Source organism: Paenibacillus sp. sgz302115, from assembly GCF_056120445.1.
This window is the reverse complement of record NZ_JBVYOK010000016.1, coordinates 1-115,343: the sequence shown is the minus strand read 5'-3', so window position 1 is coordinate 115,343 and position 115,343 is coordinate 1. Positions and strand designations below refer to the sequence as shown.

Here is a 115,343-nt window from a genome sequence, read left to right as displayed (position 1 = left end):
CAATCCGGGTAAATTCGTCCTATTAATTGAAGCAATGCGAATTGAGGTGCTGCTGCGCAAGCGGTATGACAAGCTCGCTGATTTGGAGGAAATGTCCGATAAAGACCGGATTGCCGCAATGAATCTCATTCTGGCGATAATTCCTTCAACCTTTTTCACGAATAAAAAGATCTTTTTCCTGCTGATCTGCAGAGCCATTCAATTATCCCTGAAATATGGAAATACCCCTGTTTCCGCCGCCGTTTATTCCGCTTATGGCATGCTTTTGGGGAATGCCTGGGGCAAATATGACAAAGGTTATGCCATCGGCAAGGTCGGTATGGAGCTTTCCGAGCGGTATAACATTACTTCAGTTAAAAGTAAAACCTACACCATGTTCGGCGGAGTACTCTGCCAATTTGCCGGAGATGCCCGTGAAGGTGAGGGTTATTTGGCCAAGGCGCTCCGCTTCGGTCTGGAATCGGGGGATTATGTATTTGCCAGCTATGCCATTGGTGCGCACATTAATTCACTCTACACCCGAGCACCATTAAGTGAGCTTGCAAGAACGATAGCAGAGTATATGGTGATCCTGGATACCACAAATGACGAGTTCGTGAAGCAGAACTTTTACCTGTATCAGCAATTCATTCTTGCCCTTCAGGGCGGGACGTCAGCGCCGGACTCCTTCAACAACGCGGGCTTTGACGAAGGGGATTTTCTGAGCCGGATTCAGATGGAGGAGACTTCAGCCACCACCTTTTTTCAATACAATACTTATAAAGCTCAGCTGTGCTATTTGCTTGGCAATCATGCGGAAGCCATACGCTGGGCCCGGCAAGCGGAGCCTTATGAAGACTACGCCACACACCTGCCGCATTTGCCGGAATGCCTTTTATACGAATCACTCGCGTTATTGGCCGGTCCTGCTCAGTCATGGAAAGAGGCCAATACTAAAAAACGCCTGCTAAGCAATCTCCAGCGTTACAAAAAATGGGCAGCGCTCAGCCCGGATAATTACCGGCCCAGATCCGATCTCCTTCAAGCCGAATTTGCGCGTGCCTCCGGCGAATTCATGAGGGCTGAGGATCTGTACGATAAAGCCATACGCGGAGCGAGAGAGCAGGATGATATTCAAATAACAAGCCTTTCGGGTGAGCTTGCCGCCAGCCATTACTGGAGCCGGGGCAATAAGAAAACTGCTTTATTTTATTTGCAATTGGCCTTCGAGGCATATACTGAGTGGGGTGTACAAGTGAAGCTGACACAGGTGGAGAAGCTCCTGCAGCACTGGCAGCAGCGTGAAAATGCTGATCCGGCATCCGAGAGCGTACCAATTCCGGCGGGACGAAGTGCTCTAGAGCATACGGCAGAAGTAGCTGTCCATGGTAATCCTGGTCATGTGCCTGGTGCTTTTGACAACTTCGATCTTGCGGCGATCCTCAAAACAACTCAGGCAATAACCAATCAGATGGACATCGACACCGTGCTTGCGGAAATTATGAATACCATAATGAAGTATGCAGGTGCCAGTAAAGGCGCTCTGCTGATGGGCAGTAATGATGGACTCTACATACAGGTATATGCCGATACAGAAGCAAAGGTTGCCCCGGTGCCTATGGAAATGAATGACAGCTCCCTCTTGCCGGAAGGCATTATCAGATACGTCTTCCGCACACAGGAGGATGTCCATTATACCGGAGGCGAGGATAGCTGGCTGATTCATAACCCGTATATTGCGAAACACCGGCCCGGGTCCGCACTGTGTATTCCAGTAACCGTCCATAGTAATATGCTTGGCGTGCTTTATCTCGAAAATAAGCTGGCAAGCGGTGTATTCGCAAAGGAACGAATGGCCGTCCTTCAGGCGATGGCGTCAAATGGAATCTTGATATGCATGCTGCAGAACTCGGCCGAGCAATCCGCTACAGAACCAGGGATGGCTGAAGAATCCTCGCCTTTGCAAGAGACAATGGAAGAACCCCTCACAGACCGTGAGCTTGAGGTGCTCGCCTTATTGGCAGCAGGATTGTCCAATAAAGAAATCGCCGACCAGCTGATTATCGCCATAGGCACAGTAAAGGTCCATGTAAAAAACATCTTCGCCAAGCTAAAAGTCAACCGCCGCACCAAAGCCATCGTCCAGGCCAAGGAGCTTAAGCTGCTGGATCAGAGCAAGTGGCATTCTTGAGAAAAAAAGCCGAGCAAATGTCAGGAAAAAATCCTGCATCTGCCCGGCTTTTATTTGTTCAATACGCTATTTTCTTCGGACATTTGCAATTGAAACCGGTTCAGCAGATTCCAAAATTGTTCAACCATGACTGCCGCCGGATACGGCATCGAACGGATAATCCACCATTCCAATAAACCCACTCCCGCTGAAATTAAAAATTGCACCGTAATGTCCCTGTTCAACTCCCGATCGAGATTGATCGAATCCAGATGCTCGCTCAGACTTTGCCGGAATATTGTCTCCATTTGATTTCGGAAAACCATGCTTCCCTTGCTCGTCAGCATCATGGAATAGAAAGAAGCATGCTGCTCCAAATATTCAAATGTGCGCAGAAGCGCGGCTTTGGAAGTGAGATGAACGAAGCCCTCTTCAGGCATACAACTATGCAGTAACTGGTTTATTTGAGCTTCCGTGCACTGATCGCGCAAATCGTATTTGTCAGCGAAATGCAGATACACCGTTCCCCGATTGACATTCGCTGCCTCCGCAATTTGGTTGATCGTTATGCTCTCGAAGTCCTTTTCCGACATCAGCCTCAAAAAAGCATTCATAATCGCTTGCCTCGATTTTTGAATACGCCTGTCCATATCTTTCTCCCCCTTTAGCCCATTTAAAATGAACATATCTAAACCCTCTGTTGAAAAATCAACAACCGGGCTTGCTTTAACCATTGAACACCATCTGCCGCCCTGATACATTCACAATATAAAACTTATGTTAAAAATTCAACATATGTTCAATTTATAAGGAGGCTTAATCATGAAAGCTATTGCTTTGACAAGCTTTGGAATCCCCGAAGCACTAGAGGAACTGGAAGTGCCGGTTCCCGTACTTACGGACACACAGGTTCTCGTCGAAATGCGCGCCTCTTCCATCAATCCCGCAGATATTCAATTGCGCAGCGGCGCGATTCTTCAGAGTCCGATGGCCGACAAATTTCCGGTTCATTTGCCGCTTGTACTTGGTATTGATGTAGCCGGCATCGTAAAAGAGGTTGGCGCAAAAGTGCGTCATTTCAAGCCGGGCTATCGTGTTATGGGCATGGTTCCGATGGGCTCCTACATGGACTATGTTGCGGTGGAGGAAGATCACCTTGCCGTTATCCCGGAGAGTCTTTCCTTCGAAGAAGCAGGCGCCGCGCCTACGGTTGCCCTGACAGCTTGGCAAGCGCTGTTTGAGTATGGCCGTCTTCAGCCCGGACAACGCATCCTTATTCAAGCCGGAGCCGGAGGTGTGGGACATGCGGCGGTCCAGTTAGCCAAGCAACATGGAGCATATGTTATCGCAACTGCGAGGGACTATAATCATGATTTCGTTAAAGGGCTTGGTGCGGACGAGGTGTTCGACTACACAAAAGTCGACTTTGCCGCCAAAATAACCGCACCTGTCGATATCGTGTTGGATTCTGCTATGGACCCTTCCACCTTCGGAACCGGGCTGCCAGGAGATATCGGAGAGAAAAACTACTCGGTTATCAAGGATGGCGGCACCTATATTTCAGTGGTGGCATTTACGATCAATCAATATCGGGCGGTCCGGGGCATTAACGCGCATTTCTTCCAGGCAAGACCCAACCGTGCCGATTTTGAATCCATTCTTCGCCATATGCAAAATAACAAGTTGAATATCCACATCAATGAGACCTATCCCTTTACTGCTCAAGGCCTGCTTCAGGCGTACCGCAAAAGCGAAGAGCTGCCGAAACGGGGAAAAGTCGTCATATCGAAAAGCATGGGATAAACATCCTGCAAAAATAAAGCATGGCGGTGCTGGGTTCCCCCTCACCGCCATGCTTTTAACTACATAGATATAGTTTTTGTTGCAACTGTTTGTTGAAATGCCTGATCATGCTCAACAATAACCATTGTGGGATTAAATCTTTGAATAAGCTCTTCAATCTGCATGCGCGAATAAATGTCAATAAAATTTAACGGTTCATCCCAAATATATAAATGAGCTTTTTCACATAAGCTTTTGGCTATAAGCAGCTTTTTCTTTTGTCCACCAGAATAATGAGCTATGTCTTTCTCAAATTGAATCCGGTCAAAATCCATCTTGCGCAGGATAGATTTAAATAACGTTTCATCAATCTCATGCTCCTCAATAAAGTCCGATAACTGTCCCTTCAAATGAGAAGTATCTTGCTCGACATAGGAAATAACGAGGCCTGAGCCTAAATTCATTGAGCCTGTGTGCTGTATCGGATTTCCCATAATTAGCTTCAAGATACTGCTTTTCCCGCTTCCGTTCTTTCCATCAAGTACAATCCGGTCACCTTGTTCAACTGTAAAGCTAATTGGCTTATTCACTATTTGGTCATCGTACTTAACAGACACATCAGCCAAAACAATCAACTCATTTGACGGAAATTCCAAGGGTTCTAATTTTAACGACTCGGTTTTTTCCACATTTTTTAGCAGCTTTGACTTTTCCTCAATAGCCTTTTGTTGCCTTGATTCAAGGTTCTTTGCTCTCTTCATCATCTTTGCCGCTTTATGTCCTACAAAACCCTTATCCAGCTTAGAACCCGAATTCGTTGTCCCGTTTTTGGAGGCTTCCACTTGATTAGACCAGCCTGCTGAACGCTTCGAAGACTGTTTTAATCTCCCGATGTCTTTTTGCAGACGCTGATTTGTTGTCTCTTCGTGTTCCTGCTGTCTATCAAAATTTAACTTCCAAGAAGAAAAGTTACCGCTTTGCACTTCAATATTTGCCCTGTTTATAGATAAGATATGGTCAACGCATCCATCTAAAAAGAATCTGTCATGAGAAATTAGAATAAACCCTTTTTTCTTCCTTAAATAATCAGAGACCGTCTTTCGTGCCTCAGTGTCTAGATGATTGGTTGGCTCATCAATTAATAGAAATTGACCCTCAGTCAAAAAAAGTGCAGCAAGCAACACCTTCGTTTGTTCTCCATTTGATAATGTATTAAATGGCCGGTACATGACCTCGGCATCTACATTTAGATAGGAGATTTCACGAAGAAATTCCCAATCTTCTGCTTGGGGGCAAATTTCCTCACAGATTTCATGAGTGTACTTGTTTTTATCCGAAACTGGATAAGGGAAATAATTAAATTCTACCGAGGAAGTGATTTTCCCGCTATACTCATACTTCCCTAATAATAAATTAAAGAACGTTGTTTTACCCCGCCCGTTTCTACCGATAAATCCAAGCTTCCAATCCGTATCTATTTGAAAATTTACACCTTCAAAAATATTGTCAAAGCTGCCTGGATAAGAAAACGTTAAGTCTTGAACTTGTATCATTGACATGATGATTCCTCCTTTGTATATCAACACTTTTTACTTTTTATACAAAGTCGGTATATCCATCACTACATTTCTCCGTATAAGCTTGATGGATATTAACGACTTATACGGAGTATTACATGCGTAACAATAGTGTCTGAATCGCTCATTTTTATCTCTCCTTTACTCAAAAAATCCTCCCAATTTATAATTGGAAGGATTAGTCTTTGGGCTTATAATAAGTTCTTTGTTGCCACTGGAATCATGACAAATAAAGAAAACTGATCTATAAAAATGGATAGACTAACCCTATATTTTGTAGTTTGAAGTTATTCATTTCAAATAAAAATATAGATTAGTTAATCATTGTCCATCCATCAGTCCTCTCATAAATGTATTTTTAGTTTAACAAACTTTTTTATGCAATACAATTCAGCTTCTGATACCGACCTCAATCCCCTGTATTCAGGACCAAGGCCGGTTTATAGCTCTAATTAACCTAATATGCTAGTTCTCTTCCGTTCCCGCACTTGAAATAAAGAACTCATATTCAAGCGTCTGGTCCGAAGGAATGGTGTATTCCTTGTGCACCGGCGCTCCCCAGCTGTCGTCTCCACCTACGCCCATTTGTCTGCCTGCCACGGTCACTACGGTGTAGTGAACCTGCGGAAGCTCGAAGGCATGGCCGGCATGCTCCAGCTCGAACGCTGTGTACGGCGACAGATTGCATTCTACAGGCGCAGTTGCCGGGGCTGAGATTTGCAGTCCGATTCCCGCATTGTCGGTAATCTTCACACGGCGTACGCCAGTACGGTTACCGGACTCCTGCGGAACAAGATAACGGGACGGCAGCTCCTGCACCTTCCGGCTGAACACACCAAGTCTGGCGCCGAACGCACGATCGATATAATTCTCTTCCGGTCCCATCGCGTACCATTCACTCTGGCTGTAGTCAGCCGTCATTTTAAATGACAAGGCCACCATCGGCAGATCCGGCAGTCCGGCAGCGCCGGTATAGCGGGTATGTACCCGGACCGTTCCGTCACCGTAGACGGTATAGGCGGTCTGCACCGCCAGATCAGCATGAATGTTGAACCTGTAGTCAAAGGTTACTGTAACAGTCCCTTCATCTTGTGCCAGGCTCACATCAACACATTTACGCGCCAGGCTGGCGGCATACCAGCATCCGGCATGGTAGCCGAGATTCGTTCCCTTGTCATTGTCGGTCGTTGCCCGCCAGAACAGCGGTGCCGGAGGGGCCGCAATCAGCTCACGGCCGTGGTAGTTCAGCGATACCAGTGAACCCACTTGCTTGGAGAACAGCACAGTGAAGTTTTCCCCGAGGACGCCGATCTGCACATCCCCTTCCACAACCTTCAATTCACCGGCAGCCTGCTCTGCCTCTGCATCTGCCTGCACAACGAAGACAGACTCTCCAAAGGCGATTTCATATCCTTCTTCGGCCCACAGCTCCGCTTCTTTCAGCAGCAATGAGGCTTGTATGCTGTATTCGCCCGGTGTCTCGTCCAAGTTCGGCAGCTCTATCGGCACCAGGATTTCACTTTGCGGCGCCGCGCTGGCCTCTGCAGTCCAAGTACCGAGCAGCTCGCCTTCACAGTACAGGCTGTATTCCAGCGAAAGATGTTCCGTTCCCGCGAACAAGCTCTCATTAATGAGGCGGATGCCTGTCTTGGCCGGCTCCAGCTTGTAGTTCTGGTATAGGAATTTGACCTCCTGCAGCTTCGGCGTCCACTCCCGGTCGGCATACACTATGCCGTTGCCGCAGAAGCTGTAGTCTGTCGGCCGGTCCCCGAAATCTCCGCCGTAAGCGAAGTACTCCCGTCCATAGCGGTCTTTGGTAAGGATCGACTGATCAATATAGTCCCAAATGAACCCGCCCTGGTACATAGGGTATTTATTCTCCAGCTCCGTGTATTTATGCATGCCGCCAACTGAATTGCCCATCGCATGCATGTATTCGCAGCTGATATAAGGCTTCTCCGGACTATTGTTCAGGTATTCTTCGATATCTGCCGGCTTGGCGTACATGCGGCTCTCCATATCACTTGTAGCATCATAGTCGCGGTTGTGGAACACGCCCTCATAGTGGACAAGGCGGCTGTTGTCCCGGCTGCGGAACCAGTTCGCCGCATCGAGAATGACTTGTCCCGCATACGACTCGTTCCCGCAAGACCAGATCAGAATGGACGGGTGATTCTTATCACGCTCCACCATAGATACGGCCCGGTCAAGAACGATGTCCCGCCAATCCGGGTCATTGCCCGGAATGTTCCACGAAGGCTCAACAGCGCCCATCTTTTGCCACGAGCCATGGGTTTCCAGGTTCATTTCATCAATAACATAAACGCCGTATTCATCACACAGCTCATACCATAACGTCTGATTCGGATAATGCGACGTGCGTACAGCATTAATATTGCTTCTTTTCAACGTCTGGATATCCCACAGCATATCTTCGCGGGTGATGTTCCGGCCTTGGCGGCAGTTGAATTCATGGCGGTTGACGCCTTTGAAGACAATGCGCTTGCCATTGATGCACATCAGCTTGTTCTTCAGCTCGAACCGGCGAAAGCCGGTCTTTTGGACCACATCTTCAACGATATTTCCCTGCGCATCCGTAAGCGAAATGCAGAGTGTGTACAGATACGGGTTCTCTGCGCTCCATGGCAGGACATCGGCAACCTCTCCCGAAAGAGTAAGCTTCTGCCCGTTAAAGACGCCCCTACTACTCAGCCGTACCTCCCCGGCTTTATCCTTGAGCTCAAGCCTGGCGCTGACAGCCTCCTGCGGAGTATCAAGTAGCTGCATGAGCACAGTCAGGCTACCTTGAGTATACGTATCATCCAGCTCTGCTCGCACCTCAAGGTCCCGGATATGGTGCTTCGGAACAGTATACAGATAGACGTCGCGGAAGATGCCTGAGAACCGCCAGAAATCCTGATCCTCCAGCCAGCCGCCGGTGCTGCGCTGATACACCTCAACGGCCAGCTTGTTTTTGCCTGAACGCATATATGGAGTCAGATCAAATTCCGACGGGGTGAAGCTGTCCTCGGCATAGCCGACGAATTCGCCGTTAAGCCAGACATAAAAAGCCGATTCCACCCCTTGGAAGGAAATAAACAGCGGTCCGTTCTCAAGATTCGCCGGCAGGCGGAATTCCTTCACATAGCTGCCGACCGGGTTATGCTCCTGCGGGATATGCGGCGGACGGACATCACTGAGGCCATCCCACGGATACATTGTATTGACATATTGCGGCCGGCCAAAGCCCTGCAGCTGGATATGTCCGGGAACCTGGATACTGTCCCAGGCCGAGCAATTATAGCTTTCTGTAAAAAATGCTTCTACACGGCTGGCCGGATTCGGCGCATAACTGAATTTCCAGCTCCCGTTCAGGCTGTAGCGCATATCCATCGGTGCTCCGGCCTCTGCTTCAGCCATGTTCGAATAATAACGGTGGTCCGAATGGGCCTCCAGCCGGTTCACCTTGAATACGCCCGGATCCTCCAGCCAGTTCAAGCTTGGACTAACTGTCACTTCCAATCCCTCCTAATGTGTTATTTCACGGAACCAACCATGCCGGCGACGAACTGCTTCTGCATCAGGAAGAAGACGAGTGCTGTCGGAAGTGTGGAGATGACCACCGCAGCCATAATAACACCGAAATCCGGCGAGTAGCTGGAGCCCAGATTGGAGATCAGAAGCGGGATCGTCCGTTTCTCCGGAGTCTGCAGCACGATCAGCGGCCAGAGGTAGTTATTCCAGCTGGACATGAACGTAATAATGGCAGCAGCGGAATAAGTCGTCTTCATGGTTGGAACATAAATACGGAAGAACAATCCCAGCTCTGACAATCCGTCCATCCGTCCGGCTTCCAGAAGCTCTCTCGGGAACATCTTGGAGCTCTGACGGAAGAAGAAGATCAGAAACGCCGTTGTGAAGGTCGGGAGAATAACCGCAGCCAGCGAGTTCACTCCGATAACCGGAACCGTACCGGTCAGCTTCGAGAACATTTGATACAGCGGAACCATCAGCGCGGCGAAAGGAATCATCATGGACAATAATAACAGATTGAAGACGATATCCTTCGCTTTACTGCGGTAAATTTCAAATCCGTATCCGGCCAGTGACGCAATCAGCAGAGCCAGAATAGTTGTCATCAAGGCAATTTTCAGTGTATTCCACAGTGCCGGCACCAGGTTAATCGAATCCGTCAGCTTTCTAATATTTTCGAACAGGTGAGTACCGGGGAGCATTCTTCCCTGAGTCACATCCACTGAAAGATTCGTCGCGCTGATAATCATCCACACAAACGGAAAAATCGACACGATCGCCACAATAGTCAAAAACACATAGATAGGGGCACGTCGCAGTGTTCTCATTACTTATCATCACCTGCCAATTTGATTTGAAGGAAGGACAGTATAATAATCATGACCACGATAGAATACGACACTGTAGCCGCATATCCAAAGTCAGGCGTGTACTTGAACGAAAGATTGTAAATATATTGGGAAATGGAGAGCGTCGCGTTGCCGGGACCTCCCTTGGTAATATTCATAATTTCATCGAACAATTGCAGCGTACCGATGGTCGAGGTAATCGACGTAAAGAGAATGATCGGCTTGAGCAACGGTACGGTAATCGAGAAAAATTGTCTCGGGCCCGAAGCACCGTCAATTTTCGCAGCTTCATAAATGGAGTTGTCGATGTTCTGCAGCGAGGAGAGGAAGAAAATCATATTGTATCCCGTCCAGCGCCAGGTAATTGCAATAATAATGGTGACTTTAGCCCAGAAGGGATCAGAGATCCACTGGATCGGTTCGGATAAAATATGCAGGTTCATTAAAGCCAGATTCACCAGTCCGTCATTGCCGAACAGATATTTGAATACGACGGAATAGGCTACAAGCGAGGTTACACAAGGTAAGAAAATCGCAGTACGGAAAAATCCCTTAAAGCGCAGCTTGCTGTCATTAAGCAGTACGGAAATAATCATCGCAAAGATGATCATGAGCGGCACTTGCACAATCAGGAACAGGAAAGTATTCTTGACTGCGGTAAAAAAGGTTTTGTCGCTGAACAGCCGTTTATAATTGCTCAATCCGTCAAAGTGAAGATTTGCTCCCGCGCCCGTTTTGAAGGACAGCAGCAAAGCCTGAATCATCGGATAGAAGTAGAACAGGCAAATCATGAGGACAGCCGCAGCAATAAATAACCACCCGGTAAGCTTTGCGCGGTTGCGCATTGTATGGTTCACAGCTCTCAATCCTTTCTCTATATAGGCGTGAGTCAAAAAAAACAGAGAAACTGCCGTCTCCCGCCACGGCGCAACCGGCCGGAACGGGAGGACAGCGGAGCAATCAGATGTTACTAGGAACTTACTGGATTTGTGACTCTGCCTGGGACTGGGCGTCGCTAAGTGCTTTATCTACAGACGTGCCGTTCAGGAAGTTCTGCATTTCAACCTTGAGGATATCTTCAATCGCATAAGTGTGCATGCCGTAGTTCACTTTAGGAATTTCTGCAGTCCATTTTGCGAAGTCGGAGATGATCTTTTGTCCGCCGAAGAAGTCGTCTGCAGCAGCGTAAGCTTTGCCTGCAGCAGCCGGTTTGTAAGTACCGATAACACCTACGTCAGTCACAAGCTTCTGGTACAGGTCAGTATTGGAACCAAGGGTTGCCGCCAGGAACTCAATGGCTGCTTCTTTGCCGTCGTTGTTAAGCACATACCAGGAGCTGCCGCCCAGGTTGGATGCATGTACGGAGCTTGCCACATTTTTGAGTTTAGGGAAAGGCACGACCGCCCATTTGCCGGACTGGTCAGCTGCCGATTTCACCGAAGGTGTAATCCAGTTACCGGTCGGAACGGAAGCAACAGCACCGCTGTTGAAGCCGGCCAGGAATGAGCTCCAGTCGGAGTTAATCTTGACGATATTCGCATTCATCAGCTCTTTGTAGGTTTCGAAGGCTGCCTTAAGGACCGTATTGTCCTTCAGGTCAGGTGTTGTACCGTCGCTCTTCAGGTACCAGGAGCCGGCGGACTGGATCATCATCCGGATCAGCCCCAGATCGTTCGGGTCCTGGGTCAGCATATCCTTGCCGGTCTTGGCTTTAACTGCTTTACCGATTTCAATGTACTTCTGCCAGTCGATATCCTGAAGATCGTCAACTGTGTAGCCTGCCTCCTTGAGATAATCCGTACGGACATAGAGACCTACAACGCCGGAGTCGAACGGAACACCGTATTGCTTCCCGTTAAAGCTGGTTGGCCCGATCTTGTAGTCAGCGAAATCAGCCGGCTTGATCGCATCACCAAGCTCCTGGAAAGAGTCTGGATACGTTTGCAAGAAGCTTTGTGCACGGTAATCTTCGATCAGAACGATGTTCGGCAGACCGGAAGCTGTACCCGAGTTGAGGCCGGTGTTCAGCTTTTGGATGATATCATCCTGTGCATATTCGACAACGTTGATTTTGGCATCGGGATGGTCTTTCACATAAGCGTCCTTCGCCAGATTCATCGCAGCGATATTGAAATTTTTGTCCCATGCCCAGACCGTAATTTCCTTGGTGGCGCCTGTGTTCCCTTGATTCGCTGTATTTGCCTGGTTATTGGCGTTACTAGAGCAGGCCGTCAGCAGCATAAATCCTGCAAGCAGAAGAGCGGAAGCTGTTTTCTTCATGTTATATATCCCCCTAACGTATATTTGAAAGTGCTTTCTTTTAAAGAATATCATTCGGGTCCTTAATTTCGTTAGAAATTAATTTAGTTAAAATAGTGATATTATTGTCTTTGTATCCGCTTCCACAGCGAATAAATTAGTACTTATTTTCTCCTTTCGCACTTTTTTTAGGTCAAATCCGTCCAAATCAAACCTCATATAAATCCTTATATTTGCAAAAAAACCGGCGCCCTTGATGCGGCGCCGGTTCACAGCGTGCTTAGCTAGTATGCTGCAAAAACAACCGTTCAATCCGTAATTCAGCAGGGAATTTTGATAGAAACTTTCGTCCCCTGGCCCGGTGTGCTGGAAATGGATACGCCATACGGCTCACCGTACAGCAGTGTCAGCCGGTCATGAACGTTGCGGATGCCGATACCACTGAACAGCTGCCTGCTGACAGAAGAGGCCGGAATCTCCTTCTTGTTATCCAGATCCATCCCGTCTCCCGTATCAACCACCTCGCAATGCAGCGTATCGCGGTCCTTCATAATGGTGACATAGATATTACCCGAGTTCTTTATATTAAACGCGTGAAAGAAGGCATTCTCGATAAAAGGCTGGAAAACCAGCTTCGGCACTTTGGCAGACATACAGTCCGGTGAGACGAAATAATCCACCTTGATGCGGTTGCCGTTGCGGATCTGATTAATGTATACATAATGCTTCAGATTGATCAGCTCTTCTTCCACGGTAATCGTCTCATTCACATTGCTGATGGTGTTCTGCAGCAGGGAGATCAGCGCATGAATTGTCTCAGTCGCCTGCTCCTTGCTCCCTCTCTGCACCAGAATATTGACCGACGCCAGCGTGTTATAGAGAAAATGGGGATTAATCTGCTGCTGAAGCGCGGCCAGTTCAGCCTTCCGCTGCTCCTTCTGGGTCTCCACCAGCTGGCCGACATAGTCATTCAGTTCTTTGAGCATGTAATTATATGCCGTACTCAGCTGCCTTGTTTCATAGGTACCGGTGACCGACATATAGTTATGAAAATTCTTTTTCGTGACATTGGACATTTTTTTGACCAGTGTGCGCAAGGATTGGGTCAGCTTCTTGGTCAGGAAATAGATGACAAGCACCGCTACAGCAGCAATTGCCGAGGCGATCAGAAATATCATCTTCTTGTCCAGCAGCGTGCCGATGGTCTCATTTTTATCAATCAGATTCACCAGATAAAAGTTGTAGGACGGTAAATAATCGGCCAGCACGATAACCTCACGCCCGCCGATCGTCTGCTCCTCGGTAGCGAGATTTGACTCGGCGATATGCTTCGCACTTTCCAGCAGGGCAGGGGACAACTGGCCGATCTGCTCAGTACGGTTGCTGGACACAATCCGGCCCTCAGTATCCAGAAACATTACATCATTGCCCTGGCTCGTAAAGCTGGCGTAGTTCTTGCGGAAATCACTTTCCCGGGTGAACATGTACAGCGTGCCGTAGGGGCTGGTAAGGCCGGGAGCGGTCAGTGCCTTGGCGGCAATCAAATAGCGGTTCTGCGAATTGAACGGGCTGGCATCCATGAAGCTGTAAAAGAGCTTTCCGTTATGCTCCTTTGCGGCTTGGGTAATCGGATTATTCTTCAGCTCCTCCGAAGATCCCGACCAGTAGGTAGTATCGCTGGTATAGCTTCTTCCGTTCACCCCCAGAATAGAGAGGCCGATACCAGCTCCCATGCCGGATTGAATGCGGTCCATCTGATCACGCATACCGTAATACCGTTTGAAATTCGCCAGCGAATTGACATCCTTCTCGGTCATGAAGCTTTTGATCACGCCGCTCTGCCCGACATTGATAGCTGTATTGACAGCTGCGTAATGGGAGTTATCCAGCGCGCTTTTGATCTGGTCGATAATTTTGGAATTCGTAATACTGAAGGTCTGCACGAACAGCTTTTGTGACATTTGCACCGTTACCCCGGTAATCAGAAGCGTTACGAGAATGATGCTGATCACCATGACGACGAATATTTTACTGAACAGGCTCTGATCCCTGAGCTTTCTAAGCCACTTCTCCACTAGTCCCATTTCTGGCGCCTCCCTGCTGCATTATCCTTTCCGGTATTGGCTGGGCGAGATGCCCATCAGCTTACGGAACACTCTGGTGAAATAGCTGTGGTCTGAATAACCCACGAGACTGCTGATATCGGAAATGGACAGACCGGGATTTTCTTTCAGCAGCAGGCATGACTTTTCGATCCGCACCCGGTTTAAATATTCGTTGAAGCCCTCTTTGTTATGCAACGCAAAATAGTTGGACAGATAGGACGGGTTGAAATGAAACTGCTTGGCGACCTCAGTCAGCGTAAGCTGGCCTGAATAATGCTCGTCGATGTACAGCAGAATCTTCTGCATTGCCGGTGTCCCGCTGCGGTTCATGGTTACACATTCCGTGGCATCCTGCAAAAACTGCTCCAGCCGCGCCTCAGTTTCGCCGATATGCCGGGCTTCATGGATGATGCGGAAATACTCGTATTTGCTGTCATCCAAGGTCCGGGCCTCGTAATGGAAATGCAGCAGCATCCCGATGATCTGGAACATGCTGTGGCACAGGAACGATTTGAACTCGAACATTCCCGTATCTCTCCGCCCGGACATCGACGACACATATGAGCTTAAGCGGCCAAAAGCTAAATCGAATTCCTGCCGGTTCAGCTCGGCAGCGAACGCTTCCTGATCAAAAACAGGGCCCGGCCGTTCCCCCTCTCCGTTATCCACCAGCAGACAGCGGTCCGGCAGGAAGAACCGGCGGTCCAGCAGCTTCATCAGATCATCTGTATAAACCGTATGCAGTTCATTCAGCTCCGTGAAGGTCCGGCTGACCGCCAGATTCTGGAACATATTCGCCCGTATACCAGCCGTGAATACCTGATCCGCAAGCGTAAGCAGCGCCCCCCGCCCGTCAGCATCCAGATTAAACAGCAGGCGGATATGCCCCTCCAGCGGAGACAGCCGGCGGCAGGCCGCCCAGCCTCCGCTTTGCATCAGGGAGCGGAAGCTGCTCTCCAGCCATTCCTCCTTGCGGCTAATCCCTGCGGCATCGTCGCCAATGTCTGCAAGCAGCAGCACGTAGCCCGTAAAGGGGAATATCGCCTGCAGCGCTTCCGCTTCGTACTCCACCGGAAAGCCGGAGACCAGCTTATCCAGAATGTAGTCGGCGGATTGCCGCTTGTCGCCCCGCCAGTCAAACTGAAGCAGCGGAATACGCTGTGCGGTCTTTTTCAGCACGGCCAGCAGGGATGCCGCCTCCAGCTTGGGCTTCAGTATATAGTCGGCCACCCCGCTCTGGAAGGTCGAACGAACATATTCGAATTCACTGAAGCTGCTGAGCACAATCACTTCAATCTCCGGATACATCCCCTTGACGAGCCGGATCAGCTCCTCACCGTCCATCACGGGCATAACGATATCGGTCAGAATAATATGCGGCCGCTGCAGCTCAATCAATTCCAGAGCCTCCCTGCCGTTCGTAGCCTCTCCCGCAATCTGAAACCCTTCCCCTTCCCAGTCCAGCAGATGAATAATCCCCTGCCGCACCAGCATCTCATCGTCCACCACCAATATTTTACAGAGCGTTGTTTCCATGGATTCTCCTTTTTGGAACGAAAATACGCTAAAAATTAAAATGAACCCCGCTTAATTAAGGGGGCTTCATCTCATAAATCCATTTATTTCCATCAGAAATGAAACAGCTTTCATAATCTGTTTTAAATTATAGGTATAGGTTGGGGGACTGTCAATTGGGGATCATTTACCTGCATTGTTATACTCCGATACTTTAGGGTCGTTCCCGTTAAAGTGTAACCCTTCTATACTCGAGGTGAAGTAGGGGAAATGGTTTGCCCGAACTATCCAATTCCGACCGCCCAATCTGTAAAAAACCAAATCGTTTGTAGAATGCGCATGCTCCATCGTTTTGCTCATTGACATCCACTTTTAGATTGCTTCCTTTTATATCTTGGGCGTGTTTTATTAATCGGCTGCCTATACCCTTTCCGTGGTATTTTGGGTCTACGAATAGCATCTCTATGTTTGTTCCGTCAAGCCCAATAAACCCTGTCGGCTCTTTATCTTCATTCAATTCCACCCAAATCTCAACTTCTCTTAACGCTCCATTTTGAACCATGTTATGGTAAAATTGAATATCCTTTTCCGTCAAAAATTTATGAGTATGACTCACAGCCTGATACCAAATCTTCACTAATTTATCATGGTCTTTTTCTTGATAGGTGACAATTTCATTTAACATTACTCATCCTCCATTAGTTCAATTGTCAGTGGTACAGATCGCACTCTAATTGGGGTAACACCCGTTAGTGCGATTATACCAGTTTCAAAAAATATATATTAGATAGCGTAATAGAAGCTCTTGAATCATTTTAGTTCCAACTCCATAAACACATCCGCTCTTACATAGGGCATGGGCCCGATCTGCTCAACAGGAACGTGCTTGAACCCGACCGATTCGTAAAGATGAACAGCGTTTGGCAGCTTGGTGCTACTGCCCAAAAAGAGCGATGTTGCGCCAAGCCCGCGTGCGCGGTTAATGGCGGCATGGATGATTCTCCGTCCGTATCCGCGCCCCCGCAACCCGGATGTAACGCTCATCTTCGAGAGCTCGAACACACCGGCCCCAGTCGGTAAGAGTGCAACGCATCCGATGATCGAATCGCCATCGCGTGCGATGAGTACGTCTCCCCCTTTGTTCACGATGTTCTCCACTGGGTTATTGAGGATAACCCGGTCCTCCTCTTCGATGGCAAAAAGGAGGGTGATCCATTCCTCGTTAAGTGTTTTGAAGGCCCGAGCCTCTTCCGGCGTCTGCATCGAAGTGATCGTGAGCTCTGTTTCAAGCATGCTATCTTTCCTCCTCTTGTATGTTTAATTTCCACTATAGAATTAACCAAACGACTGATCAATGTCAACAATTCAATTATGACCATATGCAAGAGTCGATTGTTCTCAATTAAATGCTTGCCGAGCAACTGGCTCGTATACCGGTTACCCGCCACGCCATTGGTACCGACGACAAATAACATACTGACGATCTTCCCGCTCTGAGCTTCGCATCCTCCCCAGCGTTATGATGTCTTCTTCACCCTACGATCCAAAACGACAATAGCAAAAGCCAAGACGACAGCCAAACCGGCCGAGGTCATAACTGCAGACAAACCGGCATTATTCAAAACGAATGCTCCGAGTACGGCACCCACACCGGAAGAGGAATTGAACACGGTCGTATACACGGCTGACGCCGGTATCGCCGCCTCCCCACCTGTTCGCAATACCCATGTATGGATACCAATAAAAAGTATCGAGATTGCCGCGCCCCAAACAACGAGCAGTGCCAACACTGGCCCTAACCCGGAGCTCAGCCCGAATGTGCCCAGACCAATGAGCGATATGCACATAAACAGTAGTGATACGGCGATGACCGTCTTCATGAAGCGGTCAATCAGCGCCCCGGTAAGTACATTTCCAAGCAAGCCGGAGGCCCCGAAGCCAAAGAGCAGAGCGGCGATCATAGCGGGAGCAATGCCAGGGACGCCTTTCAGATACGGCTCGATGTATGTGAACGCTCCAAAATGTGCAGCTACCGTGAAGATCGCCACCGTATAGACGCGCCACAGCTTGCCGCTGCGCAGCACACTGGCCAAGGTGGCGAATCCAACTGATCCTTCGGCCTTTATTTGCGGCAGCACAATGACCATTAACAGCGCCGTGAGCATGCAGGCCGCGACGAGGGTGCCAAATGCCAAACGCCAGCCCCAGGTCTGTCCGATCAGGTTGAGCAGCGGAACACCCAGCACGTTTGCAATCGACATGCCGCCGAAAACGATCGAAGTCGCCAGGCCTGTCCGGTTCGGAGGAGCCATCTGTGTCGCAAGCGCGGCCACCATTGCCCAAAAAACGCCATGCGACAGCGCCCCGATAACCCGCGCCAGCATCAGAGCCGGGAACGAATGGGCGATCATCGCAAGTCCGTTCGCGGCAGCCAGCACCAGCATCAACCCGATAAGCAGCGGCTTGCGCGGGAACTGGTTCGGCAGTACGGCGGACAATAGCGCACTGCCTGCGCCAATCAGCGCATAAGCCGTCACGATGAGCCCTACCGTTGCGGGACTGCGCCCAAGATCGGAAGCGATAGACGATAGCAGCCCGATTGGAGCAAATTCGGTGGTAACAACAGTAAACATCGCAATGCCGAGTACAACGATCGCCAGCCAGCTGCGAACGCTAGATTTCGACGGTTCGGCTTGATTCAAAGCAGCCTTAGACACAGTATCCCTCCGTATTGATCAACCATATTAAATACCAATTGGTGCATAATAAAAATGGCGATTTGCAAATCAGCCGCTACTTCTGTAAGCAGCCCAACAATAACAAATTCGCTCGTCCCCAGCACAAAGGTTAAGAGAAACAAATTCAACGTCAACAACTGTTGATTTCTTGTCAACACTCCATCCCCTCTCCCCCTTCTCCTAAACTAAGCTCTCTCGACGGCAATCTGCACCTCCGCGACATAAGCTTCCGGATCGCCTGTCTGTTCATGAGGGATGCAAATTTCGCGCCGCGGCTCGTTTTCGATCATTCGATAACCATTTCTTTCAATCCATAGCGCCAGCTCCGTGCTTGCGGTGCAGCGGCTCGTCGTCTGACAATGATGGATCAGCGTTGCCATTAGCGGAATGCCCGGCAACCGTTGGACTGCAAAGGGCGGCCGGCCTGGCATTTTGTCGGTTAGCAGGCGAGCTGCTTCAATGTCCATATCTTCATCGCTTTCCTCACAGCCATGCCACAAAATGATCTGTGACAAGGACGGCCGACCAGCATTGCCCATATAGTCGTCAAGCTGCCGAAACATCTCAGGAATTTGCCGAAAACAAGTTCTTTGCCTATAAGACACCACCAATTGCGGCTCCACTTCTTTCAGCACGACATCATGCCCCACTCCCTGTTTTCCCTCATGCTCGATTGCGTCTAGTCGTTCTTGTATACGAACCAACTTGACCTGCTCTTTGTCCACAATGGACTGAATCTCGTTCTGCTTGATCCGGAACATCCCTCTGATTTGCTCAAGCGGAATTAGCTCGTCGATCATCCGGCGAATTTGCTCCAACGAGAACCCCAGTTCTTTGTAGGCCAAAATGCGGTAAAGCTGGAACAACTGATCGGCAGCGTAGTATCGGTATCCAGTGTAAGGATCGATATGGGCCGGCTTGAGCAAATTAAACTGGTCGTAGTACCGAAGCGTCTTGACAGACACTTGGCTTATCTTCGAAAACTCACTGATTTTAAACATGGATGCACCCCACAATAGCAAAATATTGCGCTTCTGCTCACTTCTTCCGAAGTATAACTTTCCCGTTAAGGGGAGAGTCAAGCGAGCGGCGAAAAAAGATAGTTTTGCATGATTCCGCCGCCGTTATCTGGTTCCAATTCGACTGAGCGGACTTCGAACAGAAAAAAAGCCGCACATCAATGTGCAGCTGGTACGGCTCGGTTAAAGCTGGCCAGTCATTGAAAGTCGGCAAGGTAACGAAGATGCAAGAAAGCCATACAGCAAAAGCAGAACCGACCGGTTGTGGTCTCCGGCTTCGCGATAGAAAATGTTCAGGCCGTCGATCTTTGTCGTACGGCTCCTTCGCAACCGCGTTTCAGTTCCGGTGGATGAAGTCTGCAACGAGACGTCCAATTTCATCAGGTGCGTCTTCCAGACAATAATGGCCCACGCCTGGAAGTAGATGGACAGGAGCGTCGGGGAACAACTCCGTGAACAGCGGCAGAAAATGTTCGGCATGCAGTGTGCGGTCAGACTCTCCCCAAATGGCCATTGCAGGCTTGGTGCGAATCATGTGGACGGCTTCGGCATTAGGTACTTCGAACTGGTGCGCGCCTGTAGCATATCCTTTCGCCCAGCCGATCGCGCCGAGACAATCCGACGGATCCGCAAAGTGCGAGCCGTAAGCCGCCAGCCAGGTGTCGGTAATCAAGGCATGGTTCTCAAAACCGTTTAGTTTGAGCGTGCTTAGAATATTAAACCCGAGTTGGCCCAACACGGCCTCGAGACTCCCGTCCTTCTCCGCCTGAACAACCCATTGGAACCAAGGTGAGACGCCGACATTGGCGGTCAACCTGTCTCCAAGGCTGGACTGCCCAAATGGTGTCGGCCCATTGGTCGTGATCAGCCTGCGGATGCGATCCGGATGCCGGGCGGCGAGTCCCATCCCCACTGGCCCGCCAAAATCGTGCATAATCAGCGTGATATCCCGCAGGTCGAGCGCAAGCACGAACCGTTCAAGATTGTCGATATGATCTTGCAGCCAGTAGCTACGGTCCTGAGGAGTCGCACTTTTGCCGAACCCCATATGATCAGGGACAATGACTCGGCAATCCGAGCTCAGGACCGGAACGAGGTGCCGAAACAGATAGCCCCAGGTTGGCTCGCCATGAAGACAAAGCACGGTCTCACCTCCGCGCGGACCTTCGTCAACATAGTGCATGGCAAACCCGGGAGCGTCAGTGAAGTACGGTGTGAATGGGTAGGTACCATCGCAATCCGAATGCAGATCGCGGTTGAGGTTATAAGGATACAGCATGAGAATAGTTCCTCCTTAGAATTGACTCGGAAAATCTGGCTGGATGAAACAGCAAAAAATCTGCCTAACAACAACGAGAGCACACGCGACAGCGATGAATGGGACGTGGAAGCACGAGCATCGGGTTTACTCGAGCAAGCCTTCCCGGTACTCCAGTTTTCTCCCGCACCTCCCTCCATTATGTCTGAAGGTTTTTCATATCCCCTCACACCTTTCTGATTGGATTGACCGGGGGGTTAACCTTATTCAGTTACATACTGAAAATTATATTATATCGATCGGTACATAACTGGATGAAGTGAAATATATATTATTCATTCGCAATTTGTCAAGAATAAATCGAAAAATTTGACTATTCCTTAAGCGTCAGATATGATTTTAATATACTGAATGGTATGAAAAGGAGGAGGATGGTTTATGGTTCGCCCTCGGGAGTTTAGTGAAGAGCAAGCACTACATGCCGCGATGGAACTGCTTTGGGAGAAGGGCTACGAATCGACTTCATTAAGCGGTTTAACGGCAAAAATGGGCATTCAACGGCCTAGTCTCTACGCCGCATTCGGAGATAAGAAAGAGCTTTTTGAAGCCGCGCTTCGCAAATACAATCAATTTCATGCTTCTGATGTGCACGCACGATTTTGCTAAAGAATTGATTTGTTGCAAAATCGTAGTACAATAGTCTTATGACTACTCAAATAATGTTTAATGATGAGCTAAGGGTCAAAATATTTAAGGCATTAGCTGATGAAACAAGACTGGATATCATTCGAAATCTGAACGCCAGTAAGAAGGAGATGAATTGCGGAGAAGTGATGTATATTCGCGATACATCGAAATCGAATACTTCGTATCATTTACGTACTTTAAAGGAGGCGAAATTGATCAAGGTACGAAAAGAAGCCCAAACGAAGTATATTAGTATCGATATTGAGACTTTTCAAACTTATTTGCCCGGATTTCTGGATACGCTGTAGAAAGAAATCTATTTTTTTGTTTGGTAGTTCAATAGTTTTTTAACTACGAAACTAATTGCGATAGGAGAATGTAAATAGCATGAAAAAATTAACAGTACTATTATTCCTCATCATGTTTGTGATCGGTACCGATACATTTTTGATTTCTCCTCTCATCCCCACTCTTCAGAGTTTGTTTCATATCCCGACCGAGTATTCCGGTTGGATGGTGGGAGCCTATGCTTTAGGTTATGCCGTATTTGCACTGATTGCCGGGCCGCTTTCTGATGGATGGGATCGAAAAAAAGTAATGCTTTCTGGCATGGTTTGCTTCTCGGTTTCAACCATTTTATGCGGTTTTGCCACAGGTTTTTGGTCGATGTTTTTATTCCGTTTTTTAGCCGGAGTCAGCGCAGCATTTACAGCGCCTCAAGTCTGGGCATCCATTCCTGCTCTGTTTCCTGCGTTAAAGATCGCCAAAGTATCAGGAATCGTAATGGCAGGCTTGGCTGCTTCCCAAGCGTTCGGCATACCTATTGGAAGCCTGCTTGCTGCAACCCATTGGTCTTATCCTTTTTTTACAATCGGTGCATGCTCGTTGTTAGTGGCGATATTTATTCTTTATGCTTTTCCCGAAATGAAGCCGAATCAAGAGCAAGGAGCCAGGATTACAATATTTAGAAGATACGTCCCACTATTGACAAGCCGAATAGCGAGAAGATCTTTCCTGGCTCATTTTTTATTTCAATGTGGATTCTTTGCTGCCTTTTCTTTCATTGGAAAATGGATGACGGACCGCTATCATCTTTCGATTGATCAAGTGGGGTACGTGATGTTTTTTCTTGGTCTTGGAAATATGGTCGGGAGCATTAGCGGTGCTTATGTGATCAAAATGTTCAACCGTTTCAATACGATCGTTGTGGGCTTTCTTGTCTCTATTGCATGTTTTATTGCTTTGCCTCACCTTCCATCGGTTTCGGCTTTCGAAGGTGTATACTTTTTAATATTTGCTAATATGGGAATCGCATTTCCGCTGATTTTGGGACTGCTGAATTCGTTAAATCCGACAATCCGTGGCACGATCTCAAGCTTGGCCAATTCGATCATGTACGCAGCGACAACACTCGGCTCTTGGATCGCAGGTTTGATTTATGCGACTTTTAACGGTTTTTCCGCCGTTGGCATTTTTGCAGCTATTTGCTTTGCTGGCTCGTTGTTATCTTTTATATTAAGTGGTATTTTGACTAATCACTCAAAAACAAAAAAGGGACTTGCATCATAAATGCATTGAAGAATTGATTTTCTAATACAAGTGGTGACGAACTCTCTACCTTTAGCTTGCCCTCATTGTGGATGCATAAGCGAACCTCTATAAGCACGATAACAAGGAACAGGTTTGTATGGATTTTCCTATTCACGGCAAGCGTGTAGGACTTCTCATAAAGCGTCAGAGGTATCGCTGTAGAGACTGCGAACGTACTTTATTAGACGTTCTGCCCAATCGTAATAAGGAAACCGTTGTGGGTTACCTCTCACGCCTTCCAAAAAGAGGACGAATACAATATGACACAATGGATATATGGCAACCCAAGCGTTAGGAACCATCCGTAAACAGCTTAGAGAGAGCTTATCACCGAAGGAGGACGAATTGGGAAAAAGAGATATTTGCCTACTTCGACCATCGCATTACAAACGCCTATACTGAGTCTCTGAACTATCCGTGTCATTAACCGTTTAGGCAGGGGCTATTGCTTGGTATTGATATTTCCACCATAAATTCCGAATACCCTTAAATAATAAGCGTCCCGATCAATTGGTTAATCGGGACGCGTGTAGAAAGCTATTTAGTTAGAATCCACCTCTAACATCAAAAACAAAACTCTATTGAAATTATTTATGAAAACAAAACTTAATTGTTTAGAACAACACTTTATTATAATGAATCAATCTATTGATTGCGTTAAATATACTTTGTAACTGAAATTCCTTGAAATTGCAATGCTTCTATAGATAAGTACGAGTTTAAAGTCTGTAACTGAAAATTACGAAGAGAAAAATAAAAATTGTAACTAGAATCAATTGAAACAAATTATTTGATACACAGCGGCCTTCTGAACAAAAAACCTAGCTAATTATCAAAGACATGACTCATAAATATACTTCTAACACTCGATACTACAATTAGTATCTAAATCAATTTGATCTCTGCTGTAGGATTTAAAATGAATATAGCCAATTTTTCCGGTTTCTAATCCTGATTTATTTCTTATCAGATTAATTAGATCCTCATTGTGACTACTTATCATTACCTGCTTATGAGTAATTATTTGACTAATTACATCAATAAAAGAGAAGACATTAATATCGTCCATATTTTGAAAAGGGTCGTCAATTCCTATCATTTCAAGAGCTGTCCATCGCTGTGATAAAGCTAATGATAAGAAAATACAGACTGCTAAGACATTCGCTTGGGCTGAGCTAAACATTAAACTGGCATTAAATTTTTCATTTAACTGATTTTCAGATAATTTTGCAAAGTCAACACTTTCTCTGTTTTGTTCGCTCATCAATACGAAAAGGTTTCCTTCCTTAGGGACTAAATGCACATGCTTAAAAATTGCATGAGGACTAATTTGCATAAATAGTTGATCTATCGCTTCACTGTAGTCAACCAAATACTCGGCCATTAACACGCTGCGAGTTTCATTATGATAATTTTTTAGCATTTCAAATTCTTTTTCAAGCTTTTCATAATGAGTAATCTCTGCATCCTTTTCTTTAACAAGTTTGTCTAACCCGCTCTCCTCGGTCTTGAATCTCGCCGCTTCTCCTTTGCTTAAGAAAGCCTCAACCTTTTCCAGAAGTTGCTCGGTTGTTGTATCAAGGCTGCTCCATTCAGATTTTTTTTGATAGAATATTTCAATCCAATTCTCAATGTCGGGTTCTAATTTATTAAACTCAGGGATGTGCTCTTTAATATCTTTCGCTTTAGCTTCCTGCTCACCCCATTTATGATCTAAATTCGTTAATTCTCCTGTAAATAATTTAGCCTCCTGAGTTACTTGTTCGATTTTAGCTCTAGCTTGGAGGAGGTATTGATCAATTTTTTTTATTTTGACTACGAGCTGTTCCTCAGGGCTAATAAGATAATGAGCTCGTTTCCCAACAAGCTTTTTTTGTTCCTCAATCCAATTCATTACGACGTCTCTTTCGCTATTTAGTCCTATCAATTCAACTCGCAATTCATCGACAGATAGCAGCAAGTTATAAGGAACTGTGTGTTCTTGGATAAACGTCTCCATCGAGCCTTTCATGGCACTCAGTTCCTCGATCGGCAGATCATTTTCCCAAGATTTAAGAAGTGATTTTTGTTTCTCGATTTCCAATTGATTCTCTTCATATGAACTTTTCACTTCGAATATTTGGTCATTGTTCTTTTTTATTTCGATATCAATCAAAGACAATTCTCTATCCAGTTCATTTTTTCTGCCTGTCAGTTTTAAAACTCTCTGTTCAAATTCAGAGAGCTGTCGGCTTGTCTCTTCTAGTGTTTTGCTAACGGCATCATGGAGTTCGTCAATAGTTTGAAATTTAGAGCCACATACAGGACATGAATCACCACTATGTTCCAATAAATGATGTTGAATATCATGAACTAACTGCTCAATTGCTTTTTCTTTGTTTGATGCTAGTTCTCCAGTAAGAACCGCAAGTTCTCTACTCACAAGTTCTTGATTTGCTATCGTTAATTCTTTAGTACTCTTTATTTGGTTTAAAGCTCCCTCTAATTCATTAATTTGCTCAAGCAACTTATTTGAAGTGCTATTACGCTTCTTAATATCGACCTTAGTTACAATTTCAGATAAATCACTTTTTATTTTTCTAAAGCCTGCCAAAAAATTATCGATACTAGGATATTTATCTGTTGCTATTAAAACTTGTTGATTAGTTTCAATCGCCAAAATCCGTTGTTCTAACTGATAAATTTTATCGTTAATTTCTTCTGCTTCTTTTTTCTTTTCGATATAAGCAGATCGTTTTTTTATTATGGAATCCCACTTTAAACGATTGCGCTCTGCTTTAACAATACTTTCTTCTCGAAGTTTTATTTTTAAGTACAACCTTTGGAGTATTTCTTTTAACTTCTCCTGTTCTATATGGTATTGATCCTCTGACAAATTAAAGAATAATTTTGAATCCTGCAGTAATAATAGAATACGCTCACAAATGTCCTTCTGTTTAATTATACTTTGCCTTACATCACGATACTGGGAAAATAATTCAGTATTCACTTTAACTAAGCTAAGTAAGCTCTCAGGGACATCTACTCCTAATTGTCTTATTTGTATAGACAAAGCAGTTAATTGTCTTAATAAATCTTTCTCAGTATTTCCACCTAATTTTATTAGCAATGCTTCTCTTTCTTTGAGCTTGGTTGATGCTTCAACCCAAGATTCCTTTATTTCTTGCCTATATGTACTTGCTTGTGCCTTCTCCTCTTTGATTACCTGTTGCGACTCTGACAAATACTTTACAAACTCTCCTCCATATTTATCAAGACCCAAAACCTTCTCCATCAAAGTGAATCGATCTTTGGGGTTGCTGGCACGAATAAATTCATGCAGCTGATCTTGAGATAAAAGTTGGGTAGTAGAAAAATAACTTGATAAATTCTTAATCTGCTCAGGTTGTATTGATGAATCCTTATTATTAGCAAGGAACAATATTTCACATATTTTGGCTGTACCCTTGTTTACTCCATAATCCTCTTCGTCTATAGTTAGTTTTGTTATTTGCTTCAGCGGTCCCTTTTGTAACGTTCGTTTTATTTTATGGACATTAGTGTCAGAATACAGCCATATTTCGACGGATGCTTCTACTTTCCCGCTTCCCTTGGCAAGAGTATTTTCATTGATAACATAATTAAAATTTAGATATTCACTAGTCCCACGATATCTTCTGATTTCACCTGTCAGACACCACTGTATAGCATCAAACAGCGAACTTTTACCATGTCCGTTGTGACCACCCACTAAAATTAATTCCTTATCAAAAAAATCGAACATAAACTGACCATGGAACACTCTAAAATTATTTATTATCAGACGAGAAATCCTCAAGCTGTTTCATCACCTTTCAATAATTTGAGGATATATTTTTTGGAATCAATTTTTTTATTGGTTAAGTACAATCCATCTAATTTAAAATATCCATCCACTATACGTTTTACTTTCGGGTCTAATTCACGATTGGCCAAAAGTTCAGATTTAAACCTTGCTTCAAAGTCGGGTCCTTTTTTAGAGTGTGCCTGCTTCTCTTGTAAAAATGGTACCCGTTCCAAGTCCTCATCATTTAACAGTACATACTTTCGGCAAACCTTCGCGTTCTTTTCCACTCTGTTCACTTCCATAGGGATTTCAGGCAGAATTTCCGAATCCCAATCCAAAACAAGAAGGAAATACAAGTTATTCTTGTATTTAGTAGGCAAAACCTCCAAGAGGTATGAAATTACAATTTGATCCTCATGCCAATTTAGTAGAAAATGATAATTACTTGTATAGGATTTCAGTACGCATATACGCTCATTGGTAAACCATAACTCCAAATCAGATTTAATATGCATTTCCAGCACAACCTCATTCTGGATGGGGAAATCTGAGTAGCTGTTCTGAAATGATGTCAATTCAAGTCTTTTTCTTAATTGAGTCGGATTCATACTTTACATCTCCTATAACTAATCGTGTTTATTAAGTAGTATATGCCACCCTGTCCTTAATTCATGATCTTGAAAAGAACGAATATTGGCAGGTTCATTAAATCTGTTAATAACTGTTGTGAGCTTGTCTTGTTTTTGAAACTTAATATGCTCAGGTTGATCCACTATCTCACTGTCACTACTCTCATGATTGTGTGTTATGGGAATCGTCACTGAGAATGGATCATCTTCAATTGTAATTTCTTTAGTCTCCTTATTATGAGTGACGAAACAATGGTATGTATCCTGCAAACTTTGTGTAAACAAACACTCCTTTGAGCGAGCAACGATTTTTCTAAGTGCTTGAGCATACGTTTCTTTTTCTCTTGCATTATATATTGCAAACACATTCCAAGCTTCATCTCCTTGTCTCCCCTGCTTAAATAAAAGTTGAGCGCTACTAAAAAGGAAATTACGATCAGGATAGAATGCCAAACAGATCATCATGTATTTAAGCGATTCCATTAATAATTTGTCATCTTCTATTTTTCTAGCGGAAGGAAGATATGAGTTATTCAAGTAAAACAATCTATTCAAAAATTGTTCATAAACGTATGGATTTCCATTGAGAACTTCTGCCTCTAAAGAATCAAACATCCACCCCAATGTAGTTAGGAGATCAGTTTTTAGTACTACATTCCATGTCGAATCAACTTCTTCTTTCAGTGCTTCAAAGCATTTTACAAATTGTGTCCGTCGCACATTTGTTTCAACTTCTCTTTGAATTTCTATCAGAGCTGCTTGTTGCCAATCCTCAATCCATTCTGCTATCTCATATTTATTAAATACGAGAAGTAGCTTATCAGGTAAATCATCCTTATGTGTTCGCTCAATAACCCTAAGTAATAAGTGTCTAAAAACTTTTCTCGCAACATAAGCGTATAATGATCCGTCGCTGGACAAGCGTTTTGTTGGATCTATTCTAGACAAAGTAAAGCCGTTAATGGCTTCCTGGCGTAATTTGCAATAATCAGATAACTTTCCAATTATTTTTTCTCTCAAATTTTCCATACAGCCAAGATGATTTAAATGAAATCGCTCCAAACACCACTCCGGCTCTTGACCAATCGAATCAATGAAGCGGAGTTCTTGAATAGAAACTACTTCCCCTTTTTTCTTAAGCTCTTTTCTAAACACTTTATGCAAATTTTTGGACAGGGCATCACTTTGAGGAATGCTTCCTTCTGATAATTTATAAAATATATTTTGAGCGTATAGGTTCAAAGTCGTATGATCATAGGGTGCATTGGTAGCAATTTCAAATTGGATAGAATATTCTTGGAAATTCAAATTTTGCATTTTTATAGTTGCTTTATGGCGCTCGAATTCAGATAGATTTCTGAAAAGTTTATCAAGCCAACTATCCAGCCCACCCTCTCTGTTCGACAACTTACCAGGTATCAAATGTCTGTCATGGCCATCTTCTCGAACCGTCTTTACTTGAACGAAACGAATCCTTTCTGTACCTAATAATGCAATATCGTCTAAAAGCTCGAAAACCACTTCATTCCACCATGCATTTTTCGCATGTAGCATCTCAACCATATAATGAATAGCAACATAATACTGGTATACAAATCCCCGGAGTGCAGTTAGCCCGCCTAAATCAGTTGGCTCATCATAGAGGAGATACCTAATAACACGTTGTGCTTCATCTTCAGATATCTTTTCTTCAGGATTTTCACTGCAAAATTTATTTGCTTTTTCTAGCAAATCCTTCTCTAACTCTTCACATTCCATCAATACCACCTTATCCCTACATTGGTCTATGATTCTGCTTTTTTATATTCGACAGATTCATCTAGTTACCTGTTAAATTTCAACAATTTTCGATTTTATACACAATTATTATTACTTCCAACACTAGATTTTATAGTCCTTTCAAACACAGTAAAATAGCCCTCCACTGCATGGGAGAGCTATTTTATACAAAATATTAATTGGTGAATTCAACTTTTTAGAATCACGTTAATCCAATACGTAATTTTCTTGAACAAGCAACTCTTACAATATCTCACAAGAGATCAGTTTCCGCCTTATTAGTTTATTTGTCTCCTTTCAATAGTAATTTCCTTTTTTGTCGATAAACAATTTGCTTATAACCATAAGTACTAGGTTATTCTCATATCAATTCCAAAACGTATATCCTTAACCAACTTACGCAAAGATGGTTCTAACGCTAAGTCAAACTCTTTCAACGCATTTCTTATATGCTCAGGTGCCAAAAACTCAGTACAATTCCGTTCAAGAAACGCGCTCCAGTATCTTACAACATGCGTGCAGATAATGTCTTTATAAAGTTCTTTGTATTGACCAAATCCATTCTCTAGATATTCACACATTAAAGCATATATGTTTATAGCCTCTGAAGATACATTTGTTCGGAAAGCAGCTACAATATAATAAATTACTTTTATCCCTCTCCATTTATTCAAAGTTCTATTGCCCAGATTAATTATTTCTCTACAGGACAAATCAGAAGTGTGTACAATTTCTATTGCCTTACCTAATTCACTCCAATATTCTGGCAAAAGTGAGGTCAATTTCATTTGATGACAAAGAGTTATTAAAGACAGGATATGTTGGTCAAATTCAGTTCCCTCAGTTAAATCAAAAACTCTAAATATTGACGGAATAATACACATATCCCCTGATGCTTGTTCGATCTCAATCCATTGATTAGTATTAAACAATAATTTAGGATCAGAGTTTAAGGGGGATTTTAGGTTAAACATTTTATATATCGTTTGCATTTTTATAGTAATATCTAGTGCTACTTCAAAGCGATATTCTGTGATTAAAAGTGGTAATGCAAAAACAGCTAATCCCGCTACTTGATCTTGATCTTGATCTTGATCTCCGCCACTCAAAGATAAATCTACTGATCTCAGTATCCAATAGGATGCTCTCTCATTAAGATTCAAACTTTTAGCAATTAATCCCGCTTGAAGCGGCAACATAAATACTTTATCCACTTGAAACTCTATATGCATTTCTGAATTTGAATTTATAAAGAAACCAGGAAAAGGAACCGCATACTCTCCCCCATCTCTAGTTGATTGAGGCACTTCCCCCGTTACTAGGACAGAAACTAAATAACCTGAGACATGTCCAAAAAATACAAATAAACTTTTCCAATTATTATCGTTTAAATTGTTGGACAATAATCGTTCTGCTATCTCTTCATAATATAAAAACATGCTTATGTACTCTCCTGATTGCCAAAGAGCAATAATGTGTTCTGCCAGCATTTTGAATAGTAATATTTCAGATATTTGCCTACTAGACCTGCAGAGTTCTACTGCTTTATTTGAGAAAAAAACAGATAAGGCTGGGTCGTTTTCTCCAAATGACTTACTCAAATCATGATATGCATACATACGTTGTACCGGATAAGACTCTATCTCATGTTGTAACGCCCCAGTTAACCAAGAAATCGCTTCACTATATCGTTGTTTATAACTGTACTGACGCCCTAGTGACTCTTTGATTAAGAATATTGTTTCAAATTCCATATTTCTACGTAACAGAGCCGCATTTGCTAGTTGATCTGCACTGGAGAGATTATTAAGAAACTCACTTATTACAATAATGCGTGCACGAATGGAGCATGCCCATAACAAATTAAAATTCACTTTTTCAGCAAAGGTTGATATTTTTTCAAGTATAGACAAAATTGAATCCCAATCTCTTGCACCCTCATCTTTTTTTCTTTCATTTAGCCAAAATCTATCACAAAGGTGAAGTGAAGACTCACCATAAATGTCTATTCGTATTGCATTTTCTAATTGACCTTTAGGCAACATGTAAATATTCTCCATCCATTTTTCTAGTTGCTGCTCGGTTGATATCACTGAACTACTTAACCAAATAACCAATAACAAACTAGAATAATCATCTTTGTGAAAATAATCAACAATTACTTGTAAGCCTGAATTTAGTATTTGGGCAATGTAATCAATTGCCTTGTCCGCATCTTCCAAAGAATAGATTGAGGCTAAATATAATCGAATCATTTGCGCATATGAGTCTGAATTAGCAACTTGAGAGAGGATTCTGTCCAAATTATGACATTGACGAGTAGATGATAAGTTCATCTTTCGTAAAACAATGATTTGCTTTGTAAGTATCATCATTTTTGTTTTATAATCCATTCCATCAGGCAATTGAGTATCGACCCACATTGTTGTAAATCCCCAATGATCAACTTCCATTTCATATTCTTCTAATTGATTCAGGCTCATAATCACGGTCAGGCCAGCTTCTCGGTACGACTCTGCTTTAAGAAAATGGCCAATCGCACGTATTGCATCTAGCGGTGTGATTGCCCCTATTTCAATAGTGTGTTTACCTATTATTTGATGGATAACCTTTTGTAATTCTCCTTCCAAATTAAGAACACCCAATTGTGAAACTAAAGGAGATACTACATGATTGTCTCTACTATCTTTCTGAACCCAAATTCCGTTTAAGTCAATCATTCTTTCGTAAGGATTAGAGATTGGTGGTGTGACAGTACTTATTTTACGAGCAAGCATTAGATCAAAAGGAGCTTCTATGAGAGTAAGGCGATATAAATATTCACGTGTTTCCTTATCTGTCAACTTTGTTATTACTTCATACTGAATAGTTTCTTGCACGCTTTGGGAATACTCATTTTTGAAAAGCATATCAAGTGTTTGGACATTAAAATCCCAATTCTTTTTATTTAAAAAAACACACACTGAGTTTACCAGTACGGGATGACCTTTGGTAAGCACATTAATTAAAGAAATTAGTTTTTTATTTTCTAGTATGGAAGCAGGAGCATTAAATAACTCTAATAATTGCATTATATCGTTATCCGATAAACCGGCGACTTCAAACTGTTTGAAGTTTACTTCGGATAAAATATTCGTTAGATTAGAAGATATTTGATAAACGCTCGTTGAAAGTAGTTTTATCCCGTTACTTGAGCAAGCAAGAACAAGAAAGTACAGTTGCTCATCTAGTGGTGTTTTACCATCTGTTCTAGGTAAATCATCGAGCACTATTATTGAATTTTCGGGTAAAATAGCACATACATCTTGATACCATTGTGCGCGGTTATTTGTAGGAGCAATACTAGAGATAAGAAAAAGTGATTCATTAATTCTTGCTGCAGCTTGAGCAGGTTCTAAGTTACTTAATCTAATCCAACCATTACAATAACTTAATTTATTCACAAACAGAACTGCTAGCATGGTCTTCCCATTTCCCATCGCACCGTGCAAAGCTAACCATGTATTGTTTTCACTGTAATCTCTTAAACGAGTAACTAATTCATCTCGTGGTATAAAATTTTCAAACAGTGGAACATCAAGAAAGATTATATTTGTTGTAAGCCTGATTGAGTTATTGAAACCCACTTCATTTTTTAATATCTCTACTTCTTTTTCTAAAACAGACACTTGGTATTTTTGTTGCTCATGAGATACTTCGACTTCATTCACGCGATCTTCGAGTTGAACCAACACAGTACGAATAAGCTGAAGCAGGTCTTGTTCATCAGAAGATAATATTCCCCTGTTCATTACTTCAGCTAAAATTACTTTATTAAGCCTTTTCAATCCTTTCTCAGATAATAATTTAAAAACATAAATAAAAAGCCTTTCGTAAATGGCTTTTGCAGATTCTTTATTCATCGCCAGTCCATTTTCAATTAATAAATCTTCAATTTGAGAACCTTGCTCTTTAAAAGAAGAGGTAAATGTACTCCATGTAAACTTTCTGATAAAACTAAGCAGGTCTACATCCGTGCTACTTATAATAAATTCCTTCCACATAAGCCAGGTATCTTCATTAATTGTAGAAGGTCTATTACTAAAACTTAAGAATCCGCGTATTGTTTTAATAATCTCTGATGTCTGGGATTCTGAGAACTCACCTAGGTTTAATCTTTCCCACACAGAAATTGCAGGCGAGTCCTCTTGAAATAGTGGAGGTCTTTCCATGCCAATCTCAGCGTTCGTAAGAAATCGAAAAGTCAGGTTAATTTCAGGGTTTGCTTGAAGGTGGTCATAAAAATTAACTAATGCTTCAATAGCTTCATTTGAACGAAGTGTAATCTTCTTTTCCCTATGTTTTACCTGCTGTAACTTACGATCTAGTTGTCTTGAATTTGAAATCACACTAACCACATCAATGTCTTCACCGCGCTCTAATTCAAGTGCTTGTTGATCATTTAGAGTAATCCAGTGCTTAATACTTAGGTCAACTTGATATACATATCCACGGATTGTAGCCCATGCATCACGATCTCGTTTTAGCACAAATTCGCTCATCGAGTACCACCCTCACACAACGTCGTTCGTTACTAGGATTAAACCATAAATCGTCGAATGAAAAAAAACGGATGTTCTTCGTCAACAATTCATTTCAACCAGTGGTCATTCCGTCTATTTAATCCATTAACTGTATTTTAGCATGAATAAATTTTTTTTGTTGATGAAAGTTCCTCTTCTTCAAGAGTCTCTTGGAATATAACAAATTACTACAGCTGGGGTTGAGCAACTTTACTAGTATGTTACACGAACTATCGGATAGTGTACTCGTTATCTTTACAATTTTTCTCTACTTAAGAAGACTCAATAATGAACTCACGCGCATCATCAAACAAACTCATCAAATGTCGCAGTCAGTCCAGCATCTTTTAGAGATTGTGCTGCAGCAATATCATTCTTCAGTCCTTCATTTACAATATGAATAACGTCTGTACTCTCGTATGGACCCTTATTCTTCATTCCTCCTTTGCGCCTACTTACCTTAGGTTTTTGCTCTCCTAGAAGCTTAATAGCTTCTTCAGCATATTGTTTTTTTAAAGCTGTTACATCTGTAACATCTGTTTCAAGAACATCTTTTCCCAACTTTTCTGCTGCTGCTGTACCTAGTCCCAATATTTCGCCCAGTTTCATTAATTCTATAAGAAGCTCCATATTGTCTCGCTGGTTCTGTGCTCTTTGATGTTCGTTTGAAGCCTGCCCATAAAGCTGGACCGGCTCTTCCGCTTCTAAGATGTAGTTATTAATACTCAACCAATTAGGTCTAAGATCTTTAATTTTATTCAGCTTATCTATGTCACCACTTTTTAAAGCTCGAATCATAGGCTGAATTAATTTCAAATTTTCATCAGCAGCTTTATTAATCATATCAGCAGTAATCATCTCGCTCTTAGTAGCTATAGCCTTCCATTGGCTATGCATAAACAACTTGACTGCAATATCTAATATTCCTTGGGATCTTTCATATAGAAGATTACTGAGTTCATCTGTTCTCTCAACATAATGTTTTGTCCATTGATACTCCCATAATGACTCTAAAATGACCCCCCAATCCTTCTTATTAGCTAAACGATCTAAGATCATATCTCCCATACCAGTCGCTCTTCTCGCTTGGGCAAACACACTCTCAAATAAATATGTGGCTCTACCTGTTCCGATAAGGACTACAGGTATGCCTAATACATTAACTAATTTGGTAAAGAAATTAAGTGTCCGTTCCTCTCCTCCAGTCTTTGATAAATCTAAGTTTTGGATTTCATCAATGGCTAGTGCTCCCAAGCAATGAAGAGAAGCAATTTGAGCCATGGAAATCATCAACGTTTCAGCGGTTGAACGGTCTTTTACATGAATACTTGTATAATCCTCATCAAGTATGGCATCAACGGTATTAAAAAAATCAATGCATAGGCTTTTTAATGAACCATCAGATGAACAATCAAGCTTGAGCCAGTTAAGTTGTTTAAGCATTCCCAACCCATCTATCTTAGGATGTAATATAACTTGAGGATACGAAAGCAGTATTTTCTCAACGGAAGTTGATTTTCCAATACCACTAGGACCAATAATGCAAAATCCATTAGCTGATGGTCTATTCCCAATGATATTATATCCATCCTCATTAATTCCCTGCTCCAAAATTTTCGCTATTCCCGTTGAGAACTGCCTTTTAAATATAGGCAATGAAGGATTTCTTGATACGTAACCCTGTCTAAGCATTACGGAAAATCGAGTCTCCATATCAAAATGCATTGGAAGAGGCTGTAAAAAATGTTGTAATTGGTACACACAATGCATACGAATGTGAGCCGGCCATTCTCTTTGTGATATATCAAAATCAGGATATTGCGCAAAGCTATTCACAACTTCACTATTTTTTTTAATAAGTGGCTGCGCTTCAATAAGAGGGTTTCCCTGATAAGCCGGCACTATTTGATCTGAATAAAGTGCAACAACTTGCGTCCCAATCAAAATAGGCTTCCCATTAACTCTCTTCATCACGGTTCCTCCGATTAATTTTATTTAATAGAAGATCGTAAATTTCTTCGTCCTCATCAACTTTTATTGTAGAATTATCTGCATTGGGTGCATTATCTTGACTCCTCACAAAAGGCAGAACTTTAACAGGAGTCTTCGAACCTTCTACCACTTTTCCAAGCTCCCAAATTACTTGCGAGTTATTTCTCTGATCAACTCGATTTTCGGCAGTTTGACGAATAATTTCAGCCCTTGATAAATCGGGATCTCTAAGTGCATCCGTTATATCCGTTTCCTCTTTAATGATTTTAGTAATATGTGCATGCGTTTCACTCTTTAGACTTTGCTGCTCAGTTTGATTCATTTGAATATCAGCCCGCTCCGAAATATGAAGAAGCTCCACTTCTTCTTCACATAACCCACCAAAATGTTGTGCATACTGGGGTAATAGATTACACTTAACAAATCCTGTGCCGCTACCGTTTGGTAAATAAATATAATCAAGGCATCTGGGATCATATGTGATTTTCACTGTCCATACTCCACTATTCCTAGCCTTCTCAAACCAATCATTTTCTATAGCTTCAGCACAGGTATAGCCTAATTTCATCTTTCTAAAAAAAATGCCTTTGTCATACGTAACTGATGCAACGGCACTGGGGAGTAAATTTAACCGAATAATGTCTCTTGGCTTATCATGCAGACCAACATAACGACGCTTCATTCCCCAGTTCCACAAATTTATAGGCGTGGGCACCAGCCCTTCTCTAACCATATCTTGATCTAAAGGGTAGTCTGGTAAAATGGTATGATTGTATTCTTTAATAATGAGGATTATTATCTGTATGTAAGCCTCTAATGGTAGCTTTGCATCTAATCGATAATCTTTTTCTCCTCTCTCCGGTACTCCTTTTTCAACACGTCCGGGTATCATTGTCTTTTCCCGATTATCCATAATTCGCATATGCTGTTCTATAAATGGTTTAAAATCACCTCTATAAGGTGGGGTATTTGATACATTTATATCTAGATTATCGATACAATCTTCAACATAATGGCTTTCAAACTCTCCGCGGTCTGCTAACAAACGTCTAGGCAAATAGATACTTGGCCATTCTTCCGAAGTAATAGCAATACCATACTGTTTGCAGAACTCAACTTTATCTGTGCTAGCATTTTCTAGACTAATTATGCCTGAGCGCCAACTAATATTGTTCAATCCAATCGAAAAACCAGCCACTAATCGACTAAATACATCCTTGACATAATAATTAATAGGCTTACCTATATTCAGGCGATTAAGTGAATGTACGAGATGAAAGTTACTTATCGTAGCATCGATTTCGTATTCTGATCCAGGACCAAATGACTTCCCCGTAGCATTGCCAACAGCTGCTCTTTTAGTCAGGTTAAAGTTGCGTTCACCAAAACGTTTCTTCAAAGCATCCTTTAGTTTTCTTTCCTTGTAATAATAGTATTTGAATTGTTCGAAACTAGGGAGGGCTTCACTTGGAGGAAGAATCGGCTTTTTAACACCATTCTCATAGACAAAACCAATATTATAAAATTCATCTAACATGCGATCAAAACAATACTTTAAAGGATTTTTCTTTCGCGTGTAATAGTGTCTGGTAATTGCTAAGCGAAATATTTGGAGATCTTCTTCCGAGATATTGACGCCTACAATTCGCTTAGGATTTAATAAGGTAACAGCAGGCTTCCTCCCTCGTTTCACCCCAGTTTTTGACACACGAGCCTTACCTGGACCTCCACAATTTCGAAAGTCGGACAACAATGCCATTTTTGACTTTCCTCTGATCCAATAGCGTCGTAGTTTACGGTAAATCTCTGTTTTATGAATTTTAATATTATTCTTATCCATTTTAGCAATATAATCATTTATCATCACCCCACGAAGCCGCGAATCATAAATATCCGGTTCATCCATTACAAATTCACTTATTAACGACCATGCTCTATCCCGAGATTCAATACTTTTTTTGCTTAGTTCTTGATGAGATATCATTAGGAGATAAGGGTCTAACTCAAGTACGCGTGCAATTTTAGCCTCCAGGCTTTCGACTATGCTGTGATAGCTCCTCCATTCCGGTAGACTCGAATGATTATCTAAATCAATAACAACAACATCTTTCTTGTCAGAAGATATCCAGAGAACACGCTCGACTTTAATACTTTTTTGATCATCAAAATATTCAATAACATTATTTTCAATAAGATTCATTGGGAATCAAGCCCCCTATCCCATATTTCCAATGGCGTTCATTCTATAACTATCTGTTTCTGTGATTAACACTGGTTCAGAAAGGTTGATTTTTTTATACATATCGGTCTTCCATCTTTTTGTAGCAAGCATATGTTGAACGATAAACATCGATGTCCCCACTCGCAGTCCTGTTTGTTCATCAAATTTAATTGTAATTTGGGATAATGGTGCATTATGCTTCTGAATCTCACTCAATAACTTAGGGGCCAGAAATTCAACTATGGTTTCATTGAGTTCTGAAGGAGCATACTCTAAAAATCTAGATCGGTGTAACCATTCTATATTCTGAACAAAGGCACGAGGAATCTCTCGATCAGTTACTATCTTCCAATCAATCCCTAACTCATTATAGTATTTCTGTTCAATCGTTAGCTTTTCAACTGTTCGGCTACTTAGATCTTTTGCCATCTTTAATGTCCGGGCTCGTTGTGTATCTTCTCCTATCGATAACATAAAATCTGTTGTTATAACAATAGGTTCCTTTGTAATTGGATCTCTTGGGTGCTGGATGCCTAGCTCTATTGCTATTTCTAATGTCCTTTCTAGAGGAAGGCAGGGATATTGCTCTCTGATATCAGTTATTTGATCAGACCAATCTACCATGTAAAAATAAGATCGCTCAAAATTAGACATTACATGGTGAATCCTTCCTACAGTCCAGCTTTTTAGTCTTGTAACAACACCGTTAGAAGGAACATCGTGAACATTTAACCAAGGCTCATAATCTTTTCCGAACCCTTGCCCTCTTCCTTTCTTAATGCGTGCCTTAATTTTCGCCTCCGTCCACTGACGGTTCCTTTTGGCCATGTTTTTCTGCCTCCTCCTGACTAATATACTTTTCTATACAAGAAATAACTTTCTCAGAACAATTTTTATACCGCGATGCAACTCTTTGAAAATTTGAAAGCGATAAAGCTCTTTGTTCTCTTTTTAATCGTCTAACTACTAGTGGAATTGTTCTGATCAAATAATCTTCAAAGGGTTCTTCTAATTCCTCAAGAGTTATTAAAGTTTTTGGTAACTTATCTTTATTATTAGTAAATACTCTCCAATCTTGAACTGATAGCTGTCCTATAATGGAATAATTCCTAATTCTCTTTTTATGATTTGTTTGATATAACTCTTTAACAGTTGCACTAACCAAATTCGAGAGTCGTTCGTCTTCCAATGCCCAATTTTTTTTCTTTGCTCCAGATTCCTTAAACCTATATGGGAACATTTTGAGAAGCCACTCTGGTTCATCTTTTCTCACTGAGTAAAAACTCCTACTCCCAACAATAGCCACTGCCTCCCCCCTGGTTAAAGATTTATTTTGACCTAATGCCTCCAAAATTTTAACTTTAGTATTTTCTATTTTTTTGGATTTTGATAGTGTATTTTTTTCATCCAGGGAATAAAACTTTTTACTATCCGAAATATATCTTCTAATTTGTTTAACTGTTTTGTTCAATTTTCCTGCGATTTCTTTCACTTGTTCTCGTGAGTCTGATGCAGAAATCAGTATTTCACGCCACAAATCACCATGATCTGATATACGTGGTTCACTCTTGCCTGCATCAATCGTATACTTGCAGCCACAGTTAGGACATATAAATTGAGCATATAATTGTTTTCCCTCTTCAAGCCGTCTAAAATCTTTTTTACATCTCAAAATTACTTTTTCATTGTGATTAGGGCATAGAGGATTAACACATATCCATGGCCCGTTTCCCCAATATAATGGGCTATATAATTTAGGCATCTCACCATTAAAGAAATCTTCACTTGATCCACACAGAAATCGTATTAGCAGCAGGTGAATAAGTGGGTTCCCCATCCTAACTCCACGATCTGTAAGCGCCAATTTATTTAAATAATCAGTACTTATGCCTATAAAACTTAAATTTTCTATAGTGTTAAATGAAATCAAATCATTAACTAAAGCTTTGGTGTTGTAATTATTATTTTCGCCGCCAAGGATATAGCCTTTTTGTAATAAGAGCGCATCATATTTAAATTTTGTCATATGTTGAGGATGTTTATTAACCTGCAGGAGTGTATTACAATCAAACGCTAAATGAAGATTAAAATCATTAAATTCATTATTCTCTATTTTTGTAGAAGTTGGGGTTCTTTCGCAGTGAGGGCAACAATCAGAAATGGGTTGAAATTTATTACCTGGATAATCTGCTAATGGACGATTACAGTGAGAACAACTATTTATTAAAAGAACATGATGCAATGGGCATATGTGTATAAATTTAAGTTGATGGACCCGATGAATATAGCATTCTCCGTATTTAATCACATCAGATTTTAAACACTCAGGACAGAATTTATATGTTGTACCTTGAAGATGGAGGACGTACATTTTAGCATTTACATTATTATTCTTATATTTCATCGCATCAAGTATCTTCTCATCTACTTCAATAGGTAAAAAAGGATGATATAACGGATAGTAGGTGTGATCAAAAATGAGTTCCTCTACTGTTTTAGAGTTATTCGTCTCTTCAACAAATTTTAGTAAATTATTAGGAAATAAAAGAGGTTTATTGCCATAAGAGGAAAACAGATCAACCATCACTTTTCGAAATGGATACACTATTCCAGCAGAAATGCGAGATTTATACCGAAACAACAGACTACGAAAATCCTCATCTGGGTAACCTTCCACGAAAAACGATTTGATTTTCCTCACCCCTAATTATAACTTGTACTTATTAGGGATAATTACCCAAAATTTTACTTTGTGACACTAAATTTGTTTTCTAGATATTTTTCTACTTTTTCAGAGCAATTTCTACTGACACCTGCCAACCGTATTACTTTCCATTTCTTTAGATCATGGCATTCATTTAAATGTTGGAAAGCCCATTCGATTCTTCTAATTTGAAAATCATCTACGTTTTCAATGACTTGATTCATTAAAATATTCGTCTCTGGTAACTTATTAGGGTAGTAAATAACAGAACTGTGTAGTTGCCCTCGTCTAAAAATTTCATTTTTAGTAACTCTTAACGGCTTATCTTCTGCTAAAATCTCAGCAGCAATACGTTCAACTTCTTCGAACATCATTTCATCTCGTTCTTGCCAATTAACTCTAGCTGGAGAAATGTGTTGAGAAACCTTTTTGCCATTGCTTTTTACCGATGTTTTTTTTGAGATAACAGACTTTGTCTTTTCACCAGTTTTAATCATTTTAATAAATGTTTTTGAGTCGACTCCAAGTCTCCTGGCCTTTTCGCGTATAGATAGCGTATTGTTACAATGAAGTTCTTGCGCAGCATTTAGCCACTGTGTTCCAAAAGATTGTACTCTTCCAATTCTATAACGGTCTGCTTGGTTTAAGTCAGGCCCCGTTCTAATATAGGAGAATCCACAGTCACAAGTAAAATGACCAGTTGGTTTCTTCGTTTTACTCCCAGTTGTAATTATACAATTTTGAATAACTGATTCTTTATAATGGTTCGAAGTTTTATTTAAACAAGGCCATGGTGCAGATCCAAATGGCTCCGGACGAGATGTATAACAAACATCACTAAGTGACACTCCCAAAAACTTTAACAATAATAGATGTCGTAAAGGATGGCAATTTTCATTACTTTTTCTTAAAAGTTTATGAAGCCACGTATCCTCAGATTTTATCTGGATATTACTATTTAAATTTTGTAGAAACGCGCTACTGTAAGAGTCGGTGAAATCACAAATCAATTTATGAAATCGGATTCTTCCATTTTGGGTGATGTATCCCTTCCATTCTAATTTAGATATATAGTATGCCCTCAACGTTTCTTTGCATATTGTTTCTTCATACGGCATCTTAAGTAATTCTAAAGAACGCTTGGCGATATCAATCATTTCGTAATTAATATCTAGACTAGGTGTAGTATTCATAGTGCTATAAGAATGAAGTATAGTGTTCAAATCTACAAACTTATGTTTACCTCTAAGAGTTGATATTTGTGTATTCGAGCAAATAAGTATCTTAGAGTGCTCAGGACAAATGCATACTCCTGGCAATTGATGAACCCTATGCCAGTACGCCACACCATAAGTACTTAAATCAGCTGTAACACAATCTCTACAAAATCTTAAGTGAGTTGGTTTTGGGACGCTAGTTGCGCTAATTCCTAATAGCATATGAATTCTATTTCCTTTATCAGGTGAAAGCATATATTGCTGCACTTTTTTTGCTGTTTCTTTTGGGATAAATGGCCGGTAATACAGGTAACTTGTATGCTGATTTAATATGGAGTCTGTTGTGATATTACTATTTTTAAGCTTAGAAACTAAATTAGATAAGTGACTTGGAAAATCTATAATGGCACAGCAAGAGCTAACATCAAATAATTTTCGGATATGGGTTTTCTGAGCTGATCCGCCAACAATACTCTGGTATCTAGCACATGCGCTATACAAAATCTCATCCGGATATAATTCCGGAAAAAAGCCATATCCCATTTTTTTCACTCTTCCTTAATCATTTATTTGACTACTAACAGTGATTGGTTGTACTTATAGTGTTATCCGAAAACGGATATTTTATTCATAAAGATAGATTCGGCAACAAGCTTTGCTGGCGTGCTTATAGATACTCAATAAAAAAACACCTAAGCCTCAGAAGTTGCCTGAAGTTAGGTGCTTATAAAACATAAGGATACTATTCATTTACTCGTTTAGCCCCAATCCTCTGTAAGATCCAACTTTCTATTACAGATATCGCAGTGAACATGAATAACAGTACCTAGACTTGTCGGAGTGAATACGTAGGAAAACTTAGCTCCAGTCACATCGACCGCTTTACAAGAATCCCATTCTTTTATTTTCTTCTGCATTGCATCAGTAATTTCAAATATCATTAATTCTACCTCCTAATTCCATTTTAGTTTAAAACCTGGGTTCTTATGTAAACAAGAATTCCCTTCATGTTATAAAGCGCTATTCGCTGAACAAGCATGTAAACAGTGCCCATATTAGCTAAATTTCAGAGTAACCTTATGTTACATACCGGATTCAGCATCAAACGATGTTCCCCTTAAAAAGTACCGATCTGCACAATTAGCTACGAGAATCTCCCGAGTTTTCTCATGGAGCTTTAACATCTGATTTAAGACAAAGATTCTCTGAACATTGTCTTCTGCGAACATGAATAATTGCTGCTTATAGTAATCAATCTGTCTTTGATTAGCCCCAAAATGCCGCACGTTCTTTTCATATGCACTGAGTAATTGTAAATGCAGCCTATAAACTTCTTCGTAATTCATAAATAGCATCCTTTCTCGTTATACATTTTTTATTAAGCCATTGTCCCCACCTCTTGATAATTAATACTTAATAATCGAACAAACATTTACCTCGAGAAATTTCTAGTTCCATGATTAGCATGGTTGATAAGTTATCGTTCTCAGATAACGAACACCGTACTAACAATACTCTGCAATACTCTGCGTAAGTTAGAGGCAGACAACTTGCTAACTAGATAATATTGCAACGTTGACTCTGTTCAGCTAAAGCGCTACCCTCCACCCTTCAGATCATTTTTCGATGATGTCCTCTAGGCGTAGTAAAAAAGCATCCATCGTTACGCTGGATACTTTTTTCATCCTGCATATTTAGGGGCTAGTTCACTTTTGTAATTCAATCAGATAACTCATATATTCATTGTATTTGCTTGCATTTAAGGTTTCCCAGCACTAATCACTGATTTTACTCTAGTGCTGCTCCATTATCAGTTCGTAGATTTCCTTTAATGTTCCTTGGAAAAATATCGGAAAGTAAAATGCTTGATTTTACTGACTTTCTTCATGCTTTATAATACCCAGTAAAAAACAAATGTTGGAAAGTAAGTTTTCAACAGGTCTTTTAGCCTGTTAAAAATGTCGGAAAGTCCGTAGCATTAAAATAACACGAAAAATCCCGAGGCCACTGAAAAACTACTTATTTTTCGAAAACACCAAAACTTTAGGGGGTCGCATATGAACGCAAAACGAGCCTTAGTAGCGATTCTAGAGGCTCGTTTTTTCGACGTTTTTTTAGAGACTTTTTCAGTAGCCTCAAAATCCAAGGGGTGTATTTACTCACTTTGCTTACTCATATCATTGATGTTACTCAATAATGTTTCGATTTGTTTCTGTGTAATTTCTTGTTCGGTTTTTAAGCTTTTGATTTCATCCTGTTGCATTAATATCATCTGATTAAGCCCCTGTATAATTTCTTTATCGCTCTTCTGCACTTGTTGGATATAATCTATATTTCTCTGGATTATATCCATTTGACCTACACTCTTGTTCTCAACTTTTGTAGAAAAAACAAAACTCAAACATATAATCAATACAAACATTCCTAAGCAAAGCATCGCATTACGCAGACTATTATTACTACTATCAACATAATTATTTAGAATCAAATTATCATGCATTTTCAGTTCGTAATTTCGAGCCAACAGAAACACTTTTTCTGAATTTTGATTATCCTCATTCCCACTTAAAGTACTTAAGTACTCAAACTCATTCAGTCCTAATACATAATTAGCACGACTGTTCAGTGTTAATAATGAAAACCAACCACTTGATATTAGATAAAATGTGCTCAGCAAAATAATAAAAACCAACGCACAATTTAAAAATGGGCTATCAACAAACTTATCTTTTATATTCAACAAGTATCCTGATACTGCTCCTAGGAAAGTGAAAGAGAGAGTTACTGCAACTACAGTGACTTTTGCTTTATCTTCAAGTGACTTCTTGTTATCTACTAACATAGTGAATAGGGATTCAGTATCTTTTAAACCGACATTTTTAAATTGCTTAATGATAAAAGTAGTATCTTCCTTAACAAGTTGTTGTTTCGTATTTTGAATGGTTTTGTTGATTGACTTTTGCGCTCTCCGGAATCCTATAATCGGAAATACCCACTCCAATAATTTCATTTCTCACCTATCAATAAATCACAAATACTATTTTGAATATTAAAGCCAGATGCTTCGACTAACCAAGCCCATTCACCAGTAGGATTAATTTCTATGAATACGTATGATTTACCTTGTTCTATTAAGTCAATGGCACCAAACCCCAAACCAAGTTCGCGAACTAATGATATGCATTGGTTTTCTAGAGACTTTGGTAATTGAAATGGCGCAAAGCTAACATCATCTTTCTTCATACGCCAGTCTCCGGCAACGCCATTATTATTACTCAGAATTCTGACTGCAAAAACATCATTTCCAACCACTGTTACCCGCACATCGACTTTTGGATAAACATACTCCTGGATTACAATTGGAACTAAACCTAATTCAGCTGATTGTAGTTCCTTATCGTTTATAACATTAGAGTATACAAAAGCATCTTTAGAATCGATTTGCAATACAGCCGTATCCAATGATTTTACAATATATTGCTTATCTAAAAAATCACTAATAGTGGTCGTATTAGTGATTTTTGTATTCGGACATGTAAAACCTAATCTAGCAGCATAGATTAATTGAAGTAATTTATTCTCTGCTTTAAATGTAGCGGTTGGATCGTTTACCCATTTTGCATTCTCAAAAATAGATAAATTACGCAAAAAGGCCATCCATTGGTTTCTATAGAGCTGCATATCTACTGAAAGCTCCGGTTTATATGTATCTCTAAGATATATCGGAGCCCTATAGTAGACACTCTTTAACAAAGCTTCATTTGTAACATACATCTGTCCATCTATCCTTAAGGTTAAGGATAGAGTCTGAATATCCAGCTCTATATCATATGAGTGCATTTCATCACGGTTTATTCGAAGGTACGCAAGATTACGTCTTTGAAGTTCAATACAAACATAATCTGTCGTAAAATCCATTTTGTCAGAGATAACCAATATATTAAAAGATATCACTTTCTGTCTTCACCTGTTTCAACATCACATTTCTTGGTCGAGGGCTTTGGACGACCCTTTTCTAAAATCATCGGAATATTTTTCTGATTTACTATCCAATATCCAGCAATAGCATCGTAAGTACAGTCATTAAGAATGGGCTCAACCTTAGGGATATCATATATGTATGCTTTACTTAGTAATAAATGTTCTTTCATTTCTCTCACTCCTTTGAAAGGATAATTACTTAAACATGCAGATTGTAGCATAAATAAGAACCGCTGAATACGACTTTTATCGGTATCATATCTGCTTATGTCCAGCTTTCAAATATATTTTTTTCAAATGTTTGATACATAATAATCTTTTACCGAGAAAGAAAACAAATCTAGTGAACTAGATAAGCCTTGCCCACAAGCTTTAATATAACTCTCCTTTAAAGTCCACAAGTCAAAAAAATAATTATTTCTTTCCTCATCATTCTTCGCAACTATTTCTGCATACTCTTTTCTGTAAAGAATCTTTTCGCAATACCCAGATCCATCTCTTGAATTTTTTCCACATCAATCCCCACTGGAGATTGACCAATAACGGCTGCGACCCACTCACACGAATGAGCAGATCCGCGACTAAAGATCGAAGAAAATCTTCTTTACGGCTGAATTTACATAGACGCTCACCTTTCTCTTTTGATAGAAACTTCAAATAAAACATATACTCATTTATCGAGTTTAGTAACTACTTAGGTGTCTGAGCTGAGATTAGAAGGAAAAATCGCCACGAACAGCCAGAACAAGGGAGTCTAGCACCTTGCGGTTTTGTTTCCGGAGGGTGGAGATGAAGCCGAATCCGTGCAAATCGGTGAGCCCCTTCCGTAGTGCGGAACGAACCCAACACTTTTTGTTTGACCTTCACCATGCGAATGTCACGCTCCGCCTGACTGTCATCGAAGGGCACACGTGCATCGTGAAGAAACCGCAGCACAGCAGGTTTGTGGAGACGGAACCGATCGGCCAGATTCTCGGCCTTGCTTTTGGCCTTTCGCCCTCGTTCCTTGGGGGCTTCCAGTCCCGGAAGCGTCCATTCGTCGCTTCCTTGCTTCAGAATCGCATCGTAGCGGGATTCCAGATCGGTAATCGTTGCGGGTGCTACCGACCTTTCCTCTTCCCGGGCCAGCTTCGTTTCGATCTAGGCCTCCCGCAGCAGAGTCTGCAGATCAGTCGCCCATTGATGTCCATCGTAGTCGATGATCTCTTGCATTCGCGAAGCAGATGGGCACCGCACAGCGCATGCTCGAAGCGATAATTTCCTGAAAAATAAGAGGCCCAGCAAACATGAACTAGAATGCCGGTATAAGAGGGCAGCATCCCAATGGACTGGAACGCTTCCTTACCCCCTTTCTCATGAACGTCATAGGTGGTCCACTCGGCATTGGTGGCCGTATGCAGCCACTGCAAGCGGCCTTCGATGCGAAGCCCCGTTTCATCGGCGTGGAGGAGGTCGCTTTGTTTCAGATTCTGACGAATGTCCGTCTCCAGCGGCTCCAAGTGGTCAAATACCTCGTGGAGGTGAGAAAGCGAGGTAGCTTCACTGGGCCGATGACCGCTCAGATCTTCAAACAATTGGGTGATGCGTTCCAAGGGGAGACAATGATATACGTTCAGATAGGCGGTCCAGGCCTTCCAGCCTTCGCCATATTGGACGGAGGCGGTGACCCCTTCGGGAAAAACGCTCTGCTGTTTAATACCACAACAGGGACAGGTTTTGGTCTCCGCCTGATGCTCGGTCACGAACAGACATGGCAACGGCAAATCAACCACTTGTCGGCGGGTATGGCTTTGAGCTGGAATGTCCAGCAGAGACGCCAAGCAGTGGGAGCAGGTTTTCACCTCATGCCGAATGATTTCATCGGGATGGGGAGTCAACATAAAGGTGTGACCGTCATTCCCTCGTGGGGCTCCTTTCTTGCCACCAGAAGGCCGCAGGCTCTTGGGCTTGCGAAGTCCATCGCTGGAGGGTGGTTTACTACTGTTGTTGCTATTGCTTCCCAGTTGACGCTCCAGTTGACTCACCCGAGCCTCCAACTTCTCAATATGCGCAAGCAGCATTGTAATGAAGGAAGCGATGGTATCCGGATCGCTATTACTGATTTTCGAAATTTGCTCTGGCGTGTATTTCATATGTATCGCCCCTTTCTATTTGTGAAAGTGACGATTATCACCCATCTGAGAGATTTTTAAACATTTAGTGTACCTAAGTAGTTACCGAGTTTATATATTCGATTCCTGCAATCTGAACACAAACAACATGCATAACAAGCTCCTCTAAACATTTGACATCTTTATTTACTCTAATACTCTAATATACAAACAAAGCCAGCCATTACAGGAATGGCTGACCTTATCCTCATATTCTTGATAATATTAAGGCGCATAGTACCTAGCAAGACAGTTCCCATACTCTGCTGAATTATTCCGCACCCTGTCTTCGAATTCTCCATCTCAATATTTAGTGGGAGCATAATCTTGATAACTGAATCATTTCGGTCCTGCTCTTTCAATAATTAAAAATATGGACATGATACGTTGTAGCGTTAAATATAATTAAATTAAAACAACACTATGCTCTCTTTGAGATTATATTCCCTTTATGTATCCATCCCGCCGAAAATGAAGGTGTATATTGATGCAGTTTCTATCTAATCCAGCAAAATCTTTACTTCTGTCTCTGCCTGATGGACGGAAGCTTAGCGTTGCCATTTACGGAGAATCTACAAACACCCTTGTTTTTTTCCACGGATTCGGCAGTTCGAAAGGAGCTATCCGGTGCACCGTTAAGCAACTGGGTACAGACATTCAAATCATCTCCATTGACAGGCCGGGTATGGGTTCCTCGGAATTGCATCACCAGCTCAGTGTCACTTCTTTTTCCAAAGATGTACATCAAGTATTGACCCAGTTGGGAATTAAAAGGCACTCGCTTCTGGGATATTCTGCAGGAGGTCTGTACGCTCAGCGCTATGCAGCCCTATTTCCTGAGTATGTAAGTTGTCTCCATCTTGTAAGCAGCGCGATTCCTATTAACAATAAAGAAACCAGACAGATCCTTCCTTTTCAATGGAAGATGATAGGACTTGCATGCCGTACCTCCTCATGGACATCCAGACTTTATTTCCAAGGGCTCGGGAGAAAGCTCCAACGGGCTCCGGGCCGCTTCCTGTGGAAATCCATAAACAGCATGACACCCGCCGATTCACGGATCGCTCGTCAGCCTGATTTGCGGAGGCTGCTGCTTCGTTCGTCGTTGCAGGCTTACAAAAACCGTGGCCTGGGCGTTTATTACGATGCCATATCTATCTGCAGCCACCCGTATCTGGACATTGATAGTATCCCCTGTGATGTCCATATATGGCAGGGACAAGAGGATACGGTCTGGACTCCTACCACTTCTGCCTTTTTATATCAAAAGAGCAGAAAAGCTTACTATCACCTGCTCCCTGATGAGGGACATCTTCTTTACTTGAGCCGCTGGGGGCAAATCCTGGAAATGTTAAAGGTATAATACGATTGGGTTATCTTGAATTCTATTCAAGCACTCAAACCGCCGTCAACAACTATCTCGCTGCCCGTGATGTAACTGGCTAAAGGTGAAAAAAGGAAACATGCCACATTGGCAACTTCTTCCGGGAGTCCCGGCCTACCGATCGGAATCTGAGTAAGGACCTCACTGCGTATATTTTCTTTCATGTCATGCCACATGTCTGTTTCAATATATCCGGGAAGGATGGCATTGACGGTGACACCATACCGTGCGACCTCCTTACTCAGTGACTTGACGAAACCAACTTGTCCCGCCTTCGTTGCCGAGTAATTGGTTTGTCCTGCTATGCCTTTCATACCGCTTACCGAGCTAATACATACAATTTTGCCGGAGCGCTGCTTGATGAAGTCATACACTACCGCTCTGGCGTAATTAAAGGTGCCTTTCAAGTTGGTCGATATGACCCGGTCCCATTCCTCCTCCCCCATCATAAAAAGCGCCTTATCCTTGTTTATACCGGCGTTAATGACCAGGCCATCTACTCCTCCAAACCGTTCCTTCACTTTGGATACCACCTCGCGGGCTTGCTCCAAATAGATGGAGTCTGCCTGGACCGCCATCACCTTTTGTCCTGTCTCCTCCAGTTCTCGGCAAAGTTCTTCCGCTGCTTCTCTCTCCTTTTGATAAGTAAAAGCCACATCGGCTCCCTGACGGACCAATGCTTGTACCGTTGCTTTGCCGATCCCCCGGGAACCGCCAGTGACAACAATGCGTTGACCTCTTAAAAGCATTCTTCTATCCCTCCTTGCAGAATTTCATCTTCCTTATCTTTCAATACGCCTGATCAGCGAATGACACTACCCGCCGATAGTTGGAATTCGCCTGATTCGTAACGGAAAGCAAGCTGGTACCGCTGCAGTTTCCCGCTGGTTGTTCTGGGCAGGGTCGGTATCTGGATGATTCGCCCAGCCCGGATACCCATCGTCTGATTCAAATGCCGGTTGACACGGGCTGTCAGGTCCTTTAATCGTTCAGCATCATATCTAAGCATGACAAACAAGATCAGCTCCTGGGATTGTGTCTTCTCATTGTACACTCCGCATGCTGCTACCTTGTTCAAGGAGAGTCCCTCAACCTCTTCACATGTTCGTTCAATGTCGTGCGCATAGAAATTTTGCCCGTTTACAAAGAGCAAATCCTTTTCCCGGCCGGTAACCACTAGCCTGCCGTTCAAAAATACGCCTAGATCCCCGGTAATTAGCCAGTCGCCGCTAAACATACGATCAGTTGCTTCCGGGTGACGGTAATATCCTGATGTAACGTTACCGCCGCGGAGCATGACCCTTCCGACATATCCATCAGGCAGCACTTCGCCATTCTCGCTGCAGATTCTTATTTCTGTCCCCTTTACCGGATAGCCCAGATCTGCAAAATGCAACGCCATCGGATGATCTGCAGGGACATATTCCGCTTGATTTCCGATATCAAGCCTCGAACGGTTCAGCACGACCCGCAGAAATTCCGGCTGGCCGGTATGCATAGTTACAGCAACACAAGCTTCAGCTAATCCGTATACAGGACTGATTGTCCCCCGCTCCAATCCGCAAGGCTGCAGCTCTTGCTCAAAGCGTTCACATAAGTCTGGCGATATGGGCTCGGCTCCGTTGAAGATCTTTCTGACATGAGACAAGTCCAGGCGATCTTTATATTCCGGCCGGAAGAAATCGAGTAAATATTTGTACCCAAAATTCGGAGATGAAAGCACCGTTACCCTGTATTCCGTTGCCTTCTTCAACCATAGTATTGGATTAACAATAAACGCCCTGGTGGACATAATATAATGATTGAGATGAGCTGTAAGGGGTACTAAATGAAAAGCAACCATTCCAAAATCGTGGGTCAAAGGGAGCCAAGTCAACCATGAATCATTCCCCCACCGGTCCTTGGCATTACCGATGATGCTTTCAATATTACAAATCAGATTGCGGTGCGTCAGCATCACTCCCTTCGGATCCCCGGTAGAGCCCGAAGAAAACTGAATATAAGCCAAATCATCCTGTGCGGCAGAATACTCAGACCCGTAATGGCCCCCACTGCTAATGTCCATATTGCGTATGTTGAGCAGGCGCTCACCCATCTGGTGATCCGGGTCAACGTTTGTTTCAACATCCGGCAATCCGCTTAATTGTTTCATCGTCCGATCATCCACAATGAGATAAGGATGCTGCAACAGCTTCCAAATGCGGAGTAATTTCTGTCTATGATCCGGTGTTCTGCCAACCGATAAAGGTACTGGAATAATACCGCCCAAAAGACAGGCCCAGAACACATAAAGAAAGAACTCTTCATCATCCAGTTGGATAACAAGCTCATCCCCGGCCCGTATTCCGTTGAGTTGGAGTTTATGTAGCATCCTGCGTGCAGAATCAAGAAGCGAAGCGTACGGTAGGAATACGTCGTTCTCTCCACCGCGGATGAAGGTAATCCCTTTATCGGCTTCCCCGCTTGCTGATTTCAATGCATCTGTCAAATTGTAATAGGGGAGCATCCGCTTGACCTCCTTCCAAAATCATGACCTGCTCTGATCCTCAGAGACGACAGCAAAGGATATTTCTCCCTTAGCCACTTTCTTTCCGTCCACAAGGGCGATGACCTCCATTATCCCTGCACGTTCCAAAAGCTTAACCGTTCGGCACTCGTACTGCAGGGACTGTCCCGGTACGACCGGTTTTATAAAGCGGGTCTGGACGGAGGATAGTAGAAACGTAGTATCAACATCCTCCGCTTTCGCCGCTTTCGAAGCTTTTAGTAGAAGGATTCCGCATTGAGCCATCCCCTCGATGATCAAAACGCCGGGGTAGACGGCTTTTCTAGGGAAATGTCCCTGAAACATCCACTCATTTCCTGTAACGTTTTTGCGGCACACAATTCTCTCGAAGGGTACCAGTTCTTCTACAACATCCACAAAAATAAACGGATAAGCCTGAGGCAGGTATGTTGCAATTTGATCGTAGCCCATGAGAATATTGTTTCCCATAATCCCTTCCTCACTTCCATCCTTAACTTTCATATTTTCTTAACGCAATGGAGCTGCTTACTCCCGAAAGATCCTGGGTAATTAGCAGGACTTGTCTATAGCTGGGCGTCTCCACCGGTATTACCGGGTTCTGTCCGGTCCATAAACAAGATAAGGCCTGTGGAGTCCGCTGGGTGTTCAGCAGGTCCAAAGCTGCTAGGGCCTGTATGGTCCCACCCGCTCCATAAGATTCCCCAAAACGCTCCTTAACGGAAAAGATCGGGATATTCAGTCCCGCGAACACTTGACTTAAAACCTCCGCTTCCAGCCGGTCTTGCCGCGGTAGCCCGCTGGCGCCTGAAAAGACGGCGTCTACCTCTCTTGGCTGAAGTCCTGATTCATTTAGCGTCCGCCGAATGGATCGAATCATGGCCTCCACGTATCGTTCAGGGGTTCCCTTTCCGCTCGCCGTATTCGTCCAAGCCAATACCTCGCCCAATATTGCCGACCGCTTTACCTTCGCATCTTCCAGCCGCTCCATGACCAAACACCCCGCGCCTTCACCGGCTATCCAACCTGTCGACTCCTCAAGGAACGGTTGGCCGGCAAATTCCTGGCCGGCCGTTCCAACAGCTCCCATATGCTTGTAGAGCCACAGTACTCTTTCATTTAACTCTTCCACGCCGCCGGCAATCATACAGTCTGCCCGGCCGCTGCGTAGCATATTGGCGGCATAACCGATGGCGTCTAACCCAGCGCATTGCCCGGTAGCAATCGTTGTATTAATCGCTTGTGATTTGATCCGAATTCCCAAGTGACTAGCCGGATTGTTGGCAAGCGTATTTGGAGCATGCATAGGGCTTACATATAGAGGACCATCCGTTAGGGAAATCTCATCATACTCACACGCAGCTTGGAGCCCCCCGAGGTTGCTTCCGACAACAATCCCGAGCCGATGGGGCTCCGGCAAGGCATGGCCGGCATTCTCAATAGCCTGCAAAGCAGAGCAAGTCAGATATTTGGCACCGGGTTTCAGGAACTGAAGCCCTTTGCCGCCCAGAACCGCCTTATAATCAATAGGCGCTACCGTGAACCCTTCAACCGATTTATCATTCCCGCCGGTGATTGTATCGTCTAACATGCGGCGGGCGGATGGCCCTGTGTGAAGAGCTTCCCAAAGCTGACTTACATGAGGACCGTAAGCGGTAACCGCCCCAACCCCCGTAATAACAACAGGTTCCAATCGACTATCAATCGGCATCATTGTCCCTCCCCATCACGATAACGGCTATGTTCCCGCCAAAAGCAAACGAATTACTGGCAACGTAATCCAGACTTTGGTTGATCGGCTGATTAGGAACGACATGATGGAGACACTCCGGATCGGGAGTCTCATAGTTCATGGTAGGCGGTATCGTCTTATGATATATAGCCTTCGCACAAGCCACCGCCTCTATGGCACTGGCTGCTCCCATCGTATGTCCCAGCATGGATTTAATCGAACTTACAGGAATGCTGTCGGTACGGGAGCCGAACACATCACGGATGGCTTTTGATTCGGAAACATCATTAGCCTTCGTTCCCGTTCCATGCGCGGAAATATAACTAATGTCATCAGGCTGCAATCCGGCGTCTTCGAGAGCGTGGCGCATTGCAAGGATCGCGCCGACACCTTCGGGATGTGGAGCCGTCGGATGATGGGCATCGCAGGCCAATCCGTAGCCTAACAACTCCGCATAGATTCGGGCACCTCGCTGTTTGGCCCGTTCCCAGTCCTCTAAGAGAACCACGCCGGCCCCCTCACTGACCAGCATCCCTTTTCTCTCCAAACTGAACGGCTGGCAACGACTGGGGGCGATGGCACCCAGTCGATGAAATGTAGTGTAAATAACTCTGGAAAGGGCATCCGATCCCCCTACAATCATGACATCCGCTTGGCCGCTCTCCAGCATGTCTTTTCCCCAGCCGATGGCGTAATTCCCTGCGGCACAAGCAGTCGGAATGACCATGCATGGCCCTTGAAGATCAAATTCCTCGGCCACTTTGGCAGATATATATACTTCGGAATGATGTCTTAATTGGGTGGAGGGAGCACCCTCCATGCCATGAAGACGTAAATAGTCATCTTGTTCAAGCATGGTCTGGTTGCCCATCGTGGTTCCCATGCAAACACCGATCCGATCCTTTTCATATCCGGCGGAAAGCAGTTTTGCATCATCAATAGCCATTCTCGCCGCTGCGACTGCTAATTGAGTCGTCCTGTCCAGCTCTTCCGGCGGAATATTCCGGATCCAATCCACCGGGCTTACGTCGCGGACTTCCCCTCCATGATGCACATCGAACTTTGAGGTATCGAAAGCCTGAAGTTCACCTATCCCTTGTATGCCTTGACACAGATTCTCCCAGAATGTTTGGTGGCCGGAACCAATAGGGGACAGCACGCCCAGGCCAGTTATTGCTACTCTTCTTCTCAAGAGACTTTCCCCTCCAGCAACGTTTCTACAGCCGCCGTAATTCCATTGATGCTAGTAAACTGGTTTAACAAGTCTTCCGGAATTTTGATTTTGAAGGCTTGCTCCATCCGTGCAAGCACCTCGATAATCATCATGGAATCGAGACCATGCTCGTCGACAAGATCATCATCCTCCTGCACATCATCCAGTTCACCAATCTCCATAATAATCGATTTGATTTTGGCCTTCATTTCCAGCAGTTCCATTTTTCATTCCTCCATTTTAAATTTGATAGAAAATTACTTAGACTTCAAAGCGGATCCGCGTCAGCCCAAAGCTCAGAAACACCGCAGAAAATCCGAATAACACAAGGAGCGGCATACCAATATCCGCAAGTGAGCCTCCTCTGGCTATCACTTCGGTAAAGCCTTCTACGGCCCAGGTTTGCGGAACAAACCGGGCAATGGTCTTCATAAAGGAAGGAACAATATCGAGCGGCCAAAATACGCCTCCCAGCATAGAGGTCGCCACGATCACTAGCGTTCCGATAGAGCCTTGCTGCTCCTCTGTCTTAATGATCCCTGCAAGAGCCAGACCAAGCCCTATGACGCAAATAAGAAAAGCAGAGACCAACACAGCCTGTTCCAGAATTCCTCCCCACTGGACACCAAACAGAAGGGATGACAAACCCGCTAGAATGAGATATTGCAACCATCCAACGATGAAGAAAGAGAGTAAATATCCCCCCATGATCTGAACCTTTGACACCGGCGATATAAGCAATCGCGCCCAAGTCCCGATCCTCCTGGCCTGTAAAAACGCCCCCGTAACTGAAACTAGAGTAAACATCAGGAACATCACCGTAAACCCGATCGCTCTTTCGGACATGTTGTTAAGCTTGACGAACTCTTTATTCCTGTCGATGGGTTTTATATCTACCGTTACCTTGTCTTTATCCAATGCCGCTACAGCGGGAACAGCAGCCAGTTCTTCACCTGGATAGAGCTTGGCTGCGACAGATGCCGCTTTAAGCTGGATCGCCGTCTGTGCGATTGAATTCTCCAGAGTTACCCGAATTGCGGAAGCTATAGCTAGATCCGGACCATGGTAAAAATGGGTGCTTGCCGGTTTCTCCTTCATCAGCCCCTCCTGGAACCCGGCTTCTATGGCAATCAAACCCAGGACATCCTTGTCCTTCAGTTTGGCTTCTCCAGCTTCACGGTCCATCTTGACGACCTCGATAACATTATCCTGCTCCAGCATCTTTACCAGAGCTTCCGAGCTTGTCGTCTTGTCCTGATCAGCTACCGCAATTTTCAATTTGCCAAAGTTCTCACTGAACAAACTGCCGAAGATGAGCGTAAACACCAGGGGCATACCGAACATAAACAGATAGACTCCCGGATTCTTAAATAGCTTGCGCAACTCAAGACGGCAAATCGACCATATCTGATTCATAGTATTTCCTCCTCATTGGGACCGAAGGCGTGCAGCCCCTACTGTCAAAGATACGGCTCCAATACCAAGAAGTACGGACATCGGGAGCAGTAAATGGTTCCAACTGGTTCCCGCCATAATATCTGTAAAACCAGTCAGTGCCCATAAATTTGGGGTAATCATTGCAATTTTTTTAAGAAAATCTGGAAACAAGGACAACGGCAGCATCGACCCACCCAAAAGTGCAAACAGCAGAACCCCGATACCCGAGACCGAGTCGGCAACTTCCTCCGTTCTTACGACAGCCGCCAATGCCAACGAAAGTCCGGAGATAGCAAATGCATAAACAAATCCGTTCGCCAGGCATTGGAGGAAGTTATCCCCCCAATTCACTCCAAATGCAACATAGGTGACTCCCATGAAAAACAACAATTGGACCAAGGAAACGACCAACGACCCGATAAACTTACCCGTCAAGACGGTCAACCTTCCTGTAGGTGCTGTGAGAGTACGCGACAAAGTCGACATTCTCCGTTCCTGCAGGATGGATTTGGCTCCGTTGACGGCATTGTAGAGCAGATACATGACTGCCATGCTGGCTGCATAGTATTGGTAGCTTGATATTGTTTTTTTACCTAAGGACGCCTCCGATACCGTCTCTTTAGCCAAAGTATTCAAGACGGGCTCAAACCCGGTAAGCTCCTGTACGATTTTCTGAAGTGCGGGTCCCCTTTCATCTGCAGAAGGCAGCATTGCGGAATACCGGGCAGCAGAATCAACGATTACGGCGACACGCTTCACATATGCATCAGTAATGGATTGTACGATTTGTCCGCTTAACCCTTTGTCGGAGTAAATTTGGACTTGAACTGGTAATCCGCTGCTCATGCTTTCCGTAAATCCAAGAGGTATGACAACCCCGACATCAGCCTTCATGGATTTTAGGCTCTCATTGACCTCTTCCTCCGTCTTATACTCAACGACTTTTAGCTTGTGGCGGAGCATCTCACTTCCAAATACCTTATCCAGTAAGGGCCTGCTAAGCTCTCCATGGTCGTTGTCATTAACCGCGATGGTCATTTCCGGCAAAGAGTTGGCCTCCCCGTCCATCATTTGACTCAGCGCCATACCCAAAATCGCTGTCATCACGATAGGGACAAGGAGCATAGAAATCAGACCTTTCACATCCCTCACCAGTATAAGAATATCTTTCATGGCTATTTTTACGACCTTCATCCCAAGTTCCCTCCACGTGGCAATGTATAAAGCGCCGATATGAACTAATCCCGTAATGTGCGTCCCGTCAAGTGAAGGAAGACGGATTCCAGATTAGCCTCCTGCACATCGAGTTGCTGAATTTCGACGCCCGCCTCCAAAGAAAGCTGAAAAATCAAATTCATGCATTGCTGTTTCTCTGCCGGTACCACTATAATGTTCTGCTCGTTTTCAATCACTCTCAGCACGTGAGACGAAGCCTTCAACCGATCCACCCATTCCTCTGGTTTCCGGTCGATAATAACCCGGATGGCTGTCCCACCCACAAGCAGTTGGCAGAGCTCTTCCTTTGTACCGATACTGATGACTTCGCCATGATCGATAATGCCTACACGATTGCACAGAAACTCTACTTCTTCCATGTAGTGGCTGGTGTAAATGACAGTCATGCCTTTTCCGTTCAGTTCTTTAACGGTCTCTAGAATATGGTTTCGGGACTGCGGGTCAATACCAACGGTCGGTTCGTCCATAATGAGTAATTCCGGCTCATGCATCAGAGCCGCCCCAATGTTAATCCGCCGCTTCATGCCCCCCGAGAACCCCTCGATCTTGTCCTTCGCCCTGTCAGACAGCCCAACGAGCTCTAGTACCTCTTCCGCACGCTTGCGAACTTTGGAACCCTTCAATCCGTACATGTTACCCCAAAAAACCAAGTTCTCCCTGGCCGACAAGGTGGGGTAGAGAGCAATATCCTGAGGGACAACTCCGAGCTTTCGCTTGTAGTTTCCGGAATTCCGCTCAACGGACAAACCATCAATTGAAACCTCCCCCGAATCGCTCTTCAACAACCCGCAAATCATGGAAATAATCGTAGATTTACCGGCACCGTTCGGTCCAAGCAAGCCAAAGCACTCACCTCTGTTTACCTGAAAAGACACCCCGCGTACCGCATCCCTGTTACCAAAACTCTTTTTTAAGTCTGATACAACCAGCATGTTAATCCTCCTGTCATTATCCTCTGATTCTGGATCTGCATATCGCTTCCGCAGCCAACCGGCCCGATTTCACAACTCCATAGACGCCATGGGCAGCTTGAGTCCAATGACCGGCCAGGTATAAGCCTTGTACCGGTGTGGAGGGACCAATGCCGGAGACCCACTTTTGTAAATGGTTTTTTTTCCAGCCGCTGATTGCGCCCTTGTAATTGGAAGTATAACGTTCGATCGTGGACGGTGTGCCAAGCTCCTGCATTTTGAAATTGAGATTTCCGTACATCGGCAGCAAACGCTTGATCCGCTCGGTGAAGTCCTTGACGATAAACGCCTTTCCTTTCTCCGATTTGGTTTTTTCCAGTTTCACCGCATCGCAAAATGCCATGACGATCAGAATACTTTCACCTTCCGGCGCAAGCTCCGGGTCAGTTGCCGTCGGGCAGCATACCGTCAAAAACGGGTCAGTCTCAGGATCATCCGGGTCATAGAGATAACCCGCTTCCCCCTCCAACAACCGGTCTGGAAAACAAAAGGTTTCATGGCTGAAACTCCGGCGCAGTCCCTCGTTTTCTACAGCCGTATACATAACCACGACGGAATGTGAAGGAGTCATTCGTTCAACATGTTTCTTGAACATCCCTGGAAGCAGCCCTTCGTTCAAGAGACTGAAGGTGGTATGCAGATCTGCATTGGATAATATGTTATCCGCCTGGAATTCATTACCTAAACGGTCTACAACTCCGCAGACCCGCTCTCCGTTATCCAGAATCCGCTCCACTCTCCGCCTTAAAATAACCTGTCCGCCATGATCCGCGATATAGCTCTTTAGGGTGTCGGCAAGCCGCTGGGAACTTTTCTTTAGATAAAACGCACCTTCATGGTATGACATCATCATTCCCATCATGAAAGGTGTGGACAATTCATCTAGAGGAACACCCACATAAGGATGCAGTGAGCTTAATATGATTGCAACATGGGGATGGTGAAAACGGTCCTGCAAATACTGGCTGAACGGCATCTCCAAATAAGGCATCAACTTTAAGGCATAACTTGGGTCCGATTTGTACCGGTCATGCAATATCGCATCCCCTAGCTCCTTAATCTCATCCGTTGTTCTCCGAATGGCAACCGCATCCTCTGGGAACCACTCACACATAGAATCGGCCAGCTTATCCAAACTGGAAGGGACCTTGTACTCGGCTTGTGGCCCTACATGGAGCGTATACATAGGGTCCACCTCGACAAAGGACAGTTCGTCCTCCAAATCAAGTTTTTTAAACAAGGCGGCTACTTCGCCGCCAGGTTCTGCACCTCCGATAAGATGAACCGCGACATCAAAGAGATAGGGTCCCCTTTTAAAAGTGCTTGCACAGCCCCCCGCCACATAGTGCTGCTCCAAGACAAGCACTTTAAATCCTTTGCTTGCCAGTAGAGCGGCTGAACAAAGCCCTCCCATACCGGCTCCGATAATAATGACATCAAATGAATTGGACATCTCCCACCTCCAAGCGGAATGGATTTCTGCTACAGCTTCATCCCATATCCAGCAAATTGTCTCATCCGGTCTTTAATGATTTGATGGATTTCTTTCAGATGCTGATTAATAAAGAAATGTTCTCCGGAAAAATGGACAATTTCACAATTTCTCCGGGTATATTGGCTCCAGGCTTCCATATCAATGTCTCGTGTAAACTCGTCGTCCCTTCCGTTCAGCACTACGAAATCGGTGTCCAATTGAACCCTTTTCTCAGGATGAACATAGGTTTCCACGGCCTGCATGTCTGCACGAAGCACTGGAAGAAACAGGTTCAACAAATCGGTATTGTTCAGCACCAGTTCCGATGTCCCTCCGAGCAGAACCAACTCCTGTATCAGATCTTCCCTGGACAATTGATACCGGATACGTTCAGGGGGAATATGCATCGGCTTCCTACCGGATAAAAACAGTATGGATGGAGGCACCCAGCCGTGATTCGAGATTCGTTCAGCGACAAGATACGCAATCATGGCTCCCATGCTGTGACCGAAAAAGGCATAGGGCGCTCCGTCCATTCCACCAAGAACCATTGGACATACATCGTCGGCCATTCTGTTCAAATCAGTAAGCGAAGGCTCTTTAAAACGTGATCCGCGGCCTGGCGGCTCTACGGATACCAATTCAATATCAGGGCTAAGAATTTTTTTCCAGGGGGCATAATAGCTTGCTGAGCCTCCGGCATAAGGAAAACAATAAAGCTTCATTTCGCACCTCCCTTTCCAAGGGTATATATGTCTGTTATACTTGCACGCACATTTCTTCGAATACCTGCTCCAACTGCCGGGTATCCTCTGCATATGGGAGAATGATGTTAACGTAAACGATTTGGGACGAATGACGCACGAATACCCACATCTGTTCTGCCCGTGAGGTTATCACCTCCAAATCTTCCCGCCGCTCTTCCATCAACTGGTCCGTTAATCGGATTTCGTCGGAATCGTATTGACCGATGAAATTAAAAAGAATGTGGGATTCCTGCAAGAAATCCTCTAATAAAGATGAGGTCTTGGGATACTGGATCCGCAGCGGCTTCTCTATGAGCATGCTGGTGAAATTTATCCGGTTATCTAGCGCAAAATTCGTTTGTTGCTGCACCGTTTCGAATACCCCTCCGCTTTCTAATTGGGACCGGTCGATCAATAGCGGAATCACATCCACAAAATCTCCTATTGCATGATAGTACGTTTCTTGTGCATACCGACGCCCCATATGAACAACCCCGAGAGGCAAGTGTCCGAGTCCAAACTCCTGTGAAACATAGCGCCAGAGCGCAGTGACGACCATTTGCCACGCTTTCTCCAACTGGAAGGGGTTCAATTCAAACTGAGTCTGAAATCTTGTCATCCCCTGTTGACGGACCTGCTTGTTCTTTAATTCGGTCCTCCACGTTCTCAATTCCCGAACACCTTCCTCCAGCCGGTAAGCCGTTGTCAGCCCGTCGTCTGTGGTATGGATCGGCCCTTCCTCAAGCAGTTTGATATATTCAGGGTAATTCCCGCGTAATATAGCAGGTTTCAAGCTGCCCGTTTTCAGATAATCATAATAGTAAGACAATAAATTGTTTTTAAAGATTTCGGCGCTCATCCCGTCAAATATCATGTGACTGCAGGACACGGTAAACAGATGGGTAGAATCACTACATTTAATCAATAACATCCGGTGAAGAAGTGCTCCCTCCCGAGGATAAGACTTGTACCGCTGGTAAGCTGCCAGCTTGCGCATAACCGCAGCACGAATCTCTTCAGGGTAGACGCAAATATCCAGTACCGGCACCTCTACCTGCTCCGGTGCCTCCAGCTCCTGCCAGAAGAGCTCTCCTTCATGAATCTGGAGCCTACTGCGCAGAAGCGGTTGCTCACGTAGCAACCTAAGGATCGCCTGATGAAAGGCTATCCTGTCCGGAATCTCGTCGAAGACGATGAAGACCCCCACATAATCCGGATTCATGTAATGAAACTTCTGGATTGCGGAAGGAGTGTACGTCCGGGTCACTTTGCCGCCACTGGCCACCTCCGCATGGTACTGGGCTTCAAGCCGGTCATACTCAGCGGCGAGAGAGCCGGCAGCATTAACCGCCTGTTCTTCAAGTATATAATTCCACTCCCTCGGGGACTGAAGAAGGCGGGTATGCAGAAGTTCCTTTCGGCCGTTCAAGCGCGAGATGTAGTCCGCCAGTTCTCTGACCGTGCTGTATTGAAACAGATCACGAACCTCAAGCGCCGGATAATGGTTCCTTAAAGTAAGGGCCGCGTGGGCCGCTTTAAGGGAATCCCCTCCGAGCTCAAAGAAATTATCGTGAATCCCCACGGTCTCAAGTCTCAACGCTTCCCTCCACACATCGGCCACTATTAGCTCCTCCGGTTTTTCCGGCGGTGCATATGCTTGTTTCTGCGATGGTGTAAACACCGGCTTGGGAAGACGTTTTCGGTCTATCTTGCCGCTTGTGGTTTGAGGAAGCTCAGGGAGTTGACGGAGATGGGACGGAACCATATAATCAGGAAGCTTATGACGCAAATGGATTCTCAGTCTCTCAACATCCACTTGTTCACTAGCCGTATAGAAAGCACACAGCAACTTTCCACCACCATCTTCTTCGAAAGCCGTCACAACCGCCTGCTTTACGGGCCCGAAACGAAGAATATGATATTCCACCTCACCAGGCTCAATCCGAAAACCACGTATTTTCAACTGTTGATCCATCCGCCCCAAGTATTCCAGATTTCCGTCAGGAAGCCATTTGGCCAAATCTCCCGTCCGGTACATCCGGAGGCCGTCATGAGAAGGATGGAATGTGAAACGCTCTCCGGTGAGGTCCAGACGGTTCATGTACCCTCTCGCAAGTCCGCCTCCTGCAATAAACAACTCGCCCGGAACCCCAAGGGGCTGGACATGTCCTTCCGGATCAAGAATAAATACTTGGTAATTCGGAATAGGCTTGCCGATGGGAATAACAGCCCCTTCCTCTCTGTTCAATTCGTAAACCGTTGCATAAACGGTGGCCTCGGTCGGACCATAACAGTTTAAGATGCGAATATGCGCAGGAAGTTCAAGTACCTGCTTGACCAGATCTTTTGTAAATGCCTCTCCGCATACAAAGACATATGACAACCCGTCCAACTGCGCCAGTTCCTGTTTGTGCAGGGATTTTAAAAACATGTGAAAAACAAAAGGCGCAAAATTCAAATGGGTAACACCATGCTTCCGGACTGTCTTAACGATGTGCTGAGGGTCCTTTTCCAAACCAGGCTCCAAAATAACCAATTTACCGGCTCCAGGAATCCAACCAAACAGCTCTGTTACGGAAACATCGAATGTATAGGCAGTCTTCAGCAGAAAAGCATCATTCCCCGTCAGCGGATATTTCGCCTGCATGCCCAGGATGAAATTCACAGCGTTACGGTGCTCAATCATAACGCCCTTAGGCTTACCGGTGGAGCCTGATGTAAATAAGACATAGGCAAGATCATCCGGACGGTTCACCGGAGGCAGCGCAGAATCGTCCGAGTCCCATAATTCCATCTGATCGAGAAAAACGCACGATGACCAGGATGCTGCCGATTCCCCGAATTGGCTCTGTACAATAACCTTTGTGCACCCGGCATCTTCCTTCATGAGCGCAATCCGGTCTTCGGGAGCATGCGGATCGATGGGCATATAGGCCCCGCCGGCTTTTAGAATGCCTAGAATACCAATGATCATTTGAAAGGATCGTTCACAAATCAATCCAACCGGCTCATCGGGCTTTACTCCACAGTTTCTCAGCGTTCTGGCCAGCCGATTGGAGAGCTCGTCCAACGTTTTGTAGGTTAACGCCTGCCCGTCAAAAACAAGAGCAGTCCGTTCCCCGTACTGTCTTGCCTGCACTTCAAATAACGTCTGCAGGCACAACCCGCTGGGAGCTTCAAAGACCGCCGTCTGTTTGGACCTTTCGACTAACAGGGCCTCTTCTTCAGGAGTTGCAAGCTTCATATCGCCCAAACGGCAGGACGGGTTTCGCACCGCCTGCTCAAGCAAATGCAGATAATGCCCTCCCATCCGCCGGACAGTAGACTCTTGAAATAAGGAGGTGCAGTATTCAAATTCGATTTCAATGTCACCCTCATGCTCCCGAACGATCAGTGAAAGGTCAAACTTTGACACGTTCATTTTCAATGGATACGGTGTAAATGTAAGGTTCTTGAGATCCAGCCGGCCTCGGTCCACATTCTCCATCGAAAAGAAAGTATCGAATAATGGATTTCGACTTAATTCCCTACGCAGATTTAATTTTCCGACCAGTGTCTCGAAAGGATAGCTTTGGTGCTCCAGCGCATCAAGCAGATGCTGTTTTAGCTCCAGAAGCAGCATGTTAAAGGTTTTATCCGAATGAGGGTGCATTCGTAGAGCCAGGGTGTTGGCGAACAGACCCACCACCTCTTCGAGATCGGCATGCGGCCTTCCGGAAACGGGTGTTCCGACAATAAAATCCTCCTGATTTGTATACTTGAACAACAAAGCATAGTAGGCAGATAAGAGCACCATAAAAAGCGTTGTTCCGGTCTGTTGGCATAAACGGCGCAGATCGGAAGATAAACGGGAACCAACAGTTACCGTAAACCTGTCGCCGTCAAAACGCTGTACTAGCCCCCGCGGATAATCCATTTGCATCTCCAAGAGAGGCAGCGTACCTGAGAACACTTTTAGCCAATACTGCTCCTGTGCCTGGTATTGTTCCGTATCGCGATGAGCAAGTTCCCAGACGGCATAGTCTTTATATTGTATGCGCAGCGGTTCCATCAGCCCCCCTTGATAGAGCAGGCCGAACTCCTTCGCCAGAATTCCAATGGAGGCACCGTCCGAAATGATATGATTCATATCAAACATCAATAAATGCTTGCCCTCATTGATTCTGACCAATTGAGCCCGGAACATCGGGGCAGACGATACATCAAAGGGGCGGATAAACCGCTCAATTACTGCAGGTACGCCCGTTTCATCCGAATGAATAAACCCGACCTCAAGCTTAATACCGGAATGGATTCTCTGACACAGGCCGTTACCTGAGAACTCGATGCTGGTCCGCAAGGATTCGTGCCGCTCAACAAGCTGATTTAGAGCAAATTGCGCCCTTTCCAGGTCCAACGTGCCGTCCAGGATGAAGACCCCCGGCATCTGATAGGCTAGAGAAGATCCCTCCAGTTGCTGAATACCATAAAGTCTTCTTTGCGCTGAAGTCAGCGGATACCAGTCTTGGAACGGAGCCGGTTCTAAGGCGGCAAAACTTGCCCTTTCCGACCGGGTAATATACAGGGCAAGCTCATCAATCGTACGGTGTTGAAACAGATCCTTGACTCCCACATCCGTTTCCAGCTCTTTATGTATTCTTGCTGCTGCTATCATCGCTTTGAGAGAATGGCCCCCGAGTTCAAAGAAATCGTCAAATACCCCTACTTGGGGAATCTCCAAGACATCCCGCCAAATCCTTGCCAGTTGTTCCTCCGTTTCCGATCTTGGCGCCGTATAGCCCGCGGTTATCCTTTGGCTTCCCGCTGCCGGCAGTCTCCCTCGGTCTACCTTACCGTTAGGAGTCAGCGGTAACTCATCCAGTCGCACCAGGTGTGCCGGAATCATATAATCCGGCAAAGTATCTAAGAGCAAAGCTTGCAACTGATCCATATCCCTCTCATCAACTGCAACATATGCAATCAACTCGCCCAAACCGGTTTCCCGCTTCTCAGCGATAACTGTACAGGCCCGGACTCCCGGAAGCGGCAAGATCGCCGCCTCTACTTCCCCAAGCTCAATGCGAAATCCGCGAATCTTGACCTGACTGTCCGCACGATCCAGAAACTCAAGAGATCCATCCGGCAGCCAGCGTACCATATCTCCGGTTCTGTAGAGCCGTTCCTTCGAGTATTCCGGGATGACGACGAAGCGATCCGCTGTAAGTTCTGGCCGATTAAGATAACCGTCGGAGAGTCTGCTGCCGCCAATGTACAGTTCTCCCTGCCCACCGATCCCCTGAGGCCTATCCCACAGATCAAGAACATGCAGACTTGTATGGTGAATGGGTTTACCAATGGGAATCGCAACTGCGTGCTCAGGAATTTCACTGACAGGATAAAAGGTGGCAAAAACCGTCGTCTCCGTTGGCCCGTACACATGAATCAGACGATTCTCACCCAATTGTTCCATCGCCCGGCGTACATGTCTCACCGACGCACGTTCTCCCCCGAACAACAGCTTCCTTAAACAGGACAATCCAGACAGGTCCGTATCGACAAAGGCATTAAACAAAGCGGTAGTCATAAAAGTAATGGTTACACCCTGTTCGTTGATATACCGGGAGCTTTTTACGCCGTCCGCAACCCATCCCGCAGGGATAAGTACAAGGGTAGCGCCGTTCAAAAGTGCACCGAAAATATCGAAGATCGAACCATCAAACGCGTAATTAGATAGCTGAAGAATTCTATCCCGGGCGGTAATATCTAGATAACCATTGTTCCGGACAGTAAAGACGATATTTTTGTGCGGTACCATAACCCCCTTGGGTTTACCCGTAGATCCCGAGGTGTATATGATATAAGCCAGGTCTTCCGGCCGGCTCCCGATATCCTGAAGATTTCCTGTGCCTTCTTCCTGGCCGAGGCCAGGCAAGCTCAGGATTTCGCCGATGAAGGACGCAGGAAACCGGTACTGCGGTTGAATCAAAAGAAAGGAAGCGGCACTGTCCTGCAACATGAATGCTATTCGATCGGAAGGATAGCCGGGGTCAATCGGCAGATACGCCCCTCCTGCTTTCAATATTCCGATTATGGCAACGATCATATCTGCGGACCGGTCGGTTATGATTCCGGCAATCTGTCCTTGCCCAAACCCTTTCTTCCGGAGAACCCGCGCAATCTGATTGGCCCGCGCGTTTATTTCCGAATAGCTGTACGTTTGACTCTTGTCCGCAACAGCCGGTCTCTGCGGAGCAGATTCCACGTAAGCTTCGAACAGATGATGAACTACGGCGACCGGGCATTCAGGCTGCTGCCCTGATGAAAAATCTTGCCGGATACGCTGTTGATCCTGTTCCCCCAACACATCAATATGCCTCAGAGACCGTTCCGTTTGCTCCGCCATAGACTGACTAATTCTTGCGAAATGTTTTGCTACATGCTCGATCGTTTCCGCTTCGTAAACAGAATGGTTGTACATCATTTTGATCGTCAATGCTTCTCCGGGTACCACGATGATATTCAAGTCGTAATTCGTTTGTTCGAAAAATTCGACCTTCTCAACCTGAAAGTCATGGGTTCCTTGTTCCTCGTACTGGTGGCGGGACAAACTCTCGATCGGATAGTTCTCAAAAACCAGAATGTGGTCAACAAGATGCTGCTTGCGCGAAGAGTACGTTTGAACTTCCGATAAAGGCAAGTAACCGAACGCTTCTGATTCCAGCGCTTGTTGCTGAACCCTCTTTAAGAGTTCGGCACCAGTCGCATCGGGATCCAGCTTCATCCTGATTGGTATCGTGTTAATGAAGAGACCGATCATTTTGCCGCTATCCGGGAGAGATGCGGGACGCCCCGAAATTACACACCCGAAAGCTACGTCATCCGAATTGTTGTACCGGCTCAGAAGAAGCGTCCATACCGTTTGAATGACCGTGTTCAACGTTACTCCGTTCTGTCGTGCGCTTTCTTTCAGCGCTTCCGTCAGTTGCTGGTCTACGTGAAAGCTGTATTCCTTCTTTAGGTAGGGCTCCTTGCTACTCCCTGTTTTCCGTATTCCTGTATGGCCCGCGAAGCCATCCAGAAGCCTCTTCCAATACTCGCAGGCCTCTTCACGGTTTTGCTTCTGAAGCCAAGCAATATAGTTACTATACGGTGCAGCAGGCTCAAGCCGAAGTGTTTGCCCCGTTGCCTGGGCCTGATACAAGTCATAGAGCTCGGAAATCAACTGTCCCAGACACCACCCATCCATTACGATATGGTGGTAACTCCAGACAATCTGATGCAGATCATTCCGAAGCCGAATGACAGAGACCCGAAGAAGCATATCTCGTGACAAATCAAACGTCCGGGATCGCTCCTCAAGGCAGAAGCTCTCAATCCGCTGCTTCTGTTCCGAGGCGTCAAGTTCGGACAAGTCCTCGCACCGGACCGAAAGCTTACGCTCCTTCAGCACAACCTGTCGGGGAACATCAAGCTTTTGATGCACGAAGATGGTGCGGAAGATGTCATACCGTTGTATCAGCAGGTTGATGCTCTGTTCATACCAATCCGAATCAAAGGGCCCGCGCACCAGCATGGACATTTGCTCAAGATAGGCCTGAGAACTGGGATTTATCAGGGAATGGAACAGCATCCCCTGTTGAAGGGGCGTCATATCGTAAATTTTTTGGATTTTCACGTTTCTCCCCCTTAATTCCACTCTTCCACAAAAGCGGATATTTCATCGAAATCCTCAATGGATAGCGAGGCGTCACCCAAATCGGAGGCGGTCCATTCCGTATCCCGGACAGACAGACAATACTGCACCAGTCCCTTGAGATGAGAGAGAAGCTTTGAGGTTAACCGGGCGATGGTAGCCGAATGATACTGCTCCTTGTTGTATTCCACTTGCGTATGAAGCTGACCGTTTGAGACGAAACAGGTCACACTGAGCTTGAACATTCTTTCAACGCGGTTGCCTGCGGACAGACCAATGCCTTCGCTAATAGGAGTCAACCCTTGGGATGCATTTCCATGACCTTCGGAGAATTCACCCAAATAGTTAAAACAAATCTCAGGTGTACACTGAAGCGCCAAAGCCTCCTCCCCGGACGCCGTATACCTCAAAAGACCGTAGCCGAGTCCTTTATGCGGTATGCGGCGGATCGTCTCCTTGACCGTTTTGATCAGCTTACCCGGATCGTCCCGGTGTTCCATATCGATAATGATCGGATATAATGCCGTAAACCATCCCACCGTTCTGCTGACATCAAGGTCCTCACGTATCGGCTCCCTTCCATGTCCCTCCAGTGCAAGTAGGATCTGATTTCCGCCTGCCCATTCGGAGACAGCAAGTCCAAGCGACGCCAGCAGGAGATCCTGAACGTCCGTGTTAAACGCATTGCGGGAATCCGTTAACAACTTCTCCGTATCCTCCGCTTCGAAGAGTTGCTCAATCACCGCATTCATGGAATAACAATCACTTGCAGCCGCTTGATCTTCCGGCAGCCGGATGATGGGCTTGCCCGCGATTTCTTCCCAATATTTCTTCTGTTCCCTGATCTCCCGCTCATTTGCATAAGAATTCAGGGCGTCCGCCCAATTCAAGAACGAATCTGTTTTTAGCGGCAACTGGAACGCTTCCCCACGATCGTCCTGCCGCATCAAGGTCTCCAGGTCCTCCAGCAGAATTCTCCAGGAGTACCCGTCCACAACCAAGTGATGAACCGTTAACAGCAAGTAACTGCTCTGCTGAAAGTGCAGCAATCCGGCATAGAGCAGGAGACCGCTCTCCAGGTTGATGCCCGACTGTACGTGATCAATCAGCGTGACAAGTTCGGATTCATTGTGCATATCCGCTTCGAAAATGTGGCATAGAGGCTCCTCCAGCCCCCTTTGAAATTGCACCCAGCCGTCTTCATTCTTCTGGTAGACCATTCTCAATGCGTCGTGATGCTCGGCCAACCGGGACAATACTCGCATAAGCTTATCCCGCTCCAGTTTACGTTCGCTCCGGAACAGAAAGGACTGATTAAAGTGGTGGGCGTCCGTAAATTCGCGTTCAAAAAACCATCGCTGAATGGGGGTAAGTCTCACCTCCCCTTGGACGGGAGCTTGGTCGATATCTCTGAACAGCGGAACGGCACGGTTCGCCAATTCGGCAATAACCGGATATTCAAACATCAGCTTTGCGTCAAGGGCCAGCTTATTCACTCGCATACGGGCAGAGATTTGAATCGCTTTTATCGAATCCCCACCGAGAGAGAGGAACGTATCGTATATTCCGATCGGACCAGTCTTTAGTACTTCCTGCCAGACTTGAGCCAAAATGCTTTCCTTCTCTGTCCGGGGCGCCACATAGGATTCCGGCTCCGGGGCCACAGGAAGGGGTAACTTTCCTCTGTCCAATTTTCCGTTTGGGGTAACCGGCATACGCTGCAATTGCATAAGCTGGACTGGAATCATGTAGCCCGGAAGTCGGCCTGACAAATGTTGAACCAGGTCATGGCCATTCAGATTGAAGTCAGCCACATAATAGGCATGAAGTTCTACCATCCCGGACTCCGATTCCCGCGCAATAACGGCAGCCTCCAGAATTCCCGGAAAGCTTTCCATATGCGATTGTATATCCCCAAGCTCTATGCGAAAGCCGCGTATTTTCACCTGATTGTCCATACGGTCCAAGTATTCTACGACGCCATCTTTGCTCCAACGGGCTAAGTCCCCCGTTTTGTAGAGCCTTTCTCCCGGCGCATAAGGATTGGGCACGAATCTTTCAGATGTCAACTCCTGACGGTTCAAATAGCCATCCGCCAAACGCGGCCCTCCGATGTGAAGCTCACCTGGGATATCTACGGGCTGAGCTTTTCCGTAGGCATCCAAAACGTAAAGACGGGTGTTGGGCAACGGGCGTCCAATCGGTACCGTATCCCTTTCCATGACTGTCAGATCCGCCGGATAATAAGCCGCATAAACCGTCGCTTCCGTGGGACCATATACATTCACAACACGGTGTTCGCCCAATGCCTGAACTGCTTTACGGACATGAGTAAGTGAAGCCTTCTCCCCTCCAATCAGAATGCGGCGAAGTTTTTTCAAACAATCCAAATCGTAATCCACAAGCGCATTGAAATAGGAAGGCGTCATGAATGCAACGGTCACCTGCTTGTCCGTAACAATCCTCGAGATTTCTGGGATGTCGATCAAAGCTCCCTGTCCGACCTGCACAAGCGGAATGCCATGAAGCAAAGAACCGAAAATCTCACTCACGGAAACGTCAAACGCATAATTCGTCATCTGCAAAGTCCGGTCTCCCGGTTCAAAAGCGATATAGCCGTTTCTCAGTACCGTTTGCACCACATTCCTGTGCGGTATCATAACGCCCTTTGGAGACCCGGTAGATCCGGACGTATAAATGATGTAGGCAAGGTCCTCCGGGCGGTTCACCTTCTGCAGGTTTCCGGTTTCCTCCGACATCCAAAAGGTCCGGTCCCGCTCCAAAACGATAGCCTTCAACTCGAGCCTGTCCAAATTCAACTTATTAATGGTATCCGACGCGGATAACAGTATGGATGCCCCGCTATCCCTAAGCATAAAATGAATCCGTTCCTCCGGAACATTTGGATCAATTGGCAGATAGGCCCCACCCGCCTTCAGCACGGCAAGCATGTACGTTATCATGAGTGGTGAACGTTGTATCATAATTCCGCAGATTCGTCCGGAGCCGAGGCCTCTTGCTCTCAACAGCCGGGCAATCTGGTTCGCTTCTGTATTGAGTTGGCCAAAGCTTAGAGTCAGTTCTCCGCAGATTACCGCTTCTTTATCTGGATTCTTTTCAGCCTGCTCTTCAAAATAATAAGGAATCAGCTCTTCTGTATAAAGCGGCCAGGGAACATCGTTATACTCGTCGATTATCCGGACCCTCTCTTCACCCGATACAAGGTCAAAGTCGCCAAGTCTGCGGCCCGGCTCCACCGCCAGCTCCGCCAAATACCGGATCAGGCAGGAAACCACCGTATGGATCTTATCCGGATTGTACAGCCTGGAGTTATACGCCAGTTCCAATCCCAGATCCGCTTCCTGGCGCGTAAATTTGAACAGCATATCGGCATGCAGCACACCCGGATTCTTGCAGGAATGAAGATTGTCCATCGTCACGCACACGGGGAGAAACGGCTCTTCGTCTCCTTGGCTCCAAATCCCCAGTTCCTGTGCAAGTAAATGTACAGGATAGTTCGGATGTTTATATGCCTGAACAATCCCCTCCCTGCACTGTATAATCAGTTCCTTAGAGCTCATATCCGCTTGCATTCGCAGTCTTACAGGCAAGATGGCCTGTTGGGAATCCGCCTCTTCTTCGAGGAGGGATGCCGGGATTCCGATAAGAACATCGTTATCCATAGAAAATTTGGAGAGTAGATAACCGACTCCCGAAGCCAGTATTACGAACAGCGACTGCAGCGATCCATTGCCCATTGTTATAAGCCTATTTGACACCTCATAGGGCAAAGCAAAGACCAAGGTTTCATCAACTGCCCTGTCTTCCCGCCTTCTGATTCTATCTGCCGGAAAACCGCTGCGCTTAGGGTCTCCCGACAACTGTTCAAGCCAAAACTCTCTCTCGTGATTTAACTCTCCGCTGGCCATAAGTATGTTATGGGCAATCAGATCATATTCCATAATTTACACCCCTATCCCGTTAAAACGTAAATTCAACCTCATCGCCGAAGTCTACCTGCCTCATGGATGGTGCGGCTGTCAATGCAATATCTTTCAACTGCAATCCGGGATTTCCGGCAATCGTCTTCAGAAGTTGAACGTAGTCTTCGCCCATCCGTTGAATGGTTGCCGGAAGGAACAGCTGGGTACGGTACTCAAATGTACATTGAAGCCCATTCCCTTCCTCCTGAACTTCCAGCGTAAGGTCAAATTTGGATGTCCTGTTGTCATAAGGATAAGGAGTGAACAGGAGTCCTCCAAACCTAGTATCCGGATTCTGCATATTTTGCATAACAAATGCCGCATCGAACAGCGGGTTCCGGTTCATCTCCGGCTTCAGTCCCAGGTTCTTCACCAGATCTTCAAAGGGATAGTCTTGATTCTCTTGGGCAAACAGCATCACTTCCTTGACCGCTGCTAAAACATCCGTAAAGGATTTATGCTTGTCCGACCGGACAGGAATCGCCAACGTATTCACAAACATTCCGATTAATTCATCCATGTCTGAGTGGGTACGTCCAGCAATGGGAAGGCCGGTAATGGTATCCTCTTTCCCCGTATATTTTGACAATAAGATATGAAAGGCTGTAAATAGAACGGTAAACAAAGTCGTCTGTGAAGAGGAAGCTACCCTTCTCAAACCTTCAGCCAGCGTATCATTTACATTCACAAGATGATGCTTGCCTTCAAATTTAAGCTCAGCCGGTCTTGGATAATCGGCAGGCAGTTCACCGGTATCCGGAAGCTCCCGGAAGAGGGAAAGCCAGTTTTCTTCTTGTTCAACAAAATCTTGTGACCGGATAAACTGCTGCAGCCACACCGCATAATCCTTATAATGAATGCGCATCGAGGGAAGATCATATCCTTGGTACAACATCATGAATTCCCTTACCAGTAAATAGATGGAAACTCCGTCCGCAACGATGTGATGGATATCAAACAGCATCAGACACTCATCCGGCCCCTCTTCAAGCAATCCTAATCGCATAAGCGGCGCCCTCTCCAGATTGAATGGCCGGATATAGCCCCGGATGGTTTCCTCCACGGTGTCTCCATTTCTATGAATTTCATCCAATGCAGCGGGAACGAAATCCTGTATCGTTTGAACGACATCGCCATCCACCAGAGCAAAGGAGGTGCGCAGTGCTTCGTGGCGGTTTATCAGATGCTGCATCGCCTGCTTGAAGCGGGATCTATCCAAGTTCCCCCTTACCTTCATGACGTAAGGCAGGTTGTAGGCAATCCCTATATCCCTTGCGGTGCAGAGTGCATACAAACGCTGCTGTGCAGAAGTTACCGGATAGTACCTGCCGAATGGTGCCGGTGAAATCGGTTGATGTAGACTCATAACTTTACTGCGGATACAGCCGGCCAGCTCCCGGATGGTTGTATGTTTGAATACGTCACGAATTTGTAGCGTAACCTGAAACTTTTGATGGATTTTTGTAACCAGTTGGGTCGCCTTAAGAGATTGCCCCCCGACCTCAAAGAAAGAATCATGGACTCCTATAGTTTCAATGCTCAGCAGTTCCTTCCAAATCATAACAAGCAACTGCTCGGTTTCATTGGCCGCCGGCTCATAAGGAACTCCTGTTTCCCTGGCTTGTTCCTGCGGTTCCGTGAGAACGGCAAGGTTAACTTTTCCATTTGCGGTTAACGGCAGGGCCTCTAGGGGAACAAAATAGGCAGGGATCATGTAATCGGGCAGGGAACGGGACAGCCGCTCCCGCAATTCGCCGCGCATAATCTCCGAATGGGCTACATAATAGACACACAAAGCTTGATCCTCACCATCCGGTTCTTTCCAAACCTTCACGACCGCTTCCTTTATCCGCAAATCGGCCAGCAGCACCTGCTCGATTTCGCCCAGTTCGATCCGGTTACCTCTGATCTTTACCTGATGATCAATTCTTCCCAAGTACTCGATATTTCCATCGGAGAGCCATTTCGCCAAATCACCGGTTTTATACAGGAACTGTCCCGGCTCATAGGGGTTCACTATGAATTTTTCCTCTGTCAGTTCCGGACGGTTCATGTATCCCCTCGCAAGGCCGTCTCCGGCTATATGCAGCTCACCCGCAATTCCTACGGGACATAACTCAAGACTGTTGTCCAGTACATACAGCCTGATATTATGGATAGGCTTACCGATCGGGACCTTGGAGAAGTGATCAGCCCACGGAGAACAATCAAAATAAGTAACGTCGATGGCCGCTTCCGTAGGACCGTATAAATTATGAAGCTTGGTTCCGTTTGTTTCATATAACAGCGAATTAAACCGCTGGACCACAGGCAAGGAAAGGGCTTCTCCACTGGCAAACACTCTCTTCAGGCTGGATAGACATTTGGTATCCTTCCCGGTGATATATTCCAGGAAAATATGGAGCATAGAAGGAACGAAATGCAGCGTCGTGACCCGTTGGTCCCGGACCGCCGCATAAATCGCCGCCGGATCTTTCTCATCTCCGGGCGGCAGTAGACACATTGTCGATCCCGTAAATTGCCACCAGAATAACTCCCATACTGAAACATCAAACGTGTATGGTGTTTTTTGAAGGATAATATCCTGATCATTGAGCGGGTATGCTTTTTGCATCCATAGAAGACGATTGACCACGGAAAAATGCTCAATCATTACTCCTTTCGGTTTCCCCGTCGAGCCTGAGGTATAGATGATATAAGCCAGGTCTTTAGATGTATGCAGGATCTCCAAACTTTTCTCTTCTCCCGTATAAAGGGCAGGGGCATCCGTGGACAACACAATACCTTCGTACCCTTCCGGTCCGGCATACTCTCTCCCTTGCCGCTTGAATACGCCTGCGGTTAACAGAATGCGCGCTTTGCTGTCATTCAAAATATAAGCTGCCCGTTCATCGGGCAAATCCGGGCTGATTGGCAAGTATGCCCCGCCGGCCTTTAATACCGCCAGAATACTGACAGGCATATAAAGACATCGATCCATTTGGAGGGCCACCACTGTTCCGGGCCCCACCCCATGAGATCGTAAACGCCAAGCCAGATGATTGGCCAGCTTGTCCAATTCATAGAACGACAGGGCTTGTTCCTGGTACCAGACCGCCCGGTGTCCGGGAGTCAGTTGAACTTGGGAATCAAACAGTTCCGTTAATGTTCGATCCCTAGCATAAGGCACTGTCGTATCGTTAAATTGATACAGCAGCTGTTGTTCTTCCTGCGAAGTGACCAGACGAATGTTCCGTAACGCATTATCCGGCTGTTCCGATACCTGTCTGATGATTTCAAGAAGATGCAAAGCCATCCGGCTGATGGTTTTCGATTGGAATACATTTGTATTGTATTCAAGCGTACATCTGAACTCACCTGTAACCATCGGGTAAACATCCAGTTTTAAATCCAGCTTTGCCGTGTTCATATACAGGGGGGATTCCTCAAATTTAACCCCGCCGGCTTCCATGCCCACCCCTGTCATATATTGGTTCTGAAAGATCAGCATCACATCGAACAACGGATTGCGGGAACGCTCCGGCGGTTCACTCAACAACTCGATCATTTTTTCGTACGGGTAGTCTTGATTCTCGTAAGCAGTCAGCGACCCCTGATAGGTTGCCATCAGATACTCTCGGAACGAGAGACCGGGTTCAGGCTTAATCCGCAGCGGCACAAAGTTATTGAACATACCGATGATATGTTCCAAATCCGGATGGTTGCGTCCGGATACCAGTGAACCGATGACGACCTCTTCCTGCCCGCTGTATTTGCACAGCAGAAGCGCATACAGCGAAAGCAGGAGGCTGTTGAATGTAACTCCAACGGAACGGGCTAACTCATTCATCCGCAAGCTTAGGGACTGATCAATGACAAACTCAACCAAACTTCCGTCAAAAGTCCGGTTACCCGGCCGCACGAAATCATAGGGCAAATTCAGGACGGGGAGTCCGTCTCCAAGCGTCTCCTTCCAATATGCTCTCTGGGCACGCATTTCTTCCGAATCCATGAACTGGTTTTGCCATGCCGCATAATCTTTATATTGAATCGGAATGGGGGCCAGCGCTTTTCCTTCATACAATGCAATAAAGTCTTCCGTCAGAATATTGAAAGAAACGCCGTCGGTTACGATATGGTGCATATCCAGCATCAGGATGTACCGCTGATCACCTGTATGTAACAAAAGCGCCCGAAGTAAAGGGGCCTTGGACAGGTTAAACGGCCGAACAAATCGTTGGATCTCCTGGTCCAATAGGTCTTCTTGTACCTCTTTACAAGTTAAATGGAGGTGTACCTCATCATGAATCCGTTGCATAATTTGGCCGTCTGCGATCTCAAAGGTTGTACGGAAAGATTCATGCCGGTCGATCAGACCCTGCACCGTAGCTTCCAATTGTGCAATATTCAGCTCACCATCGATACGCAGCATCAAAGGGATATTGTAAGCTGTACCTATTCCAGCCATTTGCTCCTGCATGTATGTTCTCAGTTGTGCTACAGAAGCAGGGTAGGTCTCCTGCTTTTCAACCGGTCTTAACTGTTCATATTTTTGGGACTGTTCGTTGCCAAGATCTTCGTTTAAATGCTCGCCGAGTAGACGAATGGTTGGATATTTAAGCAAATCGACAGTTTCTACTTTTTTTCCGATTCGTTTGCTCAGATCATTAGCAATGCTTAAAGCCAAGATCGAATCGCCGCCTAAATCAAAAAAATTGCCGTCAATATGGAACGCTTCAAAACCGAGCACGTGACTCCATGCTTCGCTTACCAGATACTCCAGCCCGGAATAATTGCCTTGCTCTCTGCCGCTTAGTTGGATACTATGTTCCGGTCCGTTTATCGGTGCTTCTGAAACAGTCTGGCTCACTTGCCATTTCATTATTGCTTCGGCCAGTTCAGGAGGAAATCCATTCCGCCCCATGAGTTGCTCCAGGCTTCCCGAAACGCCATTCTTAAGTCCGTCGGGATTCAACCAGCAACGCTTTCGCTCGAAGGGATATACGGGAAGTGGTATCCTGCGTCTGATCTCGCCTTGATAAAGCGATTCCCAAGGCACTGCCGCACCTGAGCAATAAAGCCGGCTAAGCTCCCTGATAACCTCTTCATCTTCCCAGCCATTTGGCTGCCATGCCCTCATCAAACTTCCGGCCTTCACATTTTCTTCGCCTCTTGTGTGGCTTCCATAAAATGCATTCGGAATTTCAACGTCAAGACCGTCCCTTGCCAGCCGGCCTAACACCTCAGCAAGCGAAGGAATGCTCGTTGTCACAATTGCCAATCGGTATTCATAATGCCCCCGGCCTGTATGTAGCGTATAGCACATATCCCGCAGAGAGATTTCCGGCTGATTCATCTCCCCGAGGAACGCCATATATTTCTCAACCATGGCCTCCAGTGCCTGCTTGCTCTTGGCAGACAACGTAAATATATTCGGGGCATAACCAGTCTCCTGTTGAGGAACGGACGGACGGATAGCCTCCTCGAGAATTAGGTGTGCATTAGTCCCGCTTAAACCGAAAGCGCTGATTCCACATCGTCTTGGACTTGAGTCCGGTTGCTCCCAATTCCGCAGCGAATCGTTCACATAAACCGGAGAATCCGTAAAATCAATCAGAGCATTAGGTTTATTGAAATGCAGCGTCCCCGGTATCACTCGATCATTTAAAGATTTGACCATCTTAACGATGCTGGCCATGCCCGCTGCTTCATATAAATGTCCGATATTAGATTTGACGGAGCTGATGGCACAAAATTGTCTACGTTCCGTGAACTTCCGAAAGGAACGGGCAATGCCGCTGATTTCAATCGGGTCTCCCAATTTTGTTCCTGTTCCGTGAGCTTCAATACAGCTTATTGTTTCAGGGTGGATGTTAGCATCCTTCCAGGCGGCTTCAATAACGGCTGTCTGTGCTTCCGCATTGGGTGCCGCAATGCCCATAGATGTACCATCCTGATTAATTGCGCTTCCTTTAATTACTGCATAGATATGATCCCCGTCCGACACTGCAGAAGAGTAGGGCTTAATCAGAATAGCGGAGACTCCCTCACCGGTACCTGTTCCGTCAGAAGCATCATCGAAGGCATGGGTCCTGCCGTCTCCAGATTCAAATTCAAACGCCGAACCGCCTTCTTTCATCGGCAGCAGACTGATCCGGACACCACCTACAATGGCGGATTCGCATTCTCCATTCCGTATGCTTTGGCAAGCCAAATGAAGAGCCGTCAAAGCGGAAGAACATGCCGTATCGATGATCATGCTGGGCCCCCTCAAATCCAGCAAGTATGCAATTCTGCTTGGTATGACGGCCGGTAAATTCCCTATCAAAGACATTTGCACCGCGTCCCGGTTCGCCGCATACAGCATCTGCATATAACTTGCCCGGAGATCCCCGCCATTGGCCATGAATACACCGGTTTTACTTCCCCGAAGCCGGTCACCTCCGTAGCCGGCATCCTCTATAGCATGCCAGGCCTCTTCCAGAAACAAGCGTTGATTCGGATCCATGAAGCTGGCTTCTTTCGGAGACAGATGGAAAAAGGAGTAGTCGAACTTATCGATATCCTTCAGGTATCCCGATTCGATGTATTCAACTTGTTCTTTATTCTTTTGAAGCACCTCCAGATAGAACTCCACATCCCTTTTTCGTTGTTCGGGAAATGCGCCGATACAGTCTGCCCCCTCAATAATCTGCCGCCAAAACTCCTCAATGGAGTTGGAATCCGCAAACCGGCCGGACATGCCGATAATGGCAATGTCGTGACCAGTTGCCGCAATCCGTCCAGGCGATGGGCTACAGGAATCAAAACCTGCCATGGACGAACGATCTTGTTCGCTTCCGGCATCTGAAGAAAGGGTTCCTCCTCGTTGAACGATAATTGTTGATAGATCAGAGACGGTAGGGTATGCAAACAGATCTGCAATTTCCACCGTTCCGGGGAAATGATGCGATAATTTCGTGTAAAGGTCTGTAAGGAGCAGAGAGTTTGCCCCAAGCTCTGAAAAATTGGCAAATACATGTACCCGCTCAAGTCCTGTTACTTCCTGCACTATACGGCCTACCAGAGACTCTACCTCGCTGTATCCGCTGTTCTCCCGCCCTTCCAGACGGAATTCACTTCCTTGTGCCGGAATCTCGTCCGCTTCAAGCAGCGTGTTTTGCATCCAGCATCTAAGCTGGTCATAGGAATACACAGGAAGCCGAATTCTGCGCTGACCCTCATCTGCATAGACTGATTTCCATGGAATTTCTGCCCCTCTGGCATAAGACTCCGCTAACTGTCCCCAGTCGATCCGTTTGCCTGTACCTTTGCTGTAAGCTATATGTTCATCAACAGACAAACGAAGTTCTTTTTGCTCTTCTAAGGTGATTTCATCGGGAAGACGGTCTGTTTTCAACCGGGATACCAGCTTGTGAGTCCCGTAGCGTACCTGTCCGATTTCCTTCCACTGCTTCGCCGGCATTCCGGATAACGTGCCTAATATATCTACTAGTTCTTCTATGCGGTCAAATTGGATCGCTAGGCGATGATCGTAATGTCTTCTTCCAACTGCACGGGTATAGCACAGATCTCTAGGGTGAACTTTATTTTCTGCAAGAAAATGATAATAGTCCCCCGCCATCTTTTCGAGTATTGAAGGGTTCAGGGCCGAAAGTGTAAATAAATGGTCGCCGCTTTCCTCACCGTCCGCTTCTCTCTGCTTGTTTATACGAGGGGCTTCCTCCAATACGATGTGGCAATTGGTTCCGCTCATGCCGAAAGAGCTCACGGCGCAACGTCTGGGAGTATCACTGCCAGGCTGCCATTTATGTAATTCGTCGCTAATGTATACGGGAGAATCCGGAAAATCAATTTCACGATTGGATTTGGAAAAATGTAAAGTCGGCGGAATCTCACCATGCTCCAGGGATAGTACGGCTTTCATGATGGAAGCGAGCCCCGATGCATCATAAAGATGTCCGAGATTTGATTTTACCGAACCGATCGCACAGAATTGCTTCTTGTCGGTATACATCCGGAAAGCTTTCTCGATACCTGCTATTTCTATGGGGTCCCCCAGCTTCGTTCCTGTTCCATGAGCCTCAATATAGCTGAGCGTTTCGGGATGGATCCTTGCATCCTCCCATGAATCTCTCAGCACGCTGGCCTGCGCTTCATCACGGGGGGCTGTGATGCTGATGGAATGGCCGTCATGATTCAATGCGCTTCCGCGAATAACCGCCCGGATCGGATCTCCATCTTCTATTGCTTTGTACAGAGGCTTCAACAGGATTGCACCAGCCCCCTCGCCAATGCCCGTCCCGTCGGAGGCATCGTCGAATGTACGTGTTTTACCATCGGAGGATTCAATCCCTAGCATCGGTCCCTGTAATAGCGGAAACAAATGCAGCCGTACTGACCCTACAAGAGCCATCTCGCATTCCCCTGACCGCAAAGCTTGAACTGCAATATGAATCGCGGTAGCCGATGAGGAGCAAGAAGTGTCGATTAGCATACTGGGGCCGCTCAGGTCAAGTAAATAAGAGATACGGCTTGGCATTAAAGCTGGAAAATTCCCGAGTATACCTAGCGAATAAGAGGAAGGCTGCAATTCCGACAACATCCTTATATATTTGCTGTCCCCGAAATCACTCAGCCCTGCATACACGCCCACCTTACTCCCCATGATGTCATCTCCCCCATATCCGGCATCCTCCAATGCCTGTAATGCAATCTGGAGAAAAAGACGCTGTGTCGGGTCCATCGCCTCCGCTTCCTTCGGTGATAGCTTAAACAGAGGGTAATCAAACAGATCGATATCTTCCATAAATCCGGCTTCCATATATCCGCTATCTTGCTTACCGCTTGCTTTCGCGTAGGCTTCAACATCTTGTCTCCGCTTATCCGGGAAAGGTCTTATTGTATCGGTTCCGTTGCAGAGCAACTGCCAGAACCGGTCAAGATTATCGGCCATCGGGAATTTGCCGGCCATCCCGATGATGGCGATATCCTTATGCGAAATTTCATCCAGCACGTTCTCGCCGTGTGTTCCGATTTCGTCCAAATTCAGTTCATCGAAGTCCAGCATGGTTATTCACCCCGTGGTCGTATTGCTTAATATGGTTATAGCAGTGCGTCATAAGACTTAGCGGGGGAGGCATCCAAATAGTCCTTGAACATGCCTCCGGTGCCCGTCGATTCCACAATCATCGCAATACGTCTTTTTTGTTCCTCTAATGGCACTTTCTTGGTCGTAAATACCCGGATCAGCATGTCCAGGGAGTCTCTCATCTGCTCCACGTTGGGCTGCTTCCCTGACTGCTCCAGCTCATTTTGAAGTTGACGGATTTTTCTATACGGTTCGATTACACCCTGTTGATATTCTTCCTGGTCCCAGTTCTGATTTCTTGTTGAAACTGCCGCTGCCAGACACTTGGTTACAACAGTTGGCAACAGTTGCAATTGTCTGAAAATCGAAACTTGATCCTCCTCCTTATCGAAGGAGAAGGCTTGTATCTCCGGGTAAACCGGACGCATTAGATTCCGGAGAACAGCCTTCGGACCAATTTCTACAGCCACGGCGACACCTTGCTGTTGTAGATAATCCATATTCTCGGTCCAACGGACAGGGCTCGTCATTTGTGCGGTCAGAAGCTGCGGGATCTCTGTCTTGCTCTCATAAGGACGAACGGTGACGTTAGAGAGAACCGGCCATGCCGGTTCTTCATAGCGAAATCCTTTCAGAACCTGAAACAGCCGTTCCCCCGCCTCTTTCATCAGCGGAGTATGAAAGGCCGTGCTGACTTCCAGCCGGATCACGTCGGCGTTCTTTTGCTTAGCCGCTTCCTCAACCGAAATCACCGTATTCCGGTGTCCTGCGACAACCAATTGACCGGGCGAATTGTAATTAGAAACCACAGCCCACTCCTCGGGTGTGGATACCGACGCACATAAATCCTCTACTTCTTCCGGCATCATTCCCCGTACCGCGGACATCAGAGTCGGGACTTCGCGTCCTGCCTCTGCCATTAACTCACCACGAATACGTACGATTTGCAGAGCATCCCGGAATGAAATAGCGCCTGCGCAGGTAAGCGCAGTGATTTCTCCAAGACTGTGTCCGGCTGAATAATGAGGCTCAATTCCGCCTTGCTGCCGGTAATAAAGATAATCCGCATAACATGCTGTCAGTATTGCAGGCTGTGTGTTCTCCGTCTGCTTCAATGCCTCTAGGCTTCCTTCAAAGCAAAGCCTGCGGATGTCCATCCCAAGGATGTCATTCGCCTCTTCAAACGCTTGCTTGGCGGCTGCAGAAAACTCATAAGAATGCTTCCCCATCCCCACATATTGGGAGCCTTGACCGGGAAATAACAATGCCAGCTTATTCAAAGCTACTCCTCCTATTCGGTGTCCGATTTATCGACAAACAGACGCATTGCCTTACCAAAGCTATTCATCAATTCTTTTACCTTATCGCCATTGAGAACATTTGAAGCATATTCACAGGTGCAGTTCCACTCCCGGTCGCTCTTGGAAAGTTTAAGTAGCATAGTATAGCGCTCGGTATCGAGCCTTTCCGTAACGAGGGAGGATAATATCACTGCCGGCACAACCGTCCCTGTCTTTCTCTCCGCAGGAGACTGTCTTAGAGTCTTTAAGGAATACCTCACTGTATCCTGTCCGCCCAACAACGCCTTCACCCGGACAAACAATTCCGCGAATCCGTTCAGCGTGGCAAAATCAATAACTAACTCATCCGCCACATCCGCTTGGCGAAGGACGGTTTGCACTGGTATACGGCTGCTTCCCGTTAACTGCCGCAACAAATGAGCGTACATGGAGAGGAAGATTACGGTCTCATCCACCTGCTGTTGTTCGGCCAACTTGCGTAATTTGGTTGAATAGACTTCATTCAGAACAAACCGGATGGTGGAAGCCTCATTGGACGTCCTTTTGCCGGCGAGGAATGCTTCAGGCATTGATAATTCCTGCAGTTGCACAGCCGCACGTTCTCCCGGCTCCTCTTGATCGATGAAAGCGGCCAGTTGGGCAACCGATGGATAAGCGAACAAATCGGTTATTTTGATCTTTTTGGAAAAGGCTTGAGTGATATGGCTATGCAACTGGACCATCTGAACGGAATTCCCGCCCATATCAAAAAAATTCTCATGAATACTGATCTGCTCATGTTCCAGCACCTGTGCACAAATAACTGCCAATACTTCTTCCGTCTTTGTTCCCGGCGCTTGATAGCTTCGGGCAGTATTCAAGTCCGGCTTCGGCAGGGAACCGCGGTCCAGCTTACCGTTTGGCGTCAGCGGTAAGGAATCCAGCAGGACAACGTAAGCAGGCACCATGTACTCCGGAAGCTCTCGGGCAGCCCAAGACTTCAGCTCAGCGGCAGTGCATTCCCCATCGGCAACCACATACGCACATAGGTACTTTCTCTTAGCGGAATCTGCCAAATCCACCGCCACGGCTTGAGTTACGGCAGGATGCTTCAACAGAACGCACCCGATCTCATTCAACTCCACGCGGTACCCTCTGATTTTGACTTGATGATCAACCCGTCCCATAAATTCGATATATCCTTCAGGCTGAAGCACCCCAATATCTCCCGTACGATATAGTCGTCCAAGCTCCGGGTGCATAACAAAAGCATGCTTGGTTTTATCCTCATCTTTCCAGTACCCGGCAGCCAAACCGGCTCCGCTGATATACAACTCCCCTTTAACGCCAACAGGGCAGCATTCCCCTTGATAATTGAGCACATAGAAATGCTGGTTCGCCAATGGATGTCCATACGGAATACTTGACCACCCGTCCGATATGCGGTCAATCGGGTAATATATCGACCAGATCGAAGCTTCAGTAGCTCCTCCCAGACTGACGACTTTCGATTGGGTAAAGATCTGCTTCACCTTATCGGGAAGCGTCAGCGGGATCCAATCCCCGCTCAACATCACAAGACGCAGACTTGTATTTAAGCTGTACCCGCGGTTCTCGGTCTGATTCGTTGCATAACCGGCTGATTGCAGATCCTCTTTTGCCTGGATCTCCGGCGCCTTATAACTGCTTATCTCCAGAGTAACTGCTGTTTCCAGCTCACTGGCGGAGCGGTTGCGTTCCTTTTTGTATCCAACCTCTACCGTATGCATCCAGACCTGGCCGCTATACAGGTTAAACTGGGGCTCGATACGATCAAACATCATGTCCCCAATGGAACACAGCCCTAAATCTGCCAGTTCCGCAGCCAGGGTCAGGAGAGATATCATGATCCCCGCTTCCATGGATGCATAGAAGTAAGCGTCCCCGCCATATTTAGGCATTGAAACATTGGCATTGTAAATAAAGAACAGCGAAAAGGCCGATGAATCAAATATCTGTTTGTTATTGTAAAAATGAGCTTCATTGGACATGTTCATATGGGCATTGGCCAAATAGAGTACATGATCCTTCGGACAATAGTAGTACAGCCCTTCGTTCAGCCCTTCCACACGGCCGGATTTCACATAAACAAATAAATCAATCGGATAAAGCCCGCCCGCACTGGCGTAATAATAGCGTACATGCCCGTCCTCCCGGATTTGCATCATAATTGACAATAAATAAGACATGACATGCAGCGGAATTACCGATTCTTCATCAAATTCACGGTGACTGCGTCTGTCAGCTATATATGAAGGATGGGACTTCGGTTGATGCAGAGCAATTTTAGACTGTTCCGACCATTTGTAAGTCCGGTTCACCTGCTTCTGTTTATAAGCTTCCACCTTGGCCGCATCAAAGAACATTTCCTGCGGATACGGATGGGACAAGAGCTTTTCCTGGGACGAGAATACCTCTTGAGGACTCATCACGGTGTTTACCAGTACTTTTTGCTCCACAAGCCTGTTCCACAATTGGTCAAGCTCCGCTTCTGCTATGCCGGCAAAGCCGCGAAGCATTTGCTCGTAGGTCATTCCCTTTTGAGCCAGATAATATAACTTTGGAAAGACCTGCGGAGCTGTCTTACGATAGGACATTCCGTCGATGAGCACGAGATCCCCATCGAGCTCCCAATAACTTCCCGGTGCCCAATAATAGGTAGAATCAGCGCTTGAATGCGAATCCGTCATATACGAATCAACCGCTTCAACAGCCCCAGACTCCGCTTCACCCCACCGGTATTTATTCGTTCCCGGGGAACCTCCCAGCCGTTCCATCAACATATCCATGACCGCCGGCGCGGAATTCCAAACCGTTATTTGTTCACGTTCAATCGTACCCATAATGTCATCTACATCCCGCTGGTCGGCGACCTGGACCAGAGTTCCCCCTGCGGCCAATGTACCGAAGATGTCGTATACCGACAAATCGAAGCACATAGAGGACAACCCAAGTGTTCGGTCACTCGGCGAAACGCCGAAACGCTGATTTATGTCTTGAACCGTATTTGCCGCGGCCTGGTGGGTAATAACCACTCCTTTAGGCTTTCCTGTGCTTCCCGAAGTGTAGATTACATAAGCCATATCCTCAGGCTGCACATCGTCAACGGGATCTGCAACATGGAACCCGGAAAGCATCCCGTCAGCATGCAGATCCGGCGTCAGCACCAAGGGACATCCGCTGTTCTCCTTAATGTACCTTTGCCGTTCCTCCGGATAATCGGGATCAATGGGAACATAAGCTGCCCCGGCCTTCAGGATGCCAAGAATGTTAACGATCGTCTCCGGAACACGATATGCCATAACACCAACCAAGTGTCCTGTACTAACCCCGTTAGAGTGCAGGTAATGCGCAACCCGGTTGGACTCTTCATGCAGCGCCCTGTAACTCATTGCGGTCTCGCCAAGCTTCACCGCAGTAGACTCAGGCTGCCTGCGCGCCTGCAGGGTGAACAGGTGATGCAGCGTTGTCTCCGGGAGTGCTTCGACCGTCCTGTTATATTGCTGAATGAGCTTTACATGCTCATCCGGCAAATGTACTTGTTCATCGACTTTTCCCGTATCTGCCAAAAGGGCACGAATCGTACCGGTATAAATCTCGAACATGGAGACAATAACCTGACTGTCAAACAACTCTTCGACATAGTCCCATGAGATGGATAAGCGGTCCCCGATCTCCATAATCTGATGGTCAATAAAGACTTGGGAGGTCTGGCTTAGCGTCATCTCTACCTGACCAATTTCATACCAGCCTAGTCGCGATGCCTTGTGATCACCGAACAGCATGCTTGTAAATACAATGGGCATAGCTGCTTTCGTTCCGAGATTGTGGTATTTAGCATAATCTCGGATGAAATGAATGCCGTCGTAATGCCGGTGCTCCAATGCTTCCAATAAAGTGTTCTGTACATGGGTGACTTGACCCCAGAAATCATTTCCCTGCTGCAGATCCACATCCAGGAGAATAACAGAGGTAAAATCACCGACAATTCGGTTAACATCTTCATGGAACGGATAACGATTAAAGACTGTCAGGTTGATTGCAAGCCTCGGCTGGTTACTCCAGTAAGCCAATGCCCGTGCATATGCAGTAACCAGCAGCGCGGACGGGGTTACATTATGCTCCTGCGCCTTTGTCTTGATTCTGTCCCAGTCCTCTGGTGCAAACTCTTCAAGAAGCCTTTTGAAATGGGGATCCTTCACCTTAGCCGGTTCCTGCTTCATCGGAAGCGCCGGAGCGGATGGGAACTCATCCAACTTGCTTAACCAGTAATCACGGTCACGCCGGTACGTATCGCTGTCCTTAAATGCCTGATAAGCAGTGAGATAGTCTCTAAATGTAAAGACTGCAGGCAGGAGTTCCCGGTCGGGATGATGATACAAATCCATAAGCTCTCTGCCGAATATCATCATGCTTGCACTATCCGCAATTAACAGGTCATATCCGAAGAAGAAGTAATGTTTGTCGTCCGTCAACCGGACAGCCTTAAATTCAAATAACGGCCATTGATCCGTAGCAAAGACCGCGTGGGACATCCGCTCCCGTTCCGCCAAAATGCTTGCTTCCTGTTCCTCACGGGAGGCCTCTCGCATATCTTCAATATCGATAAGATATTCCGGGACATTCTGCAGCACCTTTTGCATACCGTTAGGGAAAATTATCGTCCGCAGCATCTCGTGCCGTTGAATTAGCTGGTTGATGCAATGATTCAACCGCGCCATATCCAATGCGGTTGTCATCTCCGCGTAGAAGTGAGTGGATACCCCGCCAATTTCGAACTGGGTTTGCCGGCCCATCAAATACGCCATTTGTACTTCCGTTAATGGAAATTCATCGTATATATGAGTCGGGTCCGGTTGTGCCGGAGGATAAGTGACCGTATGATCTGTATCCTTCTTCTCAAGCGGTACCGATAGACGTTCTGCAAGCTCCAAGATGTTATTTAACCGAATGAATTCTCTGAAATTAATCTGTACGGACCACTCTTTTTCGATCCTGGAGATAATTTGGACAAGGGCAATGGAGTTAAGCCCCAGTTCAAAAAAGTTATCCGTAACGCCGACTTGATCGATCCCGATGACTTCCTTGAATATCTCAATAAGCCTGTTTTCCGTCTCGTTGCCCGCCGCCGGAGATTCCGGTGTGTTAATCCCAATGACAACCGGTGCCGGAAGAGCCTTTCTATCCACCTTACCGTTAACAGATAACGGAATGCATTCAAGCTGCATAAAGCTGGATGGAACCATATAATCCGGCAGCACCTCGTTCAAGGCTGCTTTGATTTGCGCTTGATCCAAATCGGTATCCGCAACGAAATACGCGTACAGTTGCTTGATCCCCGTGCTATTCTCGCTGTCAACGACAACAGCATGGCGTATTCCGGATACTGAGGCCAAACGGCTTTCAATCTCACCCAACTCTACACGGTACCCACGTATTTTGACTTGTTGGTCCTTCCGTCCTCTAAACTCGATATAGCCCTCTTTATGCATGAGGCCGTAATCGCCTGTTTTATAAAGCTGTCCTAATTCAGGATGGAAGATAAAGGAGTACTTCGTCTTATCCTCATCATTCAGATAACCGGAAGAAAGTCCTGAGCCTCCGATGTAGAGCTCCCCTTCAACACCGACAGGCACTCTCCCCAGGCCGGAATCCAAAATATGAAATGTTTGATTGGCCAGAGGATATCCGTAAGGAATGGTTGTCCAATGCTCGTGAACAGAAGCAACGGGATAATAGATCGACCATATAGAAGCCTCTGTAGCCCCTCCCAGACTGATGGTTTGAGAGCCTGGGAATTTATGCTTAATTTTATCCGGCAGCTGCAGAGGAATATAGTCCCCGCTGAGCAGCACGAGACGCAGTGTTTCCGCTACCGGCTGGTCCTCCATGCTTTCAACTAATAACTCCATGATTGCAGGAACTGAATTCCATACAGTAATACGCTGTCTAGCCAGCACCTCACGTATACGTGCAATATCCCGCTGATCATCGATCTGTATCAAAGCCGCCCCCGTACTAAGCGCCCCGAAAATATCGTATACCGACAAATCAAAGCACATAGAAGAAACGGCCAGAATCCGGTCTTGGTCTGATACATTAAACTTCCTATTGATATCGGAAATCGTATTACATGCCGCCTGATGGCTGATCATAACGCCCTTCGGACGACCTGTGCTGCCTGAGGTATAGATAACGTAAGCAAGATCTTCAACAGTCTGCTCCATCCAGATTCCACTGCTTGGATACTGATACATATGGTGAACCTCAAAGCTGTCAGGCTCCAGCAAAAACTTGCAGCCGCTGTTATCATAAATATAAGCCTGCCGTTCTTCCGGATAATCCGGGTCGATTGGAACGTAAGCTGCCCCGGACTTCATAATTCCGAGCAGATAGATAATAGACATCGGGCAGCGTTTAGCAAGAAGTGCAACTTTGTCTCCGCGGCCGATTTCTTTGGCTTGCAGGAATGCCGCAACCTGGTTGGAGGTATGGCGGAGCTCACGGTACGTCAACTGCTGTTCATGATGAATTACGGCCGGAGCATCGGGAGTCAGGGCTACCTGCTCATCGAACATCGTATGAAGAAGCTTCGGTTCTATCCATTCCCCGGTAGAGTTGTACTGCTCAATCAAAGCTTGATCACTCGAGCACAGCTGCAGAGCCGGGAATTCTCCTGTCTCTATCAATGCATTCAATGAGTCAATGTATTGCTCGAACATCACTTCCATCTGGGCTTCATCAAACAGCTGTTCCACGTAATCCCAACTGATCAGCAGTTCTCCCTTAATTTCAACTACCTGGTGGTCGAGAACCGCCTGGGAGGTCTCGCTGAGACTGTACTCAATGTCCCCGATCCCGTTCCAAGAGTTCCAACCGTCGCCATACAGCATGGATGTAAAAACTACCGGAAAGGACCCTTTGTGTCCGAGGCCATGATGACGGTTGTATTCACGGATGAAGTCCATGCCGCTGTAATGCCTATGCTCCAAGGCCTCCATAAGAACTTTTTGTGTTCTTTGGGCAGTATTCCAGAAAGTATCTTTCGGATCAACCATTAAATCGAGCAGAATGATCGAAGTGAAATCCCCGATGATCTCCTGAATACGCTCATGAAATGGATATCGATTGAAAACAGTCATATTCAATGCCATCTGTGACTGATTACACCAATGGGACAAAACAGCCGCATAGGCTGTCGCAAGCAGAGCAGACGGGGTTACCCGGTGACTCTGGGCGGTTGCTCGCAAGCGATCCCACAGTTCTTGGTTAAAGGTGTGCATTACCCTTCTGAAGGTAGGGATACCGGCCGTTTCTAATGCTTGTTTGTAAGGCAACGACGGGGCTGAAGGAAAATCGCCGATTCTCGAAAGCCAATAATCCCGGTCTCGCCGGTAAAGATTGGACTGCTTAAAGCTCTCATATGACTCCATATAGTCTCTAAAGGTTACATCCCCAGGAGACAAGGCCAAGGCTTGTCCGGTATAAAACGCCAGCCATTCCTTTGCCAGAATGTCGATACTCATGCCATCAACGATCAACATATCCAGATTTACGAGCAGGAGATGAACAATATCACTGAGCTTGAGTGCCTTGAATTCAAATAGCGGCCATACAGAAGCCTCAAATACATGATGGGACATCCGTTCCCGTTCTTGGAGTATACGTTCAGTTTGTTGAGATTCATCTAAATCCGAAATATCATCTATGGCCATTTCATACCGGGGCACCTCAGGCAAAACCTGTTGCATACCTGTATGTAAAAACACGGTTCGAAGCATGGGATGACGCTGAATCACCTTTTGCAAGCTGTCTTCTAAATGGCCGATATCCAGACTCGTTCGAAGCTCCATATAGACATGTGTGGAAATACCGCCCAGTTCAAACCCAGAATCCCTTCCCATAAAATAGGCCATTTGCACCTCTGTCAGATGAAACGGCTCAAACTGGGACTCCGGCCTAGCCACGACGGTTGGATATAGCTCCTGGCTTACAGTGGATGATTCATGTCCGTCTAACCATTTCCCCAGCTTAGATACACTTGGGTATTCTGTAAACACATGAAGGGGGACTTTAATTCCCAAGTCACGCCCGATCGCGGTTACGATACTCATCATCGATATCGAATCTCCGCCCAGTTCATAAAAATCCCTGTATATATTTATGCATTCGAATCCTAAAGCACGTCCCCATATTTCGCCTATCGCCCGTTCAGAATCTGTGTAGGATAACTCAGAATCCTTGCCCTCCAGCCGAATATGTAATTCTATCGCCTGCTTGGGAAGAACAGACGGTTTTGCGAAGCCCGCTTCCCTACTCCCCTGCACATCGTCTGGCATCGCATACCAGACCCGCACCGGTTCGAGAGCCGGGAGGGGAACATGCACGCGGCTGCGCTTTTGATGAAGATAGAACTGGTTCCAGTCGATAACTGCCCCGGACGCGTAATATTCCCCGATCCGTTCCAGACACGATCTCTGTGAACTCTCCGAATGCCATTCCCGGCTCAAATATTGATTGGCTTCCATGCTTAGAGTCCGCAAAGCCGATTCCGTCATTTCACCTTCAGACAAAACCTCTTGATCATCCGGTACTGTTTTGACTATTCTGTAATGATATTCCTTCGGTACCCGTGATGCTGTCAAGCCAAGGAAGCAGGCCAACTGTTCCTCCAGTTCCTTCACACTTCCGACAACGGCCGTCAGCCGGTAAGCATGATGGTCCCGCCCGCGATTCTGCGTATAGCAAATGTCAGCCAGCCGGTCATCGGACTGACCATTTAGAAAGGAAAGGTAGCTCTGCACAAGCCCTTCCAGCCCCTTGGCGCTTCTAGCCGACAACGTAAAAAGGCATGGCTCGGTCAGCATTTGAGAACTCAGATTCTGAACCGGTGGTTGTTCTAATACGATATGACAGTTGGTACCGTTAAGTCCGAAGGAGCTGACTCCTGCACGCAACGGACTGCCTTCGGTGTTCCAGTCACTCAGCGTATCATTAACATACATGGCCGAGGATTCAAAAGGTATTCTCACATTTGGGTATTGAAAATGTATCGAAGGCGGCAGCTTGCGGTGCTTATAAGCCAAAAGAACCTTCAGTAACCCGGCTATACCTGCTGCTGCGTACAAGTGGCCAATGTTGCTTTTTACAGAACCGACGGCACAAAATTGCTTCTTATCAGTATATTTCCCAAATGCTTTCTGAATGGCATCAATTTCCACAGGATCCCCAAGTTTCGTGCCTGTTCCATGCGTCTCAATATAAGATATTGTCTCAGGATGAATATTTGCATCCTCCCAGGACTGAAGGATCACTTCCGTTTGCGCCTGGCCATTCGGGGCCGTTATGCCCATCGAGCTGCCATCCTGGTTAATTGCAGTTCCTTTGATCACCGCATGAATATGATCTCCATCCCTAAGAGCTTTATGGAGGGGCTTCAATAGAACGACTCCCACGCCTTCCCCCCGGCCCGTTCCTTCAGAAGCGTTATCAAACGTACGTGAACGGGAATCCGCCGCCTCGAACCCCACTTTAATCTGATGGGAATGGAGAGGAACCAGGGTCATATGAATCCCCCCGGCAATAGCCATCTCACATTCACCGTTTCTTAGAGCTTGAACAGCCAAGTGTACAGACACCAAGGAGGAGGAACATGATGTATCCACTACAAGACTCGGACCTCTCAAGTCCATAATATAAGAGATTCGACTTGCTATAATCGCCGATAAATTACCAGATGCCGCCATGGGACCGAGACTACCCTCCACATCGGCAATCATCTTCATATACTTCCATCCGTCTTCATCACCGAAATAACCTATGTAGACACCTGTTTTGGTGCCGCGTATTTGATCGCCGCCATAGCCGGCATCCATAATCGCTTTCCAGGAGCATTCCAAAAAGAGGCGCTGCTTCGGATGCATGTAGCTCGCCTCATTCGGTGATATGCGAAACATAGAATAATCAAATTGATCAATGCTGTCCAGATAGGCTCCTTGAAGATATTCACGCTGCTTCTCTTCTTGCTCCAGCCAGTTCAAGTACTGGTCAATGTCACCTTTTCTTGATTGGGGGAAGTCCCTTATACAATCTTTGCCTTCTCTCAGATTATTCCAATAATCATCGAGTGTGTCGGCCATCGGAAAGGTTGCGGACGCTCCGATAATGGCAATGTCCCTTTGATTTACTTCCGGCTGTTGACGTTGCATGTAGTTATTCTGCGGACGTTGATTCTTAAGTTTCTTTTGAAGATCTGTCCATGCAATCCCACTCAAAGAAAGCTCCTCCTGTCCTGTATGTGTACCTTTTTTCACTTAGTTGTTTATTCGAATTGTCTATTGTCCAGACTAATAATAAGCTCGGCTATTGTAAGATAACGCTGGAAAATATCCGTGATTCGATCCGGAACAAGTCGAGCATCGTAGCTAAACACTAAATTAATACCATTAGCGGATTCGTCTATTTCGACGATCAGGTCGTATATGTCAGCCAAAGATACGGGGGAGGTTTTATATGGTTTGGAATAGATTAGCGGTAAAATAGCTTCAGTATCCCGTTTCTTTCTAATTGAAGAAATGTTATTTAAATCATAAACCAGCGTATCTGGATGGGTGATCTCATTGTGCACTGATCTGAATAAGTCGGATACTTCTTCTACATCGACTATATTCACTTTTATAGAGGCTACCCGGTTATTCTCTCCATAGAGAGCCTGTACAGCCAACTCTGACCGCTCTATCTCCTGAGAAAGGGAAACAATCAACAGTGTGCACAAGATATCGAATAAATTCACATGATTTTGCTCAGCCATACTGCTAAGAGACTGCATTTGGTCTTGTTCAAGAAAGAGTTCCATTATCCCCCGTTGTAAGGTTTTAGGTGATTGAAAGAAAGATGAGGGAAGTTCCAGAAGGTCAGGTGTGATGCAAATCATGCGATTTGATATGTAAAAAGTGAGTTTTTCTATGGTGGGATAAGTAAAGAAGTCTGATTCCGTCAAATCACATGATAAGTTCTCATTTACAGCTGAAACAAGGCGTATTAGCTTCATGGAATCAAGCCCGATATCAAAAAAATTATCCTGCAAAGTAATACTCTTGTCACTTAACAGGTTTCTCGCAATATCCAAGACTGAAGCCTGCAGATTAATTACCGAATCGTTAGTCATATATTCCAACCCCACCCCGTCATATAGTCAGTGATCTACAACCCGGATATGTACAAATAAAGGATTTTAAAGGGATTATATACATAACCACCACCTATATTAATTCATACTTTTATTAGACATCTATTTGTAAAAATAGTAAAGACATTATTTTTCATTTTTGAAACACAAAATCCATTATACGACCATATATTTTCTTTTTCTATATAAAATTTACACTTTCCCCAAAATCGAGTTCGCTTGCTTCTTCTTTAGTGTAGAAAACTCCCGGTTAATGTATTATAAACAAATAACTCGAGTCTAAGATTTGAGCCTAGCGTGACCCTACATACTGCTTTGCTTTATAAAACTAATGTTCTGTTGAATCGGGCAAGGTTAGGCTCTTCTGAGACTTTTCAAGCTGCGTAAACGATGTATCCTACTTTATAGGGTGCAATCAATAGACAGCGAAAATTCTGCAATCGTTATATTCAGCCCTTTTCCCTGATTAGGGGTTCTCCCTTATGATTTGAATATTATCCTGCTGATCATTCCCCCACGGTTTCGCACGAATATTATCTATCTGGAAAGTCCATTATTATTAAAAAGAAGGTGGACCCATAGCCTTATCATGGCTTGGTGTCCACCTCAATGATGCTAACCGATATGTCCATCAAATCAGACCCTCTATTTGCTGTACACGGCTTCTGCCGGCAGCTCAAGGCGATAATCTAGCTTATCATCCTTACGAGCACTTGCATCGGTTCTACCACATGTCATTACGGCTTTCCTTGCATACGGAATACGCTAATCTCCTTTGTAAAAGCTACATTCACCAGACCAGGATCTTTCTATTCCCCACCCGCTTCGCCTCATAAAACTCATGATAAAGCTTCATCAGCGCCCTCTTCTCAATCCTTGAAACATAACTCGGTGAGATCCCTAAGTCCTTCACAATCTCCCGCTGGGTCCGCTCCTCACCACCGGTATCCAGGACGAACCGGCCGACGACGACCTCTTTCTCACGTTCATCGAGTATATCAAGATTGCGGTAGATCTTACTTTTTTCAATCTTCAGATCAACTTCCTTGATTACATCGTCGGTTTCCGAGCCAAGGATATCGATTAAAGTAATCTCATTGCCCTCTTTATCCGTACCAATCGAATCATGGAGCGATACGTCTTTACGTGTCTTTTTCAGCGACCGGAAGTGCATTAAAATCTCATTCTCGATACATCGAGCCGCAAAAGTAGCGAGCTTTGTGCCTTTATTCGGCCGGTAACTTTCAATCGCCTTGATCAGTCCAATCGTACCAATGGAGATAAGATCCTCCATGTCCTCCCCTGTGTTGTCGAATTTTTTGAGGTTGTGGACACGAAGCGATGTCACTACTCACGACACTTCACATCCAAAAGATATAGTACGTTTTATTGACGATTTTTAATTCCCTATTTAGACTAGAGTGTGACTTCAAGCTATAAAAAATCCCCTATACGGTAACCCCCCTTATGAAAAGACGATACAAAATACGCGACGATCAATGGGATCGAATCAAAGATGTACTTCCACCCGAGCGAAAAACAGGGTGGCCGGATTGGAAAAGACAAACGAATCATGTTAAATGCGATGTTGTGGGTAGCTCGTTCCGGAGCACCTAGGCGTGAATTGCCCGACTATTATCCTTCCTGGAAAACAATATATATGACTCGGTTTCGTCGCTGACAAAAAGGCTGGCGTATGGGAAAAGGTGCTCGAACATTGATCGATCTCCCCTGACTTTGAAAACATTATGATTGATACCACCATCGTCCATGTTCACCAGCACGGTGCGGGGGCAAAAAGGGGCAGCAAGTTCACGCCATTGTCGACGCTTTAGGCTACCCCTCGCGTATAGAACTTACGGCTGGATATCAACACGATTGTATCAAAAGCTATGAGATGCTGCAAAGCATGGAGTTTTCCGGCAAAAACGTTCTGGAGGATCGAGGCCACGACATGAATAACATTTTGAATCTGGATTCAAGAGCAAAAAGCTACTGCCGTCATTCCCAGCCGCAAACATCGCAAAGTTCAACGCTAATTCGATTGGTAGCTTTATAAAGAATGTCATTTGGTGGAATGCTTCTTTAATAAACTCAAACATCACCGAAGACTGGCTACACGCTACGATAAACTGTCTTGCACTTTAGTAGCTTTTTTATCCCTCACGTCTATTTTGCTATGGTTAAATTAGGTTTGAAGACACTTTCTAATTGGACGAATACAAAGAACGACATCGCCCCCTCTTATAGTGTGGGAAGAATTCTTTTTTGTGTGTGATTTTAAAAAATTGCATGTAGATAACGCCTAGTGCTGGTATAGTTATAATACTGACTATCCAGGAAATTACTTGCAATCAACCAGCAATATAATAACGAGGTGAAACCAATGGCTTTTGCTCCAATAATTAGAGAACAAGCCTTAATCGCATGTAAAAGACATTGTGTAATATGCGAGCAGCCAAAAGGGAAAAAAATCGAATGCCATCATATCAAACCACAAGCAGAAGGCGGCAAGGATACCCTAGACAATTGCATCCCTTTATGTTTTGATTGCCATGAGGAAATTGGATCATATAATTCAAAACATCCAAAAGGGAATAGTTTTTCTTACAGTGAATTGAAGTATAGACGGGATGATTTTTATGCACGCGTTCAACAAGGAGAATTTCCAAAACAAGATTCGCTTTTTAACAGAAGAATGTCCGAAAATCAAACAACACCTCAAACAGCGAAAAAATATCAACCCCAACATGTTACGTTATCTATAGAAAAATTAAAAGGTCATTTTGTAAATACTGCACACTATAATAGTGGAGTCAGTAAATTAGAGCATGCAAATTCTTTAATGTTAATAGGATGTTCCGGTATAGGAAAAACGGACACTTCAATCATGATTGCCAGTAATTTCATGGATAGGGAAGGTTATAATTATAGATTTGTTTCTTGTCCAAAAGAGACTGACTTTGAAAATATTCTTAATTTAATCGATGGGGATGTAAATCAAAAAGAAGTATTGATCTTTGATGATTTTCTAGGTGTTAGACAGTTGGCAGATTCCGAGAGTTATTTCAATGGATTAGAATTTTTTTTAAAATATATTGACAATTATGAAAACAAGAAGTTTATTTTCAACTCGCGTAAAACAATACTTGAAGTTGCAAGAGCGGATAATAAAAAGATAGATCGATTAATTAAACAAAACTTTGAATTAGTGGATTTAGATAATTGGAAAACCATTGAGGATAAATTGAACATCTTTAAAACGTATTGTAAAAAAGAACAAATTTGGGATCAAATAATACATCTCCTGAATGAGAATAATTGGAGCAAAAAACTATTAATGCGTATTTTGGAGCATCCGAATTTCACACCTTTTATTATAAAAACGGCCTCTAAAGATTGTTCAAGGGCTGATTCATCCGCATATGAAAATATCTTTATAGAACACTTAAGCAATCCAGACGATATATGGGAGAAGGAGGTTCAAGCATTAGATCCCTCTTCCCGGCAATATATCAATGTATTTTACTCCCTGTCGGATAGCTTTATTAGTTTGAAAATTGTTGATGAATGTTATGAAAGTTATTTATCAACGTTACCAGAATTACCCAAAATCTCATTATTCGATATACATAACCGCATTGAGAAATTGATTCATTATGATGATGATAAAATAGAATTCACTCATCCGTCGCTGATCGATTACCTTGGTAAAAAAATCACTCTTGAGGACAAAGAACATATTATGAATTCGGCTAATTATTTGGAACAGATCGAAAAATTAGATACCGAAAAAAGTTATATGAAAGGATTAATGGGGTTACATAAGAACTCTGAATTACCCTTAATTTTTAATTATAAAGTACTCCCCATCAGATATATACTCGATCACGAAGAATATTTTGATGGTGACAATATGATTTGGATTCAATATTTAAAGTATCTTAAAAAATTCGATATTGCTGATAAGCAGCACGAGCCATTTGTACTTGAAATTCTAAATGCAGTGTTAAGAATTGGTCTTTCATCATTTTCTCTTAATGCCCATATCATTTTAGATGCCTTTAAACTGAACTATAATTATACATCAATTTTAAGCAATGAAGAACATGTAAAATCATTATTTGGATTCTCAAATAATAAAAATATCTGGGATTTAATTTCTCTTACTATGAGAAAATGCCCTGAAGGATATAATTACCTAGACATGCCCGATTATGTACAAGTCCGACTAACACAAGTGTTGCAAGATATAGGTGAAGAAGAACTCGTACTGCAAATAGAAGAAAGTGTTAACGAATACATATTGGATGAACTTGATCTCTACGAAGAAAATGAAGAATTTTACATTGATGATTTTGCAGCGTCAGTCAGAGATAATCTAATAAGTAGCCTGGAAGTTGAACTTGCTATGAATGCAATAATATCTATAATTAATAAAAACAACATATTAAATTATGATTTCAATGAGATTCAAGATTTAGAAGATGGACAATATATAATTGATACAATTGAAAATGCTGTTGATATATTTTTTCAAAATAAATAATGTCAATCATTCTTTAAAGTGAACATTTTGGCTAATTCATATTTTGATTCTAAGTCACAGTTAGGCCATAGTGAAATCTCAGTGTTGTAAGAGTGGTGCGATAAATGGACAGACGGTAGAATTTAAATGAGTTTGAGAAATTCAAGCGGCGATTTGTGCGCGTTGCCTCGCGATGGCAAATGCAGAGGCAAACAACACATCGCATTCAAATATTGGTGAGTTGTCACTTTTTGAATCCCCCAGACGTGAAGCTGGTCTGCAGTTAAATAAGCCTTCATTCAAGAATTGCAGCATTCTATGCTGGTTCGTTTATTGTAAAGTTCCTTCCAGCAGTGGCGCGGTTACCGCGATGGCGAGCAGCAAATGGCCCATTACGGCCAGCGCAAGGTTGACCACTCGACACTCTCCAAATAAGCAAAACAGGTCCCTTTTGCACTCTTCAAGCGTTTGCTGACAATCTTGATTGAACTGTGCAATCGCAAAACAAAGCGTCCCTTGGCATTCCAAAAGAACTGCTCGTCGTCGATTCCACTCAAGTCACTGTAGGCGCAGGCCAGCACCCTTGGGCTCCCATTCGCGGGCCAAAATTCGGGATTAAACTTCACGTCGCGCTCATAGCGGATCGGGGTGAAGTGCATCGGGTAACCGCAGAATGTTATTACCAATCTATCTAGTCCAAAGGTTGATGGAATGAGTTGAATGGGGTGCCTTGCCAAACTATTCTTTCCACATCAATGAACGACTTGCATCCCCCCCATCTCAAACATATAACGATTCGTCCCATTCGAACATGGAGAGCGATTTCCGCTCTTCGGCCTGAAGCGGCTGTCCCAGTTGCCGATGACGGCTGCCGTCTGGCATTCGAAATATTATTACTTGCATATATTCCAGCAGAAGGAAAATCTCCCGTGTCGTATGCTGTTCCAGATTTCGTTTTGTGCTCGTGCTCGTCTGACTACGAACTCTGCCTTGAATCGCATGGTACACCAATAAGGGATCAGAAACAAATAGCCCAGCACTTCACGATGCGGTTACTTCAAGTATATTTCATCGACAAGATAAAGGCCTTTTAAGATCGAGAAATTGCACTCTACCCCAATTTGTCCCTTGTATGTCTGCAGGATCGCGGACGCATCCATTGTTCTTCCCTGAAGCTCCTCTGGTACTTTAGAGACGAGTACAAATCGGGTTGCCTTGCGGCGAGTGGTTTGGATCGTTTCCTCGTCAGGGAACAGCAGTTCATAAACAATTCGACAGTGGGTCGCCCAATTCGTCACCGAGTCCTTTTTCGGACGACCGCGGGGCGCAAGATTTCTTCCACCTATTCGATACGCACTTCGAGTCTATAAAAGCTCAACGGATAATCGCTCAACCATTGCTTCAACGCGCTCTGCGCATCCTGCTTGCAATGAAACACAAGCCTTTCTCGGGCCCTTATCGCTTTTATCACGTGTTCGCACTCTTGCTGGGCACGCTTGTCGATCGTATGTGCTTTTTTCTTATCCAGAGCGCTTGATTCCACGACCGTTAACCGCACCGCAGGCCCCTCTTAAGACGCGTGAAATTGTTGAAGAAGGTAGTGTGCGCTCGTTTTTGCCAAGGCGAACACTTGATTTCCAAGGATACACGAAGTCTGTATTATATCTCTTCTAACCAAGAAGGAAATGACTTTTTGGTACATCGTTTTCTCGTTGATTTCGAGCATTCGCATTAAATAGGGTTCAGCATCATTTACTCTAGGAGATATTATTATACTGTTCTCTTTTTCTTCAAAAGAATGAAAGCAAACGTTTATTTGCTGTGCCATTTATTCCTCTTATGGTTTACACATTTACAAAACTGCAAATCACAAGTATGATTAACTCAAAGACTAAATTCTGAGGTGGATAATGCAATCTGACGTTTATTGGGTCACAGAGTCTCAAATTAACAAAGCAATTGAACAGGCAGATATCAACCTTTTACAAAAGGAAATGTTATTCATATTACAGAATTTCATAATGAATTTCTCTAACCATACTCCAGATGTCCTTTTATTCATTAAGTCATGGAAAGTCAATTTCAGATTGGATACTGAATTTCTCTTTTCTGAAGAGCATCTATCCACTCTAAAAAGAATTATGCTATTATCCGAAACAATGACTATAGAACCGGTCGAATTCCTTGAAACTAAGTTATTATTTGACTTTTGGTTTTATCAATCAACTACGAATGGGCATCTTGAATACTTTTATAACCCCCACACCCTTATAAACATTACTGATGCTGCTGCGTTGCTTTCCGTTTCTCGAACCATGCTATATAAGTATATTGAAAAGGGTCTTGAGGCTGTTGGAGCTAAAGGGAATCAGAAAATCCCCAAGGTTGTGCTTGAAGGTTGGCAAAACCCTTCATACGCTCTACAGATCCAATGGAATTCTCAAATAAAGTGGTTGCGGACCCTTAGTATACCAAAGCAAAGGCTTGAATTAGTAACTCGACAAATACATGAGTATGAAAAGATGTATAAAGGCACATTCAATCAATTATTTGGCCTTTTACGTAAAGATGAAATTGATGCTTCACCTGATTCTGTGGATATTGTCGATTGGAAAGAGCTTGAACATACAAAACTGCAGCTAATACATCTGTTACAATGAATCCGGTCATACCAATTCATCAATTCTATCCAAGATTAAGGAAACAAATTGATGCAAATCACTGCGATGGTATACCATCACGAAGGTCTTCAACATCAAGAACAGATGTCCATACATCTCTATCACCGCTTTCATTTGTATAAAGCAATAATAAACAAATGCAAGCGGTCATTGCATATAGATTATTAGTTCCACCTGGTTCGAGCTTTGAGTCTGGATTAACTTCGAATTTTTTACTGAGAAAACATTTCTTCTTTATTTGCATTTATTCAACAAATCCAAAGCTTTCTTGTTATCCTTGATTATCTTATTTTCGAACCCTTTCCAATGTATGGAAATTTTCAGCTAATTTAACTATCAATTTATCATCGTCATCAAGGTCCTTATACTAATTAAATCTAAATTCTTTACTACTTCTTTTGTATGTTCACAGACTTTTTGGTTATGCATTCTATTTGAGGTCTCTAATTGATAAATCCCATCTAGTTCACCGATAATGCAGAAGTTATGCTCAATTTTAATAAGAGCATCTTCTATGTCCTGAAAGCAGAGCTCAATTCCCCTAATTATCTTCGCCAAATAGCCAGTTTAAATCAACATAAAACTTATTTCTTAACTCATTAAGAGTCTCAGCAGACGGTTTTGTCTTCCCCTGTTCGATCTCACTTAGTCTTCCTTGTGAAATCCCAATTATTTCAGCAAAGTCAATCTGACTTAAGTTGTGCTTCTTTCGAATGGCCTTAACTTTTTCGCCTATCATATTCATCACTATTCCCCCATTCGAAACAAAATTGGGCCGTCCTCACCTTGAAGGACAGCCCATGATGTAAATCTATTGGTTACACACTTTTTTATTTAGTTACAATCTTTATTTTTCAGTTACAATCTTTATTTTTCAGTTACAAACATTTTTTAACGCATTCATCTATACTACTGTCACCCTACTCCCTACTCAACCGTTACACTTTTCGCCAAGTTACGTGGTTTATCGACATCGTGGCCCAGGGCCAGCGAAGCGTAGTATGCCAGCAATTGCAGCGCAACTACGGACAATGCAGGAGTCAGCATTGGCAGCGTCTTAGGAATGACGAAGGCCTGGTCGACGGATTTCAACAGGTCGGTAACATGCTCTTCGTGAGTGATTGCCAGGACGTCTGCGCCGCGGGCTTTCACTTCCTTGATGTTGCTGACGGTTTTCTCCAGGACGGAATCCTGAGTAGCCAGAGCAATGACCGGAATACCTTCCTCGATCAGCGCCAGGGTGCCGTGCTTCAATTCACCCGCCGCATAAGCTTCGGAATGAATGTAGGAGATTTCTTTCAGCTTCAGCGAGCCTTCTTGAGCTACTGCATAATCTACGCCGCGTCCAATAAAGAACAGGTGCTCATGCTCAGAGATTTGCTCAGCGTATGTTTTAATCGCTTCTTTTTTCTCCAGAATTTGTTCAACCTGCTCTGGCAATGCTTGCATAGCGGCCAGAATTCTGGTTACCTGCGCTTCAGTCTGTGTTCCGCGCACTTCAGCCAAGTAGAGCGCAAGCAAAGCAAATGCGATCAACTGGGAAGTATAAGCTTTGGTAGATGCTACTGCGATTTCCGGCCCTGCCAAGGTCACCAGCACATCATTAGCTTCACGGGCAATGGAACTACCAACTACGTTAGTGATTGCCAGCACATGTGCACCGTTCGCTTGACCTTCGCGCAGCGCTGCCAGCGTATCTGCAGTTTCACCCGATTGGCTGACTACAATCACCAGAGTTTCCGGGGTTACAATCGGTGACCGGTAACGGTACTCCGAAGCAATATCGTTCTCTACAGGAATGCGCACCAACGACTCAATCAGATTACGTCCAACGAGACCTGCGTTATAGGCAGTACCACAAGCAACGATCTGGATGTTGCGAATGTTTTTGATCTGTTCTACAGTCAGGTTCAGCTCCGGCAAAATAACCTTGTTGCCTTCAGCATTCATCCGGCCGCGCATCGTATCGCGGTAAGCCTTAGGCTGCTCGTGAATTTCTTTCAGCATGAAATGCTCATAGCCGCCTTTTTCTGCGGTAACTGCATCCCAATCGACAGTAATCATTTCCCGAGAAATAAAATTGCCTTCAATCGTCATCAATTCGACAGCATCCCGTGTCAATACAGCCATTTCGCCGTCGTTCAAAATATATACCTTGCGGGTATATTTCAGCAAAGCTGGAATATCGGACCCGATAAAGTTTTCGCCATCCCCGAGACCAATAATCAGCGGGCTTGCTTGACGCACAGCCACCAGCTTATCAGGCTCATATTCAGTCAGAACGCCAAGTGCAAAAGCACCACGCATGAAGGTAATCGCTTTTTGAACAGCCTTCACAATATCTCCTTCATACTCACGGGCGATCAGGTGGGAAATGACCTCTGTATCCGTTTCGGAAGTAAAGTGGCATCCTCCGGCAATCAGTTCTTCTTTGAGCTCCAGATAATTTTCAATAATCCCGTTGTGAACGACCGAGAACTTCTGGCTCTCATCGGTGTGAGGGTGGGAGTTCGCATCGGAAGGCTTGCCATGTGTTGCCCAGCGGGTATGACCGATTCCGGCACTGCCTGTCAGCGGTGTAGCTTCCAGTCTCGATTCCAGGTTCGCCATACGTCCCTGCGCTTTTACAACTTGAAGACCTTCCTTGGTAAATACGGCAATCCCTGCCGAATCGTACCCGCGATACTCCAGCTTCTTCAGACCCTCAATCAAGATCCCCTGCGAATTCTGATTCCCGATATATCCTACAATACCACACATTATATTTTCCTCCGTCCAAATTATCGTAGTGTGGGCGGCATAAGGAAAGAAACGTGCCGTGCGGCATGTTTTTGAGAAAAAGCAAATATTCTGTTGTCATTTCTACTCAACAAGTGGAACCGGCTGTATCATCCTTATAATGATAGCATCTGCTGCATATGGTTCATGAAATGCACAGTCTTCTCCTCTGCCGCGGCAGAATGCTCTGTGTTTCTTTCCGTTATTGCGCATACCCATGAATTGTTCATTACTGTCTGCACCCACAGAAACGTTGTGTGAAAGGTCGCCCTCGCATTTTCCGTTTCCATTTACGGCTCTGGTGCATCACCGGGAGGTCCCCGCCGAACATTTCGAACACCTCCACCTCGTCAGCTTACATCTGCCGTGATCCGTTCAAGCCTTGCCCTGATGGGCAACTTAAGGCCGTCCCTTCTCCCCCGCGCAAGATCAAGCTCTGGCGCTTACGGTTGTTAACCTTACTATCCCCGCTTTCCTTCTGGAATGACACTTAATCTATTATATGCACCTTACATCGTTTTGGCAATGCTGCAATAGAGAAATAATTTCCAGTTGCACAAGAAACTGAACAATCAAAACATTCAGCCGGTGAAGCCATATCAAGCATTTCCTTCCACCGGCTGATCATTCACCACACTAACAGTACTGATTTATACCAATTCACGCTGTACCACATCAACAATTTGCCCTACGTAAAGATCCAATTCAGCCTTATCCGGCCCTTCCGCCATTACGCGGATCAGCGGCTCGGTTCCTGAAGGACGCACCAGCACACGGCCATTGTCGCCCAGCTTGCTCTCCACTTCCTCGATTGCGGCTTCAATCGCCGGATTGTTCGGGTAATTGCTCTTATCCTGCACACGCACATTTACAAGCACCTGCGGATATTTAGTCATCATTGATTTCAAGACGCTGAGCTTCTTGCCCGATGACTTCATGGTATCTACCAGTTGGATCGCCGTCAGGATGCCGTCACCTGTAGTATTGTAATCCAGGAAAATAACATGGCCCGACTGCTCTCCGCCCAGATTGTATCCGCCACGGCGCATTTCTTCCATGACATAACGGTCACCGACCGCGGTTTTTGCTGTATTCAGCGATAATTTCTCTGTTGCTTTATAGAAACCGATATTGCTCATAACTGTGGAAACAATGGTTCCATCCTTAAGCTTGCCGGCACGGTTCATGGCATCCCCGCAAATACATAGGATAAAATCCCCGTCAACTTCTTCGCCTTTTTCGTCGATGGCAATCAGCCGGTCGGCATCCCCGTCAAAAGCAAGCCCCAAATCCGCTCCTTGACGCAGCACTTCCTCGCGCAGAGCTTCAGGATGCGTGGAACCGAAGCCATCATTAATGTTCAGCCCATCCGGTTCTGCCCCGATGGCAACCACTTCTGCGCCAAGCTCTCTGAACAGACGTGGTGCCAGCTCATAGGCTGCTCCATGAGCGCAGTCGAGCACAACCTTCATTCCCTTAAAGCTCTCGGAAATCGTAGTCTTAAGATATTCAAGATATAGATATTTAGCATCATTATCTACTGTAACTGTCCCGAGACCTGCTCCTACAGGCCGTGGCAGCTCATCCTTCTCTGCATCCATCAGTTCTTCAATCCGCAGCTCGGTTTCATCTGTAAGCTTGAAGCCGTCTCCGCCAAAGAACTTAATGCCGTTATCTTCGACCGGATTATGTGAGGCGGATATCATTACTCCGGCATCAGCCTTGAGCAATCTTGTAATATAAGCCACAGCAGGCGTGCTTACGACACCGAGCCGAATAACCTCAGCACCAATAGACAACATGCCGGCTACAAGCGCCGATTCCAGTAACGGGCCGGAAATACGCGTGTCCATGCCTATAACAACCTTCGGCTTCTCTACATTACCTGCTAACACATATCCTCCGCAGCGGCCGATACTGTAGGCCATCTCTGCTGTTAATTCACGGTTTGCGACTCCGCGCACACCATCTGTTCCGAAATACTTCCCCATTTGTTTTCTCCTTTGGATACGCTGCTATAGCTTATTGAATTATTGTATGAATGATTTTTTATTGCGTGTGCTTATAACACATATTATTAGACGTATTCTACTTTAAAAAGTTACGTCCCACCAGTACCGTTGGCACTATCGCCATTCCCATTAACGTCAGTCGTCCCATTGTTCTCCGCAGGGATATCGGATGGAGCCGGTGTTGTTGTAGCAGTATTTTCGCTGCTTTGTGTGGGAACTGTCACATTGCCCTGCCCTGAAGCGGGTTCAGCGCTTGGCTCTGGGGTCGGTGCACTCACGCTTCCACCCTTATCCGTTGCCCCGGAGACCGCCGGCGTTGCCGCAGCCAACAGCTCTACGGTCGCGGTGAGCCGCTGTGAGGCGTTGCCCAGTGAGATGAATCTTGGCAAGGATACATGCAGAACTACCTCATGACTCCCGGCCCCAAGGCCAACCACATCCGCCACTACACTGATATTATTCTTGTCTAGTTGATTGAGCAGGTTCGGTGCTCCAGATACAGTCAGGGTAACAGCTTTACCGGCTGGGTCCGTGATCTGAGCGGTAAGCCCTTTATCTACGCCTTCGAGCTTGATCGGGATATTGTCGATGGTCTTCTCGGCAACTTCCGAAGTCACTACCGAGACATTTACTGCTCCCGGTTCAACCTTCTGGGTTCCTTTTGGCGGTGCCAGCTCCAGCTTCAACTGCTTCGTGCCTGCGGAATCAATAGTGCTGAGATCCAGCGTCGCTTCATAGGACGAAAGAGACGCTAGCGTCGCTTCTGTACCATATACCGTTACTGTATCCTGTTCAGGCGTTACCCGGGACAAAGCCAGCGAACCAGGCAACTGGCCGGTAAAGCTGATATCCAGCGGCAGGATTTTGGATGGAAGGGTTATCGGCAGCTCCACAGATACGGAAGATGGTTCAATGACCGCATCCTTAATCTCGTTGCCGCTGCTGTCATACGCGTACAGCTTCAGCTTATTTTCCGTAATGTTGTCGCTCTCGCCATTCAACTGAATGACTCCCTGCACCTTGGCAATCTTGCTCAGTTCGCTGTCAGCCATTGTAACCTCTGCTGTTCCCGCCGGCTCCACGACAGGGGTTCCCACCAGATAACCCGCAGCCGGCTGCCCCTTGGTAATAACCGATATCGGAAAAGACTTGGTGTTTCGGAGCTCCACATGCACATTCACATCGTTCGGCGTAATCCCCTCCAGAATTACACCACTGGGCAATGAATAATGCAGCGGAAGTGTAGTATCCCCCGGCTGTACATTACTTAGATCAATCCACACTTTATAAGCGTCCGAAAACTTGTAAGTGAGATCCGACTTTTTGCCGCGAACCTCCAGCCTTACACTTTCGGCATCCTTAGTCATAACATACTTTTCCTCATCAAATCCTTTAACGTCTATATTTATATTTTCAATAATTTTGGATTCGGTGCTTACAGTAGTCTGACTAGTAGGCGCTGTATCTACATGGACAATCGTCCACAAGATGATGGCCAGGGCAAGAGCTAGAATTTTGTTGAAGTTATTATTCTTCATCCATTTATCCATTGCTCTTCTCCCCCTTCCGTTTCCAGAAAGCGGAACGTTTCTCCTGCAGCATAGAAGTGACACGCAGCTCCTGATACAGCTTGGATATCAAGGATTCTTCCTTAATATCACGCACGATCTGTCCGTTGATCGCCAGCGAAATCTGGCCGGTCTCTTCCGAAACCACAACAGACACGGAGTCTGCCACCTCACTGATCCCAATCGCCGCACGGTGGCGCGTTCCCAGCTCCTTGCTGATGAACGGATTCTCCGACAGCGGCAAATAACAGGCAGCGGCAGCAATCTGCCCATCCTGCATAATCAGCGCCCCGTCATGCAGTGGCGTATTGGGGATGAAAATATTGATAAGCAGCTCGGAGCTGACCACTGAGCGCATTGGGATACCAGACTCCGTATATTCGTTAAGTCCAGTAGCTCTTTCGAAGACAATCAATGCTCCAATTTTCCGCTGCGCCAAATAATTCACGGCTTTAATCACTTCACCGATCAGCTTGCTGAGCTCCTCGTCATTCTCGGTGGCCCGTCCAAAAATTTTACCCCGTCCAAGCTGCTCCAGCCCCCTTCGCAGTTCCGGCTGAAAGATGATAAATACCGCAAATATACCAAACGTAAAAATCTGGTTCATCAGCCATTTCAGCGTATACAGGTCCAGCAAGGTGCTCACTGCCCAGATCACAACCAGCACCAGAATACCCTTAAGCAGTTGAACCGCTCTGGTTCCGCGCACCATATTGAGCACTTTGTAGATAATGTAGCTGACGATCAGAATGTCGATTATATCTTTAATGGAATCCTTCCATGTCATGTCGGAAAAATAACTCATGCCAAAACCCCCGTCATTTCATATTAGCTGGGTTTATGTAAAAGCTCTGTAAGCTCTGGTTCATATCTAGGTTATAACGTTCCAGCCCAGGTTGCAAGTTTGGGCGGGCAGAGATTGAGGCAGTACGGTTTGCAGACAACAAAAAAGCGCCATCTTTCCGGAAAAAGAGGCGCAAATGATATTTCTGCTAAAAGCAACCAGGTGTTCCTTAACGGTAGGCAACTTCAGAGAACATGTTCGTCACTTTATACCAGAGCCAGCTTACCGCTTGGTCTATGCTTTTGACTTGCCCGGAGATATGAGCTGTTGATGCCTGGTACAAAGAGCCGTCGATCACAGTCACATTGCCGTTAACTTCACCGTATACCTGAGTTTTACCATTCTCCACCGTAAGATCGCCGGATATTGTTTTGCCGGAAGGTACGATAACCGTATCTCCTTTGATGACAACCTGTTCCAGATCGGTTCCTCTGACCACAAGCTGTCTGTCCTGATTCCAAAAAGTAACAGAGCTCATCAGCATCACTAGAACAAATACTGACGCCGCTGTAAGCGCAGGATGCCGTTTAATCCAGGTAACAAACGCGCGCTCCTTCTTGGGTTTCGGTAATGAATTCATAATCCGGTCAACAAGCTCCTCCGAGGCAACAGGATTCTGGTGCATCAGGGAAAACATCAGCATATCGGTCTGTTCCAATTCTTTGAACTTTGCACGGCAATCTGTACAGGATAAAAGATGCTCCTTCAATTCCCTCTGCTGCAGTTCGGGCAAGTCGTCATCCAGGTAGTCATGCATCATAGAGACGGCCAGTTTGCATTCCATAGGAGCCAATCCTTTCATGAGCGCTATTTAATTATTTCAAGGCAAAGGGGCAGGGCGCATAAGACTTGCTTAACTTACATACGTCGCTGCCAAGATGACGTTTCATAAAAAATAATCTATTTTTACAATTTGGGGCCTAATTTTTTACGCAAAAATTCACGGCCGCGGTGAACGCGGGTCTTAATCGTTGTTACGGGCATATCCAGCACATCACTGATCTCCTGAAGCGACAAATCCTGCAAATAGCGCAAAATCATCACTGACCTGTATTTCACAGGTAAACTGTCAATGGCCTCATAGATCAGCCCCTGTGTCTCGGAGAGCAGCAGTTCCGTTTCCGGTGTCACATTATCACTTGGGATCATGGAATAGCCGTCAATGCCTTCCTGGTCGTTCATCTCGGCATCCAGTGAATACGTCGGCCGCCGCTTGCGAAGTCTGTCAATGCAAAGATTAGTGCCGATGCGGTAGATCCAAGTTGAGAATTTCTGTTTGTCATCATAACGGTCCAAATTTCGATACACACGCAAAAAAGTCTCCTGAACGATATCCTCCGCTTCGTGGCGGTTGTTCAGCATCCGGTAAGCCAGATGATATATTTTGTCTTTATATAGTTCCACAAGCTCGGCAAACGCTCTTTGGTCGCCTTTCAAGGCGAGCTTTGTCAATCTGCCTTCCAGATTCTCCACCTGTTAACTCCCCCAGACTTGCCGCCCTTGGTATTTCATATCTTGAATGTCCACGGTACAAGCATTTAAATCGTAATTCATGTTTGTTCAAAAATCAAGGTATGGATTGTTACCTTCTATGTATATTGGGGAGATGCTTTGGCATTCGGAAAAATGTATCCGCTCATTAGTCGCAGGCTTCGAGGAACATTTGGATTTCCGGTCGCTGTTATTGTCAGATTTCCTGATTGGAAACCGCTGCCCGCGGTAGAAATCTGACAATAAAGGCGAACGCTGCGCTCCTCCAATTCCAAATTTCCTCTACGCCGCTCCATTCGCGGAAGTTCCAATGCCTGTTGCTCGGCCCAAAATACATCTTGGCAACAATGGGGGGAGGGGCAAAAGGCAGGAAGCTGCTTGGTTCCAGCGGCTTCGATTTCACAAACAAAAAAAGCCCGTCCGGCCTCAATTACTGAGGCGAACGGGCTGGGAAGCGGCTTTGCCGACTTCAACTACAACAACACAATATTCCAAAGACAAACGATGCGTAGGTCAAAACCAAGACAACAAGATCAAGGTCATAACCAGCTAGTGTTCAAAATTGAACAGCAAAGGCATCAGCCGGTATTCCGAAGACCGGCGGCAATGCCGTTGATGGTGAGCAGCACCTCACGCAGCAGCTCGGCGTCATCGCCTTCGACCTCGCGAAGGGCTCTGAGCTCGGATAGGAGCTGTACCTGCAGATAGCTGAGCGGATCTACGTAAGGATTCCGCAGGCGGATGGATTCCTGGATGACAGGAACGTTATCCAGAATCTCCTGCTGGCCGGTGATTTTGAGAATCAGCTCAGACGTCAGCTTGAATTCAGCTTCGATTTGTCCAAAGATACGCTGACGCGCTTCCTCATTTTTGCCCATACCGGCGTATTCCTTGGCGATAATCAGATCCGCCTTGGCTATTGCCATTTGAAGCGTATCAATCAGCGTAGTGAAGAACGAAAAATTAGCATACATATGCTGCATAATCTGCAGGTTCTCTTCTTTGTCATCATAGAAGCTCTGCAAGCCTGTTCCTGCGGCATACCAGGCCGGCAGCAGATAACGGCTCTGCGTCCAGGCGAAAACCCAAGGAATCGCACGCAGATCTTCGAACCGGTCGCTGTTCTTCCGTTTGGAAGGGCGCGAGCCGATATTAAGCTCCCCGACCTCAGGAAGCGGAGTGGATTCCTTAAAGTAGCTTAAGAAATCGGGATCACGGAAGATCAGATCCTGATATTTGTTCAGCGAGACCTCAGAGATATTCGCTATAATTTGTTCCCATTTCTCTTCATTAAGGTCCGCTTGCGGTGATCTTGCATGCATCGCTGCCGTAACCAGAGCGGAGGTTGCCTGCTCGAGACTGCGATAGGCAATGCCCTGCATCGAATAGCGGGAGGAGATAACCTCCCCTTGCTCTGTAATTTTAATGCCGCCGCCAATTGTCGAAGCCGGTTGGGCAAGAATACTGCGGTTTAGCGGCATCCCCCCGCGGCCAAGCGCACCGCCGCGGCCATGGAAAAATTTCAGCTTGATGCCAAATTTATCAGCCGTGGCTGTGATTTCTTTTAGGGCAACACGCAATTCCCAGTTCGCAGTGACCACACCGCCGTCTTTGTTGCTGTCCGAATATCCCAGCATAATTTCCTGTAAATCATTCATCGCTCTTACCGCATCACGATAAATCGGCAGGCTAAGCAGTGTATGCATGATTTGCGGTGCATTATGGAGATCATCAATCGTCTCAAACAACGGTACAGCCTGCAAAGTACACACGACAGTACCATCGTTGTCTTTACGGAATAAGCCTACTTCCTTGGCGAACACCATTACCTCGAGAATATCGCTTGTTGCTTCGGCCATACTGATCAGGTAACTTGTAATACACTGTTTGCCGTACTCCTCTTGCGCCATAAAAATAGTACGGTATACCGAAAGACATTCCTCCGTACTCTCGGTGTATGTCTGATACGGAGAAGTCAACGGGCGCGGATCGTTCAGCAGTTTTTCCAGAAGCACGATTTTCTCGTTCTCCTGCAGTTTGGCATAATCCTGCGTCACGTTCATTTTGGCCAGAATCTCCGTCATCGCATTCTCATGCTCTTGACTGTGCTGGCGAACATCCAGTGTTGCCGTATGAAATCCAAACAACTCTACCTGGCGGATCAGCTTCTTAATGTAGGTATCGGCTACATAATCCGCATAGTGATGCCGCAGACTGCGGTCGATCACATTCAAATCATCTATAAATTCTTCCAGAGAGGAGTAGCGCTCCGGCGTACCTTTTTTCTCATCGTCCATAACATTCTGCGTCTTGGCAATCATGTAGGCAAGCTTAATCCGGTAAGGCTCATTATCGTTATGCCAGGATTTCGCTTTATCCAGACTGATAACGCTCCGGTCTGACTCAATGGATTCCAGCAACTCAGGCGTCACCTTGACGATACTTGTACTAAAGCTCAGGTACTGCATCAGCTCACGCATAATCCGCTGATATTCCCGAATAGCCAGCTTACGCTGCAAACGCAGGGTCTGCATGGTAACAGAAGAAGTCACCGATGGGTTACCGTCGCGGTCGCCGCCGATCCATGAACCAAAACGCAAATACGTCGGTACATGCCAGTTCTGGCCCGGATAGTATTTACTCAAACATCGTTCAAGTTCTTGATATACGTCCGGCAATACCTGGAAAATAGTCTCATGGAAATAATACATTCCATTGCGCACTTCATCGAGCACCGTAGGCTTGCGGTCGCGCAGCTCATCCGTCTGCCATAAGGTAATGACCTCATTAAGCAGCTTCTCACGCAACTGTTCACGTTCGCGGAAGGTCAGGGTAGGATTATCCAACCCCATAACATCGTCGGAGATCCGCTTATGAATATCGAGAATTGCCCGGCGCATGGCTTCCGTAGGGTGAGCCGTCATGACCAGCTCCAAAGACAGAGCATTCATTATCTCATGAACATCCTCATGCGAGAAATCCCGCTCCCGGAGCTCCTGAATTGCGCTCTCTATGGAACCAGGCTGTACAGTCTCCCCGGCAGATCGTTCATAGTCGCGTTTGCGGCGAATCCGGTGGTTCTGCTCGGCAATGTTCACCAATTGAAAATAAATAGCGAACGCCCGTATCACCTGGTGGCGATTCTCCGGATCCAGTGAATTAATTAGCTCCTTAAATTCATTGTGCAGTTCAGGCAAAAACAATGAGCGCAGCGATTTACTGGACTCACGGATTTTCTCCACGATCTCCAGCAGTTCGTTGCCGCCTTGGTGAACCAAGACCTCGCCCAAAATATTCCCCAGGAACCGTACGTCACGCCGCAGCAGATTATTAGAGTTGCTTTTGCTGACGGCAGTCGTAAGTTCGGTCATGCTGCTCCCCCCATCCTCTTCCGGATCAATGCTTTTAACATTGTCTATTTGAAGCTTTCCTCATATCATACAATAAAACTGCCCGGAAATCTCCAACTTTATTGCGCTGTAAAGCGATACAGCAATTAAGATTATACACCAATCCGGCTATTTATACAGTGCTAAAAAAAATATGTATTTCTTCCTATTATAATGTCTGATCCGCGTCGGGTTTATGTAGCGACTATGTAATTATACATTACGCGAATTTGCATAAAAGTTGGGTCCGAAGAGTCGGTTGTCAATTATACTCACGCGTTATTTTTTGGTAGTCCCGGGACGATTGTTGTAATTTCAATTCAAATAGGCCCACTGTGGACTGCTGTTGTTAATTCTTGCTAACAGTGGAGGCTCCCTCTGGGAATTACAGCAGACAATTTGTACCAAGATTCTGCAAATCGTCCATAAAAATAACGTATGGATCAAAAAAAGTTCACCTTCGTCTTCATTATTCGCTACCTTTAATTATGTATAGAGCCGATCTTAAAACATAGCTTTGAGATGAAATAGATCGGTTATAGATTATTAAAAAAAGCCTATTAAGGGTGGACGAAGCCTCTACTTTGAACAAGCGCTCTAAAGCCACTAAGGCCCCCTATGAAGGCTACTGACACATATCGGGTGGGGGAGAAAGAGTTTAGCTCATCACTGTCCCTAAGTGAGCTATGGGCAAGTTTCTAAAAACAAAAAACCCTTACCGAAGTAAGAGCTCATGTCAGCTAATAAGCTGAATTATCGGGATGACACGATTTGAACATGCGACCCCCTGGTCCCAAACCAGGTGCTCTACCAAGCTGAGCTACATCCCGAAACGATATAAAATTATGGAGCGGGTGATGGGAATCGAACCCACGCTATCAGCTTGGAAGGCTGAAGTTCTACCATTGAACTACACCCGCGCAGATATAAAATCGGGATGACACGATTTGAACATGCGACCCCCTGGTCCCAAACCAGGTGCTCTACCAAGCTGAGCTACATCCCGTTATTTTGTAAAATAAATAAAATGGCGCGCCCTGAGAGATTCGAACTCCCGACCTTTTGATTCGTAGTCAAACGCTCTATCCAGCTGAGCTAAGGGCGCAAATATTATGGAGCGGACGACGGGAATCGAACCCGCGACCCTCGCCTTGGCAAGGCGATGCTCTACCGCTGAGCCACGTCCGCAAATTAGATGGTGCGCGTGAAGGGACTTGAACCCCCACGTCGTAAGACGCCAGATCCTAAGTCTGGTGCGTCTGCCATTCCGCCACACGCGCACAATAATAATAAAAGTGAGCCATGAAGGACTCGAACCTTCGACACCCTGATTAAAAGTCAGGTGCTCTACCAACTGAGCTAATGGCTCGCATTTGGCAGGGGATATAGGATTCGAACCTATGATGACGGAGTCAGAGTCCGTTGCCTTACCGCTTGGCTAATCCCCTTCGATGGATACCTATAAAATCCCCACAATCTCTTCCAACACGAGGACGATTATGGTGGAGGCTGAGGGGTTCGAACCCCCGACCCTCTGCTTGTAAGGCAGATGCTCTCCCAGCTGAGCTAAGCCTCCATATCTAAGGTTGTCCTCTAGGGAAAATGAAAAAAATCATAAATGGTGACCCGTATGGGATTCGAACCCATGTTACCTCCGTGAAAGGGAGGTGTCTTAACCCCTTGACCAACGGGCCTAAAAACTTGTGGAGCTCTCAACCGGATTCGAACCGGTGACCTCTTCCTTACCATGGAAGCACTCTACCTACTGAGCTATGAGAGCATGGCTCCCCGAACAGGACTCGAACCTGTGACAACTCGATTAACAGTCGAGTGCTCTACCAACTGAGCTATCAGGGAATAATGCTTGGCGGCGTCCTACTCTCCCAGGACCCTTCGGTCCAAGTACCATCGGCGCTGGAGGGCTTAACGGTCGTGTTCGGGATGGGTACGCGTGGAACCCCTCCGCTATCGCCACCAAACGTGCGCTTGTGGAACAAGCGCC

Annotated in this window: 64 protein-coding genes, 12 tRNA genes, 1 rRNA gene and 4 pseudogenes (1 of these 81 running past the window's edge); 10 read left to right on the top strand and 71 right to left on the bottom strand. The window is 45.3% G+C overall.

Annotation, left to right across the window (positions count from 1 at the left end; translation table 11 throughout):
• A protein-coding gene (locus AC0LWN_RS24455) for a helix-turn-helix transcriptional regulator (protein WP_474669954.1) crosses the window boundary here: on the top strand, positions 1–2,170 show its 3' end. Its footprint begins 2,315 nt before the window's first position; only the last 2,170 of its 4,485 coding nucleotides appear in the window; its start codon lies beyond the left edge, outside the window; it ends in the stop codon at positions 2,168–2,170.
• A gap of 50 nt (positions 2,171–2,220) precedes the next feature.
• On the opposite strand, the gene AC0LWN_RS24450 is transcribed toward AC0LWN_RS24455, so the two are convergent.
• Positions 2,221–2,799 (bottom strand): TetR/AcrR family transcriptional regulator, encoded by a 579-nt coding sequence (locus AC0LWN_RS24450; RefSeq protein ID WP_474669952.1) that lies wholly within the window; start codon positions 2,797–2,799, stop codon positions 2,221–2,223.
• Between the two features lie 172 nt (positions 2,800–2,971).
• Here AC0LWN_RS24450 and AC0LWN_RS24445 point away from each other — a divergent pair, with 172 nt between their 5' ends.
• Positions 2,972–3,952: an NADP-dependent oxidoreductase gene (locus AC0LWN_RS24445; RefSeq protein WP_474669950.1), complete on the top strand. Its 981-nt coding sequence runs from the start codon at positions 2,972–2,974 to the stop codon at positions 3,950–3,952.
• A gap of 59 nt (positions 3,953–4,011) precedes the next feature.
• Here AC0LWN_RS24445 and AC0LWN_RS24440 read toward each other — a convergent pair whose 3' ends face one another.
• The 12 genes and pseudogenes from AC0LWN_RS24440 to AC0LWN_RS24385 form a co-directional block, all read right to left on the bottom strand.
• Positions 4,012–5,490 (bottom strand): Lsa family ABC-F type ribosomal protection protein, encoded by a 1,479-nt coding sequence (locus AC0LWN_RS24440; protein ID WP_474669948.1) that lies wholly within the window; start codon positions 5,488–5,490, stop codon positions 4,012–4,014.
• Between the two features lie 483 nt (positions 5,491–5,973).
• On the bottom strand, positions 5,974–9,024 hold the full coding sequence (gene lacZ, locus AC0LWN_RS24435; RefSeq protein WP_474669946.1) for a beta-galactosidase, LacZ type: 3,051 nt from the start codon (positions 9,022–9,024) through the stop codon (positions 5,974–5,976).
• 20 nt (positions 9,025–9,044) lie between these two features.
• The gene (locus AC0LWN_RS24430) at positions 9,045–9,869 is read right to left on the bottom strand and encodes a carbohydrate ABC transporter permease (protein WP_458966341.1); all 825 of its coding nucleotides are present in this window, start codon (positions 9,867–9,869) and stop codon (positions 9,045–9,047) included.
• Positions 9,869–10,735, bottom strand: a complete 867-nt coding sequence (locus tag AC0LWN_RS24425; protein ID WP_458966379.1) for a carbohydrate ABC transporter permease — start codon at positions 10,733–10,735, stop codon at positions 9,869–9,871. Before AC0LWN_RS24425 ends, AC0LWN_RS24430 begins: the two co-directional genes overlap by 1 nt.
• A gap of 133 nt (positions 10,736–10,868) precedes the next feature.
• The gene (locus AC0LWN_RS24420; RefSeq protein WP_474669944.1) at positions 10,869–12,170 is read right to left on the bottom strand and encodes an ABC transporter substrate-binding protein; all 1,302 of its coding nucleotides are present in this window, start codon (positions 12,168–12,170) and stop codon (positions 10,869–10,871) included.
• Positions 12,171–12,469: 299 nt separating this feature from the next.
• Positions 12,470–14,233, bottom strand: a complete 1,764-nt coding sequence (locus AC0LWN_RS24415; RefSeq protein WP_474669942.1) for a sensor histidine kinase — start codon at positions 14,231–14,233, stop codon at positions 12,470–12,472.
• 21 nt (positions 14,234–14,254) lie between these two features.
• Positions 14,255–15,790 (bottom strand): response regulator, encoded by a 1,536-nt coding sequence (locus tag AC0LWN_RS24410; protein WP_474669940.1) that lies wholly within the window; start codon positions 15,788–15,790, stop codon positions 14,255–14,257.
• Between the two features lie 208 nt (positions 15,791–15,998).
• Positions 15,999–16,454 carry an acetyltransferase gene (locus AC0LWN_RS24405; RefSeq protein ID WP_474669938.1) on the bottom strand — a complete coding sequence of 152 codons (456 nt, stop codon included), beginning with the start codon at positions 16,452–16,454 and terminating at the stop codon, positions 15,999–16,001.
• A gap of 125 nt (positions 16,455–16,579) precedes the next feature.
• On the bottom strand, positions 16,580–17,062 hold the full coding sequence (locus tag AC0LWN_RS24400; RefSeq protein ID WP_474669936.1) for a GNAT family N-acetyltransferase: 483 nt from the start codon (positions 17,060–17,062) through the stop codon (positions 16,580–16,582).
• A 224-nt stretch (positions 17,063–17,286) separates the two neighbouring features.
• A pseudogene (locus AC0LWN_RS24395) lies at positions 17,287–18,662 on the bottom strand (MFS transporter).
• Between the two features lie 30 nt (positions 18,663–18,692).
• Complete coding sequence (locus tag AC0LWN_RS24390; RefSeq protein WP_474669934.1) at positions 18,693–19,508, bottom strand: MerR family transcriptional regulator; 816 nt, start codon at positions 19,506–19,508, stop codon at positions 18,693–18,695.
• A gap of 355 nt (positions 19,509–19,863) precedes the next feature.
• Entirely contained in the window at positions 19,864–20,805 is a 942-nt protein-coding gene (locus AC0LWN_RS24385) for an alpha/beta fold hydrolase (RefSeq protein WP_474669932.1), read from the bottom strand.
• Between the two features lie 417 nt (positions 20,806–21,222).
• Here AC0LWN_RS24385 and AC0LWN_RS24380 point away from each other — a divergent pair.
• The 4 genes and pseudogenes from AC0LWN_RS24380 to AC0LWN_RS24365 all read left to right on the top strand — a co-directional run.
• A pseudogene (locus AC0LWN_RS24380) lies at positions 21,223–21,441 on the top strand (TetR/AcrR family transcriptional regulator); the annotation flags it as partial.
• Between the two features lie 47 nt (positions 21,442–21,488).
• Complete coding sequence (locus AC0LWN_RS24375; protein WP_474669930.1) at positions 21,489–21,779, top strand: ArsR/SmtB family transcription factor; 291 nt, start codon at positions 21,489–21,491, stop codon at positions 21,777–21,779.
• 79 nt (positions 21,780–21,858) lie between these two features.
• Positions 21,859–23,040 carry an MFS transporter gene (locus AC0LWN_RS24370; protein WP_474669928.1) on the top strand — a complete coding sequence of 394 codons (1,182 nt, stop codon included), beginning with the start codon at positions 21,859–21,861 and terminating at the stop codon, positions 23,038–23,040.
• A 12-nt stretch (positions 23,041–23,052) separates the two neighbouring features.
• Positions 23,053–23,507, top strand: a pseudogene (locus AC0LWN_RS24365) (transposase family protein); the annotation flags it as partial.
• A gap of 413 nt (positions 23,508–23,920) precedes the next feature.
• Here the strand turns inward: AC0LWN_RS24365 and AC0LWN_RS24360 are convergent.
• From AC0LWN_RS24360 to AC0LWN_RS24280, 17 genes and pseudogenes are all read right to left on the bottom strand, one after another.
• On the bottom strand, positions 23,921–26,878 hold the full coding sequence (locus tag AC0LWN_RS24360; RefSeq protein WP_474669926.1) for an AAA family ATPase: 2,958 nt from the start codon (positions 26,876–26,878) through the stop codon (positions 23,921–23,923).
• Positions 26,875–27,474, bottom strand: a complete 600-nt coding sequence (locus tag AC0LWN_RS24355; RefSeq protein ID WP_474669924.1) for an ABC-three component system middle component 1 — start codon at positions 27,472–27,474, stop codon at positions 26,875–26,877. Before AC0LWN_RS24355 ends, AC0LWN_RS24360 begins: the two co-directional genes overlap by 4 nt.
• An 18-nt stretch (positions 27,475–27,492) precedes the next feature.
• The gene (locus AC0LWN_RS24350; protein WP_474669922.1) at positions 27,493–29,253 is read right to left on the bottom strand and encodes a dsDNA nuclease domain-containing protein; all 1,761 of its coding nucleotides are present in this window, start codon (positions 29,251–29,253) and stop codon (positions 27,493–27,495) included.
• A 371-nt stretch (positions 29,254–29,624) separates the two neighbouring features.
• Positions 29,625–33,815, bottom strand: coding sequence for a hypothetical protein (locus AC0LWN_RS24345; RefSeq protein WP_474669920.1), 4,191 nt, complete (start codon positions 33,813–33,815; stop codon positions 29,625–29,627).
• 327 nt (positions 33,816–34,142) lie between these two features.
• On the bottom strand, positions 34,143–35,807 hold the full coding sequence (locus AC0LWN_RS24340) for an ATP-binding protein (RefSeq protein ID WP_474669918.1): 1,665 nt from the start codon (positions 35,805–35,807) through the stop codon (positions 34,143–34,145).
• Entirely contained in the window at positions 35,794–38,028 is a 2,235-nt protein-coding gene (locus AC0LWN_RS24335; RefSeq protein ID WP_474669916.1) for a hypothetical protein, read from the bottom strand. The genes AC0LWN_RS24340 and AC0LWN_RS24335 overlap by 14 nt, the downstream gene beginning before the upstream one ends.
• Before the next feature lie 15 nt (positions 38,029–38,043).
• On the bottom strand, positions 38,044–38,877 hold the full coding sequence (locus tag AC0LWN_RS24330; RefSeq protein WP_474669914.1) for a TnsA endonuclease C-terminal domain-containing protein: 834 nt from the start codon (positions 38,875–38,877) through the stop codon (positions 38,044–38,046).
• Positions 38,837–40,726: a TnsD family Tn7-like transposition protein gene (locus tag AC0LWN_RS24325; RefSeq protein ID WP_474669989.1), complete on the bottom strand. Its 1,890-nt coding sequence runs from the start codon at positions 40,724–40,726 to the stop codon at positions 38,837–38,839. The genes AC0LWN_RS24330 and AC0LWN_RS24325 overlap by 41 nt, the downstream gene beginning before the upstream one ends.
• 68 nt (positions 40,727–40,794) lie before the next feature.
• Entirely contained in the window at positions 40,795–42,513 is a 1,719-nt protein-coding gene (locus AC0LWN_RS24320; protein ID WP_474669912.1) for a TnsD family Tn7-like transposition protein, read from the bottom strand.
• Between the two features lie 215 nt (positions 42,514–42,728).
• Positions 42,729–42,911, bottom strand: a complete 183-nt coding sequence (locus tag AC0LWN_RS24315) for a hypothetical protein (RefSeq protein ID WP_474669910.1) — start codon at positions 42,909–42,911, stop codon at positions 42,729–42,731.
• Positions 42,912–43,052: 141 nt separating this feature from the next.
• A complete protein-coding gene (locus AC0LWN_RS24310; RefSeq protein WP_474669908.1) occupies positions 43,053–43,316 on the bottom strand; it encodes a hypothetical protein in 264 nt (87 codons plus the stop codon).
• Positions 43,317–44,125: 809 nt separating this feature from the next.
• Positions 44,126–44,971: a hypothetical protein gene (locus AC0LWN_RS24305; protein ID WP_474669906.1), complete on the bottom strand. Its 846-nt coding sequence runs from the start codon at positions 44,969–44,971 to the stop codon at positions 44,126–44,128.
• 5 nt (positions 44,972–44,976) lie between these two features.
• Complete coding sequence (locus AC0LWN_RS24300; protein WP_474669904.1) at positions 44,977–45,924, bottom strand: hypothetical protein; 948 nt, start codon at positions 45,922–45,924, stop codon at positions 44,977–44,979.
• Entirely contained in the window at positions 45,921–46,121 is a 201-nt protein-coding gene (locus AC0LWN_RS24295; protein ID WP_474669902.1) for a hypothetical protein, read from the bottom strand. Before AC0LWN_RS24295 ends, AC0LWN_RS24300 begins: the two co-directional genes overlap by 4 nt.
• A gap of 123 nt (positions 46,122–46,244) precedes the next feature.
• Positions 46,245–46,439 (bottom strand): annotated as a pseudogene (locus AC0LWN_RS24290) (4'-phosphopantetheinyl transferase superfamily protein); the annotation flags it as partial.
• 202 nt (positions 46,440–46,641) lie between these two features.
• On the bottom strand, positions 46,642–47,031 hold the full coding sequence (locus AC0LWN_RS24285) for an IS66 family transposase (protein ID WP_474669987.1): 390 nt from the start codon (positions 47,029–47,031) through the stop codon (positions 46,642–46,644).
• A gap of 20 nt (positions 47,032–47,051) precedes the next feature.
• A complete protein-coding gene (locus AC0LWN_RS24280; protein ID WP_474669900.1) occupies positions 47,052–48,083 on the bottom strand; it encodes an IS66 family transposase in 1,032 nt (343 codons plus the stop codon).
• A 505-nt stretch (positions 48,084–48,588) separates the two neighbouring features.
• On the opposite strand from AC0LWN_RS24280, the gene AC0LWN_RS24275 reads away from it, so the two are divergent.
• Entirely contained in the window at positions 48,589–49,464 is an 876-nt protein-coding gene (locus tag AC0LWN_RS24275) for an alpha/beta fold hydrolase (RefSeq protein WP_474669898.1), read from the top strand.
• Positions 49,465–49,490: 26 nt separating this feature from the next.
• Here AC0LWN_RS24275 and AC0LWN_RS24270 read toward each other — a convergent pair whose 3' ends face one another.
• The 18 genes from AC0LWN_RS24270 to sigK form a co-directional block, all read right to left on the bottom strand.
• The gene (locus tag AC0LWN_RS24270; protein ID WP_474669896.1) at positions 49,491–50,234 is read right to left on the bottom strand and encodes an SDR family oxidoreductase; all 744 of its coding nucleotides are present in this window, start codon (positions 50,232–50,234) and stop codon (positions 49,491–49,493) included.
• A gap of 53 nt (positions 50,235–50,287) precedes the next feature.
• Positions 50,288–51,991: an AMP-binding protein gene (locus tag AC0LWN_RS24265; protein WP_474669894.1), complete on the bottom strand. Its 1,704-nt coding sequence runs from the start codon at positions 51,989–51,991 to the stop codon at positions 50,288–50,290.
• 21 nt (positions 51,992–52,012) lie between these two features.
• The gene (gene fabZ, locus AC0LWN_RS24260; protein WP_474669892.1) at positions 52,013–52,480 is read right to left on the bottom strand and encodes a 3-hydroxyacyl-ACP dehydratase FabZ; all 468 of its coding nucleotides are present in this window, start codon (positions 52,478–52,480) and stop codon (positions 52,013–52,015) included.
• A gap of 22 nt (positions 52,481–52,502) precedes the next feature.
• Positions 52,503–53,723 carry a beta-ketoacyl synthase N-terminal-like domain-containing protein gene (locus AC0LWN_RS24255; RefSeq protein WP_474669890.1) on the bottom strand — a complete coding sequence of 407 codons (1,221 nt, stop codon included), beginning with the start codon at positions 53,721–53,723 and terminating at the stop codon, positions 52,503–52,505.
• Complete coding sequence (locus AC0LWN_RS24250) at positions 53,710–54,933, bottom strand: beta-ketoacyl-[acyl-carrier-protein] synthase family protein (RefSeq protein WP_474669888.1); 1,224 nt, start codon at positions 54,931–54,933, stop codon at positions 53,710–53,712. The genes AC0LWN_RS24255 and AC0LWN_RS24250 overlap by 14 nt, the downstream gene beginning before the upstream one ends.
• Complete coding sequence (locus AC0LWN_RS24245) at positions 54,930–55,178, bottom strand: acyl carrier protein (RefSeq protein WP_474669886.1); 249 nt, start codon at positions 55,176–55,178, stop codon at positions 54,930–54,932. The genes AC0LWN_RS24250 and AC0LWN_RS24245 overlap by 4 nt, the downstream gene beginning before the upstream one ends.
• A 37-nt stretch (positions 55,179–55,215) precedes the next feature.
• Complete coding sequence (locus AC0LWN_RS24240; protein WP_474669884.1) at positions 55,216–56,370, bottom strand: ABC transporter permease; 1,155 nt, start codon at positions 56,368–56,370, stop codon at positions 55,216–55,218.
• A 12-nt stretch (positions 56,371–56,382) separates the two neighbouring features.
• Positions 56,383–57,585 carry an ABC transporter permease gene (locus AC0LWN_RS24235; RefSeq protein WP_474669882.1) on the bottom strand — a complete coding sequence of 401 codons (1,203 nt, stop codon included), beginning with the start codon at positions 57,583–57,585 and terminating at the stop codon, positions 56,383–56,385.
• A 44-nt stretch (positions 57,586–57,629) separates the two neighbouring features.
• Entirely contained in the window at positions 57,630–58,559 is a 930-nt protein-coding gene (locus AC0LWN_RS24230; RefSeq protein ID WP_474669880.1) for an ABC transporter ATP-binding protein, read from the bottom strand.
• A 16-nt stretch (positions 58,560–58,575) separates the two neighbouring features.
• Complete coding sequence (locus AC0LWN_RS24225; RefSeq protein ID WP_474669878.1) at positions 58,576–60,051, bottom strand: phytoene desaturase family protein; 1,476 nt, start codon at positions 60,049–60,051, stop codon at positions 58,576–58,578.
• Positions 60,052–60,080: 29 nt separating this feature from the next.
• Positions 60,081–60,797, bottom strand: a complete 717-nt coding sequence (locus tag AC0LWN_RS24220; protein ID WP_474669876.1) for a thioesterase II family protein — start codon at positions 60,795–60,797, stop codon at positions 60,081–60,083.
• Between the two features lie 34 nt (positions 60,798–60,831).
• Entirely contained in the window at positions 60,832–68,472 is a 7,641-nt protein-coding gene (locus AC0LWN_RS24215; protein WP_474669874.1) for an amino acid adenylation domain-containing protein, read from the bottom strand.
• 11 nt (positions 68,473–68,483) lie between these two features.
• A complete protein-coding gene (locus tag AC0LWN_RS24210) occupies positions 68,484–72,452 on the bottom strand; it encodes an amino acid adenylation domain-containing protein (protein ID WP_474669872.1) in 3,969 nt (1,322 codons plus the stop codon).
• A gap of 19 nt (positions 72,453–72,471) precedes the next feature.
• A complete protein-coding gene (locus AC0LWN_RS24205) occupies positions 72,472–81,522 on the bottom strand; it encodes an amino acid adenylation domain-containing protein (RefSeq protein WP_474669870.1) in 9,051 nt (3,016 codons plus the stop codon).
• 35 nt (positions 81,523–81,557) lie between these two features.
• Complete coding sequence (gene fabD, locus AC0LWN_RS24200) at positions 81,558–82,823, bottom strand: ACP S-malonyltransferase (protein WP_474669868.1); 1,266 nt, start codon at positions 82,821–82,823, stop codon at positions 81,558–81,560.
• A gap of 11 nt (positions 82,824–82,834) precedes the next feature.
• Positions 82,835–93,136: an amino acid adenylation domain-containing protein gene (locus AC0LWN_RS24195; RefSeq protein WP_474669866.1), complete on the bottom strand. Its 10,302-nt coding sequence runs from the start codon at positions 93,134–93,136 to the stop codon at positions 82,835–82,837.
• A gap of 47 nt (positions 93,137–93,183) precedes the next feature.
• Positions 93,184–94,029, bottom strand: coding sequence for an acyl carrier protein (locus AC0LWN_RS24190; RefSeq protein ID WP_474669864.1), 846 nt, complete (start codon positions 94,027–94,029; stop codon positions 93,184–93,186).
• A gap of 811 nt (positions 94,030–94,840) precedes the next feature.
• Positions 94,841–95,398, bottom strand: a complete 558-nt coding sequence (gene sigK / locus AC0LWN_RS24185; protein WP_474669862.1) for an RNA polymerase sporulation sigma factor SigK — start codon at positions 95,396–95,398, stop codon at positions 94,841–94,843.
• Between the two features lie 168 nt (positions 95,399–95,566).
• Here sigK and AC0LWN_RS24180 point away from each other — a divergent pair, with 168 nt between their 5' ends.
• Positions 95,567–95,731, top strand: a complete 165-nt coding sequence (locus tag AC0LWN_RS24180; protein WP_474669860.1) for a transposase — start codon at positions 95,567–95,569, stop codon at positions 95,729–95,731.
• A 705-nt stretch (positions 95,732–96,436) separates the two neighbouring features.
• Positions 96,437–98,599: an HNH endonuclease gene (locus AC0LWN_RS24175; RefSeq protein ID WP_474669858.1), complete on the top strand. Its 2,163-nt coding sequence runs from the start codon at positions 96,437–96,439 to the stop codon at positions 98,597–98,599.
• 371 nt (positions 98,600–98,970) lie between these two features.
• Here AC0LWN_RS24175 and AC0LWN_RS24170 read toward each other — a convergent pair whose 3' ends face one another.
• On the bottom strand, positions 98,971–99,204 hold the full coding sequence (locus AC0LWN_RS24170) for a hypothetical protein (RefSeq protein WP_474669856.1): 234 nt from the start codon (positions 99,202–99,204) through the stop codon (positions 98,971–98,973).
• A gap of 426 nt (positions 99,205–99,630) precedes the next feature.
• Positions 99,631–99,876, bottom strand: a complete 246-nt coding sequence (locus tag AC0LWN_RS24165) for a hypothetical protein (protein ID WP_474669854.1) — start codon at positions 99,874–99,876, stop codon at positions 99,631–99,633.
• 612 nt (positions 99,877–100,488) lie between these two features.
• Here AC0LWN_RS24165 and AC0LWN_RS24160 point away from each other — a divergent pair.
• Entirely contained in the window at positions 100,489–101,238 is a 750-nt protein-coding gene (locus AC0LWN_RS24160; RefSeq protein ID WP_474669852.1) for a helix-turn-helix domain-containing protein, read from the top strand.
• A gap of 562 nt (positions 101,239–101,800) precedes the next feature.
• Here AC0LWN_RS24160 and AC0LWN_RS24155 read toward each other — a convergent pair.
• The 21 genes from AC0LWN_RS24155 to rrf form a co-directional block, all read right to left on the bottom strand.
• A complete protein-coding gene (locus AC0LWN_RS24155) occupies positions 101,801–102,004 on the bottom strand; it encodes a helix-turn-helix domain-containing protein (RefSeq protein WP_474669850.1) in 204 nt (67 codons plus the stop codon).
• 182 nt (positions 102,005–102,186) lie between these two features.
• The gene (gene glmS, locus AC0LWN_RS24150; protein WP_474669848.1) at positions 102,187–104,019 is read right to left on the bottom strand and encodes a glutamine--fructose-6-phosphate transaminase (isomerizing); all 1,833 of its coding nucleotides are present in this window, start codon (positions 104,017–104,019) and stop codon (positions 102,187–102,189) included.
• A gap of 668 nt (positions 104,020–104,687) precedes the next feature.
• Complete coding sequence (gene glmM / locus AC0LWN_RS24145; protein WP_474669846.1) at positions 104,688–106,028, bottom strand: phosphoglucosamine mutase; 1,341 nt, start codon at positions 106,026–106,028, stop codon at positions 104,688–104,690.
• 110 nt (positions 106,029–106,138) lie between these two features.
• Complete coding sequence (locus AC0LWN_RS24140; protein ID WP_474669844.1) at positions 106,139–107,599, bottom strand: CdaR family protein; 1,461 nt, start codon at positions 107,597–107,599, stop codon at positions 106,139–106,141.
• Entirely contained in the window at positions 107,592–108,422 is an 831-nt protein-coding gene (gene cdaA / locus AC0LWN_RS24135) for a diadenylate cyclase CdaA (protein WP_458966350.1), read from the bottom strand. Before cdaA ends, AC0LWN_RS24140 begins: the two co-directional genes overlap by 8 nt.
• Before the next feature lie 208 nt (positions 108,423–108,630).
• Positions 108,631–109,245: a zf-HC2 domain-containing protein gene (locus tag AC0LWN_RS24130; protein ID WP_474669842.1), complete on the bottom strand. Its 615-nt coding sequence runs from the start codon at positions 109,243–109,245 to the stop codon at positions 108,631–108,633.
• 122 nt (positions 109,246–109,367) lie between these two features.
• Complete coding sequence (sigW, locus tag AC0LWN_RS24125) at positions 109,368–109,934, bottom strand: RNA polymerase sigma factor SigW (RefSeq protein ID WP_042239892.1); 567 nt, start codon at positions 109,932–109,934, stop codon at positions 109,368–109,370.
• A 596-nt stretch (positions 109,935–110,530) separates the two neighbouring features.
• A complete protein-coding gene (gene ppc, locus AC0LWN_RS24120; protein ID WP_474669840.1) occupies positions 110,531–113,323 on the bottom strand; it encodes a phosphoenolpyruvate carboxylase in 2,793 nt (930 codons plus the stop codon).
• Between the two features lie 774 nt (positions 113,324–114,097).
• A tRNA-Pro gene (locus tag AC0LWN_RS24115) sits at positions 114,098–114,171 on the bottom strand.
• Positions 114,172–114,187: 16 nt separating this feature from the next.
• Positions 114,188–114,261: transfer RNA gene (locus AC0LWN_RS24110), tRNA-Gly, on the bottom strand.
• 12 nt (positions 114,262–114,273) lie between these two features.
• Positions 114,274–114,347: transfer RNA gene (locus AC0LWN_RS24105), tRNA-Pro, on the bottom strand.
• Between the two features lie 22 nt (positions 114,348–114,369).
• Positions 114,370–114,446 (bottom strand) — tRNA-Arg (locus tag AC0LWN_RS24100).
• An 8-nt stretch (positions 114,447–114,454) separates the two neighbouring features.
• Positions 114,455–114,529: transfer RNA gene (locus AC0LWN_RS24095), tRNA-Gly, on the bottom strand.
• An 8-nt stretch (positions 114,530–114,537) separates the two neighbouring features.
• A tRNA-Leu gene (locus AC0LWN_RS24090) sits at positions 114,538–114,621 on the bottom strand.
• Positions 114,622–114,637: 16 nt separating this feature from the next.
• Positions 114,638–114,710, bottom strand: a tRNA-Lys gene (locus tag AC0LWN_RS24085).
• A gap of 5 nt (positions 114,711–114,715) precedes the next feature.
• A tRNA-Gln gene (locus AC0LWN_RS24080) sits at positions 114,716–114,789 on the bottom strand.
• Positions 114,790–114,841: 52 nt separating this feature from the next.
• Positions 114,842–114,917: transfer RNA gene (locus AC0LWN_RS24075), tRNA-Val, on the bottom strand.
• A gap of 43 nt (positions 114,918–114,960) precedes the next feature.
• Positions 114,961–115,035, bottom strand: a tRNA-Glu gene (locus AC0LWN_RS24070).
• Positions 115,036–115,045: 10 nt separating this feature from the next.
• Positions 115,046–115,121: transfer RNA gene (locus AC0LWN_RS24065), tRNA-Thr, on the bottom strand.
• A 1-nt stretch (position 115,122) separates the two neighbouring features.
• Positions 115,123–115,198: transfer RNA gene (locus AC0LWN_RS24060), tRNA-Asn, on the bottom strand.
• A 5-nt stretch (positions 115,199–115,203) separates the two neighbouring features.
• A 5S ribosomal RNA gene (gene rrf / locus AC0LWN_RS24055) occupies positions 115,204–115,320 on the bottom strand.
• Between the last annotated feature and the right edge of the window lie 23 nt (positions 115,321–115,343).

Coding starts and splice junctions, on each gene's coding strand:
- AC0LWN_RS24295 (WP_474669902.1), bottom strand. CDS start 46,121: ATGAAAGAACATTTATTACTAAGTAAAGCATACATATATGATATCCCT.
- AC0LWN_RS24265 (WP_474669894.1), bottom strand. CDS start 51,991: ATGCTCCCCTATTACAATTTGACAGATGCATTGAAATCAGCAAGCGGG.
- AC0LWN_RS24445 (WP_474669950.1), top strand. CDS start 2,972: ATGAAAGCTATTGCTTTGACAAGCTTTGGAATCCCCGAAGCACTAGAG.
- cdaA (WP_458966350.1), bottom strand. CDS start 108,422: ATGAGTTATTTTTCCGACATGACATGGAAGGATTCCATTAAAGATATA.
- glmM (WP_474669846.1), bottom strand. CDS start 106,028: ATGGGGAAGTATTTCGGAACAGATGGTGTGCGCGGAGTCGCAAACCGT.
- AC0LWN_RS24230 (WP_474669880.1), bottom strand. CDS start 58,559: ATGCTGGTTGTATCAGACTTAAAAAAGAGTTTTGGTAACAGGGATGCG.
- AC0LWN_RS24155 (WP_474669850.1), bottom strand. CDS start 102,004: ATGAATATGATAGGCGAAAAAGTTAAGGCCATTCGAAAGAAGCACAAC.
- AC0LWN_RS24400 (WP_474669936.1), bottom strand. CDS start 17,062: ATGCTTGAAACAGAGCTCACGATCACTTCGATGCAGACGCCGGAAGAG.
- AC0LWN_RS24225 (WP_474669878.1), bottom strand. CDS start 60,051: ATGTCCAATTCATTTGATGTCATTATTATCGGAGCCGGTATGGGAGGG.
- AC0LWN_RS24415 (WP_474669942.1), bottom strand. CDS start 14,233: ATGGGACTAGTGGAGAAGTGGCTTAGAAAGCTCAGGGATCAGAGCCTG.
- AC0LWN_RS24370 (WP_474669928.1), top strand. CDS start 21,859: ATGAAAAAATTAACAGTACTATTATTCCTCATCATGTTTGTGATCGGT.
- AC0LWN_RS24405 (WP_474669938.1), bottom strand. CDS start 16,454: ATGTTAAATGAAATTGTCACCTATCAAGAAAAAGACCATGATAAATTA.
- AC0LWN_RS24345 (WP_474669920.1), bottom strand. CDS start 33,815: ATGAGCGAATTTGTGCTAAAACGAGATCGTGATGCATGGGCTACAATC.
- AC0LWN_RS24175 (WP_474669858.1), top strand. CDS start 96,437: ATGGCTTTTGCTCCAATAATTAGAGAACAAGCCTTAATCGCATGTAAA.
- AC0LWN_RS24430 (WP_458966341.1), bottom strand. CDS start 9,869: ATGAGAACACTGCGACGTGCCCCTATCTATGTGTTTTTGACTATTGTG.
- AC0LWN_RS24210 (WP_474669872.1), bottom strand. CDS start 72,452: ATGGAATATGATCTGATTGCCCATAACATACTTATGGCCAGCGGAGAG.
- AC0LWN_RS24425 (WP_458966379.1), bottom strand. CDS start 10,735: ATGCGCAACCGCGCAAAGCTTACCGGGTGGTTATTTATTGCTGCGGCT.
- AC0LWN_RS24375 (WP_474669930.1), top strand. CDS start 21,489: ATGACTACTCAAATAATGTTTAATGATGAGCTAAGGGTCAAAATATTT.
- AC0LWN_RS24315 (WP_474669910.1), bottom strand. CDS start 42,911: ATGATATTTGAAATTACTGATGCAATGCAGAAGAAAATAAAAGAATGG.
- AC0LWN_RS24440 (WP_474669948.1), bottom strand. CDS start 5,490: ATGTCAATGATACAAGTTCAAGACTTAACGTTTTCTTATCCAGGCAGC.
- AC0LWN_RS24390 (WP_474669934.1), bottom strand. CDS start 19,508: ATGTTTAAAATCAGTGAGTTTTCGAAGATAAGCCAAGTGTCTGTCAAG.
- AC0LWN_RS24280 (WP_474669900.1), bottom strand. CDS start 48,083: ATGAAATACACGCCAGAGCAAATTTCGAAAATCAGTAATAGCGATCCG.
- ppc (WP_474669840.1), bottom strand. CDS start 113,323: ATGACCGAACTTACGACTGCCGTCAGCAAAAGCAACTCTAATAATCTG.
- AC0LWN_RS24235 (WP_474669882.1), bottom strand. CDS start 57,585: ATGAAGGTCGTAAAAATAGCCATGAAAGATATTCTTATACTGGTGAGG.
- AC0LWN_RS24420 (WP_474669944.1), bottom strand. CDS start 12,170: ATGAAGAAAACAGCTTCCGCTCTTCTGCTTGCAGGATTTATGCTGCTG.
- AC0LWN_RS24385 (WP_474669932.1), bottom strand. CDS start 20,805: ATGCTGTATCCTTATAACCTCAACCGCGATCTGCATTCGGATTGCGAT.
- AC0LWN_RS24220 (WP_474669876.1), bottom strand. CDS start 60,797: ATGAAGCTTTATTGTTTTCCTTATGCCGGAGGCTCAGCAAGCTATTAT.
- AC0LWN_RS24350 (WP_474669922.1), bottom strand. CDS start 29,253: ATGGAATGTGAAGAGTTAGAGAAGGATTTGCTAGAAAAAGCAAATAAA.
- AC0LWN_RS24450 (WP_474669952.1), bottom strand. CDS start 2,799: ATGGACAGGCGTATTCAAAAATCGAGGCAAGCGATTATGAATGCTTTT.
- AC0LWN_RS24255 (WP_474669890.1), bottom strand. CDS start 53,723: ATGATGCCGATTGATAGTCGATTGGAACCTGTTGTTATTACGGGGGTT.
- AC0LWN_RS24190 (WP_474669864.1), bottom strand. CDS start 94,029: ATGACTAACGATTCGGTAATTAATCTGCAGGCTTCAGTCTTGGATATT.
- AC0LWN_RS24140 (WP_474669844.1), bottom strand. CDS start 107,599: ATGGATAAATGGATGAAGAATAATAACTTCAACAAAATTCTAGCTCTT.
- AC0LWN_RS24340 (WP_474669918.1), bottom strand. CDS start 35,807: ATGAAGAGAGTTAATGGGAAGCCTATTTTGATTGGGACGCAAGTTGTT.
- AC0LWN_RS24130 (WP_474669842.1), bottom strand. CDS start 109,245: ATGGAATGCAAACTGGCCGTCTCTATGATGCATGACTACCTGGATGAC.
- AC0LWN_RS24180 (WP_474669860.1), top strand. CDS start 95,567: ATGTACTTCCACCCGAGCGAAAAACAGGGTGGCCGGATTGGAAAAGAC.
- glmS (WP_474669848.1), bottom strand. CDS start 104,019: ATGTGTGGTATTGTAGGATATATCGGGAATCAGAATTCGCAGGGGATC.
- AC0LWN_RS24245 (WP_474669886.1), bottom strand. CDS start 55,178: ATGGAACTGCTGGAAATGAAGGCCAAAATCAAATCGATTATTATGGAG.
- AC0LWN_RS24160 (WP_474669852.1), top strand. CDS start 100,489: ATGCAATCTGACGTTTATTGGGTCACAGAGTCTCAAATTAACAAAGCA.
- AC0LWN_RS24335 (WP_474669916.1), bottom strand. CDS start 38,028: ATGAATCTTATTGAAAATAATGTTATTGAATATTTTGATGATCAAAAA.
- AC0LWN_RS24205 (WP_474669870.1), bottom strand. CDS start 81,522: ATGCTGGACTTCGATGAACTGAATTTGGACGAAATCGGAACACACGGC.
- AC0LWN_RS24330 (WP_474669914.1), bottom strand. CDS start 38,877: ATGGCCAAAAGGAACCGTCAGTGGACGGAGGCGAAAATTAAGGCACGC.
- AC0LWN_RS24275 (WP_474669898.1), top strand. CDS start 48,589: ATGCAGTTTCTATCTAATCCAGCAAAATCTTTACTTCTGTCTCTGCCT.
- AC0LWN_RS24240 (WP_474669884.1), bottom strand. CDS start 56,370: ATGAATCAGATATGGTCGATTTGCCGTCTTGAGTTGCGCAAGCTATTT.
- AC0LWN_RS24310 (WP_474669908.1), bottom strand. CDS start 43,316: ATGAATTACGAAGAAGTTTATAGGCTGCATTTACAATTACTCAGTGCA.
- AC0LWN_RS24320 (WP_474669912.1), bottom strand. CDS start 42,513: ATGGGATATGGCTTTTTTCCGGAATTATATCCGGATGAGATTTTGTAT.
- AC0LWN_RS24270 (WP_474669896.1), bottom strand. CDS start 50,234: ATGCTTTTAAGAGGTCAACGCATTGTTGTCACTGGCGGTTCCCGGGGG.
- fabZ (WP_474669892.1), bottom strand. CDS start 52,480: ATGGGAAACAATATTCTCATGGGCTACGATCAAATTGCAACATACCTG.
- AC0LWN_RS24410 (WP_474669940.1), bottom strand. CDS start 15,790: ATGGAAACAACGCTCTGTAAAATATTGGTGGTGGACGATGAGATGCTG.
- AC0LWN_RS24355 (WP_474669924.1), bottom strand. CDS start 27,474: ATGAATCCGACTCAATTAAGAAAAAGACTTGAATTGACATCATTTCAG.